124 protein-coding genes and 2 pseudogenes (2 of these 126 cut by a window edge) are annotated in these 110,915 nt (G+C 67.5%); 46 read left to right on the plus strand and 80 right to left on the minus strand.

Translation table 11 applies throughout. The annotated features are described in order from the left end of the window. The 3 genes from JNB_RS07570 to JNB_RS07580 form a co-directional block, all read right to left on the minus strand. A protein-coding gene (locus tag JNB_RS07570) for a TIGR00730 family Rossman fold protein (RefSeq protein WP_050766687.1) crosses the window boundary here: on the minus strand, positions 1-49 show its 5' portion. It extends 731 nt beyond the left edge of the window; the window shows 49 of its 780 coding nt (coding positions 1-49); it begins with the start codon at positions 47-49; its stop codon lies beyond the left edge, outside the window. A gap of 69 nt (positions 50-118) precedes the next feature. Then, positions 119-1,201: a succinyl-diaminopimelate desuccinylase gene (dapE, locus tag JNB_RS07575; protein WP_009775849.1), complete on the minus strand. Its 1,083-nt coding sequence runs from the start codon at positions 1,199-1,201 to the stop codon at positions 119-121. Positions 1,202-1,237: 36 nt separating this feature from the next. Further along, positions 1,238-1,702 carry a barstar family protein gene (locus tag JNB_RS07580; RefSeq protein ID WP_009775850.1) on the minus strand — a complete coding sequence of 155 codons (465 nt, stop codon included), beginning with the start codon at positions 1,700-1,702 and terminating at the stop codon, positions 1,238-1,240. A gap of 36 nt (positions 1,703-1,738) precedes the next feature. Here JNB_RS07580 and dapD point away from each other — a divergent pair, with 36 nt between their 5' ends. The 4 genes from dapD to JNB_RS07600 all read left to right on the plus strand — a co-directional run bounded on the left by dapD (position 1,739) and on the right by JNB_RS07600 (position 6,733). Next, entirely contained in the window at positions 1,739-2,662 is a 924-nt protein-coding gene (gene dapD / locus JNB_RS07585; RefSeq protein WP_009775851.1) for a 2,3,4,5-tetrahydropyridine-2,6-dicarboxylate N-succinyltransferase, read from the plus strand. Continuing rightward, positions 2,662-3,543, plus strand: a complete 882-nt coding sequence (locus JNB_RS07590; protein WP_009775852.1) for a hypothetical protein — start codon at positions 2,662-2,664, stop codon at positions 3,541-3,543. Before dapD ends, JNB_RS07590 begins: the two co-directional genes overlap by 1 nt. A gap of 161 nt (positions 3,544-3,704) precedes the next feature. After that, positions 3,705-4,286, plus strand: a complete 582-nt coding sequence (locus tag JNB_RS20380; protein WP_009775853.1) for a TetR/AcrR family transcriptional regulator — start codon at positions 3,705-3,707, stop codon at positions 4,284-4,286. A 92-nt stretch (positions 4,287-4,378) separates the two neighbouring features. Beyond that, entirely contained in the window at positions 4,379-6,733 is a 2,355-nt protein-coding gene (locus tag JNB_RS07600; protein ID WP_009775854.1) for an MMPL family transporter, read from the plus strand. An 87-nt stretch (positions 6,734-6,820) separates the two neighbouring features. On the opposite strand, the gene JNB_RS07605 is transcribed toward JNB_RS07600, so the two are convergent. The 3 genes from JNB_RS07605 to fdxA form a co-directional block, all read right to left on the minus strand. Beyond that, positions 6,821-8,119 carry a citrate synthase gene (locus JNB_RS07605; protein WP_009775855.1) on the minus strand — a complete coding sequence of 433 codons (1,299 nt, stop codon included), beginning with the start codon at positions 8,117-8,119 and terminating at the stop codon, positions 6,821-6,823. A gap of 101 nt (positions 8,120-8,220) precedes the next feature. After that, positions 8,221-9,357, minus strand: coding sequence for a succinyldiaminopimelate transaminase (dapC, locus tag JNB_RS07610; protein ID WP_040883649.1), 1,137 nt, complete (start codon positions 9,355-9,357; stop codon positions 8,221-8,223). A 10-nt stretch (positions 9,358-9,367) separates the two neighbouring features. Continuing rightward, entirely contained in the window at positions 9,368-9,697 is a 330-nt protein-coding gene (gene fdxA, locus JNB_RS07615; protein WP_009775857.1) for a ferredoxin, read from the minus strand. 20 nt (positions 9,698-9,717) lie between these two features. Between fdxA and JNB_RS07620 the strand changes: the two genes are divergently transcribed. Further along, positions 9,718-10,767: a GNAT family N-acetyltransferase gene (locus tag JNB_RS07620; protein ID WP_158306128.1), complete on the plus strand. Its 1,050-nt coding sequence runs from the start codon at positions 9,718-9,720 to the stop codon at positions 10,765-10,767. Between the two features lie 7 nt (positions 10,768-10,774). On the opposite strand, the gene JNB_RS07625 is transcribed toward JNB_RS07620, so the two are convergent. From JNB_RS07625 to JNB_RS07650, 6 genes are read right to left on the minus strand one after another with little or no spacing between them, the layout of a single operon-like run. Next, positions 10,775-12,490, minus strand: coding sequence for a VanW family protein (locus JNB_RS07625; RefSeq protein WP_050766591.1), 1,716 nt, complete (start codon positions 12,488-12,490; stop codon positions 10,775-10,777). 39 nt (positions 12,491-12,529) lie between these two features. Next, positions 12,530-13,045 (minus strand): flavin reductase family protein, encoded by a 516-nt coding sequence (locus JNB_RS07630; RefSeq protein ID WP_009775860.1) that lies wholly within the window; start codon positions 13,043-13,045, stop codon positions 12,530-12,532. Next, positions 13,042-13,908 (minus strand): N-acetyl-1-D-myo-inositol-2-amino-2-deoxy-alpha-D-glucopyranoside deacetylase, encoded by an 867-nt coding sequence (gene mshB, locus JNB_RS07635; protein WP_009775861.1) that lies wholly within the window; start codon positions 13,906-13,908, stop codon positions 13,042-13,044. The genes JNB_RS07630 and mshB overlap by 4 nt, the downstream gene beginning before the upstream one ends. Beyond that, entirely contained in the window at positions 13,905-15,716 is a 1,812-nt protein-coding gene (locus JNB_RS07640) for an ABC transporter substrate-binding protein (RefSeq protein WP_148232350.1), read from the minus strand. The genes mshB and JNB_RS07640 overlap by 4 nt, the downstream gene beginning before the upstream one ends. A 40-nt stretch (positions 15,717-15,756) precedes the next feature. Next, complete coding sequence (gene typA, locus JNB_RS07645) at positions 15,757-17,658, minus strand: translational GTPase TypA (protein WP_009775863.1); 1,902 nt, start codon at positions 17,656-17,658, stop codon at positions 15,757-15,759. A 25-nt stretch (positions 17,659-17,683) separates the two neighbouring features. Beyond that, on the minus strand, positions 17,684-18,139 hold the full coding sequence (locus tag JNB_RS07650; RefSeq protein WP_009775864.1) for a (deoxy)nucleoside triphosphate pyrophosphohydrolase: 456 nt from the start codon (positions 18,137-18,139) through the stop codon (positions 17,684-17,686). Positions 18,140-18,332: 193 nt separating this feature from the next. Between JNB_RS07650 and JNB_RS07655 the strand changes: the two genes are divergently transcribed. From JNB_RS07655 to JNB_RS07695, 9 genes are all read left to right on the plus strand, one after another. Beyond that, complete coding sequence (locus JNB_RS07655; RefSeq protein ID WP_009775865.1) at positions 18,333-20,006, plus strand: ABC transporter substrate-binding protein; 1,674 nt, start codon at positions 18,333-18,335, stop codon at positions 20,004-20,006. Positions 20,007-20,107: 101 nt separating this feature from the next. Further along, positions 20,108-21,118: an ABC transporter permease gene (locus JNB_RS07660; RefSeq protein WP_040883651.1), complete on the plus strand. Its 1,011-nt coding sequence runs from the start codon at positions 20,108-20,110 to the stop codon at positions 21,116-21,118. Between the two features lie 5 nt (positions 21,119-21,123). Further along, complete coding sequence (locus JNB_RS07665) at positions 21,124-22,140, plus strand: ABC transporter permease (RefSeq protein WP_237700630.1); 1,017 nt, start codon at positions 21,124-21,126, stop codon at positions 22,138-22,140. 7 nt (positions 22,141-22,147) lie between these two features. Beyond that, complete coding sequence (locus JNB_RS07670) at positions 22,148-23,173, plus strand: ABC transporter ATP-binding protein (protein ID WP_009775868.1); 1,026 nt, start codon at positions 22,148-22,150, stop codon at positions 23,171-23,173. Next, positions 23,170-24,327 (plus strand): ABC transporter ATP-binding protein, encoded by a 1,158-nt coding sequence (locus JNB_RS07675; RefSeq protein ID WP_009775869.1) that lies wholly within the window; start codon positions 23,170-23,172, stop codon positions 24,325-24,327. The genes JNB_RS07670 and JNB_RS07675 overlap by 4 nt, the downstream gene beginning before the upstream one ends. 104 nt (positions 24,328-24,431) lie before the next feature. Further along, positions 24,432-25,289: a trypsin-like serine protease gene (locus tag JNB_RS07680; RefSeq protein WP_009775870.1), complete on the plus strand. Its 858-nt coding sequence runs from the start codon at positions 24,432-24,434 to the stop codon at positions 25,287-25,289. Positions 25,290-25,392: 103 nt separating this feature from the next. Continuing rightward, positions 25,393-25,701, plus strand: a complete 309-nt coding sequence (locus tag JNB_RS07685) for a 4a-hydroxytetrahydrobiopterin dehydratase (RefSeq protein WP_009775871.1) — start codon at positions 25,393-25,395, stop codon at positions 25,699-25,701. Next, positions 25,694-26,416, plus strand: a complete 723-nt coding sequence (locus tag JNB_RS07690) for a VIT family protein (RefSeq protein WP_009775872.1) — start codon at positions 25,694-25,696, stop codon at positions 26,414-26,416. The genes JNB_RS07685 and JNB_RS07690 overlap by 8 nt, the downstream gene beginning before the upstream one ends. After that, on the plus strand, positions 26,416-27,111 hold the full coding sequence (locus tag JNB_RS07695) for a type 1 glutamine amidotransferase (RefSeq protein WP_009775873.1): 696 nt from the start codon (positions 26,416-26,418) through the stop codon (positions 27,109-27,111). Before JNB_RS07690 ends, JNB_RS07695 begins: the two co-directional genes overlap by 1 nt. A gap of 158 nt (positions 27,112-27,269) precedes the next feature. On the opposite strand, the gene malQ is transcribed toward JNB_RS07695, so the two are convergent. From malQ to JNB_RS20910, 3 genes are all read right to left on the minus strand, one after another. After that, on the minus strand, positions 27,270-29,402 hold the full coding sequence (gene malQ / locus JNB_RS07700) for a 4-alpha-glucanotransferase (protein WP_009775874.1): 2,133 nt from the start codon (positions 29,400-29,402) through the stop codon (positions 27,270-27,272). Between the two features lie 91 nt (positions 29,403-29,493). Next, positions 29,494-31,176: a monocarboxylate uptake permease MctP gene (gene mctP, locus JNB_RS07705; RefSeq protein ID WP_009775875.1), complete on the minus strand. Its 1,683-nt coding sequence runs from the start codon at positions 31,174-31,176 to the stop codon at positions 29,494-29,496. Beyond that, a complete protein-coding gene (locus tag JNB_RS20910; RefSeq protein ID WP_009775876.1) occupies positions 31,173-31,514 on the minus strand; it encodes a DUF3311 domain-containing protein in 342 nt (113 codons plus the stop codon). The genes mctP and JNB_RS20910 overlap by 4 nt, the downstream gene beginning before the upstream one ends. A gap of 170 nt (positions 31,515-31,684) precedes the next feature. Between JNB_RS20910 and JNB_RS07715 the strand changes: the two genes are divergently transcribed. Together JNB_RS07715 and JNB_RS07720 are read left to right on the plus strand one after the other, a co-directional pair. Further along, the gene (locus tag JNB_RS07715) at positions 31,685-31,909 is read left to right on the plus strand and encodes a hypothetical protein (RefSeq protein WP_040884409.1); all 225 of its coding nucleotides are present in this window, start codon (positions 31,685-31,687) and stop codon (positions 31,907-31,909) included. Positions 31,910-32,016: 107 nt separating this feature from the next. Next, the gene (locus tag JNB_RS07720; RefSeq protein WP_148232352.1) at positions 32,017-33,387 is read left to right on the plus strand and encodes a HAMP domain-containing sensor histidine kinase; all 1,371 of its coding nucleotides are present in this window, start codon (positions 32,017-32,019) and stop codon (positions 33,385-33,387) included. Between the two features lie 42 nt (positions 33,388-33,429). Here JNB_RS07720 and JNB_RS07725 read toward each other — a convergent pair whose 3' ends face one another. Both JNB_RS07725 and JNB_RS20385 read right to left on the minus strand, forming a co-directional pair. After that, entirely contained in the window at positions 33,430-34,125 is a 696-nt protein-coding gene (locus tag JNB_RS07725) for a response regulator transcription factor (protein ID WP_009775879.1), read from the minus strand. Beyond that, positions 34,106-34,864 (minus strand): phosphatase PAP2 family protein, encoded by a 759-nt coding sequence (locus tag JNB_RS20385; protein ID WP_009775880.1) that lies wholly within the window; start codon positions 34,862-34,864, stop codon positions 34,106-34,108. The genes JNB_RS07725 and JNB_RS20385 overlap by 20 nt, the downstream gene beginning before the upstream one ends. A gap of 155 nt (positions 34,865-35,019) precedes the next feature. Here JNB_RS20385 and JNB_RS07735 point away from each other — a divergent pair, with 155 nt between their 5' ends. Next, complete coding sequence (locus JNB_RS07735) at positions 35,020-36,063, plus strand: lysylphosphatidylglycerol synthase domain-containing protein (protein WP_009775881.1); 1,044 nt, start codon at positions 35,020-35,022, stop codon at positions 36,061-36,063. Next, the gene (locus JNB_RS07740; protein WP_009775882.1) at positions 36,060-37,157 is read left to right on the plus strand and encodes a glycosyltransferase family 4 protein; all 1,098 of its coding nucleotides are present in this window, start codon (positions 36,060-36,062) and stop codon (positions 37,155-37,157) included. Before JNB_RS07735 ends, JNB_RS07740 begins: the two co-directional genes overlap by 4 nt. A gap of 131 nt (positions 37,158-37,288) precedes the next feature. Here JNB_RS07740 and JNB_RS07745 read toward each other — a convergent pair whose 3' ends face one another. The 7 genes from JNB_RS07745 to JNB_RS07780 form a co-directional block, all read right to left on the minus strand. Continuing rightward, positions 37,289-38,110: a membrane protein gene (locus JNB_RS07745; protein WP_040883652.1), complete on the minus strand. Its 822-nt coding sequence runs from the start codon at positions 38,108-38,110 to the stop codon at positions 37,289-37,291. An 81-nt stretch (positions 38,111-38,191) separates the two neighbouring features. Beyond that, the gene (locus JNB_RS07750; protein ID WP_009775884.1) at positions 38,192-38,800 is read right to left on the minus strand and encodes a hypothetical protein; all 609 of its coding nucleotides are present in this window, start codon (positions 38,798-38,800) and stop codon (positions 38,192-38,194) included. A gap of 590 nt (positions 38,801-39,390) precedes the next feature. Then, positions 39,391-39,762 carry a type II toxin-antitoxin system VapC family toxin gene (locus tag JNB_RS07760; protein WP_009775886.1) on the minus strand — a complete coding sequence of 124 codons (372 nt, stop codon included), beginning with the start codon at positions 39,760-39,762 and terminating at the stop codon, positions 39,391-39,393. Then, entirely contained in the window at positions 39,759-39,956 is a 198-nt protein-coding gene (locus tag JNB_RS07765) for a type II toxin-antitoxin system VapB family antitoxin (RefSeq protein ID WP_009775887.1), read from the minus strand. The genes JNB_RS07760 and JNB_RS07765 overlap by 4 nt, the downstream gene beginning before the upstream one ends. Positions 39,957-40,179: 223 nt before the next feature. After that, complete coding sequence (gene ychF, locus JNB_RS07770; RefSeq protein ID WP_009775888.1) at positions 40,180-41,265, minus strand: redox-regulated ATPase YchF; 1,086 nt, start codon at positions 41,263-41,265, stop codon at positions 40,180-40,182. 12 nt (positions 41,266-41,277) lie between these two features. Continuing rightward, positions 41,278-41,502: a hypothetical protein gene (locus tag JNB_RS07775; RefSeq protein ID WP_009775889.1), complete on the minus strand. Its 225-nt coding sequence runs from the start codon at positions 41,500-41,502 to the stop codon at positions 41,278-41,280. Next, complete coding sequence (locus JNB_RS07780; RefSeq protein ID WP_009775890.1) at positions 41,499-42,032, minus strand: NUDIX hydrolase; 534 nt, start codon at positions 42,030-42,032, stop codon at positions 41,499-41,501. Before JNB_RS07780 ends, JNB_RS07775 begins: the two co-directional genes overlap by 4 nt. Before the next feature lie 65 nt (positions 42,033-42,097). Between JNB_RS07780 and JNB_RS07785 the strand changes: the two genes are divergently transcribed. Together JNB_RS07785 and JNB_RS07790 are read left to right on the plus strand one after the other, a co-directional pair. Next, positions 42,098-43,024 carry a DUF389 domain-containing protein gene (locus tag JNB_RS07785; RefSeq protein WP_009775891.1) on the plus strand — a complete coding sequence of 309 codons (927 nt, stop codon included), beginning with the start codon at positions 42,098-42,100 and terminating at the stop codon, positions 43,022-43,024. Positions 43,025-43,065: 41 nt separating this feature from the next. Continuing rightward, positions 43,066-44,268, plus strand: coding sequence for a DNA recombination protein RmuC (locus JNB_RS07790; protein WP_040884419.1), 1,203 nt, complete (start codon positions 43,066-43,068; stop codon positions 44,266-44,268). Between the two features lie 13 nt (positions 44,269-44,281). Here JNB_RS07790 and JNB_RS07795 read toward each other — a convergent pair whose 3' ends face one another. From JNB_RS07795 to JNB_RS07805, 3 genes are all read right to left on the minus strand, one after another. Then, on the minus strand, positions 44,282-44,935 hold the full coding sequence (locus JNB_RS07795) for a M23 family metallopeptidase (RefSeq protein WP_040884421.1): 654 nt from the start codon (positions 44,933-44,935) through the stop codon (positions 44,282-44,284). 25 nt (positions 44,936-44,960) lie between these two features. Further along, positions 44,961-45,986, minus strand: coding sequence for a 4-hydroxy-3-methylbut-2-enyl diphosphate reductase (locus JNB_RS07800; RefSeq protein ID WP_009775894.1), 1,026 nt, complete (start codon positions 45,984-45,986; stop codon positions 44,961-44,963). Positions 45,987-46,099: 113 nt separating this feature from the next. Next, entirely contained in the window at positions 46,100-46,471 is a 372-nt protein-coding gene (locus tag JNB_RS07805; RefSeq protein ID WP_009775895.1) for a DoxX family protein, read from the minus strand. Between the two features lie 99 nt (positions 46,472-46,570). Here JNB_RS07805 and JNB_RS21870 point away from each other — a divergent pair, with 99 nt between their 5' ends. The 3 genes from JNB_RS21870 to JNB_RS22150 are packed head-to-tail and all read left to right on the plus strand — an operon-like array spanning position 46,571 to position 48,786. After that, the gene (locus tag JNB_RS21870; protein ID WP_009775896.1) at positions 46,571-47,236 is read left to right on the plus strand and encodes a TetR/AcrR family transcriptional regulator; all 666 of its coding nucleotides are present in this window, start codon (positions 46,571-46,573) and stop codon (positions 47,234-47,236) included. A 25-nt stretch (positions 47,237-47,261) separates the two neighbouring features. Further along, complete coding sequence (xseA, locus tag JNB_RS07815; RefSeq protein WP_009775897.1) at positions 47,262-48,506, plus strand: exodeoxyribonuclease VII large subunit; 1,245 nt, start codon at positions 47,262-47,264, stop codon at positions 48,504-48,506. A 10-nt stretch (positions 48,507-48,516) separates the two neighbouring features. Further along, entirely contained in the window at positions 48,517-48,786 is a 270-nt protein-coding gene (locus JNB_RS22150) for an exodeoxyribonuclease VII small subunit (protein ID WP_083784575.1), read from the plus strand. A 128-nt stretch (positions 48,787-48,914) separates the two neighbouring features. Here JNB_RS22150 and JNB_RS07825 read toward each other — a convergent pair whose 3' ends face one another. Continuing rightward, complete coding sequence (locus tag JNB_RS07825) at positions 48,915-49,493, minus strand: DUF4245 domain-containing protein (protein ID WP_009775899.1); 579 nt, start codon at positions 49,491-49,493, stop codon at positions 48,915-48,917. A 118-nt stretch (positions 49,494-49,611) separates the two neighbouring features. On the opposite strand from JNB_RS07825, the gene glpX reads away from it, so the two are divergent. The 5 genes from glpX to JNB_RS07850 are packed head-to-tail and all read left to right on the plus strand — an operon-like array spanning position 49,612 to position 54,640. Continuing rightward, entirely contained in the window at positions 49,612-50,610 is a 999-nt protein-coding gene (gene glpX, locus JNB_RS07830) for a class II fructose-bisphosphatase (RefSeq protein ID WP_009775900.1), read from the plus strand. Position 50,611: 1 nt separating this feature from the next. After that, entirely contained in the window at positions 50,612-51,547 is a 936-nt protein-coding gene (locus JNB_RS07835; RefSeq protein ID WP_009775901.1) for a carbohydrate kinase, read from the plus strand. 5 nt (positions 51,548-51,552) lie between these two features. Beyond that, complete coding sequence (locus tag JNB_RS07840; protein WP_009775902.1) at positions 51,553-53,268, plus strand: fumarate hydratase; 1,716 nt, start codon at positions 51,553-51,555, stop codon at positions 53,266-53,268. Then, entirely contained in the window at positions 53,265-53,780 is a 516-nt protein-coding gene (locus JNB_RS07845) for a carbonic anhydrase (protein WP_009775903.1), read from the plus strand. Before JNB_RS07840 ends, JNB_RS07845 begins: the two co-directional genes overlap by 4 nt. A gap of 20 nt (positions 53,781-53,800) precedes the next feature. Then, complete coding sequence (locus JNB_RS07850) at positions 53,801-54,640, plus strand: MOSC domain-containing protein (RefSeq protein WP_009775904.1); 840 nt, start codon at positions 53,801-53,803, stop codon at positions 54,638-54,640. 3 nt (positions 54,641-54,643) lie between these two features. Here JNB_RS07850 and JNB_RS07855 read toward each other — a convergent pair whose 3' ends face one another. Together JNB_RS07855 and JNB_RS07860 are read right to left on the minus strand one after the other, a co-directional pair. Then, the gene (locus JNB_RS07855; RefSeq protein WP_009775905.1) at positions 54,644-55,297 is read right to left on the minus strand and encodes an SDR family oxidoreductase; all 654 of its coding nucleotides are present in this window, start codon (positions 55,295-55,297) and stop codon (positions 54,644-54,646) included. Between the two features lie 3 nt (positions 55,298-55,300). Continuing rightward, positions 55,301-55,729, minus strand: a complete 429-nt coding sequence (locus JNB_RS07860; RefSeq protein ID WP_009775906.1) for an organic hydroperoxide resistance protein — start codon at positions 55,727-55,729, stop codon at positions 55,301-55,303. Positions 55,730-55,774: 45 nt separating this feature from the next. On the opposite strand from JNB_RS07860, the gene JNB_RS07865 reads away from it, so the two are divergent. From JNB_RS07865 to JNB_RS07880, 4 genes are all read left to right on the plus strand, one after another. Continuing rightward, complete coding sequence (locus JNB_RS07865; protein ID WP_040884424.1) at positions 55,775-57,142, plus strand: GH1 family beta-glucosidase; 1,368 nt, start codon at positions 55,775-55,777, stop codon at positions 57,140-57,142. A gap of 142 nt (positions 57,143-57,284) precedes the next feature. Then, positions 57,285-58,115: an ABC transporter substrate-binding protein gene (locus tag JNB_RS07870; RefSeq protein ID WP_009775908.1), complete on the plus strand. Its 831-nt coding sequence runs from the start codon at positions 57,285-57,287 to the stop codon at positions 58,113-58,115. A 94-nt stretch (positions 58,116-58,209) separates the two neighbouring features. Further along, entirely contained in the window at positions 58,210-59,034 is an 825-nt protein-coding gene (locus JNB_RS07875) for an amino acid ABC transporter permease (RefSeq protein WP_009775909.1), read from the plus strand. A 5-nt stretch (positions 59,035-59,039) separates the two neighbouring features. After that, a complete protein-coding gene (locus JNB_RS07880) occupies positions 59,040-59,912 on the plus strand; it encodes an amino acid ABC transporter ATP-binding protein (RefSeq protein ID WP_009775910.1) in 873 nt (290 codons plus the stop codon). Positions 59,913-59,988: 76 nt separating this feature from the next. On the opposite strand, the gene glmM is transcribed toward JNB_RS07880, so the two are convergent. From glmM to rplM, 3 genes are all read right to left on the minus strand, one after another. Next, positions 59,989-61,335: a phosphoglucosamine mutase gene (gene glmM / locus JNB_RS07885; RefSeq protein WP_009775911.1), complete on the minus strand. Its 1,347-nt coding sequence runs from the start codon at positions 61,333-61,335 to the stop codon at positions 59,989-59,991. Positions 61,336-61,590: 255 nt separating this feature from the next. Beyond that, a complete protein-coding gene (rpsI, locus tag JNB_RS07890; RefSeq protein ID WP_009775912.1) occupies positions 61,591-62,109 on the minus strand; it encodes a 30S ribosomal protein S9 in 519 nt (172 codons plus the stop codon). Beyond that, a complete protein-coding gene (rplM, locus tag JNB_RS07895; RefSeq protein ID WP_009775913.1) occupies positions 62,109-62,552 on the minus strand; it encodes a 50S ribosomal protein L13 in 444 nt (147 codons plus the stop codon). The genes rpsI and rplM overlap by 1 nt, the downstream gene beginning before the upstream one ends. Before the next feature lie 292 nt (positions 62,553-62,844). Here rplM and JNB_RS07900 point away from each other — a divergent pair, with 292 nt between their 5' ends. The 3 genes from JNB_RS07900 to JNB_RS07910 are packed head-to-tail and all read left to right on the plus strand — an operon-like array spanning position 62,845 to position 66,153. After that, positions 62,845-63,453 carry a helix-turn-helix transcriptional regulator gene (locus JNB_RS07900; protein ID WP_009775914.1) on the plus strand — a complete coding sequence of 203 codons (609 nt, stop codon included), beginning with the start codon at positions 62,845-62,847 and terminating at the stop codon, positions 63,451-63,453. After that, a complete protein-coding gene (locus JNB_RS07905) occupies positions 63,450-64,739 on the plus strand; it encodes an MFS transporter (protein ID WP_009775915.1) in 1,290 nt (429 codons plus the stop codon). Before JNB_RS07900 ends, JNB_RS07905 begins: the two co-directional genes overlap by 4 nt. A gap of 40 nt (positions 64,740-64,779) precedes the next feature. Next, positions 64,780-66,153 carry an NAD(P)/FAD-dependent oxidoreductase gene (locus JNB_RS07910; RefSeq protein ID WP_009775916.1) on the plus strand — a complete coding sequence of 458 codons (1,374 nt, stop codon included), beginning with the start codon at positions 64,780-64,782 and terminating at the stop codon, positions 66,151-66,153. Here the strand turns inward: JNB_RS07910 and JNB_RS07915 are convergent. Continuing rightward, on the minus strand, positions 66,140-69,229 hold the full coding sequence (locus JNB_RS07915; protein ID WP_009775917.1) for an alpha-amylase family glycosyl hydrolase: 3,090 nt from the start codon (positions 69,227-69,229) through the stop codon (positions 66,140-66,142). The genes JNB_RS07910 and JNB_RS07915 overlap by 14 nt on opposite strands. A 164-nt stretch (positions 69,230-69,393) precedes the next feature. Between JNB_RS07915 and JNB_RS20390 the strand changes: the two genes are divergently transcribed. Continuing rightward, positions 69,394-70,068 carry an LmeA family phospholipid-binding protein gene (locus JNB_RS20390; protein WP_009775918.1) on the plus strand — a complete coding sequence of 225 codons (675 nt, stop codon included), beginning with the start codon at positions 69,394-69,396 and terminating at the stop codon, positions 70,066-70,068. 8 nt (positions 70,069-70,076) lie between these two features. Here the strand turns inward: JNB_RS20390 and truA are convergent, their stop codons facing one another. Continuing rightward, positions 70,077-70,928, minus strand: a complete 852-nt coding sequence (gene truA / locus JNB_RS07925) for a tRNA pseudouridine(38-40) synthase TruA (RefSeq protein ID WP_009775919.1) — start codon at positions 70,926-70,928, stop codon at positions 70,077-70,079. A 63-nt stretch (positions 70,929-70,991) separates the two neighbouring features. Here truA and JNB_RS07930 point away from each other — a divergent pair, with 63 nt between their 5' ends. The 3 genes from JNB_RS07930 to JNB_RS07940 are packed head-to-tail and all read left to right on the plus strand — an operon-like array spanning position 70,992 to position 72,868. Beyond that, complete coding sequence (locus JNB_RS07930; RefSeq protein WP_009775920.1) at positions 70,992-71,309, plus strand: hypothetical protein; 318 nt, start codon at positions 70,992-70,994, stop codon at positions 71,307-71,309. A 1-nt stretch (position 71,310) separates the two neighbouring features. Continuing rightward, positions 71,311-72,558 carry an MFS transporter gene (locus JNB_RS07935; protein ID WP_009775921.1) on the plus strand — a complete coding sequence of 416 codons (1,248 nt, stop codon included), beginning with the start codon at positions 71,311-71,313 and terminating at the stop codon, positions 72,556-72,558. 10 nt (positions 72,559-72,568) lie between these two features. Further along, a complete protein-coding gene (locus JNB_RS07940; protein WP_009775922.1) occupies positions 72,569-72,868 on the plus strand; it encodes a DUF2087 domain-containing protein in 300 nt (99 codons plus the stop codon). 92 nt (positions 72,869-72,960) lie between these two features. Here the strand turns inward: JNB_RS07940 and rplQ are convergent, their stop codons facing one another. The 7 genes from rplQ to infA form a co-directional block, all read right to left on the minus strand. After that, positions 72,961-73,674: a 50S ribosomal protein L17 gene (gene rplQ, locus JNB_RS07945; protein ID WP_009775923.1), complete on the minus strand. Its 714-nt coding sequence runs from the start codon at positions 73,672-73,674 to the stop codon at positions 72,961-72,963. 27 nt (positions 73,675-73,701) lie between these two features. Further along, positions 73,702-74,742 (minus strand): DNA-directed RNA polymerase subunit alpha, encoded by a 1,041-nt coding sequence (locus JNB_RS07950; protein ID WP_009775924.1) that lies wholly within the window; start codon positions 74,740-74,742, stop codon positions 73,702-73,704. Positions 74,743-74,913: 171 nt separating this feature from the next. Further along, positions 74,914-75,522 carry a 30S ribosomal protein S4 gene (gene rpsD, locus JNB_RS07955; protein ID WP_009775925.1) on the minus strand — a complete coding sequence of 203 codons (609 nt, stop codon included), beginning with the start codon at positions 75,520-75,522 and terminating at the stop codon, positions 74,914-74,916. Between the two features lie 32 nt (positions 75,523-75,554). Then, on the minus strand, positions 75,555-75,959 hold the full coding sequence (gene rpsK, locus JNB_RS07960) for a 30S ribosomal protein S11 (protein ID WP_009775926.1): 405 nt from the start codon (positions 75,957-75,959) through the stop codon (positions 75,555-75,557). Continuing rightward, entirely contained in the window at positions 75,959-76,336 is a 378-nt protein-coding gene (rpsM, locus tag JNB_RS07965; protein ID WP_009775927.1) for a 30S ribosomal protein S13, read from the minus strand. Before rpsM ends, rpsK begins: the two co-directional genes overlap by 1 nt. 219 nt (positions 76,337-76,555) lie before the next feature. After that, positions 76,556-76,669, minus strand: coding sequence for a 50S ribosomal protein L36 (gene rpmJ, locus JNB_RS07970; protein WP_009775928.1), 114 nt, complete (start codon positions 76,667-76,669; stop codon positions 76,556-76,558). Positions 76,670-76,776: 107 nt separating this feature from the next. After that, complete coding sequence (gene infA / locus JNB_RS07975; protein ID WP_006946284.1) at positions 76,777-76,998, minus strand: translation initiation factor IF-1; 222 nt, start codon at positions 76,996-76,998, stop codon at positions 76,777-76,779. Between the two features lie 283 nt (positions 76,999-77,281). Between infA and JNB_RS07980 the strand changes: the two genes are divergently transcribed. Together JNB_RS07980 and JNB_RS07985 are read left to right on the plus strand one after the other, a co-directional pair. After that, entirely contained in the window at positions 77,282-77,590 is a 309-nt protein-coding gene (locus tag JNB_RS07980) for a hypothetical protein (protein WP_009775929.1), read from the plus strand. 30 nt (positions 77,591-77,620) lie between these two features. Next, entirely contained in the window at positions 77,621-78,874 is a 1,254-nt protein-coding gene (locus JNB_RS07985) for a CPBP family intramembrane glutamic endopeptidase (protein WP_009775930.1), read from the plus strand. Between the two features lie 8 nt (positions 78,875-78,882). On the opposite strand, the gene meaB is transcribed toward JNB_RS07985, so the two are convergent. The 4 genes from meaB to JNB_RS08005 form a co-directional block, all read right to left on the minus strand. Further along, positions 78,883-79,851 carry a methylmalonyl Co-A mutase-associated GTPase MeaB gene (gene meaB, locus JNB_RS07990; protein ID WP_009775931.1) on the minus strand — a complete coding sequence of 323 codons (969 nt, stop codon included), beginning with the start codon at positions 79,849-79,851 and terminating at the stop codon, positions 78,883-78,885. After that, positions 79,848-82,046, minus strand: coding sequence for a methylmalonyl-CoA mutase (scpA, locus tag JNB_RS07995; protein WP_009775932.1), 2,199 nt, complete (start codon positions 82,044-82,046; stop codon positions 79,848-79,850). Before scpA ends, meaB begins: the two co-directional genes overlap by 4 nt. Then, positions 82,043-83,758, minus strand: a complete 1,716-nt coding sequence (locus tag JNB_RS08000) for a methylmalonyl-CoA mutase subunit beta (protein ID WP_009775933.1) — start codon at positions 83,756-83,758, stop codon at positions 82,043-82,045. Before JNB_RS08000 ends, scpA begins: the two co-directional genes overlap by 4 nt. A 133-nt stretch (positions 83,759-83,891) precedes the next feature. Continuing rightward, positions 83,892-84,395 (minus strand): helix-turn-helix domain-containing protein, encoded by a 504-nt coding sequence (locus JNB_RS08005; RefSeq protein WP_009775934.1) that lies wholly within the window; start codon positions 84,393-84,395, stop codon positions 83,892-83,894. Between the two features lie 136 nt (positions 84,396-84,531). Here JNB_RS08005 and JNB_RS08010 point away from each other — a divergent pair, with 136 nt between their 5' ends. The 4 genes and pseudogenes from JNB_RS08010 to JNB_RS21880 all read left to right on the plus strand — a co-directional run bounded on the left by JNB_RS08010 (position 84,532) and on the right by JNB_RS21880 (position 86,451). Continuing rightward, entirely contained in the window at positions 84,532-85,194 is a 663-nt protein-coding gene (locus JNB_RS08010) for a dihydrofolate reductase family protein (RefSeq protein WP_009775935.1), read from the plus strand. Then, the gene (locus tag JNB_RS08015; protein ID WP_009775936.1) at positions 85,194-85,763 is read left to right on the plus strand and encodes a dihydrofolate reductase family protein; all 570 of its coding nucleotides are present in this window, start codon (positions 85,194-85,196) and stop codon (positions 85,761-85,763) included. The genes JNB_RS08010 and JNB_RS08015 overlap by 1 nt, the downstream gene beginning before the upstream one ends. Continuing rightward, positions 85,760-85,903 (plus strand): annotated as a pseudogene (locus JNB_RS22275) (putative quinol monooxygenase); the annotation flags it as partial. The gene JNB_RS08015 and the pseudogene JNB_RS22275, both read left to right, overlap by 4 nt. A gap of 215 nt (positions 85,904-86,118) precedes the next feature. Then, positions 86,119-86,451: a nuclear transport factor 2 family protein gene (locus JNB_RS21880; RefSeq protein WP_371177762.1), complete on the plus strand. Its 333-nt coding sequence runs from the start codon at positions 86,119-86,121 to the stop codon at positions 86,449-86,451. Between the two features lie 7 nt (positions 86,452-86,458). On the opposite strand, the gene JNB_RS08025 is transcribed toward JNB_RS21880, so the two are convergent. From JNB_RS08025 to JNB_RS08035, 3 genes are all read right to left on the minus strand, one after another. Further along, entirely contained in the window at positions 86,459-87,481 is a 1,023-nt protein-coding gene (locus JNB_RS08025; RefSeq protein WP_009775940.1) for an LLM class flavin-dependent oxidoreductase, read from the minus strand. A 59-nt stretch (positions 87,482-87,540) separates the two neighbouring features. Beyond that, entirely contained in the window at positions 87,541-88,389 is an 849-nt protein-coding gene (gene map / locus JNB_RS08030; protein WP_009775941.1) for a type I methionyl aminopeptidase, read from the minus strand. A gap of 71 nt (positions 88,390-88,460) precedes the next feature. After that, positions 88,461-88,997 carry an NADPH-dependent FMN reductase gene (locus JNB_RS08035; protein WP_148232355.1) on the minus strand — a complete coding sequence of 179 codons (537 nt, stop codon included), beginning with the start codon at positions 88,995-88,997 and terminating at the stop codon, positions 88,461-88,463. Positions 88,998-89,120: 123 nt separating this feature from the next. On the opposite strand from JNB_RS08035, the gene JNB_RS08040 reads away from it, so the two are divergent. Next, on the plus strand, positions 89,121-89,606 hold the full coding sequence (locus JNB_RS08040) for a DinB family protein (RefSeq protein ID WP_009775943.1): 486 nt from the start codon (positions 89,121-89,123) through the stop codon (positions 89,604-89,606). A gap of 89 nt (positions 89,607-89,695) precedes the next feature. Here JNB_RS08040 and JNB_RS08045 read toward each other — a convergent pair whose 3' ends face one another. The 31 genes and pseudogenes from JNB_RS08045 to JNB_RS08195 form a co-directional block, all read right to left on the minus strand. Next, positions 89,696-90,256 (minus strand): adenylate kinase, encoded by a 561-nt coding sequence (locus JNB_RS08045; RefSeq protein ID WP_009775944.1) that lies wholly within the window; start codon positions 90,254-90,256, stop codon positions 89,696-89,698. Continuing rightward, entirely contained in the window at positions 90,256-91,572 is a 1,317-nt protein-coding gene (gene secY, locus JNB_RS08050) for a preprotein translocase subunit SecY (RefSeq protein WP_009775945.1), read from the minus strand. The genes JNB_RS08045 and secY overlap by 1 nt, the downstream gene beginning before the upstream one ends. Before the next feature lie 190 nt (positions 91,573-91,762). Continuing rightward, a complete protein-coding gene (gene rplO, locus JNB_RS08055; protein ID WP_050766689.1) occupies positions 91,763-92,245 on the minus strand; it encodes a 50S ribosomal protein L15 in 483 nt (160 codons plus the stop codon). A 2-nt stretch (positions 92,246-92,247) separates the two neighbouring features. Continuing rightward, on the minus strand, positions 92,248-92,430 hold the full coding sequence (gene rpmD, locus JNB_RS08060; RefSeq protein WP_009775947.1) for a 50S ribosomal protein L30: 183 nt from the start codon (positions 92,428-92,430) through the stop codon (positions 92,248-92,250). Continuing rightward, positions 92,430-93,101 (minus strand): 30S ribosomal protein S5, encoded by a 672-nt coding sequence (gene rpsE / locus JNB_RS08065; protein ID WP_009775948.1) that lies wholly within the window; start codon positions 93,099-93,101, stop codon positions 92,430-92,432. The genes rpmD and rpsE overlap by 1 nt, the downstream gene beginning before the upstream one ends. Positions 93,102-93,135: 34 nt before the next feature. After that, the gene (gene rplR / locus JNB_RS08070; protein WP_040883655.1) at positions 93,136-93,510 is read right to left on the minus strand and encodes a 50S ribosomal protein L18; all 375 of its coding nucleotides are present in this window, start codon (positions 93,508-93,510) and stop codon (positions 93,136-93,138) included. Positions 93,511-93,513: 3 nt separating this feature from the next. Further along, a complete protein-coding gene (gene rplF / locus JNB_RS08075; protein ID WP_009775950.1) occupies positions 93,514-94,050 on the minus strand; it encodes a 50S ribosomal protein L6 in 537 nt (178 codons plus the stop codon). 11 nt (positions 94,051-94,061) lie between these two features. Beyond that, positions 94,062-94,460, minus strand: a complete 399-nt coding sequence (gene rpsH / locus JNB_RS08080) for a 30S ribosomal protein S8 (RefSeq protein WP_009775951.1) — start codon at positions 94,458-94,460, stop codon at positions 94,062-94,064. Between the two features lie 142 nt (positions 94,461-94,602). After that, positions 94,603-94,788, minus strand: coding sequence for a type Z 30S ribosomal protein S14 (locus JNB_RS08085; RefSeq protein WP_009775952.1), 186 nt, complete (start codon positions 94,786-94,788; stop codon positions 94,603-94,605). 1 nt (position 94,789) lies between these two features. Further along, positions 94,790-95,368 (minus strand): 50S ribosomal protein L5, encoded by a 579-nt coding sequence (rplE, locus tag JNB_RS08090; protein ID WP_009775953.1) that lies wholly within the window; start codon positions 95,366-95,368, stop codon positions 94,790-94,792. A 4-nt stretch (positions 95,369-95,372) separates the two neighbouring features. Then, positions 95,373-95,720 carry a 50S ribosomal protein L24 gene (gene rplX / locus JNB_RS08095; protein ID WP_009775954.1) on the minus strand — a complete coding sequence of 116 codons (348 nt, stop codon included), beginning with the start codon at positions 95,718-95,720 and terminating at the stop codon, positions 95,373-95,375. A 1-nt stretch (position 95,721) separates the two neighbouring features. Beyond that, positions 95,722-96,090 carry a 50S ribosomal protein L14 gene (gene rplN, locus JNB_RS08100; protein WP_009775955.1) on the minus strand — a complete coding sequence of 123 codons (369 nt, stop codon included), beginning with the start codon at positions 96,088-96,090 and terminating at the stop codon, positions 95,722-95,724. 82 nt (positions 96,091-96,172) lie between these two features. Then, positions 96,173-96,466: a 30S ribosomal protein S17 gene (gene rpsQ, locus JNB_RS08105; protein ID WP_009775956.1), complete on the minus strand. Its 294-nt coding sequence runs from the start codon at positions 96,464-96,466 to the stop codon at positions 96,173-96,175. Between the two features lie 41 nt (positions 96,467-96,507). Further along, positions 96,508-96,720, minus strand: a pseudogene (gene rpmC, locus JNB_RS08110) (50S ribosomal protein L29); the annotation flags it as partial. Beyond that, on the minus strand, positions 96,720-97,139 hold the full coding sequence (gene rplP, locus JNB_RS08115) for a 50S ribosomal protein L16 (RefSeq protein WP_009775958.1): 420 nt from the start codon (positions 97,137-97,139) through the stop codon (positions 96,720-96,722). The gene rplP and the pseudogene rpmC, both read right to left, overlap by 1 nt. After that, positions 97,139-97,957 (minus strand): 30S ribosomal protein S3, encoded by an 819-nt coding sequence (gene rpsC / locus JNB_RS08120; RefSeq protein WP_009775959.1) that lies wholly within the window; start codon positions 97,955-97,957, stop codon positions 97,139-97,141. Before rpsC ends, rplP begins: the two co-directional genes overlap by 1 nt. Before the next feature lie 2 nt (positions 97,958-97,959). Further along, positions 97,960-98,361, minus strand: a complete 402-nt coding sequence (rplV, locus tag JNB_RS08125) for a 50S ribosomal protein L22 (RefSeq protein WP_009775960.1) — start codon at positions 98,359-98,361, stop codon at positions 97,960-97,962. Continuing rightward, positions 98,361-98,642 carry a 30S ribosomal protein S19 gene (gene rpsS, locus JNB_RS08130; protein ID WP_009775961.1) on the minus strand — a complete coding sequence of 94 codons (282 nt, stop codon included), beginning with the start codon at positions 98,640-98,642 and terminating at the stop codon, positions 98,361-98,363. The genes rplV and rpsS overlap by 1 nt, the downstream gene beginning before the upstream one ends. A gap of 17 nt (positions 98,643-98,659) precedes the next feature. After that, the gene (rplB, locus tag JNB_RS08135; RefSeq protein WP_009775962.1) at positions 98,660-99,496 is read right to left on the minus strand and encodes a 50S ribosomal protein L2; all 837 of its coding nucleotides are present in this window, start codon (positions 99,494-99,496) and stop codon (positions 98,660-98,662) included. A 31-nt stretch (positions 99,497-99,527) separates the two neighbouring features. Then, positions 99,528-99,833 (minus strand): 50S ribosomal protein L23, encoded by a 306-nt coding sequence (rplW, locus tag JNB_RS08140; RefSeq protein ID WP_009775963.1) that lies wholly within the window; start codon positions 99,831-99,833, stop codon positions 99,528-99,530. Further along, positions 99,830-100,816: a 50S ribosomal protein L4 gene (rplD, locus tag JNB_RS08145; protein ID WP_040884442.1), complete on the minus strand. Its 987-nt coding sequence runs from the start codon at positions 100,814-100,816 to the stop codon at positions 99,830-99,832. The genes rplW and rplD overlap by 4 nt, the downstream gene beginning before the upstream one ends. A gap of 5 nt (positions 100,817-100,821) precedes the next feature. Continuing rightward, on the minus strand, positions 100,822-101,478 hold the full coding sequence (rplC, locus tag JNB_RS08150) for a 50S ribosomal protein L3 (protein ID WP_009775965.1): 657 nt from the start codon (positions 101,476-101,478) through the stop codon (positions 100,822-100,824). A 10-nt stretch (positions 101,479-101,488) separates the two neighbouring features. Beyond that, positions 101,489-101,797 (minus strand): 30S ribosomal protein S10, encoded by a 309-nt coding sequence (gene rpsJ / locus JNB_RS08155; protein WP_009775966.1) that lies wholly within the window; start codon positions 101,795-101,797, stop codon positions 101,489-101,491. Between the two features lie 448 nt (positions 101,798-102,245). Next, a complete protein-coding gene (locus JNB_RS08160) occupies positions 102,246-102,830 on the minus strand; it encodes a hypothetical protein (RefSeq protein WP_009775967.1) in 585 nt (194 codons plus the stop codon). A gap of 139 nt (positions 102,831-102,969) precedes the next feature. After that, on the minus strand, positions 102,970-103,200 hold the full coding sequence (locus tag JNB_RS08165) for a hypothetical protein (protein WP_009775968.1): 231 nt from the start codon (positions 103,198-103,200) through the stop codon (positions 102,970-102,972). A 325-nt stretch (positions 103,201-103,525) separates the two neighbouring features. Continuing rightward, on the minus strand, positions 103,526-104,722 hold the full coding sequence (tuf, locus tag JNB_RS08170) for an elongation factor Tu (protein ID WP_009775969.1): 1,197 nt from the start codon (positions 104,720-104,722) through the stop codon (positions 103,526-103,528). A gap of 164 nt (positions 104,723-104,886) precedes the next feature. Then, complete coding sequence (fusA, locus tag JNB_RS08175; RefSeq protein ID WP_009775970.1) at positions 104,887-107,004, minus strand: elongation factor G; 2,118 nt, start codon at positions 107,002-107,004, stop codon at positions 104,887-104,889. A 145-nt stretch (positions 107,005-107,149) separates the two neighbouring features. Next, positions 107,150-107,620, minus strand: a complete 471-nt coding sequence (gene rpsG, locus JNB_RS08180; RefSeq protein ID WP_009775971.1) for a 30S ribosomal protein S7 — start codon at positions 107,618-107,620, stop codon at positions 107,150-107,152. After that, the gene (rpsL, locus tag JNB_RS08185) at positions 107,620-107,994 is read right to left on the minus strand and encodes a 30S ribosomal protein S12 (protein WP_009775972.1); all 375 of its coding nucleotides are present in this window, start codon (positions 107,992-107,994) and stop codon (positions 107,620-107,622) included. The genes rpsG and rpsL overlap by 1 nt, the downstream gene beginning before the upstream one ends. Positions 107,995-108,320: 326 nt before the next feature. Beyond that, entirely contained in the window at positions 108,321-108,854 is a 534-nt protein-coding gene (locus tag JNB_RS08190) for a GNAT family N-acetyltransferase (RefSeq protein WP_009775973.1), read from the minus strand. Between the two features lie 100 nt (positions 108,855-108,954). Beyond that, positions 108,955-110,915 carry the 3' portion of a DNA-directed RNA polymerase subunit beta' gene (locus JNB_RS08195; RefSeq protein ID WP_009775974.1) on the minus strand. It continues 1,933 nt past the right edge of the window, so the window shows 1,961 of its 3,894 coding nt (coding positions 1,934-3,894); its start codon lies beyond the right edge, outside the window; the stop codon is at positions 108,955-108,957.

Below are 110,915 nucleotides of genomic sequence, written 5' to 3' on the forward strand. Positions count from 1 at the left end.
GCATGACGACGGGGCCCTTGAAGTAGTCCTGCGTGGCATCCCAGGGCATGGGTCCGTCGGCCGAGGAGTCCGTCGGCGGGTCAGTCGCTGCGTCAGTCACGAGATCAACCTAGGCGAGTCAGGCGAGCCACCGGAGCATGGCGGCCTCGGAGGACACGAGCTGTTCGATCGGGCAGCGCTCTTCGTCGTGGTGGGCGAGGTTGGGGTCGCCGGGGCCGAAGTTCACGGCCGGCACCCCCATGGCCTGGAAGCGGGCCACATCGGTCCACCCCTGCTTGGCAATGACGTCGACACCGAGGGCCTCGACGAAGGCCCTGGCCGCGGGCAGGTCGAGCCCTGGTCGCGCTCCGCCGGCGTTGTCGGTGATCTCGAAAGTGAGGCCGTCGAAGACCTCGTGCATGTGCGCGACCGCCTGCTCCTCGCTGGTGTCCGGCGCGTAGCGGTAGTTCACGCTCACCGTGCAGCGGTCGGGAATGACGTTGCCGGCGATGCCGCCGGAGATGTTCACGGCGTTGAGGGCCTCGCGGTACTCAAGGCCGTCGACCATCACGGTTTTCGGCTCGTATGCCGTGAGCCGGGTGAGAATCTCGGCTGCGTCGTGGATGGCGTTGTGACCGTTCCACGGCCGGGCCGAGTGGGCGGCCGCGCCCTTGGTGGTGAGGTCGATGCGGAGCGTGCCCTTGCAGCCACCTTCGACGATCGCGCCGGTCGGCTCGAGGAGCACCGCGAAGTCGGCATCCTCGATGAGGTCGGGCCGTTGCTGCTGCACGTGGAGCAGCCCGTTGAACTCGCTCTCGATCTCTTCGCCTTCATAGAAGACGTAGGTGACGTCGCGGCTCGGTGCGGGAACCGTTGCGGCGAGGCGCAACTGGACGGCGACCCCGCCCTTCATGTCGACGGTGCCACGACCCCAGAGGACCTCGCCCTCACCCTCGCCACCGGGCAGGCGCTTGGTCGGGAGGTTCTTCGGATCGGTCAGTGGCACGGTGTCGATGTGTCCCGCGAGCACGACTCGCTCGTCATGACCGAGCTCGGTGCGAGCGACGACAGTGTTGCCAATGCGCGTGATCGTGAGGTGCTCGAGAGGTCGCAGCGCCTCCTCGATCGCGTCGCAGACGGCGGCTTCGTCCAGGCTCACCGACTCGATGTCGCAGAGCGCAGCGGTGAGGGTGACTACATCGGCAGTGAGGTCGAGCGGCATACGCAGACCCTACCGACGGCGTATTCGCCATGCTCGTCAGGTGGGCCGGTCGAAGTCGTCCCCGTCACCAACGACGAACAGGTCCATCGTGATCTCTGCCGTGTTGCGCGGGTTGAGGGTCGGCATGTCACCGACCTTGCACTCCAGCAGGCCCCACACCATCTCGGCGGTGCTGGCCGGTGCCGCTGCCGCGGCGATGTCGAGATCGCGCCAGATCACTGCGAGGCGTATGCCGTCGTGCTGGGTCACCCAGTGCCCGAACGCATCGTTGAACGCATCCCAGTTGGGCCCGGCCCAAGCGGCGAGGTCGAAGACCTCGTGGAGGTGCGCATGGGCGCTGGCCCTGGTCGTCATGCGAGAACCTTCGAGGATGACGCGTTCGTAGTCCCACCGGTGGAGGAACGCATCGAGCTCCTCCTGCCCGTCGACGTGGATGCGCCACAGCGGACCCGAAGTCAGCCATGGCAGCTCGGAGCGGATCGGCGGTCGCGGGAAGGGCATGATCGGAGCCTAGAGTCGGGCTCTAGGCTTGGCGTCATGACCGCGCGCACCGCACACGGCTTCGGCCTCCTCACCCTCCATGGCGACAGCGTCCTCGACGCCTGGTTCCCGGCACCCGCCCTGGGCGACGCCGGCGACGCCCAGGAGCCGAGCGAGCTGACCGCCCTGGCCGGGTCGGACGATGTCCGCGGAGTGACCCGTGAGGTGCGCCTCGTCGAGATTGACCTCGACGCCGCTCCGGCGGACACGGCCGATGGGTGGTTGCGTCTTCACCTGCTGTCCCACCGTCTCGCGGCGCCCAACTCGATCAACCTCGACGGCCTGTTCGGCGCGCTCACCAACGTCGTGTGGACCAGCCAGGGGCCGTGTGCCGTCGAAGGCTTCGAAATGACCCGCGCGGCGATGCGCGCACGCGGTCCCGTGCAGGTCTTCGGCATCGACAAGTTCCCGCGCATGACCGACTACGTCGTGCCCTCCGGTGTGCGCATCGCCGACGCCGACCGGGTGCGCCTGGGCGCGCACCTCGCCAGCGGCACGACCGTCATGCACGAGGGCTTCGTCAACTTCAACGCGGGCACGCTCGGCACCTCGATGGTCGAGGGGCGCATCTCGCAGGGCGTGGTCGTCGGCGACGGATCCGACATCGGTGGTGGCGCTTCGACGATGGGCACGCTCTCCGGAGGAGGCACCGAGCGCGTGTCGATCGGCCAGCGCTGCCTGCTCGGTGCGGAGTCGGGCCTGGGCATCGCACTGGGTGACGACTGCGTCATCGAGGCCGGGCTCTACGTCACCGCGGGCACCAAGGTGACGATCCCGGACGGTTCGGTCACCAAGGCCAGCGAGCTCTCCGGCCAGTCCAACCTGCTGTTCCTGCGCAACTCGGTGACCGGCACCGTGGAGGCTCGCCCCCGCGACGGCCACGGCATCGTCCTCAACTCCGCACTCCACGCCAACGACTGATGCGTTCGACCCGCGGCCGAGTCACCCTCGCCGAGGAGCAGCCCCGTCGCGGCCCTCGGTGGATCGCGCGCGTCCTCATCCTCTCCTTCGTCGCCCTTGTCGGACTGGGAGCCTGGTTCGGTGGGCGAGGCCTGTTCCAGAGCGTCCTCGGCCCCCGCTGCCAGGCGACCGCCGGCGGCAACTCGGTCGACTTCGACCCCGAGCAGATGAGCAACGCCGCCACCATCACCGCGATTGCCCTCCACCGGGGCCTTCCCGCCCGCGCCGCGACCATCGCACTGGCGACGGCGATCCAGGAGTCCAAGCTGCGCAACATCCGCTACGGCGACCGCGACTCGGTGGGCCTGTTCCAGCAGCGCCCGTCCCAGGGCTGGGGCACGGTCGAGGAGATCCTCGACCCCGAGTACACGACCAACAAGTTCTACGACGCCCTCGTCAAGATCAAGAACTGGGACAGCGACACCATCACCGTCGTCGCCCAGAAGGTCCAACGCAGTGCCTACCCCGAGGCCTACGCCGACCACGAGCAGGAGGGTCGCATCCTTGCCTCCGCGTTGGCCGGCCATTCCCCCCGCGGCGTCGCCTGCCGCCTCGACGACCCCGAAGGTGAAGCCGATGTCGCCCTCGTGGGGCGGCTGCTCGACAACGAGTACGACCTGAAGTCCACGGCCAGCGAAGGCACCCTGACCGTCAAGGCCCCCAGCGACCAGATCGCGTGGTCCATTGCGTCGTGGTCGGCCGCCAAGGCCGTGGACACGGGCATCACCGGTGTCACCATCGGCGACCGTCGCTGGACCCGCGGTCGGGACTCCGACGCCTGGGAGTGGAAGCCCACCGACTCCCCCGCCCCCTCCCGTCAGGTCATCCTTCACCTCAGTTAATGCTGGCTGGCTCACGCGCGCGCATGCCGTGCGCTCGCCTTGGGTCGCGTGTCATAACCGGTGCGCCGCAATCCCATCCGCGCTGCGCGCGTAGAAACGCACTTCACGCTCCCCGGCGCATGGGAGTTGCACTTTCGACGACACGAGTGCAAACTTGCACTATGGCCTCAGGAAGTGCAGTTTCGCGTCGGGAGCAGACGGCTCGCCGGATCTCTCGGTGCGCGCAGGATCTGGCCATCGAGCACGGCTTCGAAGGGTTCACGCTCGAGGAACTCGCCGAGAAGGTCGGGGTGTCGCGGCGGACGTTGTTCAACTACTTCCCCGGCAAGGAAGCTGCCGTTCTCGACAGCCCCGACTGCATCAGGCCAGATGACCTTGCGGTGTTCGTGGCCGGAGGGCCGGAAGGGCACTTGCTGCGGGACCTCGGCCATCTGGTGGTCAACATCTACACCCGCCAGGAGCCGACGAAGGCTGACTGGCACCGCGTCCACGCGCTGTTCGAGCGCAACCCGCGGCTCATCTCCGTCGCCAAGGAACGCTTCGAGGTGATGGTCACCGAGGTCCGCCAAGCGACCGAGGAACGCGAAGGTCTGCCACAGGGGAATCGGCGCGCTCGCATCGCGGTCGCGCTCATTGCGGGCATCTTTCAGGACACGTTGCAGTCGTTCCTCACGGACGACGACGGCGACTTCCCCACCGACTTCATGGCTGGTGTCGACGAAGCCACCCGCCTTCTCGCCTGACCCGTCTGTCCGACAGCGCAACCAAGAGCGCAGCCGCGCGGACCGTTCAGGTTCTCACCACTCACACACCTCCACCAAGGAGCAGCTTCGCCATGGCGACTTATCTCTATCGACTGGGCCGGACGGCATACCGCCGTTGGCCGTACTTCATCGCGGCCTGGCTGGTCGCGCTCGTCGCCATAGGGGGCGTCGCGACGTCGATCTCCAAGCCGATGATCGACAAGTTCTCCATCCCCGGCATCCCATCCGAGCAGGCGGCGCAGCTCCAGCAGGAGCTCTTCCCGCAGACCGGTGATGCCTTCGACCAGGCCACGGCCACCGTCGTCATCGCGGCGCCCGAGGGCCAGAAGCTGTCGGACCCGACGAACACTGCCAAGGTGAACGCGCTCCTCGCCGACCTCAAGGCCCTGCCACAGATGCCGGCCGAGGGTACTCCGGGCGCGGCCCAGCTCGTCAGCCCGGTCGATGCCGCAGCAGGTCAGCGCGAGCAGATGCTCAAGGCTGCGACCGAGCAGGGCACGCCCGCAGCAGAGGCCGAGGCCAACGCCGCCGCCCTGTCGCCGCTGAGCGCTGACGGCCGGATCGGCACCATCACCTGGAGCTTCGACGTCAAGACCGTGACCGACGTCGAGCCGGCCACGCAGGACGCCGTCCTCGCCGCTCTCGAGACGGCGCGTGACCAGGGCCTGACGGCCGAGGTCAACGGCGCTGGCATGCAGAGCTTCGCACCGCCGGGCGGCACCTCCGAGCTCATCGGACTCGCCATCGCCGCACTCGTCCTCATCCTGACGTTCGGCTCGCTCGTGGCCGCTGGCCTCCCCCTCGTCACCGCGGTCATCGGCGTCGGCATCGGCTCCCTGCTCGTCGTCGGCGCGACGGCGTTCTGGGACCTCGGCACGATGACGCCGACGCTCGCCACGATGCTCGGCCTCGCCGTGGGAATCGACTACGCCCTGTTCATCCTCAGCCGCTACCGCAGCGAGCTGCGGCACACCGACGACCGTTCCGAGGCCGCTGGACGCGCCCTGGGCACCGCTGGCTCGGCCGTCGTGTTCGCTGGCCTCACCGTGATCATCGCGCTCTCAGCGCTCTCCCTCGTCAGGATCCCGTTCCTCACGACGATGGGTCTCGCTGCGGCGGCCACGGTCTTCGTGTCGGTGCTCATCGCCCTCACCCTCACGCCGGCCATCCTCGGCATGCTCAAGGGCAAGGCCTTCGCCGGTCGGGTCCGCAAGGAGAAGAACGACGAAGGTGAGGTCGTCAACAACGGCGTCCGCTGGGCCCGCCTCGTGGGTCGCGCGCCGGCGGCCTTCGCCGTCCTCGCAATCGTTGTCCTCGGCGCTCTCGCCATCCCCATGAAGGACCTCCACCTCGCTCTGCCGTCCGACTCGACCTCGCCGGTCGAGACGACGCAGCGCAAGGCCGCCGACCTCATGACCGACGCCTTCGGTGCTGGCCGTCAGGGGCCGCTCGTCCTCGTGGTCGACGGTCGCGACATCAGCGACCCCGCCCAGCGCCCTGCGGCCTACGGCAAGGTCGTCACCTGGGCCGCTGGCCAGGCCGACGTGGCCAACGCCCAGATCGTCGGCATGAACGAGGACAGCACTGGCGCCCAGATCCTCATCACGCCCCAGAGCGGTCCGGACGACGCAGCCACCCTGACCTTGCTCGACGACCTGCGCGGCACCAGCGCAGACATCGAGGCCCAGACCGGCACCACGGTCGGCGTCACCGGCCTCACCGCCATCCAGACCGACGTCTCCGAGAAGCTCCAGAGCGCGCTGGTCCCCTATCTCGCGGTGGTCGTGGGCCTGGCCTTCATCCTGCTGATGATCGTCTTCCGCTCCATCCTCATCCCCCTCACGGCGACCCTCGGGTTCCTGCTGTCCGTGCTCGCCACCCTCGGTGCGACGATCCTCGTCTTCCAGGAGGGTGTCGGCGGGTTCTTCGACGGCGCACCGCTGATGAGCTTCATGCCGATCCTCGTCATCGGCATCGTCTTCGGGCTCGCGATGGACTACCAGGTCTTCCTCGTGACCCGCATGCGTGAGGCGTTCGTCCACGGCGACACGGCACCTGCGGCCGTCGTCGACGGGTTCCGCCACGGCGCCCGCGTCGTCGCGGCAGCCGCGGCCATCATGATCTCGGTCTTCGCCGCGTTCATGCTCCAGGACGAGCCGCTCATCCAGTCGATCGGCTTCGCCCTCGCGGCCGCCGTCTTCTTCGACGCGGTGATCGTGCGCATGACCCTCATCCCCGCCCTCATGTACCTCATGGGCGACAAGGCCTGGTGGCTGCCCGCCTGGCTCGACCGGATCCTTCCGAACGTCGACGTCGAGGGCGAGAAGCTCGGCCGTCCGGGGCAGAAGCCCGCTGCCGAGACCCTCGAGGACACGAACGAGCCCGAGGAGCGCGAGCTCGTCGGTGCCGGTCGGCACCGCAGCTGACCCCACGGCACACACGCGAAAGCCCCGTCCTGCACGAAGCAGGACGGGGCTCTCGCGTATGCCGGGTGGCCGGCCGACGCTCGTGCGTCAGCGACCGCTGATGGCGCGGTAGTCGCGCTCGGTCTCACCGATGTAGATCTGGCGCGGTCGGCCGATCTTGGTGTCGGGGTCCTCGATCATCTCGCGCCACTGCGCGATCCAGCCGGGGAGGCGACCCATGGCGAACAGGACCGTGAACATCTTGGTCGGGAAGCCCATCGCCTTGTAGATGAGGCCCGTGTAGAAGTCGACGTTCGGGTAGAGCTTGCGCTCGATGAAGTAGTCGTCCTCGAGCGCGACCTGCTCGAGCTTGAGGGCGATGTCGAGGAGCGGGTCGCGGACGCCGTCCTTGGCCAGGATGGAGTCGGTCGTCTTCTTGATGATCGCCGCGCGCGGGTCGTAGTTCTTGTAGACCCGGTGCCCGAAGCCCATGAGCTTGACGCCGTCTTCCTTGTTCTTGACCTTCTTGACGAAGGTGTCGACGTCGCCACCGTTCTGGAGGATGCCGTCGAGCATCTCGAGGACGGCCGAGTTCGCGCCACCGTGCAGCGGACCGGAGAGGGCGTGGATGCCCGCGGAGACCGAGTTGAACAGGTTGGCGTGGGCGGAGCCGACCAGCCGCACGGTCGACGTCGAGCAGTTCTGCTCGTGGTCGGCGTGCAGGATGAGGAGCTGGTCGAGCGCCTTGACCATGTCGGGGTCGATGTCGTAGTCCGTGGCCGGGACGCCGAACGTCATGCGCAGGAAGTTCTCGGTGAGGGAGAGCTCGTTGTCCGGGTAGAGGAACGGCTGGCCGATGCTCTTCTTGTAGGCGTAGGCCGCGATCGTCGGCAGCTTGGCGAGGAGTCGGATCGTCGAGATCTCGACATGCTCCTTGTCGAACGGGTCGAGGCTGTCCTGGTAGAACGTGCCGAGCGCGGACACCGCGGAGGACAGGACCGGCATCGGGTGCGCGTCGCGCGGGAAGCCGTTGAAGAACGCCTTGAGGTCCTCGTGCAGCATCGTGTGCTGACGCACGCGCTCGGTGAAGTTCTCGAGCTCGGTCGCCGACGGGAGCTCGCCGTAGATGAGCAGGTAGGACGTCTCGAGGAAGTTCGACTTGTCGGCGAGCTGCTCGATCGGGTAGCCGCGGTAGCGAAGGATGCCTGCGTCACCATCGATGTAGGTGATCGCACTGTTGCACGAGGCCGTGTTGACGAACCCAACGTCGAGGGTGGTGTCGCCGGTCTCCTTGAGCAGGGTGGAGATGTCGTATCCGTTGTTGCCCTCGGTGGCCTTGATGAGGGGGAACTTGAGTTCCCTGTCACGGACCTGGAAGGTCGCGCCAGCGGCTGCGTCTGTGCTCATCGTGTCTTCAATCCTCACGTCTCGGGCGAGGTCGCAGTGGGCGTCGCTCGCGCACCATTGACGCTACCTCAGACCCCGGGAACGACGAAAAGAGCGTCCGCTCAGCCGGCCGAGAGGCGCTCTGCGGCCGCCCGGATCCGCTCGTCGGACGCGGTGAGAGCGATGCGCACGTGCTGCCGGCCGGCGGTGCCGTAGAACGTGCCGGGAGCGGCGAGTATGCCGTGCGCGGCCAGACGCTCGAGCGTCACCCAGGCGTCCTCTCCGGCTGTCGCCCAGAGGTAGAGACCGGCCTCGCTGTGCGTGGTCTCGAGTCCGAAGGCGCGCGCCCCGGCGAGGAGGGTCTCGCGGCGGGCGGCGTACACGGCCTTCTGGGCAGCGACGTGCTCGGCGTCGCTGACGGCGGCCGTGAGGGCCGCCTGGACCGGCCAGGGAACGATCATGCCGGCGTGCTTGCGCACCTCGAGGATCTGCTTGACGAGGCGCGGGTCGCCCGCGACGAAGGCGGCGCGATAACCCGCGAGGTTGGACTGCTTCGAGAGGGAGTAGACGCAGAGCAGACCCTCGTGCGACCCACCGGTCACCCGCGGGTCGAGGATCGACGGCGTCGTCGGCGCGGTCGCGCCATCGCGATCGGTGCGCCAGTCGAGCTCGGCGTAGCACTCGTCACTCGCGACGATGACACCGTGCTGACGGGCCCACGCCACGACCTTGGCCAAGTGGTCGACGCCGAGCACCTGCCCCGTGGGGTTGCCAGGAGTGTTGAGCCACAACAGTTTTGGTGTCGTGGACGGGGTGAGCGGCCCCAGGGCAGCGAGGCCGTCGACGACCTGCGGAGTCGCGCCGGCGAGGCGAGCGCCGACGTCGTAGGTCGGGTAGGCCGCGGACGGGAACCCCACGATGTCGCCGGCACCCAGCCCGAGAAGGGTCGGCAGCCAGGCCACGAGCTCCTTGCTGCCGATCGTGGGCATGACGCCATCCGGATCGACGTCGGGCACCCCACGACGGGTCGCGAACCACGTCGCCACGGCCTCGCGCAGTGCCGGCGTGCCCCACGTCTGCGGGTAGCCGGGCGCGTTTGCGGCAGAGCGCAGCGCCTCCTGGACGACCTCGGGCGTCGGGTCGACCGGCGTCCCCACGGACAGGTCGACGAGACCCAAACCGTCCGGTGTGGCAACAGAACTCGCCCGCTCCTTGACCGGAGCGAGCGAGTCCCAAGGAAAGTCTGGAAGGTGGAGCAAGGCGGTGAGGTCAGCCCTCGTCGTGGATCTGCGGCGGCAGGTCCGCAATGAGCGGGTGGTCCTTGTTGATCAGGCCCATCTTGGCGGCTCCACCGGGGCTACCGAGGTCGTCGAAGAACTCGACGTTGGCCTTGTAGTAGTCGGCCCACTGCTCAGGAGTGTCGTCCTCGTAGTAGATCGCCTCGACGGGGCAGACCGGCTCACACGCACCACAGTCGACACACTCGTCGGGGTGGATGTAGAGCGATCGCTCTCCTTCGTAGATGCAGTCGACCGGGCATTCCTCGATGCAGGCCTTGTCCTTGAGGTCAACACAAGGCTGCGCGATCACGTACGTCATGCGGCCATAGTATGCCGGGCGTGCCTGCCTCTTTCGACGCCGTCCACATAGGAGCTCGTGTCGTCGTCCGAGCGCGTCTCGATCCTCGCCGCGAAGCGCCCTACGACGGGCCGTCGATGACCGACGCCGTCGGGACCCTCGTGTCGCGCACGGACACCGAAGTCGTGGTCGCCACCCGGCGCGGCGACGTGGTCATTGCGCGCGACCGCATCGTCGCCGCGAAGGAGATTCCGCCCAAGCCGAGCCGTCGCGGCTCGCCCCACCTCGCGATCTCGATGGCCGACCTCCAGCGGGTCATGGGTCCGAGCTGGGGCGCTCTCGAGCGCGAACGACTCGGAGACTGGGAGCTGCGCGCCTCCGAAGGATTCACCCAACGTGGCAACTCGGTCCTTCCCGTGGGCGACCCGGGTGTTCCCCTCGCGGACGCCGTGGACCGCATCGAATCCTGGTATGCCGCCCGCGGCCTCCCAGGTCGGGTCTCCGTCACCGGGCCGGTCGGTTTTGACCCGACGACGGACCCGCTCGGCGCCGAGGTGCTGTCGCGTGGATGGGTCGCTGCCAGTCGCACCCTCAACCTCACCGCGTCGACGGAGCGGGTCGCCGCAGCTGATCCCGGAGGCCCGGACGTCCAAGCAAGTGACGACCTCGACGACGCGTGGTTCGCGGCCTATGGGCTGAGCCGGTCAGGGGTCCCTGAGAGCGCAGTCGGTGTGCTGAGCGGCAGCCCGCGCCAACGCTTTGCCAGCGTCGCCCTCGGTGGAGGGCTCGCCCAGAAGCTCGGCCTGAGCAGGCCCGGCACCCAAGCGCCGCGGCCGGTCGCCATCGGCCGACTCGGCATCGCCCACGGGTGGGCTGGTCTCGGGGCAGTGTGGACCGACCCGGGGTTCCGGGGACGCGGACTCGCCGCGCACCTCACGTCGCACCTGGCCGCCGAGGCGCACCGGGACGGCATCCACCTCATGCACCTGCAGGTCGAGGCGGACAACGCCCCGGCGATCCGGCTCTACGAGCGCCTCGGGTTCGAGAGGCACTCGAGCTATGTCTACCTGACCGGCCCAGAGCCCGACTGAGCGGCGACTACTTGGCGTCCGGGTGCGTGCAGGTGACGTCGTCCTCGGGGTTGTAGTGGGTGTTGAACGCCTCTGTCCTGAGGGTGGCACCACCCTGCTTGAAGATCCTGGTCACGGTGACGTCGAAGCCGGGAGTCGGGTTCTGCGTGATGCACTTCGGTGACGGATCGGTGATCTTCTTGGGCGTGACGACGTTGCGGCGAGGGCTCTTCGTTGCCACGATGTCCCACTTCTTGGTGCCGTAGAACGACACGGTGATCTGACCCCCCGATGAGCTCGAGCGGATGACGATGCCGCCGTCGGTGGTGTTGGTCCAGCGGTTGTCGGGGTAGGGGAACGAGATCGTCGCCTCGCGGCCCTCCGGGTAGCGGGAGATGTAGAAGCCGTGAGCCTGGTACTGCTCGAACTTCACCCCCGCGAAGAACGCCGCGTTGAACAGGGTCGTGGAGACCTGGGAGATGCCGCCGCCGTAGTTCTCGCTGAGACGACCTTCCGAGATGACACCGCCCTTGACGTAGCCCTTCTCAGGGGTGCGCTTCCCGAGGACGCCGTTGAGGCTGAACGTGGCGCCCGGGGCGACATAGGTGTTGTTGAGCGTGCGTGCGGCGAGCCGGATGTTGCTCACCCGTCCACCGCCATTGGCCGGGAAGTGCGTGGTGAAGGTCGAGATCATGCCCTTGGGCAGCGTGGCCTTGGCCTGCTCGGTGGTGAACTTCGGCTGCGACACGGTGACCGGGATGATCGCCGCCCGTTCGGGCGAGGTCAGCGCGGCCGTCACCGGAGCAACGATCTTGGTCGGGTCGAGGGCCACACCCGTCTTCGACGGGACGACGGCGGGCTGCCCGCTCGCGTACGACACGGTGGCATCCGTGGCCTTCGCGGTGGCATCGGCCTTGTCGGCGGCCGCGGTCACGGCCGCGATGATGATCTTGTCGTCGAACTTCGGCGTGATCTTGCCGTCAGCGTCGGCTGGGAAGGTGATGCCGGCGGCGAGCGACGCTGCGCTGATCTCGAACGTCTTGTCCCCGGCCTTGACGGCGATCGGGCCCGACACCGCCTTGTCCGCGAACTCGGTCTTGACCCGCTGCAGCTCCTCGGCGGACACGGCGGGGGTCGACGCGGTGACAGGAGCCACGATCGGTGCAGTGCGTGGCCAGGAGTCCGCGATCAGGTCGGCCGTCTTGTCGACCTCGACCGCCTGCCCCTTCACGGGGGCGACCACGGCCACCTTGCCCCCCGCCACGGAGATGCTGCCCTCCTTGGGAGCCACGGCCAGCGCCTGCGCCGCCTTGGTCACGGCGGCCTTGAGCTTGCTGTCGTCGACCTCGGTCTCGAGGCTGCGAGTCGCGCCACCGGTGAGGTGACTGACGAGCTTGACCGGGTTGAGGCTGAAGCCCGTCAGGTCCTCGACGGAGGCATCGAGGTCGATGGCCAGGCCTGCCTCGGCAGGCGCGATCGTGGCCGACTTGCCACCCGCAGTCAGCGCGACCGGTGCTGATCCCCGCTGCGCGACAGCGGTCTCGAGCACCTTGCGGGCCGCCGCCGGATCCAGGCCACCGACCTGGACGCCACCGACCTTGGTGTCAGCAGGCGTGCGCCCACTGGCATAGGCCGCCACACCGACGTATCCGGCCACGAGCAGCACAAAGGCACCCACGAGCACGGCGATGGCGCCCCGTCGGCGTCGGGGTTGACCAGGCTGTTGGTCGAAAGCGTCGGTCATTGCGGTCCTTGGTTCGTTCGGGTTGATCGTCATGAGAGCTCAGGGCAGCGCGGAGTACTGTCCGCGGAAGTGTACGAGGGCGGCGTGCGGATCGCCTCCGAGACGGGCCGCGGCGACCTCCCCCACGATGATGCTGTGGTCACCTGCGGGGTGGACGTCACGCACGACGCACTCAAGGGCGGCGAGTGCCCCGTCGAGCAGGGCGACGCCGCTCGGGCCACGGGTGTGCGGCGCCCGGTCCATCTGCCCCGGCAACGGGCGACCCGGTGTGGCGAACCACGCGGCCAGGCGTCGTTGCTCGGCGGCGAGCACACTGACCCCGAACGTCCCCGACTCGAGGACGGCGTCGTGGAAGCGGGCATCGGTCTCGACGCAGATGAGCAGGAGCACCGGGTCGAGGGAGACGCTCGTGACGGAGTCGGCAGTCAGGGCGTGGTCCTGGCCGGCCGAGGTCGTCGTCAGGACACAGACTCCCTTGGCGACGCGCCCCATCACGTGGCGATAGGCATCGACGTCCACGACGCCCTCGGCGCTCCCCTCGCCCGGCGAGGTCATCGGGGGTCCTCGACAAGACCGGGACGACGACCACCCTCACCCGGGACGAGATCGCCGGTCGCCGGATCGAGCACGGCATAGCCCTCGCGCCCCGCGAGTCGGGAAGCGATGTCGTTGGACAGCGCGAACCAGCCGTCACCGACGACGACCTGGGTGGCGTGGTGACGCAACGCCTCTTCCTGTCGCGTCACGACCTCGGGATCGATGACGGCGTGCGTCACCACCTCGTCCTCGACCACGGACGGTGCCATGGGATCGGAGGGTGACGGCACGGCATACCCGGCATCTCCCGGCACGTGGGAGGCGAGCCACGTACGATCCTCGACCACCCAGGTTCGGGGTGTCAGGGTGACGAAAAGCGTTGGCGCAGAAGGCATCTCGACCAGCGCACCCCGGACGGCATCGTGGACACGGATGTGGTCGGGGTGTCCGTAGCCACCCTCCGAGTCGTAGGTGACGACGACCTCGGGAGCGATCTCGGTGATGGTGGCGCGCATGAGCTCCGCGACCTCGAGGAAGTCGGCACCGGCGAAGGCGCGCGGGTGCTCGAAGGCGGCAGACCCGACCATGCCCGAATCCCGGTATGCCGGCTGGTCACCGTGGGTGCCTGCGCCCAGATAGTGGTGCGTCACGCCGAGGATCGACGCGGCACCCGCCAGCTCGCCCCTGCGATGGTCGGCAAGTGGGTCGCCGGCAGCGCCCTCGAGGTGCGCCAGCTCCGGGGGGATGACCTCGCCTTCCTCGCCGAGTGTGCAGGTGAGGACGTGGACGTCGTCGCCGCGGGCAACGTGGTGCAGGATCGCCACGCCGGTGGCAAGTGTCTCGTCGTCCGGGTGTGCGTGGACGAAAAGCAGGCGAGTCACTGGCGAACCGCGATGTCCGCGAACTCCACGACGCCGCCGATGACCTCGTTGGCCGAGAGATTGCGGACGTCGCTGCCCGCGATGTAGAGGGCCCGACGCTCGGCCAGGCCGATGTAGGCGCCGAGGGTCTGGAGCCGGACATCGAGCGCCGTCCACGCCTTCTCGCGTTCGGAGCGGTCGGGGATCGTGTTGATCCGCGCCATCTCGGCGTTGATCTTGACGTCGTTGAAGTAGCCGTAGTCACGACCGGGTCCGGCCGACGACATGTTGATCGAGCTGTCGAACAGGGCCGGCAGGATCGTGCTCGCCGACGCCCACGCAGGGGCCCAGTTGGACCAGAACACGTCGTAGGCCGAGGCGGCCGCCGGCTGCGCAATGGTCGTGAAGTACTCGTCCTTGAGCGGGGTGAGTGTGGGGGCGAAGCCCGCCTCGGTCCATCCCGCGACCAGGGATGCCATCGCCTTGTCGGCCACGGGGCTGGAGCGGTAGGCGACGCGGATCGGCACCGGGATCGTCAGCCCTGCCTTGCCGAGCAGCACCTTGGCCATCCCGGCATCTCCGCCGTCGCCGGCCTTGAGGGGGTCGCTCTCGTGGGCCGCCGGCAGCACCTCGGGGATGAGGGAGGTCGCCGGTCGCCCTGAGGTCCCGCCGCCGAGGGCGGTCACGTAGGCCTCACGGTTCGTGGCCACGGCCAGCGCCTGACGAGCCTCGACCGTGGCAAACGTCGCACTCTTGAGGTTGGGGACGAGGTAGTCGACGAGGCCGGTGCCTGCCGTGACGGAACGCTCCTTGAGCGCATCGACGGTGAGGATGTGCTGCTGGATGGCCGGTGGAGCCGATCCGAGTGCCACCGCGCTGCGCGAGTTGTCACCGTCGGCCATGATCTGCTGCGCGACGGTCTGGGTCTCGATGCCCTCTTGGTAGTCGATGCGATCGGGGAACGCCCGGCGCACCTCGTCGGTCGAGGCCTTCCAGTGCGGGTTGCGCACCCAGGAGCCGCCGGTCGACGCACGCCAGGGTGCGGACAGCTTGTAGGGCCCGTTGGAGAAGACCGCGAACGTGCCATCGCCGGCCTTGTCGGTCGACTGCTTCACCGGCGCGAACGCCGCCTGGGTCACCATCTCGTTGAAGTCGCTCACCGGTGCACTCAGCGCGAACGTGATCGTCATCCCCCGGCAGGTCACGGCGCTGTTGTAGGCCGCGGCGCCGGCCGCTGCGGCCTGACCGGTGACGTAGGGACCGGTGTAGACCGAGGTGCCGTCGGGCAGCTTCGGCACGTTGAGGACGGCGAGGGCGTCGGTCGACCCGCCGGTGATGACCTTCGTCGCAAAGCTGCGCGAGATGCCGTACTTGACGTCCTCGCAGGTGACAGGGCTGCCGTCCTCCCAGGCGAGCTCGTCACGCAGTGTGAACGACCACGTGGTCAGGTCCTTGTTGGGCGTCCCCGTGTCGGTGGCGAGGTCGCCCACGAGGCGCGCCTGGTTGCGGGTGTCGGTGCTGGGCTGGTACGCGGTGAGCGTGCGCAGGAAGGTGCGTCCGGCGAACGCCGCATCGTCGCGGGCGCCGATGCGCTGCGGGTCCCAGCTGAGCACCGGTCCGAGGGACAGGGCCTTGATGGTGCCGCCGCGTTCGTCCGTGCGGTCATGGGTCGCCGCGACGGCGGGCGTCGAAGGCGAGTCCGCGTCGCCTCCCCCGAGGATGCTGCACCCGGCGGCTCCCCCCATCACCGTCACGACCAGTGCGGCCGTGACGGCCCGGACGCGACTTCGCGCGGGGCGACGTCGGGACCGGGTGGGGAGAGTGCTCAAGAGCGGACCTTCGTGGGAGGCATCGCGGCGATGCCCGGCCTCAGGCCTTGCGGCCGCGCGAGGCCGTGCGGCCACGGACGGTCTGGTCGAGCTCGACCTTGCGGATGCGGACGGCCTCGGGCGTCACCTCGACACACTCGTCCTCGCGGCAGAACTCGAGAGCCTGCTCAAGGGTGAGGCGACGCGGCGGGACGACCTTCTCGAAGTTGTCAGCCGAGGAGGCGCGCACGTTGGTGAGCTTCTTCTCCTTGGTGATGTTGACGTCCATGTCGTCGGCGCGGGAGTTCTCGCCGACGATCATGCCTTCGTAGACCTCGGTCGCGGGCTCGACGAACAGCGTGCCGCGCTCCTGGAGGTTGACCATGGAGTAGGCGGTGACCGGACCGGTGCGGTCGGCGACCAGGGAGCCCGACGTGCGGGTCGTGATGACGCCGAACCACGGCTCGTAGTCCTCGAAGACGTGGTGCGCGATGCCGGCGCCACGGGTGTCGGTGAGGAACTGGGTGCGGAAGCCGATCAGGCCACGCGAGGGCACGAGGAACTCCATGCGGACCCAGCCGGTGCCGTGGTTGGTCATCTGCTCCATGCGACCCTTGCGTGCCGCGAGGAGCTGGGTGATGGCGCCGAGGTACTCGTCCGGGGTGTCGATCGTGAGGCGCTCGACCGGCTCGTGGAGCTTCCCGTCGATCTGCTGCGTGACCACCTGCGGCTTGCCGACGGTGAGCTCAAAGCCTTCGCGCTTCATCTGCTCGACGAGGATCGCGAGGGCGAGCTCGCCACGTCCCTGGACCTCCCAGGCGTCGGGACGCTCGGTGGGCAGGACGCGGAGCGAGACGTTGCCGACGAGCTCCTTGTCGAGGCGGTCCTTGACCATGCGGGCGGTGACCTTGGAGCCACGGACCTTGCCGACCATCGGGCTGGTGTTGGTGCCGATCGTCATCGAGATCGCGGGCTCGTCGACCGTGATGATCGGGAGAGCGATGGGGTTGTCGGCGTCGGCGATGGTGTCGCCGATCATGATGTCGGGGATGCCCGCGATGGCGATGATGTCGCCGGGGCGAGCGGACTTGCCGTCCTCGAGGGGCTTGCGCTCGAGGGCCTCGGTCATGAGGAGCTCGGTGATCTTGACGCGCTCGATGGTGCCGTCGTGCTTGCACCACGCCACCTGCTGACCCTTCTTGATCTCGCCGTTGAAGACGCGAAGCAGGGCAAGGCGGCCCAGGAAGTTGGACGCGTCGAGGTTGGTGACGTGTGCCTGGAGCGGCGACTCGGTGTCATAGACCGGGGCCGGGATCGTGCTGATGATCGTCTCGAAGAGGGCCGTGAGGTCCTCGCCCTCGGGCAGACCACCGTTGTCGGGACGCTCCATGGACGCGCGGCCGTTCTTGGCCGAGGCGTAGACGATCGGGAACTCGATCTGCTCCTCGGTCGCCTCGAGGTCCATGAAGAGCTCGTAGACCTCGTCGACGACTTCCTGGATGCGGGAGTCGGGACGGTCGACCTTGTTGATGCAGAGGATGACGGGCATGTGGGCGGCGAGGGCCTTGCGCAGGACGAAGCGCGTCTGCGGCAGCGGGCCCTCGGAGGCGTCGACGAGCAGGACGACACCGTCAACCATCGACAGACCGCGCTCGACCTCGCCACCGAAGTCGGCGTGACCGGGGGTGTCGATGATGTTGATCGTCAGGCCGTCAGCGAGGCCGGCATCGAGCGCCGCCTTGCCGCCGTAGTGCACTGCGGTGTTCTTGGCGAGGATCGTGATCCCCTTTTCACGCTCCAGGTCACCGGAGTCCATGACGCGTTCGCCAGTGGACTCGACGGTGGCTCGGGCCTCGAAGGCGCCGGCCTCCCAGAGCATCTTGTCGACCAGAGTGGTCTTTCCGTGGTCGACGTGCGCGACGATGGCGACGTTACGGATGTCGTCGCGAGTAGTGATGGGCATGATGCCAAGTGTCTCAGGACTTGGCTCATTGACGAAAACGAAGGCTTTCGGCCATCCTCTCAGCGATCGCAGCGACGATCGGGAGGTCCGCTGGGAGCCACTCCACGGCATACACATCGTCCATCGGGAGCCAGCGCAGCTGGTCGTGGTCCTCGAGCGGCTCCGGGTCACCCTTGGTGATCGTCGCGAAGAACACAGACATGGCGTATGCCGTGCCCAGCGGCCATCGTCCGTGCTCCAGCGGGCCGTCGACCCGGTCCCCGACGCGGACCTCGACCCCGAGCTCCTCGCTGAGTTCGCGATGGAGGGCCTGCGCCGTGCTCTCCCCCGGGTCGACCTTGCCGCCGGGCAGCTCCCAGCCACCCGCGAGCGAGGCCGGTTCGGTCCGCCGGGTGGCGAGGAGCGCCGACGGAAACCGCAGGTCGTCGACGATCGCGGCCGCCACCACCTCGATGGGCGCCTTCGGTTCAGGGGTGCTCATGCCGCAGTTCCTCCTGATCTCTCGGTCTCACTCCGATAAACAATGCGCATGCAGGGGTCGGGGGCGGATGAATGTCGCTATGGTCAACCCGTCCGTCGCAGTGAGGCACGCCACACCCGCTCCACCGCACGGTCGCACCATCCTCCGGGGGTCAACGTGGCCCTCGAGGTTCGCACATCCAAGCGAGGTATCGATGACGTTCAAGCGCAAGGCGACACCGTTCGCCGTGCTGACTGTTGCTGCGCTGGCCCTGACGGCCTGCGCCCAGTCTGACCGTGAAGGCGACGGCGGCTCGACGGCAAGTGGTGACACCAAGGACACCATCACCTTCGGCGCTGCCGGGGCCCCCGAGTTGTTCGACCCCTTCTACGCCACCGACGGTGAGACCTTCCGGGTCACCCGCCAGATGATGGAGGGCCTGGTCGGCATCAAGCCGGGCACCGCGGAGATCGAGCCCGAGCTCGCGCTCAGCTGGACGCCCTCGGCCGACGGCAAGGAATGGACCTTCAAGCTGCGCGACGGCGTGAAGTTCTGGGATGGCGAGGCGTTCAACGCCGAGGCCGTTTGCTACAACATGGAGCGCATGTTCGACCAGAACGAGGTCGCTGCAGGTGGCCCCGCCGGCTACTGGGCCGACGTGATGGGAGCGTTCAAGTCCGACGCCGCCAACGCGCTCTACCAGAGCTGCTCGGCAACCGACGCGAGCACCGCGGTCATCAAGATCAGCCGGTCGACGTCCAAGTTCCCGACCGCCCTGTCGCTCGACTCGTTCTCGATGCAGTCGCCCAAGGCTCTCAAGGCCGGGGACGCCAACAACGTCACCAAGCAGGGCGAGGGCTTCGGCTACCCGGCCTACTCGAAGGCCCCCGTCGGCACCGGCCCCTACAAGCTGGACAAGTACGACGAGGCCAACAAGACGGTCACGCTCGTGCGCAACGACGACTACTGGGGCGACAAGGCCAAGACGGCCAAGCTCGTCTTCAAGATCATCCCCGACGAGGCGACCCGTCGTCAGGAGCTCGAGGCCGGCAGCATCGACGGCTACGACCTCCCGAACCCGTCCGACTGGGGTGGCCTCAAGTCCTCCGGCAACAGCGTCCTCGTCCGTCCGGCGTTCAACATCCTCTACATGGGATTCAACCCGGCGAAGAACCCGAAGCTGAAGGACCTCAAGGTCCGTCAGGCCATCTACTACGCCCTCAACCGCGAGCAGATGGTCAAGACCCAGCTCCCCGAGGGCGCCACGGTGGCGACGCAGTTCATGCCCGACACCGTGTCCGGCTACAACAAGAACCTCAAGGGCTACGCCTACGACGTCGAGAAGTCCAAGGCACTCCTCAAGGAGGCAGGCGCTGAGGGCATGACCCTCCAGTTCGCCTACCCGTCCGAGGTGTCGCGTCCCTACATGCCGAACCCCCAGAAGATCTACGAGGCCCTGCGTGCAGACCTCGAGGCCGTCGGGATCAAGGTCACGGTTGTCACCGCTCCGTGGAACGGCGGCTACCTCGACACCGTCGACAACGGCGGCTACGACGCGTGGCTGCTCGGTTGGACCGGTGACTACGACTCCCCGGACAACTTCATCGGCACGTTCTTCGCCAACCTCAAGGCCAACGACTTCCACACCTCGGCGACGTCCTACGGCGCCCAGCTGTCGACGGACCTGCAGGCCGCGGACGCCATCGTCGACGAAGCCGCGCGTTCGGCCGCCTACGAGAAGCTCAACCAGCAGATCATGGAAGAGGACCTGCCGGGCCTGGCGATCAGCCACTCCCCGCCGGCCCTCGTGGTGAGCAACAAGGTCAAGGGGCTGGTTGCCAGCCCGCTCACCGCCGAGACCTTCTCCTCGGTGACCGTTTCGAAGTGACCCGGATGAGGTGACGTCGTTCACCTCTTCGGCAAGACTGTGGCCGTCCCGGCAGCGTTCGCTGGGACGGCCACAGTCGCGAGTGAAGGAGATCCACCCCTGTGATCAGATTCATCATCCGGCGACTGATCCAAATGGTCGGCGTCGTCATCGTGCTCTCGGCACTGGTTTTCGGCTGGCTCAAGGTTCTTCCGGGCGGCACGGTCGGGGCACTGCTCGGTGAGCGGGCGACGCCGGAGAAGCGAGCCGCCATGGAGAAGGCCCTGGGCCTCGACCAACCGGTCTATGTGCAGTACTGGGAGTTCGTGAAGCGTGCGGTCCACGGTCAGTTCGGGGCCAGCACCTCGGTTGCGCCCGGCACGGACGCCTTCGACGTCTTCCTCACTCGCTTTCCTGCCACGATCGAGCTGGCCTTCTGTGCCCTCGTCATCGCCGTCGTCCTCGGGATCCCGCTCGGCTACCTCGCGGCCCGCCGCAGGGGGTCATGGTTCGACAACGTGTCGATCGTCAGCTCGCTCGTCGGCATCGCCGTGCCCGTCTTCTTCCTGGCCTTCATACTCCAGTACATCTTCGCCGTGAAACTGCACTGGCTCCCGGTCTCCGGGCGCCAGGACCCGGACGTCAATGGGACCCGGATCACAGGCTTCTTCATCCTCGACGGCCTGTTGACACGGGAGTACGACGCCTCCTGGAACGCCCTCAAACACCTCATCCTGCCCTCCATCGCGCTGGCGACGATCCCGTTCGCCGTGATCTTCCGGATCACCCGCGCCTCGGTGCACGAGGTGCTTGACGAGGACTACGTGCGCACGGCCGAGTCCAAGGGCCTCACGAACCGGATCATCCGCGGACGCCACGTCCTGCGCAACGCCCTGCTCCCCGTCGTCACGACGATCGGCCTCCAGACCGGTGGTCTCCTCGTCGGCGCCGTGCTCACGGAGCGCGTCTTCTCATGGGGAGGGATCGGGGACGCCCTCGCCCTGGCGTTCACCAGACGTGACTACGCCGTCCTCCAGGTGTGCATCCTCATGGCGACGGTCACCTTCGTCGTCGTCAACCTGCTGGTCGACATCGCGTATGCCGTGATCGACCCCCGAGTGCGGACGAGGTGACTCGCGTGCCCAACCCCCTGGACCCCCGCAACAAGAAGGACCGGATCGATTCCCTCGCCGAGACGGCGGCCGGCACCCCGGCCTCCCCCGGCCTGCAGGGTGGGAGCGCCGTCGACACGATCGACGACGCAGGTCGGGTCAGCGAGTCCGCTGGCGTGTCGCTCTTTGCGAGCGCCTGGAGCCGGTTGCGCCGCAACCCGGTCTTCCTCCTCGGTCTGGCCATCACGACCGCCTTCGTGCTGCTCGCGATCTTCGCATCGTGGATTGCCCCACACGACCCTGCGGCACGTCTGCTCATTGACGAGGTCCGCCCCCAGACCAACCCGATCCCCGCGGCCCGCGACGGTTTCCCGCTCGGTGCCGACAACATCGGGCGAGACATTTTCTCCCGTCTCATCGTCGGCAGCCGTCAGACCCTGTTGGTCGGTGTCCTCGCCACCGCGTTTGGCCTTCTCGGCGGCCTCAGCCTCGGCACCCTGGCCGGCGCCTTCGGTGGCTGGGTCGACTCGGTGGTCATGCGGGTCGTCGACGTCATGCTGTCGATCCCGTCGCTCCTGCTGGCCTTCTCGATTGCAGCAATTGCGGCTCGGCCGAGCCAGTGGACGGTGATCATCGCCATCGCGGTCGTGCAGGTTCCGGTCTTCGCGCGGCTGCTGCGTGGGTCGATGCTTGCCCAGCGCGCGAGTGACCACGTGCTGGCGGCGCGGGCCCTGGGTGTGAAGGAGTCGGCCATCGTCTTCCGGCACATGCTGCCGAACTCGCTGGGCCCCGTGATCGTCCAGTCGACCCTCGTCGTCGCGACGTCCATCATCGACGCGGCCGCCCTGTCCTTCCTCGGTCTCGGCAACCCCGACGACCGCCAGCCCGAGTGGGGCCAGATGTTGGGCGCCTCCCAGGCGTACATCTACGACCACCCGGCCCTCGCCATCTGGCCGGCGGTCTGCATCATCGTCGTCGCGCTGGGATTCACCCTCATGGGCGAGTCGTTGCGCGAGGCCCTCGACCCCAAGAGCCGGAGGTGAGCTCCCGATGACCGACATCATCAGCAGCACCCAGTCCCACACCCGGGGCAACGACGACGAGCCACTGCTGTCGGTACGCGACCTCACGGTCACGTTCCAGCGGCACGGCGACGAACCTTTCGTCGCCGTCGACAAGGTGAGCTTCGACCTGCGACCGGGCGACACCCTCGGCATCGTGGGCGAGTCCGGTTCGGGCAAGTCGGTGACCTCGCTCGCGATCATGGGCCTGCTCCCCGATCGGGGCGTGCGCGTCGAGGGCGAGGTCCTCTACAACGGCCAGGACCTGCTCAAGCTCAGTCCGACGCAGATGCGTGACCGCCGCGGCGCCGAGCTCGGCATGATCTTCCAGGATCCGCTGTCGTCGCTCAATCCCGTTGTCCCCATTGGCCTTCAGGTCACCGAGGTACTCGAGCGGCACCGTGGCCTGTCCCGCAAGGCCGCGACTCCTCTGGCCCGCGAGATGCTCGATCGCGTCGGGATCCCCGACCCCGACCGGCGCCTCAAGGACTACGCGCACCAGCTGTCAGGCGGGATGCGCCAGCGCGCCCTCATCGCCATGGCCCTGGCCGCCTCACCACGAGTGCTCATCGCCGACGAACCGACGACGGCGCTCGATGTGACCATCCAGGCGCAGATCCTCGCGGTCCTCAAGGACCTCGTCGAGGACACCGGCACGGCGCTCATCATGATCACTCACGACCTCGGCGTCGTCGCGGGTCTCGTCGACACCGTGAACGTCATGTATGCCGGCCGGGTCGTCGAGCGGGCGGATCGCCACCCGCTCTTCGCCGAGCCGCGCCACCCCTACACGGCCGGCCTGCTGGCCTCGATCCCCCGACTCGACGGCTCTCGCGGCGAACGACTTCGTCCGATCCCGGGCTCGGTCGCGGACAACCTGCCGTGGACGAGCGCATGCGCCTTCGCGCCCCGTTGCTCCCAGCCGATCGACCAGTGCGTTGCGCAGACACCGGAGCTCGTCGAGCACGGCGACCGCGCCCTGCGCTGCTTCAACCCCATGGAGGTGCCCCGATGAGCGAGGCGACACAGACCGCGAAGGCCGAGCACACGGCATACGACGGAGAATTCCTGGTCGACGCCAAGGGCATCAAGGTCCACTTCCCGATCAAGCGTGGAGTGATCTTCGACAAGACCATCGGTCACGTCTACGCGGTGGACGGGGTGGACCTGCAGATCCGCACCGGCGAGACCTACGGGCTCGTGGGCGAGTCGGGTTCGGGCAAGTCCACGCTCGGCCGGGCCATCCTCAACCTCGAACCGCCCACGGCGGGCACCGTCGAGTTCGATGGCGTCGACATTGCCTCGCTCAAGGGCGAGACGCTGCGGCACAAGCGCCAGGACATCCAGATGGTGTTCCAGGACCCGATGGGCAGCCTCGACCCGCGCCAGACCGTCGAGTCCCTGCTGCTCGAGGGCATGAAGGCCCACGGGCTCGCCAAGGACGGAGCTCAGGCCAACAAGAGGCTGCGCGAGCTGCTGCAGGCCGTCGGGCTGCCCGTCGCGGCTCTCAAGAAGTACCCGCACGAGTTCTCCGGTGGCCAGCGGCAGCGCATCGGCATCGCCCGCGCCCTGTCGGTCAACCCCAAGCTCATCGTCGCGGATGAGCCCGTGTCGGCCCTCGACGTGTCGGTGCAGGCTCAGGTCATCAACCTGCTCGAGGACCTGCAGGAGGAGTTCGGACTGACCTACCTCGTCGTCGCCCACGACCTCGCCGTCGTGCGGCACATCAGCGACCGGATCGGGGTCATGTATCTCGGAGGGATCTGCGAGGAGGCCGACGCGGACGACCTCTACGCCCAGCCGCTGCACCCCTACACCCGGGCCCTGATGTCGGCCGTGCCGGTGCCGGACCCGCTGGTGGAGGATCGGCGCGAGCGGATCATCCTCACCGGCGACCTTCCCTCACCGTCCAACCCGCCCAAGGGTTGCCGGTTCCACACCCGCTGCCCCTGGCGGCAGGAGACCAAGTGCGACACCGAGCGACCCGTGCTGCGCATCCCGGACCTCCCCGGCATCGCCACGAGTCACCGCGTGGCGTGCCACTGGACCGAGCAGATCGAGTCCGGTGAGATCCAGTCGCACGAGGTGAAGGCGCAGCTCGTCGAGCAGCACGACGCCGACGGCGAGGTCGACCTCATCGGCCCTGCCTCCATCTCGGAGGCGTTGTGAGTTCTCGGCCTTTGTGACCAATCGCCCTCATGGGAGCCGTCAACCCGGCATCATCGCCGACAGCACCATCACTCCCTGAGCACGACCACTGACCTGGAGGTCACATGAACATCCGACGCATCGCCGCTGCGGCTGCCATCGCAGCAGGGCTCGTCGCTGGGCCGGCCCTGGCCGCCCAGGCCATCACCGGTGGCCAGCCCGACGGTGAGGGCCACCCCAACGTCGCCCTCATCGCCTTCTACGACGCGACCGGCCGATTCCGCTGCACCGCCAGCCTCGTCTCCCCGACCGTCCTCGTGACGGCCGCCCACTGCACTGACGGCACCCTGGGCAAGACCGCGGTCACCTTCGACACCCACATCGCCGATGCTCCGCCGTCGCCCCTGCCGACCGCCGCTGACATCACAGCGGGGTACACCTCGGCAGAGCTCAAGGCTGCTGGCTACTACTCCGGCACAGCGCACACCCACCCCGCGTACTCCGACTTCACCGACCTCAAGAACTGGAATGACGTGGGCGTCATCGTCCTCGACGAGCCGATCACCTCGATCGCCCCGGTCAAGGTCGCACCGTCGGGCTTCCTCAACCAGTTCACGCCCAACGTTCTCAACCAGACGCTCTTCACGTCGGTCGGCTACGGCACCGAGGTGCGCCAGGCTGCGACCGGACCGAAGAAGCCCACGCCCCAGTCGTACCCGCTCCTGCGCCGCGTCACCGACGAGAAGGGTCAGAAGCTCACGCCGCAGATCCTCCAGGTCAACGGCAACGAGAACGACCCGTTCGGAGGCGGTGGCACCTGCTTCGGTGACTCCGGTGGCCCGACGTTCAAGGGTGGCTACCAGGTCACCGTGACGTCCTACGGCTACACGAGCAACTGCCGCTACCTCGGTGGTCTGCAACGCATCGACATCCCCGTCGTCCAGACGTGGCTTGCCGAGTTCGGTGTCGCACCGGCGGCCTGACCCACACCTGACGGCCCATCTGGCCGTACCCAGCGAGGCCGGCTCCGCATGCGTGGAGTCGGCCTCGCTGGACGTCCGGCTCCTTTAGAGTCAGGCTGTGCCCATGAGTCGCCAGCTGACCGATGAAGAGATCGAGCGACAGCTCGCAGACCTGCCCCTCTGGACTCGTGAGGGAGACACCATCGTCGCGACGATCGAGGCGCCCGACTTCCCGGCGGCCATCCGCATCGTCGCCGAGGCCGCGGAGGTCGCCGAGGAGATGAACCACCACCCGGACATCGACATCCGCTGGCGCACCACCTCCTGGCTCCTGACCACCCACGACGCCGGTGGGCTGACCCAGCTCGACATCGAGCAGGCCCACCGGATCAACGAGATCGCCCGACGTCACGGTGTGTCCTTCGGTGGCTGAACCCACTCGCATCCTCGACAGCCACGACGAGCCACACCACAACGGCATCGGGCAGCGCCTGAACTGGCTCCGGGCGGCAGTGCTCGGGGCCAATGACGGCATCGTCTCCACCGCGGGTCTGGTCATCGGTGTCGCGGCGGCCACGACCGAGCGGTCCGTCATTCTCACCGCCGGACTCGCAGGGCTGGCGGCGGGCGCCATGAGCATGGCCGTCGGCGAGTACGTCTCGGTGAGTACCCAGAGGGACACCGAGGAAGCGCTCCTGGCCAAGGAACGTCGAGAGCTGCGCGAAGAACCCGAGGCCGAGCTCGAAGAGCTGACGCAGATGTATGCCGACAAGGGCCTCCCAGCGGATCTGGCTCACGAGGTGGCCGTCCAGCTGACCGCCCACGATGCTCTCGGCGCCCATGCCGAGACCGAGCTCGGTATCGATCCGAACGCCCTGACCAGCCCCTGGCACGCCGCCTGGGCCTCCCTCATCTCGTTCACCGTCGGCGCGCTCATCCCCCTCATTGCCATCGTTCTCGCAGGCGTCAGCATCCGGGTGCCCGTCACCGTGGCCGCCGTCGTCGTCTCGCTCGTGGGCACCGGATGGCTCAGCGCGCGCCTTGGCTCGGCGCCTCCCTGGCCGGCCGTGCGGCGGGTCGTGATCGGCGGGCTGATCGCCATGGCCGTGACCTACGCCATCGGATCACTCGTCGGGACCCAGGTCTGATGACGCGCTATCTGATCGTGCAGCACGAACCCGAGGCACCGGCCGGCTGGCTCGGGGAGCGCTGGGAAGCACAGGGCATCGAGCTCGACGTGGTGCGCCCGGACCTTGGCGAACCCATCCCCGAGGCCCTGACCCACGATGCCCTCGTCGTCCTCGGCGGCCCCATGAACGCCAACGAAGATGACGCCTTCCCCTGGCTCGCGCCCACGAGGGAGCTGATCCGATCCGCGGTCGCCGACGGCAAGCCCACCCTGGGCGTCTGCCTCGGACACCAGCTGGTGAACGTCGCACTCGGTGGTGAGGTCGTCGTCAACCCCAACGGTCGCCTCGTCGGTCTGAATCCCCTGTCCCTCAGCGATGTTGGCGAGGTCGACCCGCTCCTCGCCGGACTCTCGGGTCGCGACGTCGTGCACTACAACGGTGACGTGGTGAGCCGCCTCCCCGAGGGAGCCACAGTCCTCGCGACATCGCCCGATGGGTCAGCGCAGGCCGTCCGCTACGGCCCCCGAGTCTGGGGCGTGCAGTTCCACCCCGAGACCACCCCCGAGGTTTTCGCCGACTGGATGTCCACCTTCGTGCCCGAGGGTGACGAGCCGTTGGACGGCGCGCAGACCTGGCTCGCCGAAGTGCAGTCACGACGCGAGTCGCTCCAAGCCACGGGGTATGCCGTAGCCAACGCATTCACCCGCGCCTGAGCCCCGTGGCGTTCCGCGTGACGTGCGTCTGACCGAAGTCCTTCGCGCACCAACAGACAAAGGTGCGCCGAGACGAACGTCGCGCGAAGGACGCAGGGCAGCTAGCGCGTCACGCGCAGCGCCAGGGGCGCAACGCGAGGAGCACCCGAGGCGCCCGGTCAGTCGCCTTCGGTGGCCCGGAAGAGGACCTGGGCGAACTCGGACTGGGTGGCGGCCTCGAGGGAGATGGACTTGCCGTCGGGGCCGGCCAGGGGCAGCTTCCAGTTGGGGTACTCGTCGTCGGTGCCGGGCTGGTTGATGGCGCGACGGTCACCCACGACATCTGACAGGGAGATCGCGCGCAGGACGCTCGGCGTGTGGCCGAGCCAGCGGTGCATGGCCTCGATGACCGAGGGCAGACCGGCGGCCGGCTCGAGCCATCCTCGGGCGACGAGGGCGGCGCGGACCTTGGCGATCGACTGCTCCTCGTGGGCACGCTCCTCCTCGACGGGACGCGTGAGAAGGCCGAGACGCTCGCGGATGTCGACGTGCTCGAGGGTGAGGAAGCCTGCGGTGGGCGGCAGGTCGTGGGTCGTCACCGACGACAGGCACAGCTCGCGGTAGTCCTCGGGCGGGGTCGGGGCGTCATCGGTGTTCTCGAACCACATGATGCTCGTGCCGAGGACTCCGCGTTCCTGGAGGTAGTCGCGAGTGTTGGCCGGGACCACGCCGAGGTCTTCGCCGATGACGACGGCTCCGGCGCGCTGGGCCTCGAGGCAGAGGATGCCGATGAGGGCTTCGTGGTCGTAGGTGACGTAGGTGCCGTCGGCCGGGGTGAGGCCCTCGGGGATCCACCACAGACGGAAGAGACCGATGACGTGGTCGACCCGGATCCCGCCGGAGTCGCGCAGGATCGAGCGCACCATGTCGCGAAAGGGCGCATAGCCGAGCTCGGCGAGGCGTTCGGGGTGCCACGGCGGCTGGGACCAGTTCTGGCCGAGCTGGTTGAACTGGTCGGGTGGCGCGCCGACGGTGACCCCGCCCGCGAGGGCATGGGCCAGGCCCCAGGAGTCGGCGCCGTGCGGGTGGACACCCACCGCGAGGTCGTGGACGACCCCGAGCGACATGCCCGCGTCCTTGGCCTCGCGCTGGACCTCGCCGAGCTGGCGGTCGAGGAGCCACTGCAACCACATGTGGAAGCGCACGCGGTCGTGCTGGCTGGCGGCGAACTCGGCGACGGCCGGGCTCGCGGGGTCTTGGTACTCGGTTGGCCATTGCGACCAGCGCTGACCGTGGCGCTCGGCGAGAGCGCACCACGTGGCGAAGGTCGACAGGCCCTCCCCCTCGCGTTCGCGATAGCGGTCGAAGTCGCGCGCCCGGCGCCCCTCAAGACCCAAAGCGTGGACCAGCGCGAGCGCCTCGCTCTTGGCCGCCCAGGCGCCATCGCGGTCGATCGTGTCCGTGGTGTTGAGGGCCTGAGCCTGGGCCGCGAGCGTGGCCACGCGGGCTCGGGACCTCTCGTCCAGACGCACCAGCTCGGGGATGTCCTCGACGCGCAGGTACATCGGGTTGACGAAGCGACGGGTCGTCGGGAGGTAGGGCGACTCCTCCATCGGGGCAGTGGGTTCGGCCGCGTGCAAGGGGTTGACGAGGACGAACTCGGCCCCGAGGTCAGTGGCCGCCCACGACGCCAGGTCGCCCAGGTCCGCGAGGTCACCAACTCCCCAGGAACCCGCCGAACGCACCTGGTAGATCTGCGTCATGAGGCCCGTGACGCCGCCGTGGCGCAGAACCTCGGGCAGCTCGAGCCGACCCGGGGTGATGACGAGGGTCGAGAGCTCGCTGCCCTCCGACACCGCGGGCTGGTCGAGGTGGGCGATGAGGCGGTGCCAGCCGGTCGGCAGGTCACCGGGAAGCTCGAACGTCGCCTCACCGAGCTCGCGACCATCGACCACTCGCGGGTGCACCCATCGCTCGACCTGCGGCACGTCACGCGTGCTGCCGTCCTCGAGCTCGACGGTCAGTGAGACGGCAGACCCGTGGGGCACGTGCGCATGGATCCACGGAGTCCAGCCCTCCCGGCATACAACGGTTGCCGGCAGGGTGCGGCGCCACGGCCGGTTGTCGACGTCGGCCAGCGCGGACGCAATCGATTCCTCCGAGCCGACCTCGACGCCGAGCGCGGTGAGGACACTGCGCAACGCAGCGTCACCGATGACCGTGTGGGCGCCCTTCCAGTCGACGAAATCGGTCGCCACACCATGGGCTCTGGCGAGCTCGAGGAGGGCATCGGACGGCGCGACCGGGGACATGACTCCATCCTGCCCCGCCCCGGTGCAGGGACACGAACAGGGCGCCGTCGCAACCGCGACGGCGCCCTGGGCGCTCAGCTCCGGACCGGGGTCAGGGGCTGGGAGTGCTCTCGTGCGGACCCAGTGCCAGCTTCTCGACGCGGGGGTCGCCCGCGTCTGCGAAGTAGTCACCCTTGATCGTCTCGTCGTGCCCGTTGGACACCTTCATCGCGTTGAAGACACCGCTCAGGATCGCAGCGACGATCAGGTTGATGGCGAACGCCGTCATCGCGATGTAGCCCATCTGGGCGATGCCGGGGATGTTGGCCAGCGACCCACCGAAGTGGCTGCCGGTTGTCGGGTTGACGACGTTGTAGGCGGAATACGTGCCGTAGACCATGCCGACAGCCCAGCCGGCGAGGAGGGCCCACCGGTGGAACCAGCGCGTGTAGAGACCGAACACGATCGCCGGGAACGTCTGGAGGATCCAGATGCCGCCCAGGAGCTGGAAGTTGATCGCGTTCTGCTTGTCGAGCAGGAGGACGAAGACCAGGGCAAAGCCCTTGACCACGAGCGACACGAGCTTGGAGACCTTGGCCTCCTGCTGGGCGGACGCGTCCGGCCTGATCCACTCCTTGTAGATGTTGCGGGTGAAAGTGTTCGCCGCCGCGATCGACATGATCGCCGCAGGCACGAGGGCACCGATGGCGATCGCCGCGAACGCGATGCCCGCGAACCAGCTCGGGAACATGTCCTCGAACAGCTGCGGGATGACGAGCTGCGCGTTCGGCTTGCCGTCGAGCCCAATGGGCTTGGTACCAGCCGCGATCGCCACCCAACCGAGCAGCGCGAGCAAACCGAGGACGAAGGAGTAGGCCGGCAGGATGGCCGCGTTGCGTCGGATCGTGTTGCGGTTGCTGGACGACAGGCTGGCCGTGATCGAGTGGGGATACATGAACAGCGCGAGGGCAGAGCCGAGACCCAGAGTCGCGTAGGCCCACATCTGCTGACTCCCGGGGACAAAGGCGCCGACCGGTTTGCCCGTTGCCGGGTTGGGCGTCGACATCTTCTTCTCGGCCGCACCGAAGATCGCCTCCCAGCCACCGACCTTGGACGGCAGGTAGATGATCGCGACGATGATGACGAGATAGATCAGGCCGTCCTTGACGAACGCGATCATGGCGGGGGCGCGCAGGCCGCTGCTGTAGGTGTACGCCGCGAGCAGGGCGAAGGCGATGAACAGCGGAGCATCCTTGGCGACCCAGTTGTCGCCACCGCCCACACCCGTCACCTCGAGGACGGCCTGGATTCCGACCAGCTGAAGGGCGATGTAGGGCATGGTCGCGAGGAAGCCGGTGACGGCCACCGCGAGCGAGAGTTCGCGACTGCCGTAGCGGCCCTTCACGAAGTCGGCCGGAGTGACGTAGCCGTGGCGGTGGCTCACCGACCACAGCCGCGACATGAAGACGAAGATGATCGGGTACAGCACGATCGTGTAGGGCACGGCGAAGAAGCCCGAGACCGATCCGAGCGCAAACATCGCGGCTGGGACGGCGACGAACGTGTATGCCGTGTAGAGGTCACCTCCGAGGAGGAACCACGTCACCCACGTGCCGAAGGAGCGACCACCCAGGCCCCACTCGTCGAGCGACTCCATGCTGGAGGGTCGGCGCCAGCGGGTCGCCATGAACCCCATGACGGTGACGACGAGGAAGAGCACGATGAGGATCGTCAGGGCGACGTAGTTCACGCCGCTCGGGTTCTGTGCGGGAAGTGCCGCGGCCAACGTGTTCATCGGTCACTCCGCTCGTGGCGGCCGTGGCTGCCGGAACTGCTGGGCGTGCCGGGCGTGGTCTTGCGCGAGTGACGCTCGTCCTCACCCATGGGGCGGTGGGGGCGGGCCTTGAGCACGAGCCGGTAGGCCGTGTAGGTCAGCGCCGAGCAGAGGAAGACCCAGAGGAACTGGTACCAGATGAAGAAGGGGAAGCCCCACAGGCGCGGCTCGACCTTGGCGTAGGAACTGACCCACAGCAGGGCCACGACCGGGATGGCGAGCAGCACAGCCGCCACGGCCAGCAGCCCCTTGTTGGCGGGTGGGACCGTGTCATGGTCCACGACCTCGTGTTCGTCCACGAGACAACCTCTTTTCGTCTGCGTTGCGAGCGCCGTTGCGCGCACCCGCGAACACTAGTCCTGGGACGTGGCGCACGTCACAACGCCTCGCCGGTCAGTTTCCACATGGCACCCCCTCGGCGGCAGAAAGTACCTTGCCCGGGTGGAGGTGGCCGGGCACCATGACCGCCATGGGCATCAAGGCACCCGAGGGGTTCGACTTCACGGAGCGGGCGGACGGCAGCGTCGTCATCACCCACCACGGCAAGACCGCGACCGTGCTGCGTGGTCGCAGGGCCGCCGACTTCCTCGAGGACGCCGAGTCGGGCGACGACCAGGAGCTCATGGCCCGCGTCACCGGCAACTACAAGCACGGCAACGAGCGCGCCGCCAGGAACCACCCGCGCAACCGCTGAATCCTTCGGGTATGCCGCCCGCTCACCCGTGCGTGCGGGCGCCACTCAGGCATCGCTCAGGGCCGCGCTGCTAGCCTGCGTGCGCACTTCGAACTGACGGGGATCGCGTGAGACGTTGGAACGCTTGGTCATTGCAACGCCGGGTCCTCGTCGTGTCCGCTGCCGCAGTCACGGTGGCTGTCGTCCTCGGAGCGATCGGCTTCGTCGTCGCCCTCGACCGCATCCTCTACAGCACTGCCCAGGACTCCGCCCGCGAGCAGGCCGCGGCGATCAGCACCTCGATCAGCTCGGGTGAGCGGTCGGCACCGCAGGCCCTGAGCGAGATCACGAGCAAGGGCTCGCTCATCCAGGTGCTCGATGCGTCGCACCGCGTCGTCGCATCCTCCGAGCCGGCCCTGGCCGACTCCTCCGTGAGCAAGCTGCGGCCTGCTCCGGGTGCGGTGGCCACCGCCCAGGAGGCCACGATCCCGGGCGAGGTCGGCGAGCCGCATGCCGTGGTGGCGCAGGGACTCACGGACCCGAGCGGCACGGCATACACCGTGGTCGTTGCCAAACCGCTGGACGTCGAGACGACCACGGTTCGCACGGCCGCCACGCTCCTCGTCCTGGCCTCGGCGCTCCTGCTCGCCATCCTCATGGTCCTCATCAACCGCACCGTGAGACAGGCCCTCCTGCCCGTCGAGAGCATCCGCAGTGAGGTCGCTCGCATCACGCAGGTTCGAGGTCGGGGCCACATCACCGTGCCTCCGTCGGGTGACGAGATCGCGCGGCTCGCCGAGACGATGAACGTCATGCTCGGCCGGCTCGAGCAGGCCGACGCCACCACTCGGCGGTTCATCTCCGACGCCTCGCACGAGCTGCGCAGTCCGCTGGCCACCATCCGGGCGGCGATTGAAGTGCCCCACGCGGGAACGGGCGCCGACCGCGAGCGCGATGCCGTGGTGCAGGGCGAAGTCCTGCGCATGCAGCACCTCGTGGAGGACCTGCTCACCCTCGCCAAGGCGGACGACGGCCTTCCCCTGACCCTGGAGGAGGTCGACGTCGACGACCTCGTCGAGAGTGAGGTCAGGCGCCTGCGTGCCACCGGCACGACGCCGGTCACGGCCTCGATCACGGCCTCTCGCGTCGTCGGCGACCGGCTCAAGCTGGCGCAGGCCCTGCGCAACGTCGTCGACAACGCGATGACCCACACCGTGGGCGCGGTGGGCCTCGAGGTGCACCCCGAGGGTGAGGTCGTGGTGCTCACTGTCGACAACGACGGGCCGCCCGTGCCCGAGGAGCAGCGCGAGGCGGTGTTCGACCGGTTCACCCGTCTCGAGGAGTCGCGCGAGCGCGACCGCGGAGGCAGTGGCCTCGGCCTCGCGATCGTCCGCACGATCGTGGAAGCCCATGGTGGGACGGTCCGGGCGACGTCCACACCCGATGGTCGATGCCGCTTCGAGGTGCGCCTGCCGCTCGATGCCGGGACCGCGTCGTAGTTCGCGCCATCGCCCCTTCGGGCGCTGGCCTCGGTGCCGGCGTCAGGGAGCGACCGGGTCCCCGCCGTCCACGGCCATGAGCCGATAGCCCATGCCACGAACGGTTTCCAGCGAGGTCACTCCGAACGCCTGGTCGATCTTGCGGCGCAGGTAGCCGACGTAGACCTCGACGATGTTGTCGCTGCCGTCGAAGGCCTGGTCCCAGACGTTGTCGAGGATCTCGGCCTTCGAGAGCACCACCTCCGGGTGGCGCATGAGGAACTGCAGCACCGAGAACTCCTTGGCGGTGAGCGTGATGGCGTGGCCGTTGCGGCTCACGGTGCGCTTGTTGGGGTCGAGCAGCAGTCCGCCGACCCTCAGGTCGACCGGTCGCGCGGGGGCGCCACGGCGCACCAGTGCCCGAAGCCGCGCGACGAGCACGACGAAGCTGAAGGGCTTGGTGAGGTAGTCGTCGGCGCCGAGCTCGAAGGCGTCGGTCTGGTCGTACTCGCCGTCCTTGGCCGTGAGCATCATGGCCGGCGCCCACACCTTGAGGGCCCGCAGGTTGCGCAGGACGTCGTAGCCGTTGCGCCCGGGCAACATGATGTCGAGGACGATCACGTCATAGGGATTCTCGGTCGCGAGCCACTGCCCCGTGACGCCGTCGTGGGCGACGTCGACGACGAAGCCCTCGGCGGTCAGACCCCGGCGGATCGTCTCGGCCAGCGCCTTCTCGTCCTCAACGAGGAGAACTCGCATCGTCAGCCCTCTCTGTGATCCCCGGCGTCGTGGTCGTCCGACGAGTCTCGCCCGCGACGAACGCCGGAAGAGCAACGCGTCCCAGCATTGTGCTCGCAGCCAGCGCCAGGGTGAGCACCGCGACACCCAACACCCACGAGCCAAGGACGTCGGTGGTCCAGTGGTAGCCAAGGTAGACGCGGCTCGCGCCGACCGCGAGGCTCCCCAGGACCGCGACGATGAGGGAAAGGATCCGCCCGCGGCGGCCCACTGCCGGCCACACGAGGAGCATCACGGCCATCCCGAGGAACACCGTCGAGAAAAGGGTGTGTCCCGACGGGAAGGCGAAGCCGTTGTCCACCGGCCCGACCACGAAGGCTGCTGGTGGACGGTGTCGCCCCACGAGGAACTTGACCCCGACGGTGAGCACGGCAGCGGCTCCCATGGCGACGCCGAACAGCAGCGCCTGCACCCGGTCACGCCGCACGAACCACAGCCAGCCAAGGGCCACGAGGCTCAGCAGGCCGATGGAGACCTCGCTCCCGACCAGGCTCGCCAGCTCCGCGACAACGGTCCATCCGGGGCGACGCAGCGAAGCCACGGACGACGTGATGCCCGGGTCGTAGGCGGACAGGTCGCCGTGTTCATTGACCCCGTCGACGAGGGCCCCGAATCCGACCACGGACGCAGCCACGACCCCTGCGCCGACGAAGACCGGCGCACGCCACGGATCGGCAAGGACGTCGGTGGGTGTCGTCATGAGGGCTCATCTCTGCGCAGGGGTCGGGCGGTGGAACTTCACTGTCACCCCGCCCTCCTGAACGGTTCCTGAACGCGCCCGCCCTCTCAGGAAGCGTTCAGGACCGCCGAGTCATGGTGACCACGACAGACAGCAGGCCTCACCGGGAGTGACTCATGGACGAACGCGCGGCCTCGACCGCCCCGTGGATCGTTCCTGCGCGGGCCGCCGCCACGCTCGCCCTCGCGGTGGGCGTGCTGTGGTGGGCCCTGCCCAAGGTGGCGGGCGTGAGCTGGACCGCCATCGGCGCCATGCTCGGCAGCATCTCGCTCAGGGCAGCCGTCGGCCTCGCCGTCCTGTGGATGGCCGGACTGGTTGCCCACTCGTTCGTTCTGACCGCCGCCCTTCCGGGGTTGAGCCGCCGACGCGCGCTGACCCTCAACCTCACCGGGAGCGCCGTCTCCAACGTCGTCCCGTTCGGTGGAGCTCTCGGCCTCGCCCTCAACCTCAGGATGATTCGCTCGTGGCGCTTCCACCGGGGCTCCTACGCGACGTTCGTCGTCGTGACGAACCTCTGGGATGTGCTCGCCAAGCTGGCCCTGCCCGTCGTGGCCATCGCCCTGACCTCCGCTGCCGGCATCCTCCCGACGAGCGCCCTGCGTGATGGCGCGATGGCGGGTGCGTCCAGCGCTGTGGCACTCATGGCACTGGGGGCCGCCGTCCTGTGGAGCGACCGGCTCGCGGGCCGCGTGGCTCACGTCGTGGCACCGCCGGCCCGCCGCCTCTCGCGTCGCACCCAGAGCACGAACGCCGACATCGAGGGCGGACTGCTCCGGGCCAGGACCCGCGTTCGGCAGGTCGTGGGCTCTCGTTGGCCGCAGCTCACCGTGGGGATGGTGGCCTATGTGGTGCTCCAGGGAGCGCTGCTGGCGTTCTGCCTGCGCGCGGTCGGGTTGACCGAACCGGCGTATGCCGTGTTGGCCGCCTTGGCGGCCGACCGCCTGCTCAGCCTCATCCCGTTGACCCCCGGCGGCGCCGGGTTCGCCGAGGTGGGTGCGGCCGCGACGCTCATCGGCTTCGGCGCGGACCCACTGGCGGTCACGGCCGGGGTGCTGCTCTACCGCGCGTTCATCTTCCTTCTCGAGATCCCCGTCGGCGGACTGTGGTTGGGCTGCTGGCTCGCTCTGCGTCCACGTCAACGGACGGCGGCCGTGGCATGAGGATCCTGCACGCGACCGACACCTACGCCCCGACCATCGGCGGCATCGAGGTCCTGGTCCGCACCCTTGCCGAGAGCCAGGCGGCGATGGGTCACGAGGTCACCGTCCTGACGCGCACCCCCGAGGGCCACCGACCCGATCACCTCCCCCAGGACATCGAGGTGCTGCGCGACCCACGCTCTCTGGCGTCCTTGGTGGCCCGGGCCGATGTCGTCCACGGACACGTCTCGGCCTTCTCTCCCCTGGCCCTACGAGCAGTCGAGGGTGCGGCCCGCGCCGGGATCCCCTCGGTGGCGACAGTGCACTCCGTGTGGGGCGGGGCCTGGCCACTCTTCAGGGCCACAGCGGCCCTGCGTGGGTGGACGAGCCTGCCGATCCAGTGGGCTGCCGTGAGTGAAGTTGCTGCCGGCCCCGTGCAGCGTGCCCTCGGCGGTCGGGACGTCCTCGTGATCCCCAATGCCGTCGATGTGGACTACTGGGCACCCACGCGGCCCGCCCGTCACCCGAAGGTCGTGACGATGGTCGCGGTGATGCGGATGGCCGGTCGCAAGCGCCCTCTTGAGCTCGTCAGCACCCTGCACCGGGTGCGAGCCCAGGTGCCCGACGACGTCACCGTGGACGTGCAGCTCGTCGGCGACGGCCCCCTCCTCCACGCCGTGCGGCGCGGCCTCGCGCAACGCGGCATGACCGACTGGGTCCACACCCCCGGCGACATCAGCCACCGGGAGCTGCGTCACCTCTACCGACGGGCCGAGATCTTCATCGCCCCCGCCACCCTCGAGTCATTCGGGCTCGCAGCCCTCGAGGCCCGAGCCGCCGGACTGGCCGTCGTGGCGCGGACCGCGACGGGTGTCACCGAGTTCATCGCACACGACGTCGACGGTCTGCTCGCGGACAGCGACACGGCCATGAGTGAGCAGCTCGCCCGACTCTGCACCGACGCAACCACACGCCGTCGGATCGTCGGGCACAACCACCTCACGCGGCCAACGCTCGACTGGTCGTACGTGCGAGAACTCAACACAGCGGCATACGCGCAGGCAGGTGCGGTCGACCACCGCGCCACGGCCACCGAACCGCGGTCCGCCGCATGACCCCTCGACACCGGCCTCAGCCGGTTGCCGTCACTGCCCGACGTTCCCCCTCCGCGGGGCAGTGACTGACCGTTGACCCCGCCCTCCTGCAGGCGGGGTCAACGGTCACCTTTTCGGGTTTGTGCCCAATGTCAGCTGACCGGGTCCGGGACCTCCACGTCGACGAGCTCGCGTTCGGCACGCAGGGCTCGCTCGGTGCGGTCCTTGTGGGTCACGCTGAGGTAGACGACGACCGCGAGGATCGTCCCCAGGAACACGACGCTTGTGCCCAACGTGCCCAGACCGGCGCCGCCCTCGTCGCGCGCCGACGCGAGGAAGTCCCCGATGTTGGCGCCCAACGGACGGGTCAGGATGTAGGCCAACCAGAAACACAGCACCGGTCCGACACCGAGCCTCCACGCCGCCAACACAGCCGCGATCAGGGCGAGCGGCAACAGGACGGAGGCCCCGGCCGACCAGCCGGTGAGCTCCAGGGTCCAGTCGCCCACTGCCGTACCGAGCGCGAACGTGACGAGGACAGTGACCCAGTAATAGGCCTCACGGGGCGTCGTGACGATCGAGTGGATCGAGAGCGTGCGCTCGCGGGCGTACCAGAGCGCAAAGACCGCAGCGAGCACCGCCGCGAAGACCGCGGTGCTGACGGCGAGCGGGACGCCCACACCGTCCGTGAGGTTGTCGGTCAGGAGAGTGCCGACCACGCTGATGAGCACCACCGCCAGCCAGTAGACCGACGGCACGTAGGCCCGCAGTCGGAACTGCACGAGCAGCACCGCGATCAGAGCCACGGAGAAGACCAAGGTGGTCCGGCCGAGGCCAAAGCCGAGGGTCTCGTTGACGTAGTCCGCGAAACTCTCACCGACGGTCGTGCACAGGATCTTGATGATCCAGAAGTAGACCGTCACCTCCGGGACCTTGTTGAGCATGCGAAGTGGACTCGTTGTGGTTGTCGTCATGAACGCAACCGTCGCAAGGAGTGCCTGAGCCAAGACTGAAGAGCGACCAACCAGACGGGTATGCCGCCCCCTTCCGCACGCTCAGCCGCCCAGGGTTTGGCGCAGGTGGGCGATGGCTGCGGCCGCGTTGTCGTCGCGGACCTCGACAGGCACCGGCGGCAACAGGTCGTCCCACACCGCCATGTAGGTGCCCCGCAACTGAGTCATCCCCAGGGGCCGAGCGATGAACCACACGTGGGCGTGAGACCCACCGTCTCCCCAGCGACTCACATGACAGCGGCCGACGCTCGGCAACGACTCGATCGCCCGCACGAGCGCGACTGTCCTGATGCCGAATTCGCCTGCTTGCTCAGCCGACAGCTCATCGAGGTCGACGTGCTCCAGCGGCTCCAGGACCAGGATCAGCGGGCTCCCCGAGGGCGGCGCGACCTTGACGTGCCAGTTGTCGTCGGCCCACACCTCGGCCCAACCGCCGTCACTCCCACCACGGCACCAACACTCAGGCCCGGCCGGCTCGCCCATCCGCGGCATCTCGTCGCCGAGCGGTGCGACTTCCTTGACCCGCAGGTCACTGGCTTCGAAAGGGAAGACGTCCCAGGCCGGCATACCCTCCCCGTCGAGCGGCAGCCGACCGCCCTCGGACTGGGCGGCAAAGGCACGGGCGGCGAACTCTTTGATCGATTCAGGCATCCGCAGACCTTTGGTGTCCGTCGACTCGGCCCACGACCAGGGCGGCACCAAGTTGTGCCCCGACGGCCATGAGCACGCCAGCGACCCACCATGCGCCGACGTCACCGGCCACTGAAAACACCACAACTGCGAGGCCAAGCAGCACCACGCCGAGAAAGAGACAGGGCGCCGGAATCAGTGATCGTGCTCGGAACAGGGGGACGAGTAGGCATGCCCAGCCGACCAACAGGATCGTGACTCCCACGAGGTCCCAGACAGAGGGCCCATGCCCCTCGCTGAGGGCGAAGACCCGAGGCCCACTGTCCGGCACCGCCACAATCGCGGTCCCGGCCACAGACAGCGCGAGCCACTGCCCAAGACCTCGTCGTACGGCTGATCGCGCAGTCACCTGTCAAACGTAGGTGAGTCGACGTGCGACACGCCCGCAGAGGCGCCCGGTTGCTCGTCGCCCAGCGGTGCATCGCGAGGGCCCGGAGGCCCGCGTGGGCGATGTAGCCCTCGGGGACGGCCTGAGCGGCAAAGACGCGTGCGGCGAACTCTCCTATCGACTCCGGCATCCCCAAACCCAAGGCGTCGTCCCCCGACGGGGCTCAACCCTCGGGGAGTACCGCGACTCCGACATCATTGGCAGCGGCCACGAGGCGCTTGTCCCTGGTCCAGATCTGTCCACCGGAAACCAGGGTCACCGCTCCGACCAAGTGCGCGTCGGCGGCGCTGAGTCCACGTCCCCACAATCTCCGACCCTCGACGAAGGCCAGCACCTCGTCGTGTCCGAGCGTGGGGAAAGGACGCAGGTTGGCCAGCAGCCCCAGGACGTGGTCGCGTCGACGGATCGACCCCAGCGCCAGTTCCTGAATGACCAGCGGGTGGCAGCCGACCTCGTCGCTCTCGAGCAAGGCCACGAGTCGCGGCTCAGTCGCATGGAGATGGTCGATCCAGACAGAGGTGTCGACGAGGATCACGAGGCGCGGCTCCGGCGTCGCGTCGGCGCCTTCGCTGCACGATCGGTGCCGCCCAGCGCGGCCAGGCGGCGAGCGCTCTCGACACGGATGAGCGTTTCGAGCCCGTCGCGCAGGAGGACCGACTTCTCGCTGATCCCGGTGAGCTCCGCCGCCCGCTCGTACAGGGCGTCGTCGATAGTGACGGTCGTCCGCATGTCTTGCTCCTCACATCACATGATGCATCTTTTGATGCCGCAATTGATGCTACGCCGACCTTGCCCGGCTACCAACGACAGGCCGAGCCACGACGTCGCCTTCCCGTCCTCACAAACGCGGTGTATTCCACGCGTTTGTGAGGACGCTGAGCCATCGAGAAGGTCCCACAGATCGCGGGTTCTATGCCGCGTTCTGTGGGACCTTGTTCGACTTGGGGGGTGCTCAGACGTTGAAGCGGAACTCCACCACGTCGCCGTCGGACATGACGTACTCCTTGCCCTCCATGCGGACCTTGCCGGCAGCCTTGGCCGCAGCCATCGACCCGGCGGAGTCGAGGTCCTCGAAGGACACGATCTCGGCCTTGATGAAGCCGCGCTGGAAGTCGGTGTGGATGACGCCGGCAGCCTGGGGTGCGGTCCAGCCCTGACCGATGGTCCACGCCCGCGACTCCTTGGGCCCGGCCGTGAGGTAGGTCTGCAGCCCGAGAGTGTGGAAACCCACGCGTGCCAGCTGGTTGAGCCCGGACTCGGTCGCGCCAAATCCCTCGAGCATCTCCTGGGCGTCCTCGGCGGACATGTCCATGAGGTCCATCTCGAGCTTGGCGTTGAGGAAGACCGCGTCGGCCGGCGCAACCAGGGCGCGCAGGCGATCGTGCAGGTCGGTGTCGGAGAGCTGGTCCTCGTCGAGGTTGAACACGTAGATGAACGGCTTGGTCGTCATCAGTCCCAGCCCGCGCGCTTCGGCGAGGTCGACGCCCGCAGCCGCTCCAGCGGCATACAGAGTCTTGCCCTCCTCGAGCACCTTCTGGGCGGCGAGCGCGTTCTCGTGGAGCGGCTTGGACTCCTTCTTGATCCGCGACTCCTTCTCGAGGCGCACGACGGCCTTCTCGAGGGTCTGGAGGTCGGCGAGGATCAGCTCGGTGTGGATCGTCTCGATGTCGGACTCGGGCGAGACCTTGCCGTCGACGTGGACGACGTCTCCGTCCTCGAACGCTCGCACGACCTGGCAGATCGCGTCGGCCTCGCGGATGTTGGCGAGGAACTTGTTGCCCAGGCCCTCACCCTCCGAGGCGCCGCGGACGATGCCGGCGATGTCGACGAACGAGACCACGGCCGGCAGGATCTTCTCGGATCCGTGGATCTCGGCGAGTCGAGCCAGCCGCTCGTCCGGCAGTGGGACGACGCCCACGTTGGGCTCGATCGTGGCGAACGGGTAGTTCGCAGCGAGGACGTTGTTCTTGGTCAGGGCGTTGAACATCGTTGACTTACCGACGTTGGGGAGCCCGACAATTCCGATGGTGAGTGCCACGGGGACAGAAGTCTACTGGCGTGTGGCGCGTGACTTTGCCACTCGCCGGCCCACCCACCACACGATGGCGGCGATCGCGACGCCGACCACGACGAACAGGGCATAGATCCCGGCGGCCTGACCATCGCCCTTCGTCAGGGCATAGACGAGCGCGGCGAGACTGACGACGATCCAGACGAGCAGCGCCGCACCCAACAACATCGCGGCGAGGACGCCGAGGACCTTGGTGAACGTCACGCCATGGTCCCGGGGACTTCACTGTTCTCGAAATACATCGTGTATGCCGTGTGCTCGCCTTCCAGGAGCTGCTCCACCATCCGTGCGGTGTAGGGAGCGACGTGCTCACCGAGTTCGGCGGGCGCCACCCAGTGGACGGCCTTGATCTCGCGCGGGAGCAGGGTGAGGTCGTCGGTGAACGAGCGCGGGACGACCCCGAGGTCGTAGAGGAAGAGCACCGCGTCGTCCCACCCGCGCCACGGGGGCAGCCAGTTGACGGCGAGGAGTCGCTCGATGCCGAGGGAGACGCCGAGCTCCTCAGTGATCTCACGCACGACGCACGCGGCCGGCGACTCCTTGGGGTCCACGACCCCGCCGGGCAGGTCCCACTCGGACTTGTAGGTCAGCTGGCAGAGGAGGATCTCGCCGTCCTCGTTGCGCACCAGCCCCTGGGCGATGTTGCGTTTGCGGGGCAGCTTGGCGTTGAGGATGTGGATGAACGAGCGTCGGCCGGCCTCACTCGAGGTGTCGGGTCGCCCGCTGTCAGCCATGGTCCGAGGCTAACCTGCGTGGCGGCGGACCAGACCAGGTGACCACGCGGCATACGCTGCACGTCATGCTCGTCCACTTGCGGATGACGGTCCCCGAGGACCTCTCCCCCACCATCGAAAGCCTGCTCGTCGACGACGACCGCGTCACCAATGTCGTTGTCATGCGCGGCGTCTCGGTGCAGCCCGTGGGCGACGCGATCGAGGCCGACGTCGCGCGTGAGGCAGCGAGCGACGTCATCGACGCGATCTGTGCGACGGGCCTGCCGAAACGCGGCGGGCTGGCGTTCAACGATGTCGACGGGTCCCGGTTCGATGCCGCGTCCGAGGTGGGCCGAGCGGCACCCGGCGACCCTGACGATGCGGTGCTGTGGGGCTCGGTGCTGGATCGAGCGCGCACGAGCGCCCGGCCCAGCGCGACCTACCTCGCGTTCCTGATCCTCGCGACGATCCTCGCGTCGATCGCCGTCATCACCGACTCCGCCGTGCTCGTCGTGGGCGCAATGGTCGTCGGGCCCGAGTTCGCGTCGATCGCGGGAGCCTGTGTGGCCGTGGCGTTCGGGCGCTGGCGGCTGGCCGCCCACGGCCTCGCCCGGCTCCTCGGGGCCTTTGCCATCGCGATCGCTGCCGTGGTGCTGCTCGCCCTCGCGGCCAGGTGGACCGGGCTGATCACGGCCGAGATGGTGACCCGGCCGCGGCCCCTCACGGGCTTCATCTGGCACCCTGACCGGTGGTCGTTCATCGTCGCGCTCGTCGCCGGAGCGGCGGGGGTGCTCGCGATGACGACGGGCAAGTCCGCGGCAATGGTTGGGGTGTTCATCTCCGTGACGACGGTGCCGGCGGCCGGCAACCTCGCTCTCGCACTGGCCCTGTGGGCTCCGGACGAGATCGTTGGATCGGCCAGCCAGCTCGCGGTCAACATCGCCGGCATGGTCATCGCCGGTGTGGTCACTGTCTGGGTGCAGCGCATCTTCCGTCCGGCTGCTCGGGCCTGACGTCCCGCACCCTGTCGGTGCCGACTGGCACCGTGTCGTTCATGAACCCGTGGATCGCGTTGGTGGGCGGCATCGTCATCGGTGCGCTCACGGCATACCTGTTCTTCAAGCAGGCGTATGCCGTGCGCGCAGCCTCCGTGGCGACCGAACGGGACCTGTTGCGCGAGCGAGTCGTCGACCTCGAGGCCTCGCTGGCCGAGGATCTCGAGACGGCCTCACTGCTCGCGCCGCTGCGTGACGCCTTGGGGCGCGTCGAGCGGCAGGTGGGCGTGCTCGAGCGCGACCGGGTCGAGCAGTTCGGCGCCATCCGGGCCGTCATGGGCCGCGTCGAGTCCGAGGCACAGCACCTGGGGAAGCAGACACAGTCCCTCGCGGGTTCGCTGCGGTCCTCGTCGGTGCGCGGGTCCTGGGGCGAGGTGCAGTTGCGCCGCGTCCTCGAGGCCTCGGGCATGTTGGCGCGCTGCGACTTCGAGGAGCAGGTGCGAGCGCGAAGCCGTCACGACCGCGAGGTGCGGCCCGACGTGGTCGTGCGCCTGCCCGGCGATCGTTCGCTGGTCATCGACGCGAAGGCACCGATGGCGGCTTTCCTCGACGCCCAGACCGAGGACCTGCCCGAGGACGAGCGGTCCGAGCTGCTCCGCGACCACGCGAGGGCGCTGCGACAGCACGTCCACGCACTTGCGGCCAAGGACTACTGGTCGGCGTTCGACACCACTCCCGAGATGGTCGTCTGCTTTGTCCCGAGCGACGCCATGCTCGGTGCTGCCCTGGCCGCGGATCCGGGACTGCACGAGCGGGCGATGGCCTCACGCGTCGTCCTCGTCGGCCCCGGCACCCTGCTCGCACTGCTGCGCACGGTGGCGTTCGGGTGGCAGCAGGACTCGCTCTCGTCGAGTGCGCGTGAGCTCTTGGCACTGGGTCAGGAGCTCTATCGCCGACTCGCCACTCTCGGCACGCACACGGCCAAGATGGGGCGGTCGCTGCACGCGACGGTGGAGAGCTACAACCAGTTCGTCGGCGCCCTCGAGTCACGTGTCTTCGTCACGGCGCGACGGATGCAGGAGCTCGACGTGGTCACCGACGAGCTGCCGCAGCTCGAGCCGCTCCAGACCGGCCCACGGGTCCTCACGGCGATCGAACTGTTGGAGGCCGTGGGTGCCGACCACGAGCGCCCAGACCTCCTGCTCGACCTTCCCGATGTCCCCCGCGCCACCGACTCCGAACGGGAGCGCCCGACCGGCTGATCTCCGGGAGCTTTCAGGCGGTGACGATCTCGCCCTCGCCGGGAACCCACATGCGACCGTCGGGCGCGCGAAAAGTCACCGGCACACCTTTGGCGTCGATCCCACCGATCGAGTCACTGACCTGGACATGCACGTGGGGTTCGGTGCTGTTGCCCGAGTTGCCGCACTCCCCCACCTGCTGCCCGACTTCCACCATGTCCCCGACGCGCACCGCCGCTGACCCCTGTTTGAGGTGGGCGAGCAGCACGAACGGCCCCGACGGCGCGATCGCGATGGCGACATGGTTCCCGGCCAGGCCGAGGGTCCCGAGCCGCGCACGAGATGCCTGTCCCAGCGCATAGGCCATCAGTCGCAGCGGGGACCGGCGTGCCTCGTGGTCGGGTTCGGCGTCATGGACCGCGACGACCTCGCCTGCCATCGGTGCGAGCACTGGCTGCCCGAACCCGACGAAGACCTCGGGCGCCTCGAGGCCGAACCACGTGCGCCGGGTCTGCGGGGCGGAGCGGCCTCGTCCGACACTTCCCGCCTCGACCGCGACGAAGTCGATGGCGTGGGACACCCCGAACGCCTCGGTGCCGTGGCTGGGCACGCGCCGGGCAGGTGAGTTCTCCACTCGCCACGTGCCCGTGAACGGGAAGGCGAGGGCGATCGGCTCCGGTGAGCTCACGGCATACTCCACAACGCCGCAGGCGTCAGTGCAGGGAACCGTCTTCGGTGAAGCCGGCGTCGTGCACCATCTTGTCGGACATGCCAGCGGCCTTGAGGTCGCGGCGGATCTCGTTGGGCAGCGAGAAGACGAGTGACTCCTCGGCCGCACGGACCGGGCGGACGTCCTCGTACCCGCGCTCGGCGAGGTAGTCGAGAACGCCGCGCACGAGAAGCTCGGGCACCGAGGCGCCGGAGGTCACTCCGACGGTCCCGACACCGTCGAGCCAGGACTCTTCGATCTCGTCGGCGTAGTCGACCAGATATCCCGCCTTGGAGCCGTGCTCGAGCGCGACCTCGACGAGACGCACCGAGTTCGAGGAGTTGCGGGAGCCGACGACGATCATGAGGTCGCAGTCAGGCGCCATGTGCTTGACGGCGAGCTGACGGTTCTGGGTGGCGTAGCAGATGTCATCGCTGGGCGGGTCCTGCATGAGCGGGAACTTCTGGCGCAGGCGCCGCACCGTCTCCATGGTCTCGTCGACCGAGAGTGTGGTCTGCGAGAGCCAGACCACCTTGTCGGGGTCGCGGACCTCGACACCGTCAACGCTGTCGGGGCCCTCCACGAGGGTGATGTGCTCGGGCGCCTCACCAGCGGTGCCGACGACCTCTTCGTGGCCCTCGTGACCGATGAGGAGGATGTCGAAGTCGTCGCTGGCGAAGCGGACGGCCTCGCGGTGGACCTTGGTCACGAGCGGGCAGGTCGCGTCGATCGTCTTGAGACCGAGCGCCTTGGCCTCCTCGTGGACGACGGGGGCAACACCGTGCGCCGAGAAGATCACGGTCGAGCCCTCGGGCACCTCGTCGGTCTCCTCGACGAAGATCGCGCCGCGCTTCTCGAGCGTCGTGACGACGTGCTTGTTGTGGACGATCTCCTTGCGGACATAGACCGGAGCGCCATAGAGGTCGAGCGCCTTCTCGACCGTGACGACCGCACGATCGACTCCTGCGCAGTAGCCGCGAGGCGCCGCGAGGAGCACGCGCTTGGTGGCTTGGTCAGTCATGGCGGTCATGCCTCCATCGTAGGTCTCGCTGCGTGGCGTCCCCAACCGCCCAAAGCCGGCGTATGCCGTGAGCTCGGCTCACGGCATACGCCGTCAGTTCGTTCGTGGTCGGGCAGGTGCGATCAGAACGAGTTCGGACCGAAGCGCTGCCACGCGACGAAGAGGGACAGCAGACCCAGCACGATGCTCGGGACAGCCATCGCGATGGGGTCCTTGAGGCGGACGTGTGTCAGGACAGCGCCGACCATCGTCACGGCCAGGCCAGCGGCCGCCAGGGGCGTGAGCCACGGCGCGATGTCGGTGGCGGCGGGCAGGACGAGGCCGATGCCGCCGAGGAGCTCGACGGCTCCGATGGAGCGGACGGCGGGTTCGGAGAAGCCCTCCATCCACGCCATCTTGTCCTGCAGCTTCTTGCCCTGGCTGAGCTTCATGGCGCCCGCCATCACGAAGGCGGCGGCAAGGACGATCTGGATGATCCACAGCGTGGTGTTCATGGTTTCTCTCTCGGTTTTCTGGGCAGCTCCGGACGACCCGTCGCTGTGCGAAGGCCACAACGTGACAAGTGGAGACTGTATTCCACTTATGCTGCTTCGATGAGTTCTCCAGACGGGCAGGATTGTCGAGGCCTGCGCGCCGACGCCGAATCCAACCGCCGGCGGATCATCGCCGCGGCCCAACAGGTCTTCGGCGAGCGTGGCGTCTCGGCGCCCCTCACGGAGGTCGCCGACCGCGCCGGAGTGGGCATCGCGACGCTCTATCGCCGCTTCCCCACGCGCAAGGCGCTGGTCGAGGAAGCGTTCGAGGACGCCTTCGCCGGCTATGACGCGAGCGCCGACATGGCCCTGGCGGAAGAGGATCCGTGGGAGGCCTTCGCCGGGTTGGTGGAACGCATGGGAGCACTCCAGGCCGAGAACCGCGGCTTCACCCACCTCATCCAGTCGTCCGTGCCCTTGGGCCACCGACGCGACGGTCGGCGCGAGCGCACCTATCGCAAGACGGTTGAGGTCATCGACCGCGCCAGGGCGGCCGGTGCGATCCGCGACGACGTCACGCCCGAGGACCTACCCGTCCTGTCGTTCGCCCTCGCCGGGATCCTCGAGGTGACCCGCGACGACCTGCCCGATGCCTGGCGGCGTCACGTGGCCTACTTCCTTGCCGGGTGCCGACCGGAGGCTCCCGCGACGCTGCCCCCGGCTCCTGCACCACTGCACCTGCAGCGGGCGATGCTCCGCTCGGGGCGTCGACGCCAACAGCGCTGACGGACCCACCTCCTACAGTGGCCCAGTGACCAGCCCCGACGCGCGCCCAGCTCTCCCCGAGCGGGCCGGCGACACCACCGCCGAGCAGCCGTGGCCGGTCCGCCTGCTCTCGATGAAGATCGCGGAGTACGTCGACAAGATGTCGACGCTGTGGGTCGAGGGCCAGGTCGTCCAGCTGAACCGTCGACCCGGCGCCCGGACGGCTTATCTGACCCTGCGCGACCCGGACGTCGACATGTCCCTGTCCGTCGCCATCCAGGTCAACGCGCTCGACGCCATGGGCACTCCGTTGACGGAGGGGTCTCGCGTCGTCGTTCAGGCCAAGCCGACGTTCTGGACCCAGCGGGGCAGCCTCATGCTCGACGGACGGCAGATCCGCCCGGTCGGCGTCGGCGAGCTTCTGGCCCGGATCGAGTACCTCAAGCGCAACCTCGCCAGCGAAGGTCTCTTTGACGCTGATCGCAAGCGCCCCCTACCCTTCCTCCCCCGTCGCATCGGACTCATCTGTGGCCGGGCCAGCGCTGCCGAGAAGGACGTGGTCGAGAACTCCCGGCGTAGGTGGCCGACGGCGCAGTTCGAGATCCGCCAGGTTGCCGTGCAGGGAGCCAACGCCGTCACGGAGGTGACGGCGGCACTCAGTGAGTTGGACGGCATACCCGATGTCGATGTCATCGTCATTGCTCGCGGTGGCGGCAACGTGGAGGACCTGTTGCCGTTCAGCAACGAGGCGCTGATCCGCGCCGTGGCGGCTGCGCGCACCCCCGTCGTCAGCGCCATCGGCCACGACGTCGACTCGCCCTTGCTCGACCTCGTGGCGGACCACCGCGCCTCGACGCCGACCGACGCGGCCAAGGCGATCGTCCCCGACGCCGACCGCGAGCACCAGGTCATCGAGGCTGCGCGTACGCGGGGTCGTCGCGCTCTCGAGGGACGGTTGCACCACGAGCGGCGGCGCCTCGTCGAGCTGAGGTCACGCCCCGTGCTGGCTGACCCCGCAGCGTTCGTTCGCGTGCAGCGCGAGGTCGTTCTGGCACTGCGAGCGCGGGCCAGGCACCGCACCCAGGCCCAGCTGCACCGCCACCAGGACGGCGTAGCGCACCTGCGCGCCCAGGTGCGCACGCTGTCGCCGCAGTCAACGCTCGACCGGGGCTATGCGATCGTGCAGCGGGTGGACGGGGCGATCGTCCACGACCCTGACGAGTTGGCCATCAAGGAGCTGCTCCACGTGACCGTGGCTCGCGGGGACTTCGGTGTCCGCACCGAGGGTTAGGGTGCTCGGCATGGCCAAGAGCACCCCGCAGCCCGAGACCACCGACGCCGAGGTCAACGCCGACGTCGAGACGACGGCGACCGCTGAGGTCGACGCCAACGCGGATGTCGCGGAGATGAGCTACGAGGCGGCGCGGGACGAACTCGTCGACATCGTGGCCCGGCTCGAGAACGGCCAGGTCGGACTCGAGGACAGCATGGGCCTGTGGCAACGGGGCGAGGCACTCGCCGCGCACTGCGCCACGTGGCTCGACGCCGCCGAGGCCAAGCTCAGCGAGTAGACCCTCCCCCACGCGCCAACCTGGTTCGCGAACCCTTTTGAGGCTCGCGAACCGGATTGAGGTGGTTCACGAGTATGCGAATGGTTCGCGAACCGTCTTGGGCCGCGTCGCGCCAGGCCCCGGTGGCGTTACTGGGTGACCGGGCCGAGGTGTTCGGCGACGAACTTGAGTTCGTCGAAAGTGCCAGTGCCCGTGAGCAACGTGGTCATGGCACCTGATTCCTTGCGGCGGTCGAGCAGGCTGTTCTGGACCTTGGCCCCACGCTCGTACTTGAGCCAGGTGGTGTCGCCGATCTGCAGCTCACCGATGCGCCGAGCTCGGTTGGTCTGGGCGTCAACCCACACCTGGGTGGCGTCACGCGTCTGCTCGACCGCGACGTAGTTGCCCGACGGAGCCTGGTAGCCCGCGTGCCAGGTCATGAGCCCGTCGGTCCCCTTGACGTAGCGAGCACTCGTCGTCTTCCAGTCCTTGGGCAGGTCCACGGCCTCGGAGATCGGCCAGCCGCTGTCCTTGGCCACCTGCACAGCCGTGCCGTGGACGTCGACGACGGGACCGCCGAGAGTGTTCACCCGGGGCGTCATGAACCAGATGAGGGCCATGAGCGCGCCGATGACGAGGAGGGACCGCACCATGTTGGGGGTGGATCCCATCGAGTAGCGGCTCTTCGGCGGCGTGCTGGGCTCGGTGCCCGTCGGCGTGGTGCTCACGTCCCCATGGTCCCTGATGACCGCAGGAATCGACGTATCGGGTCGGCGATAGAGTCGGGCGCGCAGGATCCCAGCCCGATCCAGCCCTCGCGCCACGTCAAGGAAGACAGGTTTCCCCATGCCCGACGCCCCGTCCACGAACGTCCCCGACCGCAACCTCGCGCTCGAGCTCGTTCGTGTCACCGAGGCCGCCGCGATGGCCGGTGGCCGATGGGTCGGTCGCGGTGACAAGAACCGCGCTGACGGCGCGGCCGTCGAGGCCATGCGCGCCCTCATCTCCACCGTCGAGATGCGCGGCACCGTCGTCATCGGCGAGGGCGAGAAGGACAACGCCCCCATGCTCTTCAACGGCGAGCAGGTCGGCGACGGAAACGGCCCCGAGGTCGACGTGGCGGTCGACCCCATCGACGGCACGACCCTGGCTGCCAAGGGCATGCCCAACGCCATCGCCGTCATGGCCGTGAGCGACCGGGGCACGATGTACGACCCCAGCGCCGTGTTCTACATGGACAAGCTCGTCGCCGGCCCCGAGGTTGCTGACGTCGTCGACATCCGCCTCCCTGCTGCCGAGAACATTCGCCGGATCGCCAAGGCCAAGAAGGAGAGCCCGGAGGACGTCACGGTCGTCCTGCTCGACCGCCCGCGCCACGAGAAGCTCGCCGAGGAGATCCGCAACACCGGGGCCCGGATCAAGCTCATCTCCGATGGTGACGTCGCCGGCGCCATCTCCGCCGCTCGCGAGACGACCGGCATCGACCTCCTGCTCGGCATCGGCGGCACCCCCGAGGGCATCATCACGGCCTGCGCCATCAAGTGCCTCGGCGGTGTCATCCAGGGTCGCCTCTGGCCCCAGGACGACGACGAACGACAAAAGGCCCTCGACGCCGGCCACGACCTCGACCGCGTGCTCACGACCGAGGACCTCGTCACCTCCGACAACTGCTTCTTCGTCGCGACTGGCATCACCGACGGCGAACTCCTCCAGGGCGTGCGCTACTCCCGCGGACGGGCGATCACGAACTCGATCGTCATGCGCAGCAAGTCCGGCACGGTCCGGGTCATCGAGAGCCACCACGTCCTCGACCGCACCGCTGGTCTCCCGCAGGGCGTGGCCTGACATGGCCACCAACCAGAGCACCACGCAGCAGGTCCTCGTCGTCGGCGAGACGCTCGTCGACATCGTGCACACCCCCGACGGCGCGGTCACCGAGCACGTCGGGGGCTCCCCCGCCAACGTCGCCATGGGCATCGCACGCCTCGGCCACGACACCGTCCTCGCGACCACCCTCGGCGACGACGACCACGGCACCCGGTGCCACGAGCAGATCACCTCGCACGGCGTCGCCATCGAGAACCTCGACACGGGCAGCCACCCCACTTCGACGGCCATCGCCACGATCGATGACTCCGGTGCGGCTGAGTACGTCTTCGACCTCCATTGGGACCTGCGCCCCGTCGCGGACCTCAACACGTTCGGCCACGTCCACACCGGCTCCATCGCGGCAACCCTCACGCCCGGCGCCACCGTCGTCACCCAGACCCTGGCCGACGCCCGCGAGCACGCCACGATCTCGTACGACCCCAACGTCCGCCCCTCGATCATGGGCGACGTCGATGAGACCCGCGCTCGTGTCGAAGAGCTCATCGCCCTGAGCGACGTCGTCAAGGCCAGCGAGGACGACATCGAATGGCTGTATGCCGGTGAGTCACTTCCCGATGTCATGGCCGCCTGGGGGCGGCTGGGACCGGGACTTGTCGTCATCACCAGAGGTGGCGACGGAGTCACCTACCGCGCGACCGCGACGGGCGAGATCGCCGAGGCCCCCGCCCGTGTCGACGAGGTGGCCGACACCGTCGGCGCCGGCGACTCGTTCATGGCCGGCCTAATCTCGGGGCTGCTCGACGCCCGCCTGCTCGGCGACACCGACGCCCGACAGCGGCTCAGCACCGCGACCATCGAAGCGGTCGCCGGCTCGGTCAGCCGGGCGATGGCCACCAGCGCGATCACTGTCGGCCACGCCGGCGCCTACGCACCAACGCGAGAGGAAATCTGAGCACGATGCCTGAGTTCGCCTACGAGGACATCCTGCCGATCGGCAATGACGACACGGCATACCGGCTCCTCACCACGGATGGCGTCGAGGTCCTCGATGGACCAGGCGGGCGCCAGTTCCTGTCGGTCGCACCCGAGGCCCTGCGCCTGCTCAGCGAGACGGCGATGCACGACATCGCGCATTACCTGCGCCCCGCGCACCTGCAGCAGCTCCGCAACATCCTCGATGACCCCGAGGCGAGCAACAACGACAAGTTCGTGGCGCTCGACCTGCTCAAGAACGCCAACATCGCCGCGGGTGGCGTGCTCCCGATGTGCCAGGACACCGGCACCGCGATCGTCATGGGCAAGCGCGGACAGCACGTGCTCACCGAGGGCGTCGATGAGAAGGCCCTGAGCAACGGCATCTACGACGCCTACACGCGACTCAACCTGCGCTACTCGCAGATGGCCCCCGTGAACATGTGGGAGGAGAAGAACACCGGCAACAACCTCCCCGCGCAGATCGAGATCTACGCGGACACTGCCGAGGGGCACGAGAACACCTACAAGTTCCTCTTCATGGCCAAGGGCGGCGGCAGCGCCAACAAGTCCTTCCTCTTCCAGGAGACCAAGGCCGTCCTCAACGAGGCCGCGATGATGCGCTTCCTCGACGAGAAGCTCCGCGGCCTCGGCACCGCCGCCTGTCCGCCCTATCACCTGGCCATCGTCATCGGCGGCACGAGTGCCGAATTCGCCCTCAAGACAGCGAAATACGCGAGCGCCAAATACTTGGACACCCTCCCCACCACGGGCGACGCGGCAACGGGACGCGGCTTCCGCGACACCGAGCTCGAGGAGCAGGTGCTCGGCCTGACCCGCGAGTTCGGCATCGGCGCGCAGTTCGGTGGCAAGTACTTCTGCCACGACGTCCGCGTCGTCCGCCTCCCCCGCCACGGCGCCTCACTGCCCGTCGCCATCGCCGTGTCCTGCTCGGCCGACCGTCAGGTGCTCGCCAAGATCACGGCCGAGGGTGTCTTCATCGAGCAGCTCGAGACCGACCCGGCGCGATTCCTGCCGGACACCACTCACGACGCCCTCGAAGCCCATGGCGACGAGGCGACCGGAGCCGGTTCGACCGGCCAGGGTGCGGTCGTCGAGATCGACCTCAACCGACCGATGGACGAGATCCTCGCCGAGCTGACGGCCCACCCCGTCAAGACCCGGCTCTCGCTCACCGGCCCGCTCGTCGTCGCCCGCGACATCGCGCACGCCAAGATCAAGGAACGCCTCGACGCCGGCGAGGAGATGCCGGACTACCTTCGCGACCACCCCGTCTACTACGCAGGTCCCGCAAAGACCCCGGAGGGTATGCCGTCCGGTTCCTTCGGTCCGACGACCGCCGGTCGCATGGACTCCTACGTCCAGCAGTTCCAGGCCGCTGGCGGGTCCAAGGTCATGCTCGCCAAGGGCAACCGCAGCAAGGTCGTCACCGACGCCTGCAACGAGCACGGCGGCTTCTACCTCGGGTCGATCGGCGGCCCCGCGGCGCGCCTCGCCCAGGACTGCATCAAGAGTGTCGAGGTGCTCGAGTACCCCGAGCTCGGCATGGAGGCGATCTGGAAAATTGATGTCGTGAACTTCCCCGCCTTCATCGTCGTCGACGACAAGGGCAACGACTTCTTTGCATCTGTGACCAAGCCGATGGCGATGACCATCCCCAAGCGACCAGGACTGACATGAGCGAAAACACCACTCCCGCACTGGGATTCGACGACCTGCTTGCCGCCAACGACGCGTTCGCGGCCAAGTTCACCCTCGGCGGCTTCGACGGCATCGCCCACCGCGGTGTTGCCGTCGTGACGTGCATGGACTCGCGGATCGACCCGCTCGGGATGCTTGGCCTCTCCCCCGGTGACGCCAAGATCTTCCGCAACCCCGGCGGCCGCGTGACGGCTGCAGCCCTTGAGGCACTCGTCCTCGGCGTCCACCTGCTCAACGTCCAACGCATCCTCGTCGTCCCGCACACCAGCTGCGCGATGACGAAGTACACCGAGACCGAGCTGCGCGAGATCATCGGCGAGAAGGCTGGCTCCGATGCCTCGTGGCAGGGCTTCCACGTGATCAACGACCAGGAGGCCGCCCTCAAGGCCGACGTTGCTGCCGTGAGGTCCCACCCCCTCATCCCCGACACCGTCGCCGTCGGCGGCTTCATCTACGACGTGGACAGCGGCAAGCTCGACCGCCGCGTCTGAGGAAACAAGCGGGGTATTCCGTGAAAGTCGTTGCGCTCAACATTCACCCGCTCAAGAGCGGGGCCATCAGACCGGTCGACACGGCAACCGTGGAACGCGCGGGCCTCGCCGGTGATCGCCGCTGGATGGTGGTCGACGGCGACGGCAAGCTCGTCTCGGCCCGCGAGGAGCACCGCCTGTTCGCCATCACTCCAGACGTCGCCGAGACGGATTCTGCTGTGGGACAGGGACTTCGGCTCCGCGCAGACGGATTTCCCGACCTCCATCTCGCCCGGGACACTGAGCGCGAGATCCCGGTGCGGCTGCATCGGCACGACCTCACCGGCACACTCGTCTCCCCGGAGGCCGACGACTGGATCAGCGCCGTGGTCGGACGACCTGGCCTGCAGCTCGTCCGGTGCCCCGACCCCACCCGCCGATCCCTCAACCCGGACTTCAGTCGCGAAGGCGACCACACGGCATACGCCGATGGTTATCCGGTGACACTCGCGAGCCTGCGCTCCCTCGCCCAGCTCAACGACTGGATCGCTGACGGCGCCGTCGAGCGCGGCGAGGAGCTTCCCGAGCCCCTGCCGATCGCACGCTTCCGACCCAACCTCGTCATCGACGGCGACCTCGAGGCCTTCGTCGAGGACTCCTGGACGACCGTGCGCATCGGCGACGTGCCGTTCCGCGTCGCGAAGCCCGTGGACCGATGCGTCATGACGACGATCGACCTCGACGCCCTCACGACGGGCAAGGAGCCGATTCGCACCCTGGCCCGCCATCGACGGTGGGACGGCGCCACCTGGTTCGCGATACAACTCATCCCCGACGACACCGGCATGGTGCGCATCGGGGATGAGGTCGTGCCCGGCTGAGAGTCAGACGATCGCGTCGAGCGCCTGCTTGATCGTCGTGTCACCGTTGTTGAACAGCACCGTGGTGCGGGCAAAGACGTCGTGCTTGACGACGTAGGCCGCCACGGTCGCGACGTCGTCCCGGGTGACGTGCGAGCTGGTGAGACCCTCACCGACCTCGATGCGGCCCGTGCCCGAGTCGTCCGTGAGTGCGCTCGGCCCGAGGACCGTCCAGTCCAACGACGTCTCCCGAAGGTAGGCGTCAGCGTCGGACTTGGCCTGGGCATAGGTGAAGAACGAATTGTCCTCCGGCACACCATGATTGGGGCCTGCGCCGAAGTAGGAAACCATCACGTAGCGCGGCACGCCAGCAGCGACGGCGGCGTCCATGGAGCGGATCGCCGCGTCACGATCAACGGCGACGGTTCGCTCTGGACTCCCGCCACCGGCACCGGCGGACCACACGACGACATCGGCTCCGGCGAACGCCTCGGTCATCTCCTCGACCGACATGGACTCGACGTCGAGCACGGCCGCCTTGGCACCGGTCTCTTCGACGTCGCCCGCCTGGTCGCCCTTGCGGATCCAGGACGTGACGTCGTAGCGGTAGTCGGCCAACTGCCGGGCGAGGCGCAGCGCGATCTTGCCGTGTCCGCCGATGATCGTGACTGAGGTCATCTGTCAGACCGTTCGAACCGTGACGGTGACGTCGATGTTGCCGCGCGTCGCCTTCGAGTAGGGGCAGGCCTGGTGGGCGGCCTCGACGAGGGCCTGGGCCGTGGCCTCGTCGACTCCGGGGATGACCGCTTCGAGGGCGACGGCCAGGCCGACACCCGTCTCGGTCGTGCCGAGGTCCACCGAGGCGGTCACGGTGGACTCGCTGGTGTCCAGGCCCTGGCTGCGGGCGACGGAGTTGAGAGCGTTCCCGAAGCAGGCTGCATAGCCGGCGGCGAAGAGAGTCTCGGGGTTGGCCTTGGGGTTGGTCTTGCTGCCCGGCTTGCCCGTCACGAGGTCGATGACACCGTCCTCGCTCTTGACGTTGCCCTCTCGCCCACCCTTGGCGGTCGCGGCAGTGGTGTACAGGGTCTTGGTGAGCGCTTCGTATGGCATACGAACACCATGCCCCAGCCCGGCGTCCACGACTACGTTGGGTCCATGACGTTCGAGACGACCTTCCCCGACGGCTTCCTGTGGGGCGCAGCAACCGCGAGCTATCAGATCGAGGGTGCGGTGGCCGAGGACGGCCGCTCGCCATCCATCTGGGACACCTATTGCGCCGAGCCCGGCAAGGTCCTCGGAGGCGAGTCGGGTGAGGTGGCGTGCGACCACTATCACCGCGTTCCCGAAGACGTCGCGCTCATGAAGGAGCTCGGCCTCGAGGCCTACCGCTTCTCCGTCGCCTGGCCCCGCGTCATCCCCACCGGCACGGGTGCGATCAACCAGGCCGGCATCGACTTCTACTCACGACTCGTGGACACGCTGCTGGACAACGGAATTCGGCCCTTCGTGACGCTCTACCACTGGGACCTTCCGCAGGTGCTCGGCGACAAGGGCGGCTGGCTCAACCGCGACATCAAGGACTGGTTCGCCGAATACACCGGCGCAGTGGTCGGCGCCCTCGGCGACCGGGTCAAGAACTGGACGACCCTCAATGAGCCGTGGTGCTCGTCGCTGCTCAGCTACTCACTCGGTCACCACGCCCCCGGTCACACCGACCCGGTCGAGGGACTCGTGTCCGCCCACCACCTCATGCTGGCTCACGGGACCGCCGTGCCGGTCATCCGCGAGAACTGCGCGGACGCGGAGGTGTCGATCACCCTCAACCCCACCCAGGTCTACGGCCCCGACAACCCCACCGATGCCGACCTCGATGCCGTGCGCCGGGCAGACAACGTCCTCAACGGCATCTTCTTCGGCCCCCTGTTCCACGGCGCCTACCCACAAAGCCTCCTCGACGACACCGCGCACCTCACCGACCACGCATACATCCAGGACGGGGACCTCGCGGTCATCAACGCGCCCCTGGACAACCTCGGGGTCAACAACTACTTCCCCACCCGGGTCCGCCACTCCGAAGGTGCGGTCCATCCGCTCCCCGGCGGCGACAACGTCGAGGAGACCGAGCCCCACCCGCCGCTCACCGACATGGGCTGGGAGATCTCGCCGCAGGGCCACCACGACATCCTCGTGCGCTCGTCGCAGGAGTCCGGGCTGCCGATCTACATCACCGAGAACGGCTCGGCCTGGCCGGACGTCATCGAGACCGGCCCCAAAGGTGAGGCGGTGCACGATCCGGACAGGACGGCATACCTGCATGGTCACCTCGACGCTGCGAAGCAAGCGATCGATGACGGCGCCGACATCCGCGGCTACTTCGCGTGGTCCCTGATGGACAACTTCGAGTGGGCCTTCGGCTACAGCAAGCGGTTCGGCATCATCCACGTCGACTACGACACGCAGAAGCGCACCATCAAGGACTCCGGCCGCGAATATGCCCGGATCATCGCTGCGCACCAAGCGTGAAACCCCGCAACACGCGCGCAACACAGATCACGATTCGGGGGTCTGATGGAGGAAAGGCGCTTCATCGTGCCCAGTGCTGGGTAGGGTCACGAACTAGTCCGACGTGGGTCGACCACGTCCACTACCGCCAAGGAGTTCCCCGGTGACCACCTCACGTATCCGCCGCGCCAGCGCCCTCGCTGCCGTGACGCTCGTTTCCACTTTGGCCCTTGCCGCCTGCGGTTCCGGTGACGGGGACACCCCCGCCGCCACGAACTCCGCCGGCGTCACGCTGATCACGGCCGGCAAGCTCAAGGCCTGCACGCACCTGTCCTACAAGCCGTTCGAGTTCAAGGAAGGCTCCAAGGTCGTCGGATTCGACGTCGACCTCGGTGACCTCATCGCCAAGAAGCTCGGCGTCGAGCAGGAGGTCGTCGACATCGAGTTCGGCACCATCACCTCGGGTGCTGCCTTCGCAGCGAAGAAGTGCGACATCGGCTACGGCGCGACGACGATCAACGACAAGCGCAAGCTCGCCGTCCTCTTCTCGGACCCCTACTTCGATGCCACCCAGGCGCTCATCGTCAAGAAGGGCTCGGGCATCACCGACCTGCCCGGCCTCAAGGGCAAGAAGGTCGGCGTCCAGACCGACACCACCGGCCAGAGTTACGCCGAGGACAACAAGGCCGCCAACGGCTACACCCCCGTCGTGTTCGATGACCTGCCGACCCAGCTCGCTGGCGTGCTGTCGGGTCGCGTCGAGGGTGCCATCAACGACAACGGCCCGCTCTTCGACTACGTCAAGGACAACCCCACGACCGAGGTCGTCAAGGAGTTCGCGACGGGTGAGCAGTACGGCCTGATGTACAAGATCAAGGACGCCAACGGCACCAAGCTCGCCGAGCTGGGCAACCAGGTCCTCAAGGACGCGAAGGCCGACGGCACCTACAACACGATCTACAAGAAGTGGTTCGGAGTCGACGCCCCGAAGTGACCTTTCACAGCGCCGGGGGCGGCGGTACGGTTTCGACCGGACCGTCGCCCCTCGGCGTTCGGACCCTTGACCCCTCAGGTCGGCAGGAGAACTGATGAGCACCACCACCACTGAAGCACCTCCGAAGAAGAAGCTGTCCCCACGCAAACGCGCCCAACGGATCCGATGGGTGCAGTACGCACTCCTCATCGCCGTGGCGCTCGTGCTCGTGTTCGCCGCCAACTGGACCCAGATCCAGCAGGTCTTCTTCCGCTCCGACATGGTCAAGGCGACCTTCACCGAGGGCCTTCCCAACGCCTTCAAGAACACGCTCGTCTACACCGCCGGCGCCTTCATCATCGGGCTGCTCCTCGGCACGGTGCTCGCCCTGATGAGGCTGTCGTCGGTGGGCCCCTACCGCTGGCTCGCGACGGTCTGGATCGAGTTCTTCCGCGGGCTGCCGGCGATCGTCGTCTTCATCGCCTTCGGCCTGCTGCCACTCGCCTTCTCCGGGCTGGTCATCCCCTTCGACCCCTACGGCACCGTGTGGATCGCCCTGGGCCTCGTCGCCTCGGCCTACATGGCCGAGACGATCCGAGCCGGCATCCAGGCCGTCCCTCCGGGACAGATCGAGGCAGCTCGTTCCCTGGGTATGCCGGCCGGCGTCGCCACGCGCAAAATCGTCCTTCCGCAGGCCTTCCGGGTCATCACGCCCCCACTGACCAACGAGATCATCCTGCTCGTCAAGGACTCGTCCCTCGTCTACGTGCTGGGGCTGTCGACCACGGGCTACGAGTTGACGAAGTACGGCCGTGACCTCGCCAACACCAACGCCAACCTCACGCCACTCGTGGTGGCCGGGTTCTGCTACTTGGTCATCACCCTCCCGCTCTCCATCCTCGTGCGCCGCATGGAAGCCCGACAGAAGAAGGAGCGCTGAGCCCCATGAGTGCAGCCACCACTTCCACCCCCGTCGTGCAGGTCACCGACCTGCACAAGTCCTTTGGTGAGAACCACGTCCTCCGGGGCCTCAGCGCGACGATCGGCCAGGGCGAAGTCGTCTGTGTCATCGGGCCCTCGGGTTCGGGCAAGTCGACCTTCCTGCGCTGCATCAACCTGCTCGAGCAGCCCACCAGCGGCTCGATCCTGGTGGGGGGCGACGAGGTCAACGACCCCGACTGCGACATCGACGCCATCCGCCGCAACATGGGCATGGTCTTCCAGCAGTTCAACCTCTTCCCGCACCTGTCGGTGCTCGACAACTGCACCATCGCGCAGACCACCGTCCTCAAGCGGGGCAAGGAGGAGGCGCAGGCCAAGGCCCGCGAGAACCTCGAGAAGGTCGGTCTCTCCGAGAAGGAGGACGCCTTCCCGGCGCAGCTCTCCGGTGGACAGCAGCAGCGCGTGGCCATCGCCCGCGCTCTGTCCATGGACCCCAAGCTGATGCTCTTCGACGAGCCGACCTCTGCCCTCGACCCCGAGCTCGTCGGTGACGTGCTGTCTGTCATGCGCCGTCTCGCCAGTGAGGGCATGACGATGTTCGTCGTCACCCACGAGATGGCCTTTGCTCGCGACGTGGCCGACCGGGTGATCTTCATGGACGGTGGCTACATCGTCGAGGAGGGCTCCCCCGAGCAGGTCATCGGTTCACCGAAGGAGGAGCGGACCAAGGTCTTCCTGCAACGGGTGCTCGACCCGACGCACGTCGACCCGGGAGCCGAGGACGCGGCATACAACAAACGCCACATCGCCGACGCGACAGCCGACGGCCTCGAGGAACGCCAGCCGGGCACCCACGGCCGCTACGGCCTCGGCTGACCCACAGGTCGAGAGTAGACAAATCCCCGTCTCCAGTCGCTGGAGGCGGGGATTTGTCTACTCTCGACTGCTTGCGTCAGAGGGTGAGGCGGTCCTTGACGACGGCGACGAGGCGGTCGGCGACCAGCTGGGCGTCGTCCTTGGTCGCAGCTTCGACCATGACGCGCACGACCGGCTCGGTGCCGGACTTGCGCAGCAACACGCGCCCGGAGCCGTTGAGCTGCACGCCAGCCTCGGCCACGGCCGCCTGGACGCCTTCGTCGGTCTCGACCCGGGCCTTGTCGACGCCCTTGACGTTGATGAGGACCTGCGGCAGGCGGGTCATGACCGTGCCGAGCTCGGCGATGGTCTTGCCGGTCGCGACCATGCGGGCGGCGAGCATGAGCCCGGTGAGCACGCCGTCGCCAGTCGTTCCGTGCTCGAGCAGGATGACGTGGCCGGACTGCTCACCACCGAGGGTGTGCGATGAGGCCCGCATCTCCTCGAGGACGTAGCGGTCCCCCACTCCGGTCTGCTTGACCCTGATGCCTTCGCGCTCCATGGCCTGAATGAGGCCGAGGTTGCTCATGACGGTGGCAACGAGGGTGTCCTCGTGCAGGGCGCCACGTGACTTCATGTCGACCGCGAGGATCCCCATGATCTGGTCGCCGTCGATCTCGTTGCCCTCTGCGTCGACAGCGAGGCAACGGTCGGCGTCACCATCGTGCGCAATACCCAGGTGGGCGCCCTTGCGAACCACGGCGTCCTTGAGGTGCGTGAGGTGTGTCGAGCCGTAGCCGTCGTTGATGTTGAGCCCGTCGGGCTCCGTGCCGATCTCGATGACCTCGGCTCCAGCGAGTCGGAACACCTCGGGCGAGACCGACGAGGCCGCACCGTGGGCGCCATCGATGACGACGGTGAGACCGTCGAGCCGGTTGGGGATGGCCTCGAGGAGGTGTGCGACATAGCGCGCCTGGCCGGCTCGGTTCTGGAGTACCCGCCCGACCTGTGCCCCCGTGGGCAGCACGGGCGGCGTGTTGAGACCGGCCTCGATCTCGTCCTCGAGGGCGTCGGGGAGCTTGTGTCCGCCAAGAGCGAAGAACTTGATGCCGTTGTCGGGCATGGCGTTGTGCGAGGCAGACAGCATGACGCCGAAGTGGGCATCCATGTCGGCGGTGAGGAAGGCGACCGCTGGAGTCGGCAGCACGCCGACGTCGTGGACGTCGACACCGGACGACGCGAGTCCGGCGATCACGGCCGCGCTGAGGAACTCACCCGAGGCTCGCGGGTCGCGCCCCACGACGGCCTTGGGCTTGCGCCCGGCCTCTCGTGCGCTGCGACCGAGGACCTCAGCTGCCGACATGGCGAGCCGCATGGCGAGGTCGGCGGTGATGTCGACGTTGGCGAGACCACGCACACCGTCGGTGCCGAAGAGTCGAGACATGCTCGGTGGACCTTTCGTTTGTCAGACAGTCGGATCGGCGAACGCGCGCCACGCCGGCGACAGCAGGCGGCGCGCTGGATCGCGCATCTCGACGAACTTACCCCTGAACGCGCCAATGGCGGCACCCGAAGAAATCGGGTGCCGCCATTGGCTGGCTGGGCCCGGCTCGATCCAGCGCTTGAGGAGCCAAGCGATGAGACCGCGCCAGCGGGATCAGCGCTTGAGGAGCCAAGCGATGAGACCGCGCCAGCGGGATCAGCGCTTGGAGTACTGGGGTGCCTTACGGGCCTTCTTGAGACCAGCCTTCTTGCGCTCGGGAACGCGCGAGTCGCGCTTGAGGAAGCCGGCCTTCTTGAGTGCCGGACGGTTCAGCTCCTCATCGATTCCGTTGAGCGAGCGGGCGACACCGAGACGGACGGCGCCGGCCTGGCCGGAGGGGCCACCACCGTGGACACGCACGAGCACGTCGTAGGCGTCAGCGAGCTCAAGGATCGTGAACGGCTCGTTGACGATCTGCTGGTGGACCTTGTTGGGGAAGTAGGCCTCGAGCGTGCGGCCGTTGACCTTCCACTCGCCGGTGCCGGGGACGATGCGCACGCGGGCGATGGCCTGCTTGCGACGACCGGTGGCTGCGCCGGGCGCGGTCACGGCAGCGCGGCGGGCCTCGCCTGCGACGTCAGCGGAGGACTCCGAGGTGTACTCGGTGATCTCCTGGTCCTCGGTGTCGGTGCCGAACTCAGCCTCAGGGGCCTCGATGCTGGTGTTCTCGGTCATTACTGGGCCACCTGGGTGATCTCGAAGGGCTTGGGCTGCTGAGCAGCGTGGGGGTGCTCGGCGCCGGCGTAAACCTTGAGCTTCGTGAGCTGCTGACGACCCAGGGTCGTGCGCGGGAGCATGCCGCGGACGGCCTTCTCGACGGCCTTCTCGGGGTACTTCTCGAGCATCTCGACGTAGTTGCGGCTGCGCAGACCACCCGGGAAGCCGGAGTGGCGGTAGGCGCGCTTCTGCTCGGCCTTGGCGCCGGTGAGGGCAACCTTCTCGGCGTTGATGATGATGACGAAGTCGCCACCGTCAACGTGAGGGGCGAAGGTGGGCTTGTGCTTGCCGCGCAGGAGCGTCGCCGTCTGAACGGCGAGGCGACCGAGCACGACGTCCGTGGCATCGATGATGTGCCACGTGCGGGTGATGTCGCCCGGCTTCGGGGTGAAGGTACGCACGGTGTTACCTAACGTGTGGATGGAACGGGGAGCCTGTGATTGCGTCCGAAGACCAACCTCAGGGGTATGCCGTGTGCTCCCGCCAGGACTCCGCCTGAATGTTGGAGTCACCTCTCGGGCCACCCTGGGAAGGGCGCACGGCACAACAGTCCTCAAGTTTACGGATGAGCCGTCTCGCACCCAAATCGACCCCAACTCACCCCAAAAGGGCACCTGACCTGCACAAACAGCGGCGAGAACACGGCATACACAAAGGTTGTGCAAACATAGTGTGCACAGGTATTGTGCACGCATGCCCTCCGAAACGTTCGACAACGCGGGTCTCACCGGCCTCCGCCTCGACGCCGCCTCGCTCAAGGTGCTCGCTCACCCGCTGCGCTCACGTCTGCTCTCGAGCCTGCGGCGTGGGGGTCCTGCGACGGCCACCGACCTCGCGACCTCCCTCGGCACCAACTCCGGCGCCACGAGCTATCACCTGCGCAAGCTCGAGTCGGTGGGCCTCGTCGCCGACACCGGTGAGGGTGAGGGCAAGAGGCGTCTCTGGCGGGCCGCCACCGAGAGCCACACGTTCGAACCCAGCGACTTCGACGGGGACGAGGACTCCGAGACGGCGCTCAACTGGCTCGTGCGTGACTACACGCGGCACTTCGCCGAGCAGTTCGAGAAGTGGCTCGACGTCGAGGCCGCGTGGCCGATCGCCTGGCGCGACGCCGCTGGCATGAACGACTCCTACGTCATCGCCACTCCGGCGCAACTGCAGGAGATGAAGGCCGAGCTCGACGAGGTCGTCGCGCGCTATCGCCGTGTGGGACAGGGCAATCCGGCAGCGCGACGCCTCGCCGTCTACAGCGTCACCTATCCACTGGACCTCGATCGCATCCCGCGTGGGGAGGAGTCATGACCACGAACCTCTCCCCCGCCGCAGCCAAGCGCGTCTTCTTCCTGTTGTCGACGACCCGGTGGTTGCCGGTCGGCTTCGTGGCCGGAATCTTCACCCTCATCGCCCGTGAGCGCGGACTGTCGGTGCAGCAGATCACGCTCTACATGACCGCCCAGGGGATCATGGTCCTCCTGCTCGAGCTGCCGACGAGTGGCTTCGCCGACGTCCTCGGACGCAAACCGGTCCTGCTGATCGCCGGTGTCGTCAACATCATCGCGGGCTTCGCCTACCTCTTCGCGCAGTCCTTCTGGACCTTCGCCCTCGCCGCCGGACTCATGGGCGTCTACCGGGCGCTCGACTCCGGGCCACTCGAAGCCTGGTACGTCGACACCATCCACGACCGAGAGCCGGGCGCAGACGTGCACGGCGCCATCTCGATCCAGGGCGTCCTCGTCGGCGTCGGCATGGGAGGAGGCGCGCTCATCTCCGGTGGACTCGTCGCCTGGCACCCCTTCAAGGAGTCATCTGCCCTGCTCCTGCCCGTCCAGATCTTCGTCGCCCTGTGCGTCGTGCACCTGCTGGCAACCCTGACGCTCATGCGCGAGACGCCACGCAGCACGGGACGCCTCGGCCTGAGACTCGCATCATCGGTGCGTGACACCCCCACTGTCATCCGCGAGGGGCTGGGATTGCTGCGCACCAACGTGGTGTTGCGCAGCCTGGTGCTCGTCGAGCTGTTCTGGGTCACCGGGATGATGGCCTACGAGACGCTCATGCCGCTGCGCCTGGCCGAGCTCCTGGGCTCGGAGGAACGGGCAGGTGTCTGGATGGGTCCCTCCGCCGCGGCTGGCTGGGCGCTGTTCTCGTTCGGGTCATGGCTCGGCGGTCGGCTCGCCGATCGCCTCGGCCTCGTGCGCGCGGCCATCCTCGGCCGCGTCATCAACGGTCTCGGCGTCGTCGTCATGGGACTGACCCTCGGACCGGCGGCACTCATCGCCGCCTACCTGTTCACCTACACGATGCACGGAGCCGCAAGCCCGGCCTACATGGGCCTCATGCACCGCGAGGCCAGCTCGAAGAACCGGGCAACGATCCTCTCGATGGGTTCTCTGGCCATGCAGGGTGGCGGCGCCGTGGTCGGTCCGCTCCTCGGCGTGCTCGCCGCACGAACGTCCATCGGCACCGCCATGGTCCTCGCTGGCCTGGTGAGCACCGTGGGCTTCATCTGCTTCCTCCCGGCCCGCCGCCGCGAACGCGGGCGCGCGATCGACCTCACTGACGGCGACCCGGACGCGGCCACCGCCTGAAACCCTGCCCGCGACGAGGTTTCGGTGGAAGCATCGACTCATGGCCTACCTCGTCAAGCCCAAGGACCGCGCGCCAGCCCGCCGGGAGCGCCTGGCCCCCGATCCCACGCTGCCGACCACCTGTGTCATCGGCGCCGGCTCCAGCGGGATCGCGGCCGCCAAGGCGCTCTATGAGGCTCGGCTCCCCTTCGACTGCTTCGAGCTCGGCAGCGCGATCGGGGGCACGTGGGTCCACCAGAACCCCAATGGCCAGTCGGCCTGCTACGAGACGCTCGAGATCAACACGTCGTGCCCGCGCATGGCCTACTCGGACTTCCCGATGCCGGAGGGCTACCCGGACTACGCGGCGCACCACCAGGTCGCGGACTACTTCGCGGCCTACGTCGACCACTTCGGCTTCCGTCACACCATCACGTTCGACACGCGCGTCGACAGGGTCGAGCACACGGACGACGGTCGTTGGCGCGTGAGTTTCACCGGGCCCGAGGGCGCTCAGCAGCGCGAGTACGACAACGTGATGGTCGCCAACGGCCATCACTGGGACGCGCGCCTGCCCGAACCGGCATACCCCGGCACGTTCAACGGCACCCAGATCCACTCGCACGCCTACAACTCCGCCGAGCAACTGCGCGGCCACGACGTCGTCGTCGTGGGATCCGGCAACTCGGCCATGGACATCGCCGTCGAGGCGTCGAAGGTCGCCCGGTCGGCGCACATCTCCCAGCGGCGTGGCCAGTGGGTGCTGCGCAAATTCCTTCTCGGTATGCCGTCCGACCAGGTGACGTTGCCGTCGTGGCTGCCGTGGTGGGTCACCAGCGCCCGTCTGGCCTTCGGGGCCAAACTCTCCGGCAACGTCGCCAAACTGGGTCTGCCCCAGCCCGAGCACCGGCCCGGGCAGTCACACCCCGTGCAGTCCGAGGGCATCCGCGGTGCGTTGCGCTCGGGCAAGCTCCTCCCCCGTCCCGGGATCGAGCGCCTCGACGGTGACCGCGTGGTCTTCACCGACGGCAGCTCCGTCCCGTGCGACCTGATCGTGTGGGCGACGGGCTACCGCGTGACCTTCCCGTTCCTGGACCCGTCGCTGGTCTCGGCACCCGGCAACGACCTCCCGTTGTGGAAGCGGATGGTCCACCCCGACCTACCCGGCCTGTTCTTCATCGGGCTGCTTCAGCCGGTGGGCGCCGTGATGCCGCTGTCGGAGGCGCAGAGTGCCTTCGTGGCAGCCCTGCTGACCGGTGAGCTCGCGCTCCCGCCCACAGCGGAACTGCGCACCGAACTCGCCGCGGACGACACGGCATACAAGAAGCGCTTCTACCAGTCAGCCCGGCACACGATGGAGGTCGATTTCGACCACTACCTGTGGGAGCTCGGCCGCGAGCGCAAGCGCGCGGCCGAGCGGGTCACTGGCTCGTGACGGTCGTGAGGTGCGTCGTCGAGTTGTAGGTGAAGGACGTCTTGGCTCCATCCGTCGGCACCGTGAGCGTCATGTTGCCGCCGTTGGGCACACCACCGTCGCCGTAGTTCTCGGTCCACGACAGGTCGTGCGCCACCTTGAACTGCCACGTGCCGGCGGGAATCTTCGTCGTCGCCCAGCTGAAGATGCCGTCGCCGTCCTTGTCCTGCAACCACGGACGCATGCAGTCGGGCGAGAAGTCGGCCGGACAACCCAGCTCGGACTGGAAGTCGCCGGGCACGGTGACGATCTCGGTCTGTTCGTCCGACGTCGCCCAGTGCGTCGTCGGGTCGTAGTAGAACGTCACCGTGCCGTCCAGGGTCTCGTAGGAGATGTTGGCGCCGTCGCGCACACCCTTGTCGCCGTAGTTCTCGGTCCAGTCGCCATTGAGCGCTGCCTTGTAGGCGTACGGCCCGGCCGGCAACGTGAACGCGCCCTTCCAGATCTTGTCCTTGGCGTCGAGGGCCAGACGGGCTGCGACACATGACGGCTCCCAGTCGGTGGCACACCCCATCTCTGAGTTGTGCGTGCCGGCCGGGACGACCGACGTCGGCTGGGTCGCCGGTGAGTCGCCGATCTCGGCCGGTGCCGGCGGCGGCGTGTCTGCCACCACGGTCGCCCAGGTGCCGTCAGCGGCCACCCGACCACCCGCGTCGCGCACGACAGCGCGGTACTCGAGAACCGAGCCGAGCGGCATACCCGCAACGTCGTGGAAGACGCGGAACGGAGCGTTGTCGTCGGTCCCGATGGTGCGCCACTGCGTCGTGCCGACCGGCCGATAGAGGAAGGTCGTCTGCGCAAAGGTGCTGGCGCTGACGTCCGCAGAGATCTCGGCCCGACCGGCAACCGTGTGGGCTGCACCCGTCGACACCTCGACGGTCGGCGCAGCCCCAGAGGTGTTGATCGCCTTGTTGGCCTTCCAGATGCTCACCGTCAGCGGCGGCACCGTGACCTTGACCGATCCGTCGGCGGCCGGCTTGACCGCGGTGTCCGTGCCGGAGACGGGCGTGAAGACGACACCCTTGCCCTTGCTCCAGGTCGGGAAGGTCGCCGAGGCAGCCGACGCGGAGTTGTTGGCCGCGACAACGTATTCGACCTTCTGCGACGCGTCGATGCGCGAGACCGCGAAGATCCCAGCGCCCTCGGCAGCAAACCGCGCCACCTGGGCGCCGTCGGCGAGCGCGGGGTTCTTGGCACGCACCGCCGAGAGGTCACGGATGTGCGTGTAGAGCGGGTGGTCCGTGGCGTAGCGGTCGCGCGAACCCTCGGGCCCGGCGAGGACATCCTCGGTGTTGTAGATGTCGACCTTGCTCGCGAACATGTCCTCGCGCGCCAGCTGGTCGCCTCCGGTGCCGATGAAGCCCTGCTCGTCGCCGTAGTAGGTCACCGGGTTGCCACGCGTCGCGAACATCAGGGACTCGGCGAACTTCACGCGCGCCAGGTGCTCGGCCTCGTTGGCCGTGCCCTCCTTGAGGAACATTGCGACGCGACCCATGTCGTGGTTCCCGAGGAAGGTCGGCAGCTCGTAGGCGTTGCTGTCGGCGTCGGTGTACCAGTCGTCCTTGGCGAAGAAGTCGGCCAGCACGTTGGCCGGCTTGCCCTTGGCGAGGTCGACGCCCTGCTGCTGGAACCCGAAGTCGAGGGTGGCCTGCAGCTTGCCGCGCGTCGTGTACTCGGACATGACTGCGGGGTTGCCGTCGTAGACCTCACCGAAGGCGAAGAAGTCGTCGTTGCCGACGCGCTTGGCCTCCCCGAGGATGTCCGGCACGAACTTCTGCCAGAACTCGAGGTTGACGTGCTTGACGGTGTCGATGCGGAAGCCGTCGATGCCGAAGTCGACCCACTCCTTGTAGATCTCGCCCATCCCGTCGACGACCTCGGGCCGCTCCGTGAAGAGGTCGTCGAGCCCGATGAAGTCGCCGTAGGTCGAGGACTCACCGGCAAAGGTCGAGTCGCCGCGGTTGTGGTACATCAGGGGGTTGTTGAGCCAGGCGGGGGTCTTGGCGTCCTCATCGCCCGGGTGGAAGAACGGCACGTAGGGGAACGACGTCGCCGGGTTCATCTCGGGGAACGTCTGGTTCACGTAGTCGCGGTCGTCGAAGGCCACACCCGTGGCGTTCGTGTAGGGCGAGGCCTTCTTGGACTTGTAGGTGTAGGCCCCACCCTGGTAGTCGATGACGTCAGCCGTGTGGTTGGTGATGATGTCGAAGAAGACCTTCATCCCCTTCTTGTGCGCCGCCGCGATGAGCGTCTTCATCTCAGCGTTGGTGCCGAGGTGGGGGTCGATCTGGGTGAAGTCGGTGATCCAGTAGCCGTGGTAGCCCGAGCTCTCCTCCCCCGGCTTGCCCTGCACGGGCTTGTTCTTGAAGCTCGGCGTGAGCCAGATGGCAGTCGTGCCCATGCCCTTGATGTAGTCGAGCTTGTTGAGCACGCCCTTGAGGTCACCGCCGTGGTAGAAGCCCTTGTTGGTGGGGTCGAACCCGGTGGTGAGCGGGCCGCCCGTCAGCCCGCCCTTGTCGTTGGCCGTCGTGCCGTTGGCGAACCGGTCGGCCATGAGGAAGTAGAAGCGCTCCTTGGTGAGCGGCGAGCGCAGGGAGTTCTGGGCCAGGGCCGCGTCGGCCCCCGTCGTGCCGCCCGAGAGGCCCTCGGGCGTGAACGTCACGAGGTGGCTCACGTCGTCATAGGTGAACTTCAGCGTCGCGGGGCCTTCGAGCACGAGCGGGATGTTGGCCCCGTTGAAGGCACCACCCGCCCCGTAGTTGATGTCCCACGAGTCGTTGATCGCGACCTTGAACTCGTAGTTCCCTGCCGGGAGAGAGAACGTCCTGGCGTATGCCGTCGTGTCACCGACCCGGGTCAGCTCCGTTGCGCTGCACTCGGGTTGCCAGTCGTCGGGGCAGCCGAGCTCCGACTGGAGTGACCCGGCGAGGGCAACCGACGTCGTCACGGCCGCTGCGGGGAGCGCGGCCCCCACGAGCGGGGCCAGAGCGACGGCGGAACCGGCCAGGACGGCATACAGGCGGCGTGGACTGGGCATCGTTGCTCCTCCAGGATCGCCGCGGCACCCCCATTGGTGCGCGGTCGCAGGACTGCTGAGGACGCTAGCTGCGTAAACGTTTTACCTCAACCCCCAATTTTCCCCTTGTGTGTCTGGGCGCGCGTCGGGACGTGGGCTCAGGCGCACAAGGCAGGATGGGGAGGGTGAAGCAGTTCGTGCTCGGTGCCATGGCCATGCTTGTCGCCCTCGTGGTCGCAGTGGCCGCCCTCGTGTACTCCGTCGGCAGCCCCGGCGACGGGCCTGCGGTCAACGCGACCGCCGCAACCGCCACGGCATCGCCGAGCCACTCCGCCGACGATGGCCACGACCACGGCGCCGAGGGCACCGAGCTGACGTCTGTGCGACTCACGAGTGACGAGGTCGTCAGCCCGGACGGGGAGATCACCAAGGTCACCGCCGTGGGCGCCGGGGTGACCCTGACCGATGAGGGGCTGCGTGCCGAGCGACTCGACATTGACGCGACCCTGCCATTCGAGAGCGCGGCAGGGCAGATCGGTGCCGGGGTCACACTCAGCGCAGCCCCCAACGGTCGCGCCTCCCTCCGCCGAACCATCAACATCCTCAGCCGCGACATCACCGTGCGCACGACCGGGCAGGTGCGCGCCGAAGGCGGACAGCTCGTGATCACGCCAGAGACGATCGACCTTGATGGTCCCGACTGGCTCGATGCGGCGGCATCGAGGGTGGTGCGCGAGCTCGTGACGATCCGACACACGGTGCAGGGCGTCCCGGAGGGCATGGCCCTCACTTCGGTGAAGGTGCAGGCCGATGGGTTCCGCGTTCACCTCAGCGGAGCAAACGTCAGCATCACTCGCTGACGGGTCGCTCAGGCGTCGGGGGCGAGGCTGCGTGTGGACCGGGCCTCCACGGCTCGCGCGGCCAAATCGGCATCGGCCGGATAGGTCACCTCTTCGAGCGAGAGTCCGTGCGCCGGCATCACCTTGACCCGGGGATCCCGCGCTCCTCCGGTCAGGACCTCGCGCGGGAAGTCGACCTCGGCACGCCCCATTCCCACCGGCACCACGGAACCCACCAGAGCGCGAACCATGCTGTGGCAGAACGCATCCGCGACGACCGTGGCCTCAACAGTGCCGTCCGGCGCGCGCACCCAGGAGTAGTCGAGGAGCGTGCGAACCGTCGTCGCACCGTCCCGCTTCTTGCAGAACGCCGCGAAGTCGTGGAGCCCGACGAGCCGTCCGGCAGCCTCGTTCATGGCCGCCACGTCGAGAGGGTCCTTGAGGACGACCGTGTCGCCGCGGCGTAGCGGATCGAGGGCCCCGGGGTCGTCGCAGATCCGGTAGAGATACCGACGCCGCAGGGCCGCGAATCGCGCATCGAACCCGTCGGGTGCGCGCGACACTGCGCGCACGACGACGTCCGACGGGAGTATGCCGGCTAGCCGGGTTCGCGCCGCTTCCTCCGGTGAGCGCGAAGACCGACCGGGCAACGCGGCATACAGGGTGTCGTCGACATCGGCGTGCACGACCTGACCGCGCGCATGAACGCCGGCGTCGGTGCGCCCAGCAACGGTGAGGCGCACCGGTTCTGGCGCCCTGAGCAGGGTGGTCAGGGCCGCCGACAACTCACCCTCGACCGTCCGGCGGCCCGGCTGCGCGGCCCAGCCGGAGAAGTCGGTGCCGTCGTAGGCGAGGTCGATCCGCACCCGCAGCAAGGTCATGGGTCCGCAGCCTAGGACACGACCTGCCCACACCGGCGATCCGCACGGGCTACGGTCGAGGGCGTGACGAACGCACAGGAGCGCGTGGACCGCGCCCAGACGGCATACGACGCCTTGGTCGCGGACAACGAGAAGTTCGCCGAGGCGGTGACCTGGATCGCGGGTGCCATCGAACGTGGGCGCGCATTCGAGTCGTACTACCTGAATCAGTGGATGACCGATCGCGACGAGGTCGGCGTGCACCTGCCGGTCATGGGCGAGGACGAACCGTGGGAGGCGCTCGGCGACCACACCGCACAGATGCGTCGCCTGCTGCGCATCGCCACCCACGGCCTCGTCGGCCCTCTGGAGCCCAGCGATGCCACTCACAGCCAGAGTTGACGTGAACCTGCGACCGGCCCGCTTGGCGATCAGCGCTGCCTTCTTCGTCCAGGGTCTGCTCTTCATCTCGATGACGCTGCGACTCCCGGAGGTGCAGGACCTGTTCGGCCTCTCCGAGCTGGCCCTGTCGGGGCTGATGCTCATGCTCGTCCTGCTGGCCGGGGTGGGGTCGGTCCTGGCCGAGACCCTGGCCAAGCGCATCGACAGTGCTCGCACCCTGCGCCTCGCCCTCGGCGTCATTGCCCTCGCGTTCGTCGTCCTCGGTGTGGGAGCTCGCGGCGGCGGCACGTTCCCGCTCTACGTTGCGGGCCTCGCGCTCTATGGCGTCGGGCTGGGGGCCAACGATGCGGCGAGCAACATGCAGGGCGTGGCCGTGGAGCACCGCATCGGCCGTCCCGTCATGCCGTCGTTCCACGCGGCCTGGACCGCAGGTGGCCTGCTCGCCACCGCGCTGGCGTTCACGCCCATGTCCCTGTCCACCACGGTTCTGGTGCTCGTGCCGGCACCACTCGCAACGCTGGCCGCTCCCCTGCTCCGGCGCGACCTCCCCACCACCGGAGCCCCGGTGACGACAGAGCAACTCGGCGTCCCGTGGTCGCGCATCCTGCTCGTTGGCGTCGCTCTCGTCCTCTTCTACATGGTCGACACGTCCGCGACCGCGTGGGGCCCGGTCTACCTCAGCAGCGACAACGTCTTCGACAACCCACCGACCAACAGCTCGATGTTCGCGTTGGCCACGCTGCCCTACCTTGCGGCGACCCTGCTCGCCCGGGTCTTCGGCGACGGGCTCACGGCCCGGTACGGCGCGCGGCCCGTGGTCCGCTTCGGCAGCGTCCTCGCCTTCATCGGGCTCGCCATCATCGTCTTCGCCCCACGCTCGACGTGGCAGGTCGGCATCCTCGGCTTCTTCGTCGTGGGCCTCGGGGTCGCCGTCATCGCACCGCTCGCCTTCTCTGCGGCAGCCCGCATCGCCAGTGAGGCCGACCCCGCAGCCGGTCCGGTGGACGAGGTCGCTCACCGGGCCCGCGTCGATGCCGTCATTGCGCGCTTCAACCAGTTCAACTACGTGGGCGCCCTGCTGGGTGCCGTCCTCACCGGAGCGATCGGCAGCGGAAACCTCCGGATCGGGTATGCCGTCCCCATGGTTCTCGTCCTCCTGATGCTTCCGCTGGCGAGACACTTCGTGGGCCCTGCCACGCGGTCTGCTGCCCCCGACAACTCCCTCGCGCCCGGCCCAGCCACTCCTTAGGGTGAAGGGCATGAGTCGCCCAACCCTCACTGACGCCCTGGCCCACCGCGACGTCGTCGTGCGCGCCTTCATCGGCGCCGACGGTCGCCTCTCGAGCATTCCCACCAAGCTCACCAAGCGCCTGGTCATCCTCGACCACATCGCCCAGTCCTTCGAGCCCGGCGTCCGCTACACCGAGGCCGAGGTCAACGAGGTCATGCATCGCTTCCACACCGACCATGCCGCCCTGCGCCGCTACCTCGTCGAGAACGAGTTCCTCGAACGCGCCGACGGCGTCTACTGGCGCGCCGGTGGCACCACCGAGACCTGAGTCCCCTCCCGGTTCCGGCGGCCGGGTTCGGAGCACAAGCAAACGGGCCCTTCACCCCGAAGGATGAACGGCCCGTTTGAAGGCGAAACAGATCAGGCGTCGTCGCCGACCTGCTGCTTGGCCTCGCCACCGGCGGGCTCAAACCCAGCGGCCTTGGCGTCGTCGGCCGATGCGAACCAGAACTCAGCCTCGGTCTGGTCGTACCACTGCGAACCCTCGACGTGGTACTTGCCGGAGTCGGCGTTGCCCTTGACCGAGTAGCCCTCGGGAGCGGAGCCGTCCTCAGTGGGAGCAACGGCGCCCTTGGGCAGCTCGACAGCGGCAGCAGCCTCCGTGGCGGGAGCGTCGGTGGCCTCGGCCTCGACGGTCTCGGCCTCAGCAGCCTTGGACTCCTTGACGGCACGCTTGGTCGCGCCCTCGGCCTCCTTGACGGTGGCCTTCTTGGCAACGGGCTCGCGAACGAGCTCGATGACCGCCATGGGGGCGTTGTCGCCCTTGCGGGGGCCGATCTTCGTGACGCGGGTGTATCCACCCTGGCGCTCGGCCATGTCAGGTGCGATCTCGACGAAGAGGCGGTGAACGACACCCTTGTCGCGGATGACCGTCATGACCCGGCGACGGGCGTGAAGGTCACCACGCTTGGCGAAGGTGACGAGGCGCTCGGCGAGCGGACGAAGGCGCTTGGCCTTGGTCTCGGTGGTCGTGATCGAGTCGTGCTCGAACAGCGACGTCACGAGGTTCGCCAGGATGTGACGCTCGTGAGCCGGTCCGCCTCCGAGACGGGGACCCTTGGTGGGCGTAGGCATGTCTTTACTCCTTGATGTGGGTCAGCGTCAGAGCTGCTCGTCCTCGGCGAACGACGCATCCTCTGCGTCGTCGGCGTCGGCGAAGCTGAACTCGTCGTCGTAGGAAGCGATCTGGCTCGGGTCGAAGCCGGCGGGGCTGTCCTTCAGGGCGAGACCCATGCCGTGAAGCTTGGCCTTGACCTCGTCGATGGACTTCTGACCGAAGTTGCGGATGTCGAGCAGGTCCGCCTCACTGCGGCCGACGAGCTCACCCACGGTGTGGATGCCCTCGCGCTTGAGGCAGTTGTAGGAACGGACCGTGAGGTCGAGGTCCTCGATCGGCAGGGCGAGGTCCGCGGCGAGCGCGGCATCCGTCGGGGACGGACCCATGTCGATTCCCTCGGCCTCGACGTTGAGCTCACGGGCGAGGCCGAAGAGCTCGACGAGGGTCTTGCCGGCAGAGGCGAGCGCGTCACGCGGGGTGACGGCCTGCTTGGTCTCGACGTCGAGGACGAGGCTGTTGAAGTCGGTGCGCTGCTCGACTCGGGTCAGCTCGACCTTGTAGGTGACGTTGAGGACCGGGCTGTAGATGGAGTCGACCGGGATGCGGCCGATCTCCTGGTCACCGGACTTGTTCTGCTGCGCCGAGACGTAGCCGCGACCGCGCTCGACGGTCAGCTCCATCTCGATGCTGCCCTTGTCGTTGAGCGTCGCGATGTGCAGGTCGGGGTTGATGACCTCGACACCGGCCGGCGGTGCGATGTCCGCGGCGGTGACGGCGCCAGAGCCCTGCTTGCGCAGGTACATGACAACCGGCTCGTCGTGCTCCGAGGAGACGACCAGACCCTTGATGTTGAGGATGATCTCGGTGACGTCTTCCTTGACACCGGGGATCGTGGAGAACTCGTGGAGAACGCCGTCGATGCGGATGCTCGTCACGGCCGCACCGGGGATGCTCGAGAGCAGGGTGCGACGGAGGGAGTTGCCGAGCGTGTAGCCGAAGCCAGGCTCGAGCGGCTCGATGACGAAACGGCTCCGGTGTTCGGAGACGACGTCCTCGGTGAGGATCGGACGCTGTGCGATGAGCACGGTGATTTTCCTTCCCACGGGCGACCGCTATATGACGCCTCGTGAAACTGCCGGGTTCAAAACCGGCTGTCCAGCCCACCTCTGTCTGTGGTCAGGACGAGCGCTGGGTATGCCGTGTGCTCCCGGAAGGCGGGCGCACACGGCATACCCAAATGCTGTGAATCTGTGAAATCAGTTCTTCGAGTAGAACTCGACGATGAGCTGCTCGGTCAGGATCGAGTCGATCTGCGCCCGGATGGGGAGCGAGTGGATCAGGATCTGGAGCGAGCCCGGGACGACCTGGAGCCAGGCCGGGGTGGGGCGGTCACCGAAGGTCTCACGAGCGAGCTGGAGCGGGAACGTCTCCACCGACTGCTTGCGCACGGTGATGATGTCGTACTGCTCCACGCGGTAGGACGGAACGTCCACGCGCTTGCCGTTGACCTCGAAGTGACCGTGCGTGACGAGCTGACGCGCGGCACGGCGGGTGCGGGCGAGGCCCGCGCGGTAGATGACGTTGTCGAGGCGGGACTCGAGGATCGTCAGGATGTTCTCACCGGTCTTGCCGGGGCGGTTCGCCGCTTCCTTGTAGTAACGACGGAACTGCTTCTCCATGACGCCGTAGGTGAAGCGAGCCTTCTGCTTCTCCTGGAGCTGGGTCAGGTATTCCTTCTCCTGCATCCGGCGACGGCCGTGCTGGCCGGGCGGGAAGGGGCGCAGGTCGAAGTTCTTGTCGCCGCCGACGAGGTCGACGCGCAGACGGCGCGACTTCTTGGTGATGGGGCCGGTATAACGAGCCATGTTCTAGTTCTCTTTCCGTCTTCTCGACGCGCTCAGACGCGGCGGCGCTTGGGCGGGCGGACACCGTTGTGCGGTGAGGGCGTGACGTCCTGGATCGAGCCGACCTCGAGGCCAGCAGCGGTCAGGGAGCGGATCGCGGTCTCGCGACCGGAGCCCGGACCCTTGACGAAGACGTCGACCTTGCGCACGCCGTGGTCCATCGCGCGACGGGCAGCAGCCTCAGCGGCGGTCTGCGCGGCGAACGGGGTGGACTTGCGCGAGCCCTTGAAGCCAACCTGGCCGGCGGAGGCCCAGGCGATGACGGCACCGGTGGGGTCGGTGATCGAGATGATCGTGTTGTTGAACGTCGACTTGATGTGGGCCTGGCCCACGGGAACGTTCTTCTTGTCCTTGCGGCGCACCTTCTTGGCGCCGGCCAAACGGCCCTTGGGAGGCATTACTTACCAACCTTCTTCTTGCCGGCGACGGTGCGCTTCGGGCCCTTGCGGGTGCGAGCGTTGGTCTTGGTCCGCTGACCGTGGACGGGAAGGCCCGAACGGTGACGGCGACCCTGGTAGGACCCGATCTCGACCTTGCGGCGGATGTCGGCCTGGACCTCACGGCGGAGGTCACCCTCAACCTTGAGGTTCTCGTCGATCCAGTCGCGAAGCGCGACCAGGTTGACGTCGGTGAGGTCCTTGACGCGGACGTTGGGGTCGATGCCGGTGGCCGCGAGGGCCTTCTGCGAGCTGGAGCGCCCCACACCGAAGATGTAGGTCAATGCGATCTCGACGCGCTTCTCGCGCGGGAGATCGACTCCTTGGAGACGTGCCATCTTGTGATGGTTCCTGTTCTGGTGTTCCGGAGGTCTGGTGCAGTCGCCGATCCGGTTTTCATGGTCCGGTCCCCGGCCTCCGGGCCGAGGGTGACGTCCCGCGCTCACCTCTGCAGGTGACGCACACGGGGGTCGGGCGCTGCGTTCTCATCATTTGTGCGTGTGCTCGAAGGCTGTGGCCTCGTGCAGGTCCCAAAACTCAGGACGATCAGGCTGTGATTAACCCTGGCGCTGCTTGTGGCGCGGGTTCTCGCAGATGACCATGACCCGACCGTTGCGGCGGATCACCTTGCACTTGTCACAGATCTTCTTGACGCTCGGCTGAACCTTCATTGCCTCTGCTGTCTTGTCGATCCTCCCGACACGGCGGAAGCCGCGCGGGTTCTTGCTCTGGTGGGTCTGTGGTGCTGTGGATGCTGCTGCTGAGTGGGCGAACCCGATCAGCGGTAGCGGAAGACGATGCGGCCTCGGGTCAGGTCGTAGGGGCTGAGCTCCACCACCACGCGGTCCTCGGGGAGGATCCGGATGTAGTGCTGACGCATCTTGCCTGAGATGTGTGCGAGCACCTTGTGACCGTTGGTGAGCTCCACGCGGAACATCGCGTTGGGGAGCGCTTCAACGATCGTGCCCTCGATCTCAATGACGCCGTCCTTCTTGGCCATACCCTCTCAATCCGTTGCTGGCCCCACCCTGGGTGCGGCACGAGGCCACCAGTGGAACCATGGAAGTGTGGTCACGCATGCCTGAATGCACACGAGACCGACGATCCATCCTACGGGAGCCCGCGCTGAGCACGAAATCGGGCCTGCGGGCCGCTGAGCGGCCGACGGGCCCGCCCGACGGGGAGTCCTCCCCCGTCGAAACGGCTGACGTCGCGACCCTCCTGGCCTAGCCTGCCGGAGGTTCCGCGAGCGCGGAACCCACACTCAACTCAAGGGGAAGCGCATGTTGTTCTTCGGATGGGGCCGCAAGTCGACCCAGCGCCAGATCTCAGCATCACAGGTCGTCGCGATGTCCTGGAGCTCGTTCCACCTCTTCTTCCTCTTCGCCCTCGGCTGGGGCAAGCGCTACTCCCTGGCGACCCTGACCGAGCAGGGCTGGGCACAGCGCGAGATCACCGAGACCGACGCGAAGCAGCTCCTCGGCTTCGACCTTGACATCCCGCTGTGGAACCGCTTCGGTCTGCTCATCGCCGCCGCCGTCGGCCTGGTCCTCATTGGCGGGATCAACCTCGTCGCTGCCCTGGCTGGCTAGCGCTCAGGAGCCCCGGCGACACTGGGCACCATGAATTCGCGCATCGCCGTCGTGGGGGACCCCGGCAGGACGCAGGACCGGGAGTCCCTCGCCCGGGCCCGTGCCCAGTCCGTGGGACCGGCCGCCGACCTTGAGTGGTGGCCGTTTGCGCCCCACGAGATGGCTCACCGCGGGTTCGACCACTTCGACGGCCTGTGGCTGATGGACTGGCCCCAGGACGCCGAGTCCGAGTCGGTCCGGCAGGCCACTTGGCTGGCGCACCAGCAGGGCCTCCCCGTCATCGTCTCCGCGACCGAGCCACCCGGATGGTTCGTGGGGCAGGCACGGGAGCGGGCGGCATACCGGATCCGTGGTCAGGTCGAGCGGACGCGAGCCGCGGAGCTCGAGGCGGCCGAGCGGCAGCCGCGCCCCCATGTCCACCAGATGCGCGGACCCCGCCACAGCTGGTGGCGCCCACTCCTCGCGCTGGCGGTCGCCGTCGCGGTCCTCATCGTCTGCGTCATCGCGTTGATGGTGCCCAGCGAGCTGGGTGGCCTCCTCGACAACGAGGAGACCCTCGTCGACCCGGTGAACCCGTGGTCGGCGCTCGTCACGAATCTCCTTCTCGCCAGCCTCATTCCGGCCACCCTCATCGGCTTGTGGGTGGGATTCCGGCGGAGCCCGTGGCGAGTCCTGTCCGTGGCAGGACGCCTCCGGTGGGGCTGGCTCGGGTGGTGCGCGCTCGTCGTCACTCCCCTGTGGGCGATCTACCTCGCCGTGAGCTGGGTGGTCTTCGACCAGGAGGTCCTCGATCGCCCGGACCACTGGATCGCCCTCCTCGCGATCACCCTGTTCACCACTCCCCTGCAGGCGGCCGGCGAGGAACTCGCCTTCCGCGGCGGGCTGGTCCAAGGAGTCGGGGCGTGGTTCCGATCGCCCGTGGCCGCCCTCGTCGTGACCACGATCCTGTCGACGGCGTTCTTCGCGGCAGCGCACGGCTCCGCGGACCCGTGGATCATCATCGAAATCGGTTCGCTTGCTGTCGCCGGCTGCTGGCTCGCCTGGCGCACCGGCGGGCTCGAGGCCGTCATCGTCCTGCACGTCGTCAACAACCTGCTGGTCATGGGGACCGGGATCCTCTTCGGCGGGCTCGAGGAGTCGTTCGTCGACGGGACGAGCACCGGGTCACCGGTCTCGGCGGCCATGAACGTCGTCGCCACCTCGCTCGTGACCCTCGTCCTGCTGTGGCTGGCACGCCGGCGGGGAGTGACTCCCGCGGGCTGGCGGACGCCCGCTCTGGGCTGACAGCCCGGTCAGTGCCCGAACGCGTCGAGGATCTGCGCGGCCGCGTCGACGGCGCTGAGTTCGCCGGAGCGCACCGCTGACTCGATCTGCGCCCGCTGCTCCTTGACCCGGGGCGCGACCCGAACGGCGTCGGTGAGGTGCGCGTCGACGAGGGCCCACATCCAGTCCTGCTGCTGCTGGGCCCGCCGCGCCTCGAGCGAACCCTCCGACTCCAGGTGGGCGCGGTGCTCGAGCACGGCCTCCCACACCTCGTCGAGGCCGGCACCGGTCATGGCCGAGCAGGTCAACACGGCCGGTCGGCGCACCTCGGCCCCGGGAAGCATGAGCCGCATCGCGGCCGTGAGGTCCTTGGCCGCACCCTTGGCCGGCAACTCGCCATCGCCATCGGCCTTGTTCACCGCAATGACGTCGGCGAGCTCGAGGATGCCGCGCTTGATGCCCTGCAGCTGGTCGCCGGCCCGCGCGAGCGTCAGCAGGAGGAAGGTGTCGACCATCTCGGAGACCGCGATCTCGTTCTGCCCGACACCAACCGTCTCGACGATGACGACGTCGAAACCCGCCGCCTCGAGGACGAGCATCGACTCGCGAGTCGCACGCGCCACTCCCCCGAGGTGCCTTCCGCTGGGACTCGGCCGGACGAACGCGTGGTCACTCGCGCTGAGCTCGCCCATCCGCGTGCGGTCTCCGAGGATCGAACCGCCCGTGCGACGCGAGCTCGGGTCGACGGCAACGACTGCGACGCGGTGACCGGCCTCGATGAGCCGGACGCCCATCGCGTTGACGAAGGTCGACTTGCCTGCCCCCGGAACGCCCGAGATCCCCACTCGCACAGCAGAACCCGTGTATGCCGTGAGCTCGGTGAGCAGGGCACGTGCCCTTTCGCGGTGGTCGGGTCGGGTCGACTCGACCAGCGTGATCGCACGGGCGATGTGGGTCCGCGAACCAGCGCGGACCCCGTCGAACAGCTCGTCGGTCACGCGCCGGCCTGGGCTGCGGCGTCCAGCCGGGAGCGCAGGTCGCCGATGAGGCTGATCGCCGCCGTCGAGATGACCGTGCCAGGAGGGTAGATCGCGTCGGCGCCAGCGGCACGCAGCTCGTCGAAGTCCTGGGACGGGATGACACCACCGACGACGATCATGAGGTCCTCGCGGCCCAACGCATCGAGCTCCCTGCGCAGCGCCGGCACGAGGGTCATGTGACCAGCAGCGAGTGAAGAGACACCGACGACGTGGACATCGGACTCGACGGCCTGGCGCGCGACCTCGGTCGGTGTCTGGAAGAGCGGACCCACGTCGACGTCGAAGCCGAGGTCGGCGAACGCCGTGGCGATGACCTTCTGGCCACGGTCGTGGCCGTCCTGGCCCATCTTGGCGACGAGGATGCGCGGGCGACGGCCCTCGGCCTCCTCGAACTCCTCGACGAGGCCCTGCGCCATGCGCACGTTGGCGTCGGAGCCTGCTTCGTCGGAGTACACGCCACCGATCGTACGGATCTGGGCGGTGTAGCGACCGAACGCCTCTTCCATCGCGGCGGACATCTCCCCGACGGTGGCCTTGGCCCGGGCCGCATCGATCGCGAGCGCCAGGAGGTTGGTGTCCAGGGTTCCATCGGAACCACTGCGGGCGGCGGCGGTCAAGCGCTCCAGGGCCACCCGGCACACCTCGTCGTCGCGCTCCGCGCGCAGACGCTCGAGCTTCTCGATCTGGCTCTTGCGCACGGCCGCGTTGTCGACCTTCAAAATCTCAAGGTGCTCGTCGTCTGTGTCTTCGGGGGTGGGAATGTAGCGGTTGACGCCGATCACCGGCTGCTGACCGGAGTCGATGCGGGCCTGGGTGCGGGCGGCGGCTTCCTCGATGCGCATCTTGGGGATGCCGGCCTCGATCGCCTTGGCCATGCCACCGGCTGCCTCGACCTCTTCGATGTGCGCCCAGGCGCGCTCGGCGAGGTCGTGGGTCAGGCGCTCGACATAGGCCGAGCCGGCCCACGGGTCGATGGTGCGCGTCGTGCCCGACTCCTGCTGGATGACGAGCTGGGTGTTGCGGGCGATGCGCGCACTGAAGTCGGTCGGCAGCGCGATCGCCTCGTCGAGGGCGTTGGTGTGCAGGCTCTGCGTCAGGCCCTGCGTCGCCGCCATCGCCTCGATGCAGGTGCGGACGACGTTGTTGTAGACGTCCTGGGCCGTGAGCGACCAGCCACTCGTCTGGCAGTGGGTGCGCAGGCTGAGCGACTTCGGGTTCGTGGCGCCCTGCTGTTCGACGAGCCGCGCCCAGAGCAGGCGGGCCGCGCGCATCTTCGCGACCTCCATGAAGAAGTTCATCCCGATGGCCCAGAAGAACGACAGTCGCGGGGCGAAGCGGTCGACGTCGAGGCCGACCTCCTTGCCGGCGCGGAGGTACTCGATTCCGTCGGCGAGCGTGTAGGCCAGCTCGAGGTCCTGGGTCGCCCCGGCCTCCTGCATGTGATAGCCGGAGATGGAGATCGAGTTGTAGCGCGGCATCTTCTCGGAGGTGAACGCGAAGATGTCGCTGATGATCCGCATCGACGGCTCGGGCGGGTAGATGTAGGTGTTGCGGACCATGAACTCTTTGAGGATGTCGTTCTGGATGGTCCCGGAGAGCTGCTCGGGTGCGACGCCCTGCTCCTCCGCGGCCACGACGAAGAGGGCGAGCACGGGGATGACCGCACCGTTCATCGTCATCGACACCGACATCTGGTCGAGCGGGATGCCGTCGAAGAGCGTGCGCATGTCGTAGATCGAGTCGATCGCGACACCGGCCATGCCGACGTCACCCTCGACGCGCGGGTGGTCGCTGTCGTAGCCGCGGTGGGTCGCGAGGTCGAACGCGACGCTCAGGCCCTTCTGACCGGCAGCGAGGTTGCGCCGGTAGAACGCGTTGGACTCCTCGGCGGTGGAGAAGCCGGCGTACTGACGGATCGTCCACGGCTGGTTGACGTACATCGTCGGGTAGGGGCCGCGCAGATAGGGCGGCGCACCGGGGATGGTCTCGAGGAAGTCGAGGCCCTCCAGGTCCGCGTCGGTGTAGAGCGGCGGCACCTCGATCTGCTCGGGGGTGAGCCACACCTGGGCATTCACATCTGAGTGGTCGGGGTCAGCGCTCTGGGGCAGGCCGTCACCGAGGTCGACCTGGCTGAAGTCGGGGATGGTGCTCATGCGGGAGCTCCCGTCGTGTCGAGGAGGTCGGAGAGGAAGGCGACGACGTCCATGTCCTTGGCGACACCCTCGTAGCCCTTGTCGGTGCCAGTCAGGGCGGCGGCGGACTCGGTGTCGCCGTCGACCGCGTCGATTCCGGCGACGGTGAGCAGGTTGACCGCGTCGATGCGACGGTCGGCGGCGCGAGGCACGTCGAGGGTCGGCACCGAGACGCGCGGAGCGTGACCGTGCTCTGTTGCGTATGCCGCAGAGCGGTCCCGGAGCGCTTCGAAGATGGCCGAGTCCCGGTGTGGCGCAAGGGCATTGGGCTGCACGGGCAGCTCGGCTCGAACCACTCGCTCAAGCGGCTTCTCGCCAGCCAGTGGGAACGTGCTCACGCCCGTTATCGGCGTGGAGCGTGTTGCCAGGGCGGCGTCGCGCTCGGCGACAGCCGCCAAAATACGCTGTGCGACAAGGCCATTCGCGAGGGCAGCGACCATGCCACCGGCGGACTCGATCTCCTGGAAGGTCTCCCACGCGGCCTTGGCCACGTCGTCCGTGAGGGTCTCGACGTACCAGGAGCCACCCGCCGGGTCGGTGACCCGCGCAACGTTGGACTCCTCGGCGAGCAGGATCTGGGTGTTGCGAGCGATGCGTCGGGAGAACGGCGTCGGCAACCCGGACACGGTGTCGAAGGGCAGCACGGTGATGGCATCCGCCCCGCCGAGGCTGGCACCGAACGTCGCGAGGGTGCTGCGCAGGATGTTGGTCCAGGCGTCGTCGCGGGTGAAGATGCGACCGGACGTCACGGCATGGGTGAAGGCACCACGGGACGTCTCGGGGACACCGACGCTCTCGCCGATCCGCGCCCAGGCCCGGCGCAACGCCCGCAGCGCAGCCGCCGTGAGGAACTGGTCGGCGGTGGCGCTCACGCGGAACTCGATGTTGCGGAAGGCTTCCGCGACATCGACGCCCTCGGACTCGAGGTGGCGGAGATAGGCCACACCGGTGGCGAGCGCGAACGCGACCTCATCGGTCACGGTCACTCCAGCATCGCCGTGGACCCGGGTGTCAACCGTGATCGCCCGGATCTCGCCATGGTCGGCAAGACGGCGGACCGCATCGGCCAGTGGGGCCAGGTCGGGCGCTGAGCCCGTGCGTGCCGCGGCACCGAGGGGGTCGTGCCCGAGGTTGCCGGAACTCGCACGAGAACCGGACAGGACGGCATACAGGGCGTCCGCGGCAGCGGTCTGGTCGTCCCACGAGGAGACGACGACCGGGGCGAGTTCGAGGCGGACCTCGGCAAGCGCCTCCGCGACATCATTGGGGGCAAGGCCGTCGGCACCGACGTGGAGCCAGACAGAGGTGACGCCGTTCTCGAGGTCGGCGAGGACGAGCTGGCGCGTCGCGGCAGCGTCCGGGTCGTCGTGCACCTGGCGCACGTCCCACGGGACGTCGGCATCACGCAGTGCGCGGCCACGGGTGAACGGCATCGCACCCGGCACGCCGAGCGGCACGGGGTCCGACGACTTCATGTAGAGCGGCTCGATGTCGAGCCCACCCTCGAGGTGCGAGCGCATCGTGGCAACAGCGTCGTCGCCGCTCAGGTGCTGGTCCTCGGGGCGCCCCTTGTTGACCACGCCAGCGACGAGGTCTCGCCACTGCTCCTGCGTCCGCTCCGGGAAGTGTGCCGCCAGCGTCATCGCTGCGGGCCGCTTCGGGGCCACCGTCATCCACTGCTCCTCAAGCCGATCGGGTCAGGTCGCACCTGTTCGTGAGGTCTGCGAACCTGTCGTCACCCTACCGGCGTGTCAGCTGTCTCCCCACGAGAGTTTGCGCACACCACGGGGTGTGAAGAGTCACCCGTCAGCCGTGTCGGCCCTCGGAAACCACGGCCTCGTATGCCGCCTGAAGGCGTTCGCTGGCCCGCGGACCCTTGCTCGGTGGAAGTGGCACACCCAGGTGGTGGGCGCGCAGCTCGTCCATGAGCTCGGCGACCATCGACGGTCCCCCTTCCTCCATGAGCTGCTGGCGGATGGTCAGCTCCGGGGTGGTCGCCCGGTGTGCCCGACCCCAGGTCCCGAGGGCAACCAGCACCGGAAGGGTCTGGATGCCCGCCTCGGTGAGGCTGTAGCGAGCACGCTGACCCCGGACCGCGTCGTCACGGGTGAGGATTCCGCCGGCGACCAGGGCTTTGAGCCGCGACGACAGGACATTGCTGGCGATGCCCTCGTCGGACCCGTTGAGGAGTTCACGGAAGTAGCGACGGTCGCCGAACATCATGTCGCGCAGGACGATGACGCTCCAGGGATCACCGAGCGCCTCGACGCCGGCGTTGATCGCGCAACCCGACCGTGGCTCGCCGCGCATGTCACTCCTCGTGGGGGCTGTGGTTCGGCAGAGTGCTTGCCAAGTGCAATCACTCTACTCTACGGTGAGTGGTGGTTGCACTTCGCAATCACTCACACAGAGGTTCACACAGGGGCACCGACCGAGGGAGAACAGCATGTCCATCGTTCGCGTCACGGGGTTCAGCATCTCCCTCGACGGCTTCGCCACCGGGGACGTCCAGACCCTCGAGGAACCCTTCGGTCACGCCGGTCAGCGGCTCCACGAATGGATGTTCCCGCCCGAGGCCGGCGGCGAAACCCGCGCGCGGTACGGCGTTGACGGAGCTCTGGGCGCCGTGAGCTGGGACGGGTCGGTCGGCGCCGAGATCATGGGGCGGCGCAAGTTCTGGCCCTACCCCGGCCCCTGGACCGACGACACCTGGCGCGGTTGGTGGGGCGAGAACCCGCCGTTCCACACCCCGGTCTTCGTCATGACCCACCACCCCCACGAGTCGATCGAGATGGACGGCGGGACGACGTTCCACTTCGTCGCCGGCACCCCTGCCGAGGTCCTGGCCACGGCACGCGAGTCCGCGGGCGACCTCGACATCCGCATCGGCGGTGGCCCCACCATCGTCCGCGAGTTCCTCAGCGCCGGGCTCATCGACCACCTGCACCTCGTCGTCACGCCCATCGTTCTCGGTCGCGGCGAGTCGCTCTGGGAAGGGCTGGAGGGCATCGAGGGCCAGTTCGACATCCAGACCGCCCATTCCGCCAGGCCCGGCGTCATCCACCAGTTCTGGCAGCGCAAGGGCCTCGACCAGACAGAGGTCGCCTGATGGGACGCCTGCGCTACGGGGTGATCATCTCCCTCGACGGCTACGCCCGTGACGCCTCGGGCTCGTTTGCCTGGGCGAGACCCGACCACGACCTGCACTCGTTCATCAACGAGAAGGAGCGGGACGTGCGGACCTACATCTACGGCCGGGGCCTGTGGGAGACGATGCGCTACTGGCAGAACCCACCTCGGGGCGAGGTCAATGCGCCGGAGCACGACGAGTTCGCCACGATCTGGCAGGGGGCCGACAAGGTCATCGTGTCAACGACCCTCGAGCCGCCGACCGAGCCACGCACCCAGTTGTGGGACACGCTCGACGTCGACCGGCTCGCAGCACTCGTCGGGGACGCGTCGACAGACGTGAGCATCGGCGGTCCCACCTTGGCCGCCGACGCCCTGAGGGCCGGGCTCGTCGACGAGATCACGGCCTACGTCATGCCCCACGTCGCCGGCGGAGGACTCCCCTGGCTCCCCGACGGCTTCACGTCCGAACTCACCCTGCGCGAACAGCGCACGTTCGGCAGTGGCGCGGTCGCCCTCGTGTACGACGTCACGAGGAGCGCCTCATGATCATCGTGACCGGACATCTCGTCGTGGATGCCGCAGACCGTGACCGCGCGGTCGAGTTGTCACGCGAGGCCGTCATCGCTGCGCGGGCAACCCCGGGGTGCATCGACTTCGCCGTGAGTGCCGATGCGGTCGAGCCCGACCGCGTCAACATCAGCGAGAGATGGACCGACCGCGCGGCCCTCGACCGTTTTCGCGGCAGTGGCCCAGAGGGCGAGGTCGGCACTCTCATCCGCGACTTCGCGGTGGCAGAGCATGAGGTGACGTCGAAGGATTCGGCGGCGGACGGCATACGCGCGGTCCTCGACGCACGCGTCGCGGCCGTCAGGGCCAAGGACCTCGACGCACTCGATCCCTGCTGGCCGACGACCTGGAGTCCTTCAATGTCCTGCCGCCGCACCGCGCCGAAGGTCGCGAGCCCACACTCGAGGCAGCGCGCGGCTGGTTCGACGGCTATGCGTCAGACATCGGGTACGACGTTCACGACCTCAACGTCACCGCCTCCGGTGACGTCGGTTTCGCGTCGTTCCTCTATCGCGTCACCGGCACCCTCACCGGCGGCACCGAGGTCGACATGTGGGTGCGCGCCACCTTGGGTTTCGAGCGCCTGGACGGCCGCTGGATCGTCACGCACGACCACGAGTCCGTGCCCTGGGATCCCGAGACGGGGCAGGGCGTGCTGACCCTGTGAGCCTTCGTCAGTCGCGCCAGCCCAACGCTGGGGCCACGTGGGTGAGGATGCTCTCGAGGAGGTGGGCGTTGTAGTCCACACCGAGAGTGTTGGGGATCGTCAGGAGCAGGGTGTCGGCCGCCGCAACGGCCTCGTCCTGCGCGAGCTGGCGCACCAGCTCGTCCGGCTCAGCGGCATACGACTTGCCGAAGCGAGCGAGCCCACCGTCGATCATCCCGACCTGGTCGGTGCTGCGCCGGTCCGCCCCGAAGTAGGCGTGGTCCTGCGCCGTCACGAGGGGGAAGATGCTCCGACTCACCGACGTCCGCGGCGTTCGCTCGTGACCGGCCTCGCGCCACGCGTCGTGGAACATCTGGATCTGCTCGGCCTGCAGCTGGTGGAAGGGGACACCCGTGTCCTCGGTGAGCAGCGTCGAGCTCATGAGGTTCATCCCCTGCTGCGCAGTCCAGACGGCGGTCGCCCGGGTTCCGGCCCCCCACCAGATGCGGTCGCGCAGACCCTCGGAGTGCGGTTCGACGCGCAGCAGACCGGGCGGGTTGGGGAACATCGGGCGTGGGTTGGGCTCGGCGAATCCCTCACCGTCCAACACCGTGAGGAACTCGGCCGTATGCCGTCGCGCCATGTCGGCGTCCGACTCACCTTCGCGCGGGTGATGGTCGAAATGCCGGTAACCCTCGATGACCTGCTCGGGCGATCCCCGGCTGATGCCGAGCTGGAGGCGCCCCTCCGCGATGAGATCGGCCGCTCCGGCCGTCTCGGCCATGTAGAGGGGGTTCTCGTAGCGCATGTCGATGACGCCCGTGCCCAGCTCGATCCGGCTCGTCTTCGCCCCCGCGGCGGCGAGCAGGGGAAAGGGTGACGCGAGCTGCTGGGCAAAGTGGTGCACCCGGTAGTACGCCCCGTCCGCACCCAGCTCCTCGGCCGCGACCGCCAGCTCGATCGACTGCAGCAACACGTCGGAGGCCGTGCGGACCGCCGACTGCGGGTGGGGGTTCCAGTGGCCGAACGACAGGAAACCGATGCGCTTCATACCTGCATTCAACACCGCTCACTGCGGCGCATTCCTCGCGCCGAGCCCAGCCAGGGAGGTCAGCCCAACGGTGCGTAGGCCACGCCGAGTTCGCGCAGCTTCGCCTCGCCACCATCGACCGCGGTGAGGACCCACAGGCCCTGCGCCGTCGCGGCGACAGTGTTCTCCCAGTGGGCCGCACGTGAGCCGTCGTTGGTCACGACGGTCCAGTCGTCCTCGAGGACCCGGTTGGCCTCGGCGCCAAGGGTGATCATCGGCTCGATGGCGATCGTCGTCGCATCGACCACGGTCGGCCCCTTGCCACTCACGCGGTAGTTCGGGACCTGCGGGTCCATGTGCATCGACGTGCCGATGCCGTGACCGACGTAGTCCTCGACGATGCCGTACTCGCGACCACGCCGCTCCCCCGAAGCGGTGATGCTGTCCTCGACGGCCTCGCCCACTGCATACAGGCTCTTGCCGACGGTGAGCGCAGCGATGCCGGCCCACATGGAGGCCTCGGTGTCATCGATGAGCTCAAGGTCCTCGGGACGCCCGGCCTCGCGGCCGCCGACGATGATCGAGATCGCTGCGTCGCCGTGCCAGCCCTCAATGATCGCGCCGCAGTCGATGGAGAGCAGGTCACCCTCCTCGAGCACCCGCCCACCCGGTATGCCATGCACGACCTCCTCGTTGACCGAGGTGCAGAGCGTGCCGGTGAACCCGTGGTAGCCCAGGAAGCTCGGGATGCCCCCGCCGTCGCGGATGTGCGCCTCGGCGAGGGCGTCGAGCTCCTTGGTCGTCATGCCCGGCTTCACCGAGTCACGGGCCAGCTCGAGGGTCTGCCCCACGAGCAGCCCAGCGGCGCGCATGAGCACCACCTGCTCATGAGTCTTGGCCTCGATGCGCTCACGTCCGAACAGTCCCATGCCCCGCAACTTACAGCCGCACCTCCCGCTCCCCCGAATCACGGGAGTGCGGGAGGCGCGGGGCGCGGGGGTCAGGACTGGACGGGAACCTCGTCGAGGTCGAGAACCTTGCTGTGCAGGGTCTCGAGGAGCTGGCGCAGCTCGGCTGCTGCCGCATCGCCGTCGAGGACGACACCCTCGGTGCTCAGCTGCTCGGGGAAGCTCAGACCCACGGAGCCGACGACCTCGGCCTTGACGTGGGTGAGCACCTTCGTGAGATCGGCGGTCGCGTCGGACGCGCCCGACCAGCCGTAGCCGACGAGCGCGATGGGCTTGGCGTTCCACTCGGCGAAGAGGTAGTCGATGGCGTTCTTGATCGGCGCCGGGAAGCTCCGGTTGTACTGAGGCGTCACCACGACGACCGCGTCGGACTCGAAGATCTCGCTCGCCCAGGCCTGCGTGTGCGGCTTGGCGTAGTTGCCCTGCATGGGCATGCCCTCCTCATCGAGGAACGGCAGACCGATCTGCGCGAGGTCGAGGATCTTGACCTCCCACTGCTCCGGGGACGCCTGCTCACTCACCCACTGGGTGACCTTGTGGCCGATGCGGTTCGGACGGGTACTGGACACGATGATGCGCAATTGATTCACATTTCAACCAACAGGGTGTGCCGCTCACCCATTCCCAGACCTGACCCAGAATGCTCTGCTCGGCTGGCTCGCCCCTCGACGCCCGACCCTAGAGTGGCCGGCATGGACCGCGAACGTGAGAACCTCGCCGCCGCCCTGGCCAGCGCACGCCGACACGTGCTTCGTCAGGTCGAAGGACTCGACGACGACGCTCTCCGCCGCCCGGTCCTCCCCTCGGGGTGGACGATCCTGGGCCTGGTCCGTCACCTGACCCTCTCCGATGAGCGCTTCTGGTTCGAGGTCGTGGTCGCGGGAGAGCCCTTTGACTGGTGGCCGAAGGACGATGCAGGTGACTGGCTGGTCTCGCCCGACGAGTCCGCGCAGGACGTCATCACGGCCTATCGGAACGCGATCACCGCATCGGACGGTATCATCGCGGCCCATTCCCTTGATGCCCCACCGGCGTACCGCGAGGACCAGTGGGATCCCGACGACTTCGCCGATCTGCGCGCCATCCTGCGTCACGTCATCATCGAGACCGCGACACATGCCGGCCAGCTCGATGCCGTGCGCGAGCTCCTCGACGGTCGCCAGTACATCGTGCTCTGACCCCAGCGCTGGTCTCCACCGCACAGCACGAAGGCGGGGCATGCCGGGACTCACGTCCCGGCATACCCCGCCTTTGTGGCGTGTGAAGGTCAGCTCAGAGCGGAGATGATCCGCTCGGTGACCTCGTCGACCTCACCGAGGCCGTCGACCTCGACCAGCAGACCGCGCTCGCCGTAGACCTCGACCAGCGGAGCGGTCTCGCGGCGATAGATCGCCTGACGCTCGCGGATGACGTCCTCGGTGTCGTCGGCGCGACCCTCGATCTCGGCCCGCTTGAGCAGGCGGCCGACGACCGCATCCTCGTCGACGGTGAGGGCGAGGACCTTGTCGAGTCCGTGGTCGTGCTTGGCGAGCATGGCCTCCAGCGCGGTGACCTGACCGGTCGTACGCGGGTAGCCGTCGAGCAGGAAGCCCGGCTCGCAGTCGTCCTGGGCCAGCCGGTCCTCGACGATCGCGTTGGTGATGTCGTCGGAGACGTAGCCACCTGCGGCGGTGATCTCCTGGACCTGCTTGCCGAGGTCCGTGCCGTTCTTGATGTTGGCGCGGAAGATGTCACCCGTGGAGATCGCGGGGATCCCAAAATGCTCTGCGATACGGGCAGCCTGGGTGCCCTTGCCTGCTCCGGGGGGGCCGAGAATGATCAGACGCATTAGCGGAGGAACCCTTCGTAGTGACGCTGCTGCAGCTGGGACTCGATCTGCTTCACGGTCTCGAGTCCGACCCCGACGATGATCAGGATCGAGGTGCCACCGAACGGGAAGTTCTGGTTGGCGCCGACGAGGACGAGAGCGAGCAGCGGGATGATCGAGATCAGCGCGAGGTAGATCGCACCCGGGACGGTGATACGGGTGAGGACGTACTGAAGGTATTCCGCCGTGGGTCGCCCGGCTCGGATACCCGGAATGAAGCCGCCGTACTTCTTCATGTTGTCGGCGACCTCAGTGGGGTTGAACGTGATCGAGACGTAGAAGAACGTGAAGAAGAGGATGAGCGCGGTGTAGGTCGCGCCATAGGCCCACGTGTCGCCACCGGCGTAGTTGGAGTCGATCCAGTCCACCCAGCCCGGTGAGGTCCCGTCGGCCTTGCGGTTGAACTGCGCGAGCAGCGTCGGGAGCGCGAGCAGCGAACTGGCGAAGATGACCGGGATGACACCGGCCATGTTGACCTTGAGCGGGATGTAGGTCGAGGTGCCGCCGTAGACGCGACGCCCCACCATCCGCTTGGCGTACTGGACCGGGATCCGGCGCTGGCTCTGCTCGACGAAGACCACCAGGGCAATGATGACGAAGCCCATGAGGATGATGCCGATGAAGATGTCCCAGCGACCTTCCTTCTGCTGGATCGCCCAGAGGGCGCCGGGGAAGGAGGCTGCGATCGACGTGAAGATCATGATCGACATGCCGTTGCCGACACCGTGGTCGGTCACGAGCTCACCGAGCCACATGACGAGGCCGGTACCGGCCGTCATCGTGAGCACCATGATGAGGATCGTGACGATCGAGTCGTCGGTCAGGATGTTGGTGCAGGCCGGGTTCGCGAACAGCTGCGACGGGTTCTGCGCGAAGGTGATGAAGGTCGCCGACTGCAACACGGCCAGGGCGATCGTCAGATAACGCGTGTACTGCGTCATCTTCGTCTGCCCGGCCTGACCCTCCTTCTTGAGGGCCTCGAACTTGGGGATCACCACGGTGAGGAGCTGGATGATGATGCTCGCCGTGATGTACGGCATGATCCCGAGCGCGAAGATCGACAACTGGAGCAGGGCCCCACCGCTGAAGAGGTTCGCGAGACCCAGCAGGTCGTTGGCGTCCCCCGCACCCTTCTGGCACGCCTGGATGAGCGAGTAGCTCACGCCGGGCGTCGGCACCTGGGCGCCGAGGCGGTACAGAGCGATGATCCCAAGTGTGAACAGGATCTTCCTGCGCAGGTCGGGCGTCTTGAACGCGCGGCCGAAAGCGGTGAGCACAGGTCCTCCAGGTGGGCGGCGGTAGCCGCGTCAGTGGTGATCGACGAACAAAGATACCCCGGCGTCGTCCGCGGTCGGCGACCGCAGTCTTCTCAGGGGGTCAAACGACGTATGCCGCAAGGCGAGTTCCCGGATTGCCTCCGGGAACCGCGCCCTGCGGCATACGCACTGCTGTTGTCAACGACTCAGATCAGATCTGAGTGGCCGAACCGCCCGCCGCGACAATCTTGTCCTTGGCGGACGAGGAGAACGCGTTGGCGGTGACGTTCACGGCAACCGTGATCTCGCCGGTGCCGAGCACCTTGACGAGCTGGTTGTCGCGAACCGCACCCTTGGACACGAGGTCCTCGACGCTCACGTCTCCACCATCGGGGAAGAGCGAGGACAGCTTGTCGAGGTTCACGACCTGGTACTCGGTCTTGAACGGGTTCTTGAAGCCGCGCAGCTTCGGAAGACGCATGTGGAGGGGGGTCGAGCCACCCTCGAAGCGCTCCGGAACCTGGTAGCGAGCCTTCGTACCCTTGGTTCCACGACCTGCGGTCTTACCCTTCGAGCCCTCACCACGACCCACACGGGTCTTGGCGGTCTTGGCTCCCGGAGCGGGACGCAGGTGGTGGACCTTGAGCGCGGAACCGCCGTTGGCCGATCCAGTCTCGGTCTTCTTGTCGACCATGATCACTCCACCTCCTCGACGGCAACGAGGTGCGTCACCGTCTTGACCATCCCGCGAATCTCGGGACGGTCCTCCTTGACGACAACGTCGCCAATGCGCTTGAGACCGAGGCTGCGCAGCGTGTCACGCTGGTTCTGCTTGCCACCGATCCCTGAACGGGTCTGAACTACCTTGAGACGAGCCATCACGCACCTGCCTTGGCCTCGGCGATGCCCGCAGCCTGGGCGCGGAGCATCGCAGCGGGGGCAACCCGGTCCACGGGAAGACCGCGACGGGCAGCAACGGCCTCGGGACGCTCAAGCTCCTTGAGAGCCTGGACGGTCGCGTGGACGATGTTGATCGCGTTGGACGAACCGAGGCTCTTGGAGAGCACGTCGTGAACGCCCGCGCACTCGAGAACCGCACGCACCGGGCCACCGGCAATGACACCGGTACCGGGGCTGGCGGGACGGAGCATGACGACGCCGGCAGCGGCCTCACCCTGGACGGGGTGCGGGATCGTGCCCTGGATGCGCGGGACCTTGAAGAACTCCTTCTTGGCCTCCTCGACACCCTTGGCGATCGCGGCGGGAACTTCCTTGGCCTTGCCGTAGCCGACACCCACGGTGCCGTCTCCGTCACCGACGACGACGAGGGCGGTGAAGCTGAAGCGACGACCACCCTTGACGACCTTGGACACACGGTTGATGGTCACGACTCGCTCGATGTACTGGCTCTTCTCGGCCTCGCGGCCACCACCACGACGGTCGTCGCCGCGGCCACCGCGACGGTCTCCGCCGCCACGGTTGTCGCTGCGCTCGCCACCGGCGGCGTTTGCGGTTGCGGGACCGGTGCCTCGACGCTGGGGTCCTGGCATCAGATGTTCCTTCCAAAAACGGAATCAGTGTGGTTCACAGTGACAACCCACTTTCGCGAGCGCCATCGGCGATTGCCGCAACGCGACCGTGGTACTTGTTGCCGCCACGGTCGAAGACGACAGCCTCAACGCCGGCAGCCTTGGCACGCTCGGCCACGAGCTCGCCGACCTTCTTGGCCTTGGCGGTCTTGTCGCCCTCGAAGGAGCGGACATCGGCCTCCATGGTCGACGCCGACGCGAGGGTCTTGCCCAGGTTGTCATCGACAACCTGCACGAAGACGTGACGCGACGAGCGCGAGACGACGAGACGGGGACGCACTGCCGTGCCCGCGACGTGCTTGCGGAGACGAACGTGGCGACGGCCGCGCGCGGCGACCTTGCCCTTGGCACGCTTGATGATCATTCCCATGGCCTACTTACCAGCCTTTCCGACCTTGCGGCGGATGTGCTCGCCGGCGTAACGCACGCCCTTGCCCTTGTACGGGTCAGGCTTGCGGAGCTTGCGAATGTTGGCGGCCACCTCACCGACGAGCTGCTTGTCGATGCCCTCAACCTGGAACCGGGTGGGGTTCTCGACGGTGAAGGTGATGCCCTTCGGCGGCTCGACCGTGATCGAGTGCGAGTAACCGAGTGCGAACTCGAGCGAACCGCCCTTGTTCTGCACGCGGTAACCGGTGCCGTGGATCTCGAGCTTCTTGACATAGCCCTCGGTCACACCGAGAACCATGTTGTTGATGAGCGAACGGGTCAGGCCGTGGAGCGAACGCGACTCGCGCTCGTCGTTCGGCCGAGACACCTGAACCTCGCCATCGCTTTTCTCAACCTGGATCGGCTGAGCCACCGTGTGCGCGAGCTCGCCCTTGGGACCCTTGACCTTGACGGTCTGGCCCTCGACGTTGATCTCGACACCGGAGGGGATGGCAACCGGAAGACGTCCGATGCGCGACATGTCAGATCCCCTTACCAGATGTAGGCGAGGACTTCCCCACCCACACCCTTGCTAGCGGCCTGCCGGTCTGTCAGCAGACCAGAAGACGTCGAGATGATGGCGACACCGAGTCCACCGAGAACCTTGGGGAGGTTGGTCGACTTGGCGTAGACGCGCAGTCCAGGCTTGGACACGCGACGCACACCAGCGATGGAACGCTCACGGTTGGGGCCGTACTTGAGGTTGACGGTCAAGGTCTGTCCGACCTCGGCCTCCTCGACGGTCCAGCCGGCGATGTAACCCTCGGCCTCGAGGATCTCCGCGATGTGCGACTTGAGCTTGCTGAACGGCATGGCAACCGTGTCCTTGTGCGCCGAGTTGGCGTTCCGGACGCGGGTCAACATGTCCGCAATCGGGTCAGTCATTGTCATTGGGCTTCTCCGCCCTCTCTCACCGTGGTTTCATCCGGGGCTGCTGCTCCGGCTGACCTTCGATGTAGATGGTTTTGGGGTATGCCGCGGGTGCGGCGTGATTTCGGCTGTGCCGAGACCGGGATGGCTGAGTCAGCCGTGGTCACCAAGAAGACTTCGTGATACCGGGGAGCTCGCCGCGGTGGGCCATCTCCCGGAAGCAGATTCGGCACAGGCCGAACTTGCGGTACACGGCGTGGGGACGGCCGCAGCGCTGGCAGCGCGTGTAACCGCGCACCTTGAACTTCGGCTTCTTGTTGGCCTTGTTGACAAGAGCAGTCTTCGCCATCTCAGCTGTTCTCCTTGAACGGGAAGCCGAGCGCCTTGAGCAGCGCGCGTCCCTCGTCGTCGTTCGTCGCGGTGGTGACGATGGTGATGTCCATGCCCCGGACGCGGTCGATCTTGTCCTGGTCGATCTCGTGGAACATCGACTGCTCCGTGAGGCCGAACGTGTAGTTGCCGCGACCGTCGAACTGCTTCGGGCTCATGCCACGGAAGTCACGGATGCGGGGAAGCGCGACCGCGATGAGGCGGTCGAGGAACTCCCACATACGGTCGCCACGCAGCGTGGTGTGCGTGCCGATCGGCATGCCCTCACGCAGCTTGAACTGGGCGATCGACTTGCGAGCCTTGGTGACAACCGGCTTCTGGCCGGTGATCGCCGTGAGGTCGCGCACCGCGCCGTCGATGAGCTTGCTGTCCTTGGCTGCGTCACCGACACCCATGTTGACGACGACCTTGACGACGCCGGGAACCTGCATGACGTTGGCGTAGCCGAACTGCTTGAGCAGAGCGTCACGGATCTCGTCCGCGTACTTCTGCTTGAGGCGAGGCTTGGCCGAAATCGTGGTTTCAGTCTGAGTAGTCACAGGCTCACAGGTCCTTGCCCGAGCGCACGCCAACGCGGGTACGGGTCGCCTTCTGGCGCCCGTCACGCTCGACGGTCTCGACGCGGGTCTTGGTACGGGTCGGCTTCTTGTCCTCGGGGTCGACGACTGCCACGTTGCTCACGTGGATCGGCGACTCCTGGACAACCAGGCCACCGGTCTGGCTGCCACGGGCAGTCTGGCCGGCCTTGGTGTGACGGGTGACGCGGTTGACGCCCTCGACGAGCACGCGGTTCTTCTCACGGTCGACAGAGATGACCTTGCCGGTCGAACCCTTGTCCTTGCCCGTGAGCACCTGGACGGTGTCGCCCTTCTTGATGCCAAACTTCGCCATGTCAGAGCACCTCCGGCGCCAGCGAGATGATCTTCATGAACTTCTTGTCGCGCAGCTCGCGGCCCACCGGGCCGAAGATGCGCGTGCCACGAGGGTCACCATCGGTCTTGAGCAGCACAGCTGCGTTCTCATCGAACTTGATGTAGGAACCGTCTGGACGACGGCGCTCCTTCTTGGTCCGGACGATGACCGCCTTGACGACATCGCCCTTCTTGACGTTGCCACCGGGGATGGCGTCCTTCACGGTGGCGACGATGGTGTCGCCGATACCGGCATATCGGCGACCCGAGCCCCCGAGAACACGGATGCAAAGGATTTCCTTGGCACCGGTGTTGTCGGCGACGCGAACTCGCGACTCCTGCTGGATCACTTATCTGTCTCCTATACGTCGTGCTGGTTCTCTGTTTGCCTCGGACGAACCGACGGGCGTCAGAGCCTGGCCGAACTTGGGCTTACTTGGCCTTCTCGAGGATTTCGACCACGCGCCAGCGCTTGGTCGCCGAGAGCGGGCGGGTCTCCATGATGAGGACGCGGTCACCGATGCCGGCGACGTTCTCCTCGTCGTGTGCCTTGACCTTGCTGGAGCGACGCAGCACCTTGCCGTACAGGGCGTGCTTCACGCGGTCCTCGACCTCGACGACAACAGTCTTGTCCATCTTGTCGCTGACCACATAACCCTGGCGGGTCTTGCGGTAGTTGCGTGCCTCAGTTGCGGCCACGGTCTCGTCCTTCACGTTCTCACTCACTTGGCAGCCTCGCTCGTCGTGACGTCGCCGGGAGCCTGACCGATGCCGAGCTCGCGCTCACGCATTTCGGTGTAGATCCGGGCGATGTCCTTGCGGACGGCACGAAGCCGACCGTGGTTGTCGAGCTGGCCGGTGGCGGACTGGAACCGCAGGTTGAACAGCTCCTCCTTGGCCTTGCGCAGTTCGTCGACGAGACGGTCCTCGTCGAATCCACGCAGCTCGTTGGAGATCAGGTCCTTGGAACCGATAGCCATCAGAAGTCACCACCTTCACGCTGGACGAAGCGGCACTTCATCGGCAGCTTGTGCATGGCCAGGCGCATGGCTTCACGCGCGACCTCTTCGGACACACCGGAGATCTCGAACATGATGCGTCCGGGCTTGACGTTGGCGATCCACCACTCGGGCGAACCCTTACCGGAACCCATGCGGGTCTCAGCCGGCTTCTTGGTCAGCGGGCGGTCGGGGTAGATGTTGATCCACACCTTTCCACCACGCTTCATGTAGCGGGTCATCGCAATACGAGCGGACTCGATCTGACGGTTGGTCACATAGGCCGGCTCGAGAGCCTGGAGGCCGTAGTCACCAAACGCGATGGTCGTCCCACCCTTGGCAGCGCCCGAACGACCCGGGTGGTGCTGCTTGCGGTGCTTGACGCGACGGGGAATCAACATCAGCTGGACGCTCCCTCAGTGGTCACTGCCGAAGTGGTGTCGGCTGCGGGGGCCTCGGTCGCCTGGGGTGCCTGGGTCTCCGGACGGTCGCGACGAGCGCGAGCCGGACGGTCGGCGCCTTCGCGACGCGGCGGGCGGCCCTGGCGCGGCGCGGTGGCCTGCTGGGCAGCGAGCTCACGTGCGGTGACGTCGCCCTTGTAGATCCAGACCTTCACGCCGATGCGGCCGAAGGTGGTGCGCGCCTCGTAGAAGCCCACGTCGATCTGCGCACGAAGCGTGTGCAGCGGCACACGGCCTTCGCGGTAGAACTCGGTGCGGGACATCTCAGCGCCGCCGAGACGGCCGGAGACCTGGACGCGGATGCCCTTGGCACCTGCGCGGGTCGCCGACTGCATGCTCTTGCGCATGGCACGACGGAACGAGACGCGAGCAGAAAGCTGCTCGGCAACGCCCTGGGCAACGAGCTGCGCATCGGTCTCGGGGTTCTTGACCTCGAGGATGTTCAGCTGAACCTGCTTGCCCGTGAGCTTCTCGAGCTCGCCGCGGATGCGGTCGGCCTCGGCGCCACGGCGACCGATGACGATGCCCGGACGTGCCGTGTGGATGTCCACGCGGACGCGGTCACGGGTGCGCTCGATCTCGACCTTGGAGATGCCTGCACGCTCCATGCCCTCGGACATGAGCTTGCGGATGGCGACGTCTTCCTTGACGTAGTCGCGGTAGCGCTGCCCCTCCTTGGTGGAGTCAGCGAACCAGCGGCTGCGGTGCTCGGACGTGATACCCAGACGGAAGCCGTGCGGGTTGACTTTCTGACCCATGTTCAGCGGCCTCCCTTCGAGTTGTTCTTTTCAGGCTTGGGCGCAACGACCACGGTGATGTGGCTCGTGCGCTTGTTGATGCGCGAGGCGCGGCCCTGCGCACGCGGACGGAAACGCTTCATGGTCGCGCCCTCGTCCACGTAAGCGGACGTGATGACGAGCTCGTGCTCATCGAAACGCTCGGCGGTCTTGTCGGCCTTGAACCGGGCGTTCGCGATGGCGCTCTCGAGCACCTTCAGGATCGGGTCCGATGCACCCTGCGGCGCGAAGCGCAGCGTGGCGATGGCCTCGGTTGCGTTCTTGCCGCGGATCAGGTCGATGACGCGACGCGCCTTCTGCGGGGTGACTCGCACGGAGCGGGCCTGGGCCCGAGCCTCGAGAGTCACGGTGTCGTTGGTAGGCATCAGCGGCGCCGGCCCTTCTTGTCGTCCTTCACGTGACCCTTGAAGGTGCGCGTGGGTGCGAATTCGCCGAGCTTGTGGCCGACCATCGACTCGGTGACGAACACCGGGACGTGCTTGCGGCCGTCGTGGACGGCGAGAGTGTGACCGAGCATGTCCGGGCTGATGACCGAACGGCGCGACCAGGTCTTGATGACGTTCTTGGTGCCCGCTTCGTTCTGGACGTCGACCTTCTTCTGAAGGTGGTCGTCGATGAAGGGGCCCTTCTTCAAGCTACGAGGCATGTGTCAATGGCTCCTTGTCAGCGCTTCTTGCCAGTGCGGCGTCGGCGGACGATCATCTTGTCGCTCGGTTTGCCCGGGCGACGGGTGCGGCCTTCGGCCTTGCCCCAAGGGGAGACCGGGTGACGACCACCGGAGGTGCGGCCTTCGCCACCACCGTGCGGGTGGTCGACCGGGTTCATGACGACACCACGGACGGTCGGGCGCTTGCCCTTCCAGCGCATGCGGCCGGCCTTGCCCCAGTTGATGTTGGACTGCTCGGCGTTGCCGACCTCACCGATCGTCGCGCGGCAGCGCGCGTCGACGTTGCGGATCTCGCCGGACGGCATACGCAGCTGGGCGTAGGGGCCGTCCTTGGCAACGAGCTGGACGCGGACGCCGGCCGAACGCGCGATCTTCGCGCCGCCACCGGGGCGGAGCTCGACAGCGTGAATGACCGTACCGGTCGGGATGTTGCGCAGCGGGAGGCTGTTGCCGGGCTTGATGTCGGCGCCAGGACCGTTCTCGATGTTGGCGCCCTGCTCCAGACCCTTGGGGGCCAGGATGTAGCGCTTCTCACCATCTGCGAAGTGCAGGAGAGCGATGCGGGCGGTGCGGTTGGGGTCGTACTCGATGTGAGCGACCTTGGCCGGGATGCCGTCCTTGTCGTGGCGACGGAAGTCGATGAGTCGGTAGGCGCGCTTGTGGCCACCACCGATGTGACGCGTCGTGATGCGACCGTTGTTGTTACGGCCACCGCTCTTGGTGAGCGGTCGCACGAGCGACTTCTCAGGCGTGGTGCGCGTGACCTCGACGAAGTCGGCGACGCTAGAGCCGCGACGGCCAGGCGTCGTCGGCTTGTACTTGCGGATACCCATGTCGTGTTTCCTTAAGTTCCTCAGTCGTCTCTCAGGCGCCAGCGCTGCCGAAGATGTCGATCGTGCCCTCGCGGAGGGTGACGATCGCGCGCTTGGTGTCCTTGCGCTTGCCCAGCCCGAAGCGGGTGCGCTTGGTCTTGCCCTTGCGGTTCAGCGTGTGGACCGAGTCAACCTTGACGTTGAAGATCTCCTCAATGGCGATCTTGATCTCGGTCTTGTTCGAGCGCGGGTCCACCAAGAAGGTGTACTTGCCCTGGTCGAGCAGTCCGTAGGACTTCTCGGAGACAACCGGCGCCAGCAGGATGTCACGCGGGTTCTTTGCGATTGCAGGACTCACTTGGCGTCCTCCTTGATCTGCTGGGCGGCTTCGCCACCGGCCGGGACGAACCCGGCGGCCTTGGCGGCATCCGCGGTGCGGAACCAGACCTCGGCCTCAGTGGCGTCGTACCAACGCGAACCAGGCACGTGGTACTTCATGGAGTCCTTGTTGCCCTTGATGCCGAAGCCCGCAGGTGCGGTGCCGTCCTCGAGAGCAGCGTGGCTGTCGGAGCCGAAGCCACCGTCAACCTCAGCCTCGGGTGCAGCGGCTTCGGTCTCGACGAGCTTGGCCGGCTTCTCAGCCTTGGCGGGCTTGTCAGCCTTGGGGGCCTTCGCAGCCTTGGCGGGCTTCTCGGCAGCTGCCTCGACAACCTCGACCTGGACGTCAGCGGTCTTGACCTTGGCGACCGGGCCAGCGACGAACGCGTCGAAGGCGGCCTGGGTGAAGACCACGTCGTCGGCGCAGAGCACGTCGTACGTGTTGAGCTGGTCGGCGACGATGACGTGGAGGTTCTCCAGGTTGCGCACCGACTTCAGCGACACGATGTCACTGCGGTCGAGGACGACGAGCATGTTCTTGCGCTCGGTCAGTCCTGCCAGCAGTGCAACGGCTTCCTTGGTCGAAGGGGCATCGCCCTGGACGAGCGAAGCAACGACGTGGATGCGGCCGTGACGAGCGCGGTCAGAGAGGGCGCCGCGCAGGGCAGCAGCCTTCATCTTCTTGGGGGTGCGCTGCGAGTAGTCACGCGGGGTCGGTCCGTGGACGACGCCACCACCGGTCCAGTGCGGCGCGCGGGTCGAGCCCGCACGGGCGCGGCCGGTGCCCTTCTGACGGTGCGGCTTGCGACCACCACCGCGGACTTCGCCGCGGGTCTTGGTCGAGTGCGTGCCCTGGCGCGCCGCGGCGAGCTGGGCGACGACGACCTGGTGGATCAGGGGGATGTTGGTCTGCACGTCGAAGATCTCGGCGGGCAGGTCAACGTTCACGGTCTGCGTAGCCATGATGGTCACGCTCCCTTCACGGCGTTGCGGACGAGCACGACCGCGCCACGGGGGCCGGGAACGGCGCCCTTGACGAGCAGCAGCCCCTTGTCGGCGACGACGGCGTGGATCGTGAGGTTCTGGGTGGTCTGACGCACGCCACCCATACGGCCAGCCATGCGCATGCCCTTGAAGACACGACCCGGGGTGGCGCAGCCACCGATCGAGCCGGGCTTGCGGTGGTTCTTGTGAGAACCGTGGGAGGACGAGACGCCGTGGAAGCCGTGACGCTTCATGACACCGGCGAAGCCCTTGCCCTTGGTCGTGGCGGAGATGTCGACGGCCTGTCCGGCCTCGAACGTCTCGGCGGTGAGCTCCTGGCCCAGCGAGTACTCGGCAGCGTCCGCGGTGCGGAGCTCGACGAGGTGGCGGCGCGGCGTGACGCCGGCCTTCTCGAAGTGGCCGGTGAGCGGCTTGGTCACCTTGCGCGGGTCGATCGCGCCGAACGCGATCTGCACCGCGGCGTAGCCGTCGGTCTCGGCGTTGCGGACCTGCGTCACGACGCAGGGCCCAGCCTCGATGACGGTGACGGGGATGAGCCGGTTCTCGGCGTCCCACACCTGGGTCATGCCGAGCTTCTTGCCCAGCACACCCTTCACGGTCTTGGTTGCAATGTCAGTCATCTGTCAACCCTCAGAGCTTGATCTCGATGTTGACGTCAGCCGGGAGGTCGAGACGCATCAACGAGTCGACAGCCTTGGGCGTCGGGTCGATGATGTCGATGAGGCGCTTGTGGGTGCGCATCTCGAAGTGCTCGCGGCTGTCCTTGTACTTGTGCGGCGAACGGATGACCACGAAAACGTTCTTCTCCGTGGGCAGCGGCACAGGGCCGACCACCGTTGCGCCGGCACGGGTCACCGTGTCGACGATCTTCCGCGCCGAGTTGTCGATGACCTCGTGGTCATACGACTTCAAGCGGATGCGGATCTTCTGTCCCGCCATCTTGGCTTCCGTCTCTCTCTCGCCGTCTTCTTACTTCTGTCTTTGGTCGATCCTCAGGTCCGACCCCCGAGGTCGGGCGTGTCGCGCCCGCTCCGCGGCCCGACGGCATACGCATTCCTGCGTCAATCCGTCGGATGAATCGGAACTCCGTTGAATCGGAGCCGCTTTGCCTGCCGTGTGTCGCCCCGGCTTGACCGGTTCGAGTTGTTCTCACGTACAGGGGTGGTCCGAACCCGACGAGTGGTCGAGCGGATGCGTTCCACACCAAGCAACTGGACAATAGTGCCAGAGGCGGGGGCGACCTACCAAATCGAGTCAGGGGCGCACGGCATCCTCGTGCTCGTGGCGCGTCGTTCCCCGCGCCGGCGGAACGCCGAAGCCCTCGCGGAACGCATCCCGCGAGGGCTTCGGCGTGGGCACCGCGTGCGGCGCCCCGGTGTGGTTGTGGTCAGCGCGGTCCCCCGCCGAGCACTCCCGCGTCCAGTGCCTTGAGAACGGACGCCTTGTCGGCTGCGGTGAGCTTCCCAGCCTTCACTGCGGCGTCGAGCCTGGCGCTCAGCTCCGTCTTGTGCTCGGCATCGTGGGCGGCGCGGACCTTGTCGAGGGCCGCGGCCACCTTGTCGGCGCTCACTCCGAGTTCCTTGGCGAGAGCTGCAACGTATGCCGTCTCCCTGGCCTGGCGCTCGGCGTCCGTCGGCTTCGTACCCTCAGCGGGCTTCTCCGTCGGCTTGTTGGCCTCGCGCACCTTCTCGATGGCGGCCTGGACCTTGGCCTCGTCGAGACCGAGGGCCGAGGCAAGGGCCTTGGCATCGGCGCCCCTGGGGCCACCCTTGCCATGTCCGGGACCGCCTGGCACACCGCCACGCTCCCCCGGGACGGTGGCCGACGGCGCCTCGCCGCTCTGGGTGGATGACGACGCACCCGGGGTCGGGGTGGTGTCGGCGAGGGCCTGGCTCGCGCCGAGACCGATCGTGGCGATCGCGGCTGCTCCGGCCACACCGGCGAGGGCGGCCGTCTTGGTGATCCTGGGCATGGAGTGTTCCTCTCGTTGCGGTCGACCCGAGGTGGCCGACCGTCGTCCCACCACCGTGACCTCCCGAACTGAACCTGTCGTATGCCGGACCTGTCACGAACCTGTCAACCATCCGGGCTCGGGCTGCTGGTCGGCGTGGTCACCCAACGCGTTCGGCCCACGGCGAGAGCGCCAGGTCGGGCGTGACGACAGCCGCTCCGGGCACAGCAGACAGGACCCGCTCCACGAGGTCCACCGAGCCGGCGACGAACGTCGCTGCGATGTCGGTGTCACCGCCGACGAGCCAGGAGTGGGAGCACGGCCAGAACAGGCTCGGCGACCGGCTCCCCAGAGCGCCGCGACGCAGCCGCCGGGGTCCTTGCCGATGCATCCCCGAAGGGGTGCCGCCAGGTCCGCGTTGAGGACCTCGCCCGGGTTGCTCGTCGGATCGTCGGCGCGGTGCGGGATCACGGCATACGCCGCGAACGCCGTCGTCACGAGACCCCCTACGGTCCCGAAGGGACCCAGTTCGGGCGACAACCACTCCCCTGCCGACGGCGGAACAGTGAGGAGATCGGACCAGGTGCGTGACGGCATACGCATCATTGAATCGATCGCGTACGCGGACTGCTCGCGAACATGCGAAAGGGCCCCACACCTCTTGCAAGGTGTGGGGCCCTTCTCGAGTGCGTCAGTGACGCAGTCGGTCAGTCAGATCACGCGGTGATCTTGGTGACGCGACCGGCGCCGACGGTCCGGCCACCCTCACGGATGGCGAACTTGAGGCCCTCTTCCATGGCGATCGGCTGGATGAGCTCGACCGACATCTCGGTGTTGTCGCCGGGCATGACCATCTCGGTGCCCTCGGGCAGCTTGACGACGCCGGTGACGTCCGTGGTGCGGAAGTAGAACTGGGGACGGTAGTTGTCGTAGAACGGCGTGTGACGGCCACCCTCATCCTTGGACAGGATGACAACGTTCGCCTCGAAGTTCTTGTGAGGCGTGATCGAGCCCGGCTTGCAGATGACCTGGCCGCGCTCGACGTCCTCGCGCTTGATGCCACGGATGAGCAGGCCGACGTTCTCGCCCGCACGACCCTCGTCGAGGAGCTTGCGGAACATCTCGATGCCGGTGACCGTGGTCTTGGTCGCGGGGCCCTCGTGGATGCCGACGATCTCGACGTCCTCGTTGACGTTCAGGATGCCGCGCTCGATACGACCGGTGACGACGGTGCCACGACCGGTGATCGTGAACACGTCCTCGACGGGCATGAGGAACGGCTTGTCGACGTCACGCTCGGGCTCGGGGACCGACTCGTCGACGGCGTCCATGAGCTCCAGGACGGTTGCGCCCCACTCGGCGTCGCCCTCGAGCGCCTTGAGCGCCGAGACCTTGACCACGGGAACGTCGTCGCCGGGGAACTCGTAAGCGGAGAGCAGCTCACGAACCTCCATCTCGACGAGCTCGAGGATCTCCTCGTCATCGACCATGTCGGCCTTGTTGAGGGCCACGACGATGTAGGGGACACCAACCTGGCGAGCCAGGATGATGTGCTCCTTCGTCTGCGGCATCGGGCCGTCAGTGGCGGCGACAACAAGAATCGCACCGTCCATCTGAGCAGCACCCGTGATCATGTTCTTCACGTAGTCCGCGTGACCGGGGCAGTCAACGTGCGCGTAGTGACGCTTCTCGGTCTGGTACTCGATGTGCGCGATCGAGATCGTGATACCGCGCTGCTTCTCTTCGGGTGCCTTGTCGATGTCGTCGAACGCGAACTGCGGGTTCAGGTCCGGATACTTGTCGTGCAGGACCTTGGAGATCGCAGCAGTCAGCGTCGTCTTACCGTGGTCAATATGACCAATGGTGCCGATGTTGACGTGCGGCTTGGTCCGCTCGAACTTTGCCTTCGCCACTTTTTGTCCTCCTCAGGACTCTTCTTTGGTGAAACGCTTCACGGCCGTGCAGGACGTGGCGTCGTTCTGGGGGTTGTGCTTGTGGTTGTTCTGGAACGCAGTCGATACGGCGATGTTGCCTTGTCGACCAGTTGCCAGATCCGGACCAGCGACCAGTCTAGCGGTCACTCGCCCCGGGTCTTGGCGATGATCTCTTCGGCAACGGACTTGGGAACCTCTGCGTAGGAGTCGAACTCCATCGAGTAGTTCGCCCGGCCCTGCGTCTTCGACCGAAGGTCTCCGACATAACCGAACATCTCGGACAGCGGAACAATGCCCTTGACGACCTTGGCACCGCTGATGTCTTCCATGGCCTGGATGTGGCCACGGCGCGAGTTGATGTCGCCGATGACGTCACCCATGTACTCCTCGGGCGTACGCACCTCGACTGCCATCATCGGCTCGAGGATCACGGGGTCGGCCTTGCGGACGGCCTCCTTGAGCGCCATCGACCCAGCGATCTTGAACGCCATCTCCGAGGAGTCGACGTCGTGGTAGGCACCATCGAGCAGCGAGGCCTTGATGCCGACGAGCGGGTAGCCCGCGAGCACGCCGTACTGCATGGCGTCCTGGATACCGGCATCGACCGACGGGATGTACTCGCGCGGGATGCGACCACCGGTGACCTTGTTCTCGAACTCATAGAGCTCGCCGGACTCGGTCGTGTCCAAGGGCTCGAGGCGGATCTGGATCTTGGCGAACTGACCCGAACCACCCGTCTGCTTCTTGTGGGTGTAGTCGTGCTTCTCGACGGTGCCCTTGATGGTCTCGCGGTAGGCGACCTGCGGCTTGCCGACGTTGGCCTCGACGTTGAACTCGCGCTTCATGCGGTCGACGAGGATGTCGAGGTGGAGCTCACCCATGCCGGCGATGATCGTCTGGCCCGTGTCCTCGTCGAGGTGGACCTGGAAGGTCGGGTCCTCGGCCGAGAGCTTCTGAATGGCCGTGGAGAGCTTCTCCTGGTCACTCTTGGTCTTGGGCTCGATCGCGACCTGGATGACCGGGTCGGGGAACGTCATCGACTCGAGCACGATCTGCTGGTCGGGGTCACTCAGGGTGTCACCCGTCGTGGTGTCCTTCAGACCGATCGCCGCGTAGATGTGGCCGGCGAGGGCCTCGTCTACCGGGTTCTCCTTGTTGGCGTGCATCTGGAAGAGCTTCCCGATGCGCTCCTTCTTGCCCTTGGTCGTGTTGACGACCGCGGTGCCGGCGGAGATGTGACCCGAGTAGACGCGGATGAAGGTCAGCGTGCCGAAGAACGGGTGGGTCGCAACCTTGAACGCCAGCGCCGAGAACGGCTCGGTCGTGTCGGGCTTGCGGGTCAGCTCGACCTCCTCGTGGTTCGGCTTGTGGCCAACCATCGGGGGGACGTCGATCGGGGACGGGAGGTAGTCCACGACCGCGTCGAGCATCGGCTGAACGCCACGGTTCTTGAACGCCGAACCACACAGGACCGGGTAGAGCTCGGAACGCACGGTGAGCGTGCGGATGCCGGCCTTGATCTCGGCGACGGTGAGGTCCTCGCCACCGAGGTACTTCTCCATGAGGGTGTCGTCGGACTCGGCGACGCGCTCGATGAGGTGGTGGCGGTACTCGTCAGCCTTGGCCTGGAGGTCAGCGGGGATCTCCTGGACCTCGTACTTGGCACCCATGGTGACGTCACCCTTGGAGTCACCGGGCCACACGAGGGCGCGCATCTCGACGAGGTCGATGACCCCGAGGAAGTCGTTCTCCGCGCCGATCGGCAGCTGGATCACGAGCGGCTCCGCACCGAGGCGGTCCTTGATGGTGTCGACGGTGAAGTAGAAGTCCGCGCCGAGCTTGTCCATCTTGTTGACGAAGCAGATGCGGGGGACGTTGTACTTGTCGGCCTGACGCCACACGGTCTCGGACTGGGGCTCAACGCCCTCCTTGCCGTCGAAGACTGCGACCGCGCCGTCGAGGACGCGAAGCGAACGCTCCACCTCGACGGTGAAGTCGACGTGGCCGGGGGTGTCGATGATGTTGACCTGGTTGGCACCCCAGAAGGAGGTCACGGCGGCAGACGTGATCGTGATGCCGCGTTCCTTCTCCTGCTCCATCCAGTCGGTCGTGGACGCGCCATCGTGCGTCTCACCGATCTTGTGGTTGACACCGGTGTAGAAGAGGATGCGCTCCGTCACCGTGGTCTTGCCGGCATCGATGTGGGCCATGATGCCGATGTTGCGGACCTTGGTCAGGTCCGTCAGGACGTCGAGTGCCACTCGGTTATCTCATCTCGCTCGTTGCGGAAGTTCTGCGTGCTGTGTTGTTCAGTGCTGTGTCGTGCTGTTTCCGTCGCAGTTCCAACGGAACTGCGGACTCCGGTATGCCGGGAGCACAAGGCGCGCACCCGGCATACCGGGAAAATCACCAGCGGTAGTGCGCGAAGGCCCGGTTGGACTCGGCCATCTTGTGTGTGTCCTCGCGACGCTTGACTGCAGCGCCGAGGCCGTTGGAGGCGTCGAGGATCTCGTTCATGAGGCGCTCGGTCATCGTCTTCTCACGACGCTGACGCGAGTAGCCGACGAGCCAACGCAGCGACAGGGTCACGGCGCGGTTGGGCTTGACCTCGATCGGGACCTGGTAGGTCGCGCCACCGACGCGGCGGGACTTGACCTCGAGGGTCGGCTTGATGTTGTCGAGCGCGCGCTTGAGCAGCAGCACGGGGTCGGTGCCGGTCTTCTCACGGGCACCCTCGAGGGCGCCGTAGACGATCGTCTCGGCGATGGACTTCTTGCCATCGAGGAGGATCTTGTTGACCAGCTGGGTCACCAACGGGCTCTGGTAGACCGGGTCGATGAGGAGCGGGCGCTTCGGAGCGGGGCCTTTACGGGGCATTACTTCTTCTCCTTCTTGGCGCCGTAACGGCTGCGAGCCTGCTTGCGGCCCTTGACACCCTGGGTGTCGAGCGAGCCGCGGATGATCTTGTAGCGAACACCGGGGAGGTCCTTCACACGGCCACCACGGACGAGCACGATGGAGTGCTCCTGGAGGTTGTGACCCTCACCGGGGATGTAGGCGGTGACCTCGATGCCGGAGGTCAGCTTGACGCGCGCGACCTTGCGGAGCGCGGAGTTCGGCTTCTTCGGGGTGGTGGTGTACACACGCGTGCACACGCCGCGGCGCTGCGGAGAGCCCTTGAGGGCAGGAGTGGTCGTCTTCGTGACCTTGTCCTGCCGGCCCTTGCGCACCAGCTGGTTGATGGTAGGCAACCTGGATCCTTTGTCTGTCTGGTCGATGTCACGGCGGATGCCGCAACTCCTTGTGTTGTCCGGTGCTCGACCCCCGCGTTCGGGTGTGTCGCACCAGGTGCTCTCCCCTGCACTTCCCGTTCCAGCCACAGCGCAGTGAAGCGACATGGTCGTGGTGTGGGTTGCCCGGCGAGAGGTGGGCGGTCACGTTCTCGGGACGCCTTGGCGCCTCGCACATGACCAACGTCTGGGCCTAGCCAGACACGGTGCTCAACGATACCGGTATGCCGGTAGGGCACCAAATCGCCCTAGACCGCCCCTTGTCCGTAGTCCGGATCAGAGCAGGGTCAGGCTTCAAGTCTTTCGAAGGCTGGGGCATATCGGAATGGCCCCGCCTGCTCGGGCCTCCACGCACGAAGCGTCTTGATCTGGAAGTACTGGTCCTCCCAGGCACCGGGCGAGCGGACGTGATGCTGGGACGCCGCGACGAAGCCGAAGTGTGCGTAGTAGGCGGGGTCGCCCAACAGCACGATCGCGGCATCGCCGCGCTGCTCGGCCGACGCGATGACCGAGGCTATGAGGGCAGCACCGATGCCCTGCTGCTGCAGGGCCGGAGCCACGGCGATGGGACCGAGACCGACGGACGGCTCCTCCCCCAGCGTTGCGGCCGAGCACATGACGTGGCCGATGACCTCGCCGTCGAGCTCGGCGACGAAGGTGAGCTCCTCGATGACGTCACCGTCACCCCGGAGCTCATCGATCAGGGCCGACTCGACCGAGCGGGCAGCCCCGTCGACTCGTGGGAACGCGTCGTCGTGCAGGGCAGCGATGGCCGCGTGGTCCTCGAGGCGCTCGCGTCGGATGATCATGTCGTCACGCATGGGAACAGTCTGCGCCCGGCGTGACCCACGACGAAGGGCGGGTATGCCGTGTGGTGACCACACGGCATACCCGCCCTTGCGTTTGTTTCAGCGGGGCCGATCAGAGCCGGTCGAGACCGAGCTCGCTGTCGTCGAGCCGGACGGCCTCGCCCGAACCCGGACCGAAGGCCGGGTAGGCGAACTCGTCGTAGTTCGGCATCGAGTACATCGCGGCCTTCGCCTCTTCGGTCGGCTCCACATTGATGTTGCGGTAGCGCAGCAGGCCCGTCCCGGCAGGGATGAGCTTTCCGAGGATGACGTTCTCCTTGAGGCCGAGGAGGGTGTCGGACTTGCCCTCCATGGCGGCCTCGGTGAGCACGCGGGTCGTCTCCTGGAACGAGGCTGCGGACAGCCAGGACTCCGTGGCCAGCGAGGCCTTGGTGATACCCATGAGCTCGGGACGACCCGAGGCTGGGGTGCCACCCTCGGCGACGACGCGACGGTTCTCGTCCTCGAAGCGACCGCGCTCGGCGAGCATGCCCGGAAGCAGGTCCGCGTCACCGGCCTCGATGATCGTGATCCGGCGCAGCATCTGCCGGACGATGACCTCGATGTGCTTGTCGTGGATCGACACACCCTGCTGGCGGTACACGTGCTGGACCTCGTCGACAAGGTGCATCTGCACCTTGCGCGGACCGAGGATGCGCAGCACCTGCTTCGGGTCGATCGAACCGACAGTGAACTGGGTTCCGACCTCGACGCTCTGACCATCAGTGACGAGCAGACGCGCGCGCTTGCTCACCGGGTAGGCGTGCTCCTCGGAGCCGTCGTCCGGCGTGAGCAGGATGCGACGAGCCTTGTCGGTCTCCTCGATCGTGACGCGGCCACTGGCCTCGGCGATCGGCGAGACACCCTTGGGGGTGCGCGCCTCGAAGAGCTCGACAACACGCGGCAGACCCTGCGTGATGTCGTCACCAGCCACACCACCGGTGTGGAAGGTACGCATCGTCAGCTGGGTGCCGGGCTCACCGATCGACTGGGCCGCGATGATGCCGACGGCCTCGCCGATGTCGACGAGCTTGCCGGTCGCGAGCGAACGGCCGTAGCAGAGCGCGCAGGTTCCGACCTTGCTGTCGCAGGTCAGGACCGAGCGGACCTTGACGCTGTCGACACCAGCGGCGAAGAGCGCACTGATGACGAGGTCACCGAGGTCGATACCGGCCTCGGCCATGACAGCACCAGACTCGCCGACAACGTCCTCGGCCAGCGTGCGGGCGTAGACCGAGGTCTCGACATCCTCGTGCAGGGTGCGGTTGCCCGTGCGCTCGTCCGTTGCCGCGATCGGCATGGCCAGACCACGGTCAGTGCCACAGTCGTCCTCACGAATGATGACGTCCTGCGACACGTCGACGAGACGACGCGTGAGGTAACCCGAGTCAGCCGTACGGAGCGCGGTGTCAGCAAGACCCTTGCGCGAACCGTGCGTGGAGATGAAGAACTCGAGCACGGACAGACCCTCGCGGAAGTTCGCGCGGATCGGACGCGGGATGATCTCGCCCTTCGGGTTGGACACGAGACCACGCATACCGGCGATCTGGCGCAACTGCATCCAGTTACCGCGAGCACCCGAGCTCACCATGCGGAAGATGGTGTTGGTGGCCGGAATGTTGGCCTCCATCTCCTTGGCGACCTCGTTGGTGGCCTGCGTCCAGATCTCGATGAGCTCCTGACGACGCTCGTCGTCGGTGATGAGACCACGCTCGTACTGAACCTGGACCTTGGTCGCCTTGACCTCGTAGCCCTCGAGGATCTCGAGCTTGCGCGGAGGCGTGACGACGTCGGAGATGGCGACCGTGATGCCGGACCGGGTGGCCCAGTGGAAGCCGTACTCCTTGAGCGCGTCGAGCGAGGCCGCAACCTGCACCTTGCTGTAGCGCTCGGCGAGGTCGTTGACGATCGTCGAGAGCGCCTTCTTGTCGACCTGGTGGTTGACGAACGGGTAGTCCATCGGCAGCGTCTCGTTGAAGAGCGCGTTGCCCAGGCTCGTGTCCGCCAGCCACTCGGGCACGAAGCCCTCGTCGT

Origin of the sequence: Janibacter sp. HTCC2649 (assembly GCF_000152705.1) — a bacterium.
Taxonomy (GTDB): domain Bacteria; phylum Actinomycetota; class Actinomycetes; order Actinomycetales; family Dermatophilaceae; genus Knoellia.

Coding starts and splice junctions, on each gene's coding strand:
- JNB_RS07650 (WP_009775864.1), bottom strand. CDS start 18,139: ATGAGCACCCCTGAACCGAAGGCGCCCATCGAGGTGGTGGCGGCCGCG.
- JNB_RS07980 (WP_009775929.1), top strand. CDS start 77,282: ATGTTGTTCTTCGGATGGGGCCGCAAGTCGACCCAGCGCCAGATCTCA.
- JNB_RS07880 (WP_009775910.1), top strand. CDS start 59,040: ATGAGTGCAGCCACCACTTCCACCCCCGTCGTGCAGGTCACCGACCTG.
- JNB_RS20380 (WP_009775853.1), top strand. CDS start 3,705: ATGGCCTCAGGAAGTGCAGTTTCGCGTCGGGAGCAGACGGCTCGCCGG.
- typA (WP_009775863.1), bottom strand. CDS start 17,658: ATGCCCATCACTACTCGCGACGACATCCGTAACGTCGCCATCGTCGCG.
- JNB_RS07905 (WP_009775915.1), top strand. CDS start 63,450: ATGACCACGAACCTCTCCCCCGCCGCAGCCAAGCGCGTCTTCTTCCTG.
- rpsK (WP_009775926.1), bottom strand. CDS start 75,959: ATGCCTCCCAAGGGCCGTTTGGCCGGCGCCAAGAAGGTGCGCCGCAAG.
- rpsC (WP_009775959.1), bottom strand. CDS start 97,957: ATGGGTCAGAAAGTCAACCCGCACGGCTTCCGTCTGGGTATCACGTCC.
- JNB_RS07790 (WP_040884419.1), top strand. CDS start 43,066: ATGAACCCGTGGATCGCGTTGGTGGGCGGCATCGTCATCGGTGCGCTC.
- JNB_RS08045 (WP_009775944.1), bottom strand. CDS start 90,256: ATGCGTCTGATCATTCTCGGCCCCCCCGGAGCAGGCAAGGGCACCCAG.
- rpsM (WP_009775927.1), bottom strand. CDS start 76,336: ATGGCACGTCTCCAAGGAGTCGATCTCCCGCGCGAGAAGCGCGTCGAG.
- rpmJ (WP_009775928.1), bottom strand. CDS start 76,669: ATGAAGGTTCAGCCGAGCGTCAAGAAGATCTGTGACAAGTGCAAGGTG.
- rplR (WP_040883655.1), bottom strand. CDS start 93,510: ATGGGAATGATCATCAAGCGTGCCAAGGGCAAGGTCGCCGCGCGCGGC.
- JNB_RS08010 (WP_009775935.1), top strand. CDS start 84,532: ATGTCCATCGTTCGCGTCACGGGGTTCAGCATCTCCCTCGACGGCTTC.
- rplV (WP_009775960.1), bottom strand. CDS start 98,361: ATGCCTACCAACGACACCGTGACTCTCGAGGCTCGGGCCCAGGCCCGC.
- fdxA (WP_009775857.1), bottom strand. CDS start 9,697: ATGACGTACGTGATCGCGCAGCCTTGTGTTGACCTCAAGGACAAGGCC.
- rpsI (WP_009775912.1), bottom strand. CDS start 62,109: ATGACCGAGAACACCAGCATCGAGGCCCCTGAGGCTGAGTTCGGCACC.
- JNB_RS07875 (WP_009775909.1), top strand. CDS start 58,210: ATGAGCACCACCACCACTGAAGCACCTCCGAAGAAGAAGCTGTCCCCA.
- truA (WP_009775919.1), bottom strand. CDS start 70,928: ATGACCTTGCTGCGGGTGCGGATCGACCTCGCCTACGACGGCACCGAC.
- JNB_RS07745 (WP_040883652.1), bottom strand. CDS start 38,110: ATGACGACAACCACAACGAGTCCACTTCGCATGCTCAACAAGGTCCCG.
- JNB_RS07580 (WP_009775850.1), bottom strand. CDS start 1,702: ATGCCCTTCCCGCGACCGCCGATCCGCTCCGAGCTGCCATGGCTGACT.
- malQ (WP_009775874.1), bottom strand. CDS start 29,402: ATGTCCCCGGTCGCGCCGTCCGATGCCCTCCTCGAGCTCGCCAGAGCC.
- JNB_RS07740 (WP_009775882.1), top strand. CDS start 36,060: ATGAGGATCCTGCACGCGACCGACACCTACGCCCCGACCATCGGCGGC.
- rpmD (WP_009775947.1), bottom strand. CDS start 92,430: ATGGCTCGTCTCAAGGTAGTTCAGACCCGTTCAGGGATCGGTGGCAAG.
- mctP (WP_009775875.1), bottom strand. CDS start 31,176: ATGAACACGTTGGCCGCGGCACTTCCCGCACAGAACCCGAGCGGCGTG.
- JNB_RS07750 (WP_009775884.1), bottom strand. CDS start 38,800: ATGCCTGAATCGATCAAAGAGTTCGCCGCCCGTGCCTTTGCCGCCCAG.
- JNB_RS07695 (WP_009775873.1), top strand. CDS start 26,416: ATGACGCGCTATCTGATCGTGCAGCACGAACCCGAGGCACCGGCCGGC.
- JNB_RS07855 (WP_009775905.1), bottom strand. CDS start 55,297: ATGACCTCAGTCACGATCATCGGCGGACACGGCAAGATCGCGCTGCGC.
- JNB_RS07630 (WP_009775860.1), bottom strand. CDS start 13,045: ATGACCTCGCCGGGCGAGGGGAGCGCCGAGGGCGTCGTGGACGTCGAT.
- JNB_RS07600 (WP_009775854.1), top strand. CDS start 4,379: ATGGCGACTTATCTCTATCGACTGGGCCGGACGGCATACCGCCGTTGG.
- JNB_RS07985 (WP_009775930.1), top strand. CDS start 77,621: ATGAATTCGCGCATCGCCGTCGTGGGGGACCCCGGCAGGACGCAGGAC.
- JNB_RS07845 (WP_009775903.1), top strand. CDS start 53,265: ATGAGCGAAAACACCACTCCCGCACTGGGATTCGACGACCTGCTTGCC.
- JNB_RS07725 (WP_009775879.1), bottom strand. CDS start 34,125: ATGCGAGTTCTCCTCGTTGAGGACGAGAAGGCGCTGGCCGAGACGATC.
- JNB_RS07865 (WP_040884424.1), top strand. CDS start 55,775: ATGACGTTCGAGACGACCTTCCCCGACGGCTTCCTGTGGGGCGCAGCA.
- JNB_RS08190 (WP_009775973.1), bottom strand. CDS start 108,854: ATGCGTGACGACATGATCATCCGACGCGAGCGCCTCGAGGACCACGCG.
- dapD (WP_009775851.1), top strand. CDS start 1,739: ATGACCGCGCGCACCGCACACGGCTTCGGCCTCCTCACCCTCCATGGC.
- rplD (WP_040884442.1), bottom strand. CDS start 100,816: ATGGCTACGCAGACCGTGAACGTTGACCTGCCCGCCGAGATCTTCGAC.
- rpsE (WP_009775948.1), bottom strand. CDS start 93,101: ATGCCAGGACCCCAGCGTCGAGGCACCGGTCCCGCAACCGCAAACGCC.
- JNB_RS08015 (WP_009775936.1), top strand. CDS start 85,194: ATGGGACGCCTGCGCTACGGGGTGATCATCTCCCTCGACGGCTACGCC.
- JNB_RS08160 (WP_009775967.1), bottom strand. CDS start 102,830: ATGCCCAGGATCACCAAGACGGCCGCCCTCGCCGGTGTGGCCGGAGCA.
- JNB_RS08165 (WP_009775968.1), bottom strand. CDS start 103,200: ATGCATCGGCAAGGACCCCGGCGGCTGCGTCGCGGCGCTCTGGGGAGC.
- rplF (WP_009775950.1), bottom strand. CDS start 94,050: ATGTCGCGCATCGGACGTCTTCCGGTTGCCATCCCCTCCGGTGTCGAG.
- glpX (WP_009775900.1), top strand. CDS start 49,612: ATGCCCGACGCCCCGTCCACGAACGTCCCCGACCGCAACCTCGCGCTC.
- JNB_RS08005 (WP_009775934.1), bottom strand. CDS start 84,395: ATGCGCGGCGAGCCACGGTCGGGTTGCGCGATCAACGCCGGCGTCGAG.
- JNB_RS08040 (WP_009775943.1), top strand. CDS start 89,121: ATGGACCGCGAACGTGAGAACCTCGCCGCCGCCCTGGCCAGCGCACGC.
- JNB_RS07780 (WP_009775890.1), bottom strand. CDS start 42,032: ATGGCTGACAGCGGGCGACCCGACACCTCGAGTGAGGCCGGCCGACGC.
- JNB_RS07915 (WP_009775917.1), bottom strand. CDS start 69,229: ATGCCCAGTCCACGCCGCCTGTATGCCGTCCTGGCCGGTTCCGCCGTC.
- JNB_RS07675 (WP_009775869.1), top strand. CDS start 23,170: ATGAGCGAGGCGACACAGACCGCGAAGGCCGAGCACACGGCATACGAC.
- JNB_RS08025 (WP_009775940.1), bottom strand. CDS start 87,481: ATGAAGCGCATCGGTTTCCTGTCGTTCGGCCACTGGAACCCCCACCCG.
- rplX (WP_009775954.1), bottom strand. CDS start 95,720: ATGGCGAAGTTTGGCATCAAGAAGGGCGACACCGTCCAGGTGCTCACG.
- JNB_RS07800 (WP_009775894.1), bottom strand. CDS start 45,986: ATGACCGCCATGACTGACCAAGCCACCAAGCGCGTGCTCCTCGCGGCG.
- JNB_RS22150 (WP_083784575.1), top strand. CDS start 48,517: ATGGCCAAGAGCACCCCGCAGCCCGAGACCACCGACGCCGAGGTCAAC.
- JNB_RS08000 (WP_009775933.1), bottom strand. CDS start 83,758: ATGACGGTGGCCCCGAAGCGGCCCGCAGCGATGACGCTGGCGGCACAC.
- JNB_RS21870 (WP_009775896.1), top strand. CDS start 46,571: ATGAGTTCTCCAGACGGGCAGGATTGTCGAGGCCTGCGCGCCGACGCC.
- rplB (WP_009775962.1), bottom strand. CDS start 99,496: ATGGGTATCCGCAAGTACAAGCCGACGACGCCTGGCCGTCGCGGCTCT.
- dapE (WP_009775849.1), bottom strand. CDS start 1,201: ATGCCGCTCGACCTCACTGCCGATGTAGTCACCCTCACCGCTGCGCTC.
- rplC (WP_009775965.1), bottom strand. CDS start 101,478: ATGACTGACATTGCAACCAAGACCGTGAAGGGTGTGCTGGGCAAGAAG.
- JNB_RS07715 (WP_040884409.1), top strand. CDS start 31,685: ATGGGCATCAAGGCACCCGAGGGGTTCGACTTCACGGAGCGGGCGGAC.
- JNB_RS07735 (WP_009775881.1), top strand. CDS start 35,020: ATGGACGAACGCGCGGCCTCGACCGCCCCGTGGATCGTTCCTGCGCGG.
- rplP (WP_009775958.1), bottom strand. CDS start 97,139: ATGTTGATTCCCCGTCGCGTCAAGCACCGCAAGCAGCACCACCCGGGT.
- map (WP_009775941.1), bottom strand. CDS start 88,389: ATGGGACTGTTCGGACGTGAGCGCATCGAGGCCAAGACTCATGAGCAG.
- scpA (WP_009775932.1), bottom strand. CDS start 82,046: ATGAGCACCATCCCCGACTTCAGCCAGGTCGACCTCGGTGACGGCCTG.
- glmM (WP_009775911.1), bottom strand. CDS start 61,335: ATGTCTCGACTCTTCGGCACCGACGGTGTGCGTGGTCTCGCCAACGTC.
- rpsG (WP_009775971.1), bottom strand. CDS start 107,620: ATGCCCCGTAAAGGCCCCGCTCCGAAGCGCCCGCTCCTCATCGACCCG.
- JNB_RS07860 (WP_009775906.1), bottom strand. CDS start 55,729: ATGCCATACGAAGCGCTCACCAAGACCCTGTACACCACTGCCGCGACC.
- infA (WP_006946284.1), bottom strand. CDS start 76,998: ATGGCCAAGAAGGACGGCGTCATTGAGATCGAGGGCACGATCGTTGAA.
- JNB_RS07685 (WP_009775871.1), top strand. CDS start 25,393: ATGAGTCGCCAGCTGACCGATGAAGAGATCGAGCGACAGCTCGCAGAC.
- rplQ (WP_009775923.1), bottom strand. CDS start 73,674: ATGCCTACGCCCACCAAGGGTCCCCGTCTCGGAGGCGGACCGGCTCAC.
- JNB_RS07680 (WP_009775870.1), top strand. CDS start 24,432: ATGAACATCCGACGCATCGCCGCTGCGGCTGCCATCGCAGCAGGGCTC.
- JNB_RS07940 (WP_009775922.1), top strand. CDS start 72,569: ATGAGTCGCCCAACCCTCACTGACGCCCTGGCCCACCGCGACGTCGTC.
- JNB_RS07590 (WP_009775852.1), top strand. CDS start 2,662: ATGCGTTCGACCCGCGGCCGAGTCACCCTCGCCGAGGAGCAGCCCCGT.
- rpsS (WP_009775961.1), bottom strand. CDS start 98,642: ATGCCTCGTAGCTTGAAGAAGGGCCCCTTCATCGACGACCACCTTCAG.
- JNB_RS08085 (WP_009775952.1), bottom strand. CDS start 94,788: ATGGCGAAGACTGCTCTTGTCAACAAGGCCAACAAGAAGCCGAAGTTC.
- JNB_RS07625 (WP_050766591.1), bottom strand. CDS start 12,490: ATGACCGACGCTTTCGACCAACAGCCTGGTCAACCCCGACGCCGACGG.
- JNB_RS07670 (WP_009775868.1), top strand. CDS start 22,148: ATGACCGACATCATCAGCAGCACCCAGTCCCACACCCGGGGCAACGAC.
- JNB_RS07605 (WP_009775855.1), bottom strand. CDS start 8,119: ATGAGCACAGACGCAGCCGCTGGCGCGACCTTCCAGGTCCGTGACAGG.
- JNB_RS07900 (WP_009775914.1), top strand. CDS start 62,845: ATGCCCTCCGAAACGTTCGACAACGCGGGTCTCACCGGCCTCCGCCTC.
- JNB_RS20385 (WP_009775880.1), bottom strand. CDS start 34,864: ATGACGACACCCACCGACGTCCTTGCCGATCCGTGGCGTGCGCCGGTC.
- rpsJ (WP_009775966.1), bottom strand. CDS start 101,797: ATGGCGGGACAGAAGATCCGCATCCGCTTGAAGTCGTATGACCACGAG.
- JNB_RS07785 (WP_009775891.1), top strand. CDS start 42,098: ATGCTCGTCCACTTGCGGATGACGGTCCCCGAGGACCTCTCCCCCACC.
- JNB_RS07835 (WP_009775901.1), top strand. CDS start 50,612: ATGGCCACCAACCAGAGCACCACGCAGCAGGTCCTCGTCGTCGGCGAG.
- JNB_RS07805 (WP_009775895.1), bottom strand. CDS start 46,471: ATGAACACCACGCTGTGGATCATCCAGATCGTCCTTGCCGCCGCCTTC.
- rplO (WP_050766689.1), bottom strand. CDS start 92,245: ATGGTCGACAAGAAGACCGAGACTGGATCGGCCAACGGCGGTTCCGCG.
- JNB_RS07840 (WP_009775902.1), top strand. CDS start 51,553: ATGCCTGAGTTCGCCTACGAGGACATCCTGCCGATCGGCAATGACGAC.
- JNB_RS07765 (WP_009775887.1), bottom strand. CDS start 39,956: ATGCGGACGACCGTCACTATCGACGACGCCCTGTACGAGCGGGCGGCG.
- JNB_RS07910 (WP_009775916.1), top strand. CDS start 64,780: ATGGCCTACCTCGTCAAGCCCAAGGACCGCGCGCCAGCCCGCCGGGAG.
- rpsH (WP_009775951.1), bottom strand. CDS start 94,460: ATGACAATGACTGACCCGATTGCGGACATGTTGACCCGCGTCCGGAAC.
- rpsD (WP_009775925.1), bottom strand. CDS start 75,522: ATGGCTCGTTATACCGGCCCCATCACCAAGAAGTCGCGCCGTCTGCGC.
- JNB_RS07655 (WP_009775865.1), top strand. CDS start 18,333: ATGACGTTCAAGCGCAAGGCGACACCGTTCGCCGTGCTGACTGTTGCT.